The following is a 103,801-nucleotide window of genomic DNA, read 5'->3' as shown; positions in this document are numbered from 1 at the left end:
TTAGCTCCACCATGTGATCTCTCGGGAGATCCCGGACAGGCTGAACCCTCATTGTTCGGCCTGTTTTCGTTTTTGGTGCCATCGTGCGTAGCGGTCTTTGCCTGTGGGTTGGTAGTCGCGGGTGGGGTCGATGGTGAGTTCTCGGAGTAGTTCGCCGGTGGTGGCGTCGATGATGCGGACGTCGAGGTTGTGGATGAGCAGGAGGACGGGGGTTCGGGCGAGGGTTCGGCCCATGCCGATGTGGTGGAGTTTTCCGTTGACGCGCAGGGTGAGTTTGCCGTCTGGTATCTCGATGTCGCAACAAATCGGCGGCGTTGGGGATACGGTCCGTTCAGACGGGCTGCGTCTGTGGAGAACGTACGATTTCCGCAGGTCAGGCCAGCCGATCCCGAATCACAACAGTGTAGTTTGCTGTGGACAAAGCCTCGGGATGTCGGCGTTGTCCGGCGTGTCGCGTGTCGCCCCGGCGTGCTCGGCGGAACGCATCGGCACTTCGACTCAGGAGTGGTCGTCGTTTTCGGCCAGCTCGAGGTGAGTGCCGATCAGTCTTATTGATCGGTGTCCACCGAAACGAGCACGCTGGCCCGGGGAGTGATGAAATACCCTGTGGCCCTTGATACTCCACTCAACACCCGCCAGCTCGATGTACTCAGTTGGATCAACGAGGGTTGTCCAGATGGCCGGTGGACAAGCTCTTCGTACAAAGCAACTGCCGCGGCCTTGCAGAATCGGCGGCTTGCCAGTGTCACCAAGAAAGGCGGCTGGAAGGCGACGATCGAGCCTGCGGGTGCCTACTATCTGAAGCACGGCGACTATCCGACTGATCACTTCCCAAATAAGCGGCGATCGTATAGCCGGATTATGCGGTTGGCGCATTCGGAGCAAGGTAGGCCGCAACGACCGCTCACCAAGCCAGCGCCCGATGAACCGACCCCAACCCGAAAACTGCTGCAGGACATCATCGAGGAGGGTGGCGTCCTGGAGCTCAACACCCGTGACGATGACACCAACTACGGGAGCCTGGTCGCGATTATCAACCGGCGGCAGATGGCACCAGACGGCCAGCAAGTGATCCTGATGGATGGCGTCGACTACTACCACAAGGTGCTGCGGCTGTCGTCGGTAGCGGAGTGGAAGACGCAACCGCCAGCCGAGGTCGTAGCTGCCGAACGCATCGGGCGCTGGCACCCCGCGGTGGCAGCGCTGCGCAGTGAGAATCGGCTGAGTTCGATTGGATCACCGCAGCGCCAGCGAGCGCTGCGCTTGTTGCACGCCCTGGCACGAGAGGCCGAAGCTCGCGGTTACACCGTGCAGGAGCGGCCGAGACGGGAGCCTCGCGGGTACGGCTACCACGACCGTGACCGGCTGTCCGGCTGCGTGATAGTCGGCGTGACGCCGATCAAGTGCTCGGTCGGGATCGCTCAGCTGAAAGACAAAGTACCGCACGAAGCGACGAGCAAGGAACTCGAACGCGCCAATCGCGAATCGTGGTACCGGATCCCGACCCACGACTATGTACCGTCAGGGCGCCTGTCAATCACGCTGAACACCGACAGTCGCTACTCGTCAGAGGTGTCGTGGTCGGATACCAAGACAATTTCACTGGAGTCGCGGCTGCCGGACGTCATGACCTTGTTCGAGCGCTGGGCGCTCATCCACACCGAACGTACCGAAGCCGAACGCCTCGCCGAGGTCGAGAAGCAGAAGCGGATCGAGCGTGAAAATGAGCTCGCCCGCCAGGCATACGTGCAGCACGCGCTCAGCGAACGGCTGATTGCCGACCTCAACGATTGGGAGCTGGTCGGTAGGCTGCGTCACTACCTCGCGGACATGGCTGACCGCATTGAGCACCTCACCGACGATGATGAACGCGTGGCAGCGGTCGAATGGCTGCAGTGGTGCAAGCAGTACACGGCCAAGCGCGACCCATTGTCGAAGCCGATCCATCAGCCGAAGATCAAGCCGCCGGGGTACGCCGAGGTGCAGGAGTTCAGGACGCGGCTGGGGTTTGGTTCTGGCTATTGGTGATCACCCACACGCCAGGCCTCGGCCGGCTACCAGTAGTACACGCGTGATGGCGGAGCGAGATCGTCGAACGCTGACTCATCACCGAGACGCCACCGGCGAAGCGCGGAGCGCAGTGCCATGCGATCGCGATGTCGCTGATTGCGATTCTCCTGTCGATGCTGCGGACCCCCATGGCACATCCAGCACGAGCAGACATTGATCCCGGTGTAGCGGAAAGTCCAGTGACAGTGAGTCATTGGCAACCACCCATCCCAATTGGTGGGAGGGCGTTCGGGAAGATCGCAGACGGCGTGATCGGATGCGTGCTGCGCGTCGGCGGTGAGATCGCCGCGGGCAAGTCGAACCCATAACGGATCGTGGGCGTCGGTGCGGGACAAGGCAGTGCCTCCAGGGGACTACTGGCCCCTGCCCGCTACCCCCGGATGAGGACGGACAGGGGCTGCGGTGTCTCCACCGAGTCCCGCGCCCTGCGGTATACCGTGCTCATTCCACCAACGTATCAGCGACAGCAAATCGGAAAAGCGAACTACTCATGCGTCATGACCGCGATTGGGTTGTTCAAACCACAGCAGTCCGCCCGGCTCCTCGGACCCGACCGCGTGACCCATCGCCCATAGCCAGTGATCGTCTTCGTACCGATCTGGCGAACCTTCGGAAAAATCAACCTTCGGGAACGGGTTGCAGTTGTCACCGTCACCACGATGTGCGGCGGCGCGACCCAGACAGAACGGACACTCGTTGTGGTCGTCGACGTTGTCCACCGTGCGCTGGGTGATCCGTTCCTTCCGGCCGTCGGGTTGTTCACGCTCGTCTTCCACGCCTTCGATGCTTCCAGCTGGCACCGACAACCCGCGATCGAAGCAACGATGAGTTGCGATATGGTCCGTAAGCTCAGCGCAATGTCAGTGGGCCGGCCATCCGAGCGAAGCTATGAGCCGTTCACCGGCGAACACCTCGACCGGCTGGTCAAGATTGCGCTCGATGACCAGGCCGCCATGTTCGCTCGCAGTCCTAATCTGTCGGTGTATCGCGACCGTTTGCTACTGATCGCACTCTGCCAAGGTGGTGCGCTTCACTACCTTGACGGCAAGAACGGGGTCAAAGACATTGACGTGTATAGCTTCTATGCCAGGCATCCGGCCGTGCGCATGCACCCATTCCGCCATACGGAAGCGGACTTCGGACCGTCTGAATTCGGGTACCGTCCAGCGGATTTAGAGATTCGAGGCAAGCAGTTCGTCGGCCGGGCCGTCGACCTGCTCGTGGGAGCCCTGCCGGTCGGCCCTGACGCCGATCCAATTGAGGCTGTCCGGGACTGGCTTGAGTGGTCGAAGAATGAGACACCGCAACTCCTGAAGAAGAAAGCAGTCGTTGGCCTGTACCCGGATCGCTACCGGGCCAAGGTGGTGTGGCCTAGCCCTTAGTATTTGCTGGCTGAGATCGCCGATGCGAAATAGCTTGCAGCTAAACAAAATACGTAGCACATCCAGTAGATGTGGCGTTGCCCACACCTTGCGCCGATGTTCGAACAATTGTACGATCAGTGGCCATGTCGCGTGGGTGATTTCTGATCGCGTGCCGCGCGGCTGTCCCGCCGAACTCCCATCGAAAGGTGTCACCGATGGCTCACCGCACTCCTATCCGCCACGGCGAGATTCTGCTGCTGCCGATCGATGCCACGCCGAACGGCACCAGTGCACAGGTGACGAGTTGCATTGTCGGGCACAGTGAATCGGGTCATCACCACGTACTCGAGAGCGATGACGTCTTCGAGCAGATCGTCGCGGCGAACGGTGACCTGTTCGTCGACCTCGACCGGCCTACCCCGCTTCGCCACCACAAGACCCACCAGCAGCACCGAGAGATTGTTGTTCCGGCGGGCGCATGGAAGGTCATTCGCAAAACCGAGTTCGACGTCCGATCGTCAGTCGCGCCGCGGCGTGTCGTCGCCGACTGACCATGGCCTTCAGCCGGACCCGAGTCGTTGAGCTCGTCGCCGCGTTCTATCGATCCCTCGGCGCGCACACCGGCACCAAGTACGTCGTGGTGGCCAATCTCGATGAAGCGCTGCGATTGGCGGCGGCGCACCGGGTCGACGCGCGGCTGGCGGACCATCCGCTTCGGCAGAGTGCACGCACACTCGAGGATTTGGACGAGGACCGCCGACGCCTGGGCGGCATCCAGCGGCTGGTCTTTGGACATGGGGCACGGCGATACGTCGCGAGCCGCCGCATCTTCTGGCTGAGTGACCTCGTCGTCATCTCCGCCGACAATGCTGTCGGTTTGAAGAGCGCGATCGGTGAAGCAAGCTGTAGTGGCTTGGGCTGGCTGATCGCCGCCGATCGGATGGCGATCATTGTGCCAACACCAGTCGTGCGGCTCGCCGAGGGGCGAACAGATGTCCTTCACGACGACAGCGTCCGCATGGCGATCGTCTGGCCCGATGGCCACGGCTACCACTTCCTCCACGGCGTCCACTTCGACAGGCGGTTGTACTTCCAAGTGATCAACCACGAGCTGCTCATCCAGGACATCGCCGCGCTCGCCGACGCCGATCAACGGGCGGTTGCCTTGCAGTACCTCACCTTTGAACAGCTGGTGATTGATTCTGATGCAACGCTCATCGACCGCGGCGTCCGCGGCACCTCCCTGTACCGCTTGGAACTGCCGCCGCGCATGGCCCGCGACCGTAAGCGGGGGTATGGCAAGTACGACTACTTCATTCACATGCGCGACGCCAGCCACCCCGAGCGTGAGTTCGTCGAGTGGGTGGATCCGCAGGTTGCCCAATTACGCGACGCCGAACTCTGCCAAGCGCACGCGTTCGGCATCAGCCTCGACGACTGGCTGTCGATCGAGCATGAGGGATAGGAAGCCATAAATGTCTCTATGGAACTGGAAAGCGTCACTACGGAACAGAAAAGGAACAGCGTCATCATGCTTCCGGATGAGTACGACATACTGATCAACGTCACCTACCATGGTGTCGCCGTGCAGATTTCAGACCGCTCCACCGACCAAATCACGCATGAGCAGAACGACTTAGACGATGTCAACGCTGCGATCGATTACGTTGTGCGGACGATCAAGGTAGACACGGCTGGGTAGTGTCGCCTCGGTTTCTCACCCTCTTAATCGTGAGAGTCGTTGTGCGACAGTGCTCCACGGCACGTCATTATTGAGATGGCTCCAAGAGAATCGGAGCGCACCGTCGATACGCTCCTTCGGAAGTTCTGCGGCGACGAGAACATGACTCGGTTCGTACTTCTGAGAGGTGCATGCCGATCCGTTCGACACCGCAACGACGTCCTTGAGGGCGACGATGGCGGCTTCGGCGTCGACGCCCGGCACTGAGAAGTTGAGAGTGTGCGGCACCGTGCGCGCTTCGTCACCGTTGAGTTGAATTTCGAGCGGCGACAATGCGGCCAGTGCTTCCCGTTTGATCGCCGCAACGCGCTCGGATCGGGTGTCGTATTCACGAAGCGCCAGCTCGGCGGCAAGGCCAAGGCCGGCAATCAGCGCAACCGGAAGCGTGCCGGGCCTGAGTCCTCGCTCCTGCCCGCCACCGAACATCAGTGGTGCTAATGGGATGCGCCGGAAACCGCGGCGCCGGGTCACAAGCGCGCCAATGCCTTTGGGCGCAAAGACTTTGTGTCCGGAGACGCTGAGCATGTCGATCCGTGGAGACCGCAGGGGCTCGATGAGCTTGCCGAATGCTTGGGCCGCGTCCACGTGGAAGTAGGCGTCATGCTGGTCCAGCGCCGCGGCGATGTCGGCGATTGGTTGAATGACGCCGGTCTCGTTGTTGACGGCCATGACCGATACAAGGAGCGTGTCCGGGCGGATGGCGTCGGCAATAGCGGTCGGATCGACCCATCCGCCGCGAGTTGGCGGCACCAGCGTGACGTCGAAACCACGATCCACGAGCGCAGCGAGCGGTTCCAACACCGCTTTGTGTTCGATCTGGGTCGACACGATGTGGCGCCTGCCAGCCGCCTCACCTGAGGGCGCCAAGCCGAGGATCGCCAGGTTGTTACTCTCCGTTGCGCCGCTCGTAAATGTCACCTCATCGGGACGGGCGGTGACTACTGCGGCTACCTGCTCTCGGGAGAGGGCCACGCGTTCTTTGGCGATCTGCCCATATCCGTGCGTACGGCTGCCCGAATTGCCGAACTCGTGCGCCATGTAGGTCATCACCTCCGCCGATACCCGTGGGTCCACCGGTGTCGTGGCATTGCAATCCAGATAGATGGGGCGGCCAGCGGTTTCTGAGACCGGAGAACCCGGTGCGGCGGATCTGTCGGTGGGCGTGTCTACCGTCATGATCCAAGACGGTACGCGTAGGTTCTGACATGCGTTCGGAGAAACGCGGCCACGTGTACGGATTGCGTTTTCCGAACAAATACGGTAGGAGGATGAGAGGTGACGCAAACCACCGCTGCCCCGCATCATTCGCCCGAAACCGCAGGTCGACCCCGTGCTGCCGGATTTGAGTACGTCTTCCCAGCTATCAGAGGGGTTCAGGCCGGTCGCGAGTACTACGTAACGATGTGCCCGTTGCGGCTCATCCCTCGGATGTTTCTGTTCGATGAGGAAGAGCTGACGCCGGAGCTGCGCGCGCAACGCACCCTCAACAAAGGGCGGGTGCCGGAGATCGCGCGATACATCGTGGAGAACAGTGACAGCTACGTCTTCTCTGCCCTGACCGCTTCCGTGGATGCCGATGTTCATTTCGAGCCGATTGCGAGCGATGGGCCCAGTGAGCGGGTCGGCACGCTCACCATCCCGATGTCGGCCCGCTTCGTCATCAACGACGGTCAGCACCGACGTGCAGGCATTCAGCAGGCGTTGGCCGAGAACCCCGCTCTAGGCGACGAGAGCATTGCGATTGTCATGTTCCTCGACGTTGGCTTAGAGCGCTGCCAACAAATGTTCGCCGATCTCAACCGGTACGCGGTACGGCCCGCCAAATCGATAGGCGTGCTCTACGACCATCGGGACGAGATATCAGCGCTAACAAGGCTTGTCGTCATGCGCTCGCCATTTCTGCGCGATCTCACCGAGATGGAGACGTCAAACCTTGCGCAGCGGTCACGAAAGCTGTTCACGCTGTCGGCGTTCTACACAGCGACGAAAGCGCTGCTCGATGGGATCGAGGAAGACTTCGAGCGCCAGGTTGACCTCACGGCAAAGTACTGGGAGTTGGTGGCTGATCAGTTCCCGGAGTGGGAGCAGGTATTCAACCGGGAGATCACGGCCGGCGAAGTGAGGCAGGACTTCATTCACACACATGGCATCGTCCTGCACGCATTAGGCAAGGTCGGCAACAGTCTCTTAAGCCAAAGCAAGGGTGTCCGGGCATGGTCGACAGCCCTCAAGAAGCTGCGCGAACTGGACTGGCACCGGTCAAGCAGCATGTGGGAGGGCCGCGCCGTCATCGGCGGGCGCGTATCGAAGAGCGCCGCCAACGTCCTCCTCACTACGGCGGCGGTGCGCGCTGTAATGGGGCTGCCGTTGCCACCAGACGAACAACGGGCAGAAGACGCATTTCAAGGAGGGGTTAGATGAAGCGGAGTCTGCCTATCTCGCCGAAGCGGCGATCGGCGTTCGACGAACTGGGATTCGCGGCGACCATCGAAACGGTCGTCAACAAGACGCAGGAACTTTATGCGGCTGACGACGTGCCATGGGTGGTCGGCTACTCGGGTGGCAAGGACTCGACTGCCGTTCTGCAGATCGTATGGCTTGCGCTGAAAGGACTTTCGGAGAAGCAGCGCCACAAGCCCGTCCATGTGATTAGTACCGACACGTTGGTCGAGAACCCGGTTGTCGCCGCGTGGGTGACGCATTCGTTGGAGGTAATAGAGAGTGCGGCGCGTGAGGGTGGACTTCCCATCGCACCCCATCGTTTGACTCCGGCGGTGGCGGATACATTCTGGGTCAACCTGATCGGTCGGGGCTACCCCGCACCTCGGCCGAAGTTTCGGTGGTGCACCGAACGCCTGAAGATCAAGCCGTCGAACTCATTCATCCGCGAGATGGTGAAAGCACACGGGGAGGCCATCCTCGTACTAGGAACGCGCAAGGCCGAGAGTTCGGGGCGGTCCCATCGAATGACCGAACTGCAAGCGCGCCGGGTGCGAGATCTCCTGAGCCCGAACAATTCCCTGCCGAACTGCCTCGTCTATTCGCCGATTGAGGACTGGTCCAACGATGACGTGTGGACCTTCCTGATGCAAGAAGCGAATCCGTGGGGCTATTCCAACAAAGAGCTACTCACCATGTACCAGGGCGCCTCGCCGGACGGCGAATGCCCGCTGGTTGTCGACTCCAGCACGCCGAGTTGCGGCGACAGTCGATTCGGTTGCTGGACGTGCACACTCGTCGATAAAGACAAGTCGATGTCGGCGATGATTCAGAACGACGAGGAGAAGGAGTGGATGCTGCCGCTGCTTGATCTCCGAAACGCACTCGATGTCGCCGACGACCGGCACCTCCGTGACTTCCGGCGGATGAACGGGGCGGTCCAGCTCTTCCACGGCAAGCCGATTCCCGGACCGTACACCCAAGCCTCACGTGAGGACTGGCTGCGCAGATTGCTTGAGGCACAGGCGTACATCCGGGAAGAGGGACCCGAGTACGTCCGGTCCCTTGACCTGATTACACAAGCTGAGCTCGAGGAGATCCGCCGGATCTGGGTTGTGGAAAAGCACGAGTTCGAGGACCACCTTCCAGGCATCTACGAACAAGCCATGTGCAGGCCCTACCCCGGCGGACCGCTCGACGAGCATCTGCCTTTGGGCCCGGAACTGATTGAGACGCTGCGGGAAGTAGCCGATGGTGATCGATTGCACTTTGAACTCGTCCGCGAACTACTCGATATCGAACAGCGATACCAGTCTCAGGCTCGTCGTGCCGGACTGTTCGATTCGCTCGAAGGTGCGATTCGACGGAATTTCTACGACGACGAGACTGACGCCACCCTCCGTGCGCACCGACGCAAAGCCGCCATGGAGCGAAACGGCGATCCGACGGACGAACCTGACCCTCTCGACATCATCGATGGATACGTGCGGCAGAAGTCAGGGGAGGAGGTCGCTCAGTGATTCTTGACTCGCTCATCTTGGAGAACGTCGGCACGTATCGAGGAAAGAACGAAATCCGGCTGACACCACCATCTTCGAAGAAGCCCGTTGTTCTCATCGGCGGTTTGAACGGTGCTGGTAAGACGACGATCCTCGAAGCCATCCATCTGGCCCTCTACGGGGTGCTGTCCCAAGCGCGTCGCCGGCGCACCGGTAGCTACGACAGCTACCTCAGAAGCCTTATCCACCACGGCATTCCTGCTTCCGAAGGCGCCGCCGTCGAGCTGACCTTCCACGTCTTCCAGCAGGGAGTGAAGCACAGTTATCGGATCAGGCGTCGGTGGCAAGGCGGCGGTGCTGCTCTCCGCGAATTCGTTCTGGTATGGGTCGATGGGAAGTTCGATGAAGCCCTTGCATCGGCCTGGAGCGAGTATGTCGAGAGCTTTATCCCACGCGGTATCGCTGGCCTGTTCTTCTTCGATGGCGAGCAAATTGAAGCGCTGGCTGATCTGGAACAGTCACAACGTGTGCTGCAATCCGCGCTTGCCGCTCTGCTTGGGCTGGATCTGATCGACCGCCTGGCAATGGATTTGGCCGTGATCCGTCGTCGCCACCGTGGCGCCGAGGTGCCTGAGGAGCTGCGCCAACTTGTCGAGGCAAACCGGACCGCCGTCACCTACGCGCGCCAAGCCGCGGAACTCGCCCAAGAGCAGGTCGGCACTGCGAAGGTGGAGGCGGAGCGGGCCGATAAGCGCCTGAATGCAGTCACCGAGCAATATCGAGCCGCTGGCGGTGGGTTACTCGAGCAACGTGAGGCGGCAGAGGCGCGTCTGATGCTGGTTCGTCAGCAGATTACTGATGTTGACGAAGAGCTACGCGCCGAGGCGGCCGAAGCGGCTCCTCTTCTGCAGGCGACCCACCTGCTGGCTTCACTCGCGAATCAGGTTGCGTTGGAACAGGATGCACACCGTGAGTCACTCGTGATCGATGTCGTTGCGGCACGAGATCAGGTACTGCTAGACCAATTGCAGAAAGCGAAAGTACGCGGGGCGGCGCTGACAGCACTGAAATCATTTATGTCGACTGACGTCGCCGAGCGCCAGGAGGCGTCGGCGCGAGTCCCGATGATCAGCGGGCTTACTGACGGCCGCACGGTTGACGCATTGCAGTCGAGCATCCTGCCATCATCGCGCAAGCGACTGTTATCGCTCGTGGACCGGCGGGACAAGCTCACGGGAGAGCTGGAGCAGGCCGAGCGGACTCTCGTCGCCATTCCAGACCCGGAGGCGCTGGCGACGATCAAGCAAGAACTCGACGAGGCCTCGCAGCACGCGGTGCGCTGCCATGCCTTGCTCATTCAGGCTGAAGACCGGTTGGAGGCGGCACGGCAGGAGCGTGCTCGCGCTGACACCACGTACGAGGCCGCCATGGACCAGGCGGCGCGGGCCACACTCGACGCCGACGATGACCGTCGCCTCGTGGAGCACGCCGAACGCGCACGAAAAACCCTGGACGCCTTGAAGATCAAAGCGGCTGAACGCCATGTCGGTCAGATATCGAGGCTGGTGCTTGAAGCCCTCGGGCGGCTGCTACGAAAGGATCGTCTAGTCACTGACGTTCGGATCGATCCCACCACGTACGCGGTGGAGCTTGTCGGGTCGGACGGTCAGAGTCTTGCGGCCACGGAGTTGTCGGCGGGTGAACGTCAATTACTCGCGGTCGCGCTGCTCTGGGGCCTTGCGCAAGCCGCTGGGCAGCCGCTACCGATGGTCATTGATACGCCGCTCGGCCGCCTCGACGGAGAACACCGTGGTCGACTCGTTGAACGGTACTTCCCTCATGCTGCGCACCAGGTAGTACTGCTTTCGACCGATACCGAGGTCGATGAAGCGGCGTTGAAGACGTTGCGGCCGTTTGTAGGGCGGATGTATCAGCTGGATTTCGATGGCACCACCAACGCCACCACGATCCGACCCGGCTATTTCTGGGAGTAAGTATGGGTATCGAACACATCAGGCTGACAACGACGGGACGCGACCAGCTGGTCACTCTGAAGCGTCGTACAGGCATCACGCAATGGAATGTGTTGTGCCGGTGGGCGTTGTGCCGTTCGTTAGCCGAGGCAGCACCGCCCCCATCAGCGAAGCTTGTCTTCGACAGCAATGTCGAAATGACGTGGCGGGTATTCGCCGGTGAGTATGGCGACGAGCTACTCGCGCTCGTGCGCTACCGGTGCCACGTCGATGGTCTCCCGACCGATGAGGACACCGTGAGCCAACAGCTGCGCCTGCACCTTCATCGAGGCATCGGCTACCTCGTCGGAGATCCCCGTGTAACCAACATCGCCGGGCTCGCGACTGTCGCACTGGACCAGCCGCCAGCCGCATGACGCAGCAGGTCGCGCGTCACCGGACAGCGATGACGCGCGCGGCGTTGTCCCGTCCGATTGCGCTGGCCGTGGCCGACGGTGTTCTGAATACCTCTTTGTCCGTGTTCGATTACGGCTGCGGGCGGGGCGATGATCTGCGGAACCTCAGCGCGCTCGGATATCGGAGTGATGGGTGGGACCCGGGCCACCGACCGGGGACTGCCCTCCGCTCCGCCGATGTCGTAAACCTGGGCTACGTCGTGAACGTCATTGAGGACCGGGTCGAGCGCCGCGAGACATTGCAGCGCGCTTGGAATCTCGCTGCGCAGGTGCTGATCGTTTCTGCCAGGCTGGTATGGGAAGCGAGAGACCTTGAAGGTCGGCCCCACGCCGATGGGGTCGTGACGAGGACCGGCACCTTCCAAAAGTTCTATGAGCAAGCCGAATTGGCAACATGGATCGAAGAGACGCTCGGGGTCAAACCCATCGCCGCGGCACCAGGCATCTTCTACGTCTTCCGCGACACCACCCTCGCTCACGAGTTCCTCGCGACACGGGCATACACCTACCGGCCTCGTGTGCACGTCGATCCGCACGCGGTGTACGAAGCCCATCAAGAGACTTTGGCACCGTTGCTTGACTTCCTTCGCGTCCACGCTCGACCGCCCCGTGCCGACGAACTGGGGGAGGCCGCGGCTCGCATTCGGGAGCAGTTCATGAGTATTGCCCGTGCTACCAACCTTATTCGGCAGGTTACCGATGACGGATATTGGGAACAGGTCGCGCTGCAGCGGCGCCAGGAGCTACTCGTTTACATCGCGATGTCACGATTTGGTCGGCGCCCGCGATACAGTGAACTAGCGAAAACCCTTGCGGCAGATATCAAAGCTCACTTCGGCAAGTATAGCGACGCGTGCCTCCAAGCTGACCGGCTGCTGCTCGCGACCGGTGACCCCGCGATAGTGCTCGTCTCAGCCCGAAGCAGCGGCGTCGGTAAGCAGACACCGTCCGCGCTGTACGTACACCGATCTGCACTCGGGCTACTGCCGCCGGTCCTGCGCGTGTATGAGGGTTGCGGTCGCGTCCTTGCGGGCACCGTGGAACACGCTAACCTCGTGAAGCTGTCGGTCACCGAGCCGCAAGTGTCCTACCTCACCTACCCCGACTTCGACCGCGACCCGCACCCCACCCTGCGATCGGCTATAACCGTGAATCTCCGGAGGCTCAGTGTCGATTGGCGTGACTACAGCCGCTCGCAAAATCCCCCATTGCTTCACCGCAAGGAGGAGTTTGTCGGACCAGATCATCCGAAACGCTCACTGTACGAACGCCTGACGCGGGCAGAGACGAAGGCCGGGCTCTACGAGCACCCCGAGCACATCGGCACGCTCAAGGGTTGGCTGGCCACCCTGGACGCGGCCGGTATGTCGCTTCGGGGGCATCGATTGGCACGTCGTTGAGCAGCCGGTTGTCTTCGTTCAACAAATGCTCGGGCAAGCGGGCATGGTGCGATGACTGCTGCTGAGATACTCGATTTCGTCCGCAGGCGGATGCGACAGTCGTCCTACTACCAACCACTTGTGATCCGTGCACTCATAACTGCCGGCGGCAGTCTTTCGCAGGAGGAGCTCGCGAAGGAGCTTCTCCTCGAAGACCGGTTTGCGGTCGAGAAGGCAGTCCGGACGTTAATGCGTTGGCCGAAAAGCACTTTGGAGAAGCATGGAATTATTGCGTACGATCGAAAGAGTCGCACATTCCAGTTACTCGTTGACCTCGAGGACAGTACGGTTCGGGAACAGATCGTTACTGAGTGTGATTTGGCGATCCGCGGCTGGCAGCAAAAGGAATCACCCAGGGCAGTATCACGATTCTTCAGCGTGATCGAAGCGGCTGGCGGACGCTGCCAGGCGTGCGGTGTGCCCGGTTCCGTACGACCGATCGATGTCGATCACATCGTGCCCCGTAGTCACTCGGTCAAAGGGTTCGTGACGCTGAGGGACGGCTGTCGTGTTCCGGTCGACGACCTGCGCAACCTTCAGGCCCTGTGCTCCCGATGCAATCGGGGAAAGCGTGACGCTTCGACATTCGACTTTCGCCCGACCCGTGAGCGGCTCGCCGAGACCATTCGGGACGTGCTAGAACACGGCGCCAATCTCGGCTATGAGCCATCTGAGCTGATGGCCATGGTGACAATAGAGGCCACGGACTCCGACGCGGTTCAGCCAGAGAGCAGCTGACGGCGGTCCGCGCGAAGGTCCAAGAGTTGCCGGTGCGCGTCGCAGCGATCAACTCATTTGGTGGAGCGCTGCAACAATCGGCCTTCTCAGACCCCCTAGGTATGTGAGAGCAGCTACCGCTGAGGCTCACCGCACGACAACGCCAGCAATCTGGCTTGGGTGTCGGAGGTCGGCGGTAGAATGGCTCTCACCCGACAACTAAATACCAACAACTCCGTAGCGACCGCGTCCCACCGAATGGGGGCCGTAGTCAGGACAGGAATACAGCATGTTTAGTTCACAGGCGCAGTCTGCCTACCTCACCCTCCAGTCCATGGCCATGTCGGCCAAGGACAACTACACCCTCAATCGGGCCGAGCGTGCTCTCGATGAGATCCTCCGGAATCCCGGGAACGCCAAACCTGCAGGTCACCAGGTCCGCAGCGCGTGGGCAAACGCCGGAAAGGTGCTCGATAACCGGCGCCGGATCGTGCCCCAGCTGTCCCTCGATACACCCGGTCTCCAGGTCGCCGAGGCTGATGGAGCCTATGACACCGTCGACATTCTCGACTGGCTGGACCACGCGGCGGTGTCCGCGTCGGATCGGAATGTTCTGCGCAGTCTTGCCGGTGGTGCCGATGCCGAAGCGCTCGCCGACGATGCGGGGGTGCCGGTGCAGCGGCTCCGTGAGCGCATCTCACGCGCCCGACGTGTCGGGTACGCCGACTACCAGTCGTCGGTGGTGGCCGCATGACCGCCCTGCATCTCTCCATGCGCCCGTTGCGGCTGGTGCCATGGATGGTTCGAGCCGTGATTCCGGCTGGCCATATTGGAACGTACGCACTCCGTCGCGGCGGTGGCGTTACCTACATCGGGCGCAGTGACGACCTTCGACGACGGTTGATCGTCCACGCGGCGTCAGATCGGGCCGACTTTTTCACCTATGACCTGCACAGGACATCTGTGCAGGCTTACGAAGTGGAGAGCGCGCTGTTTCACATCCTGGCAGGGGAGGTCACCAACCAGATCCACCCTGCGGCGCCCGCGCACTCCGGCGCAATCTGTCCGTTCTGTCGAGTTGTCGCAGTCGCTGCGCTCTCGGAACGAATCAACTTCCGAAATTACCCAAGCCATGCGGCGTAACAGGCGACACCGTGCCTCGCTCCTTAAGAAAGGAAGATCAAAATGACTGACAACCCAGTTTTCATCGTACCCGATAGTTCAGGGAAGACACCACGAGGTGCCGCCAACACGTCAGACGGTACACACGCTGACATCATTCAGATCGACACTGCGCTGGAGTCCATGCGCGACTCAGGATTCGATTTGACGGCGGCAGCTGGTGAGCCCATTGATAACAGCATCGAGGCGGATGCGTCGTTGATCCGGGTGCAGACCGCTTACGGCGAAGGCAAGCGTGCGATTAATGAGATCGCCTTCGCCGATAACGGCATGGGGATTAGCCCCAACATCATGGCGCGCTCGCTTTCGATGGGGTTTAGCTCTCGGTACGGGCAACGCGCCGGGCTCGGTCGGTTCGGCGTCGGCATGAAGCTGGCCGGCCTAAGCCTTGGCCGACGCATCGATGTCTTTACAAAGCGGCGCGACAGCGAGGATATCTGGCACGCCTACATAGACCTGAACGAGATCAGGGACGGGAAGCAGACCCACATTGAGTCACGGGTTGTGACCGCATGGCCTGAGGACCATGCCCAGCTAATGGCGGGATCCGATGGCCAGCCCTTCGAGTCCGGGACGTTGGTCGTGTTCGGCAAGATCGATCGCCTGACGAGCGGAGGACACTACGGCACCGCACTCGACGAGAAGCTGAGCGAGCTGCGGACCTTCATTGCCCGTACGTACCGCTTCTTTCTCGATAAGGGACTGCACATCGAATTAGACGGGAAGCCGGTCACGCTGCTCGACCCGCTGTTCCGTCTGGACAATCCGCGGATCATCAAGCGGTACAAGCCGGCTGATGTTCGAGGCGTCGTCATTGACGAAGGCGAGATCGAGATCGCAAACAAGCAGAGCATCTACGTCACAGTGACCCTTGCGCCTCCAGAGTTTCGTCACCGTTCTGGTGATGGCGGTAATACCGACCACCTCGGCCGTGACATCAGGGAGTTTCAGATCGCTGAGAGCGCTGGAAAGATCAGCATGGTTCGCAATGGCCGCGAGATCAATTACGACATCGTGCCCCGTCTGTTGCCGGCTGGCATCGACAAAGTTGATCGTTACATCGGTATCGAAGTGAAGTTCCCTGCTGAGCTGGACGAGTTCTTCCAGGTGCGAAACGTCAAGCGCGGCGCTGTCCCGGTAAGGAAGCTCCGAGAGGAACTCAGGGGATGGCTGGAGCGGCCGGTTCGGCAGGCACGGCGCGAAATCCGCGAGCACTGGGGTGAGGTGGAGACGAGGGAGCGTGCGAACACCGACTCGTACGAAAAGGTCACCGACGCCGTGGCGCATGTCGAGAAAACCAGCCCCCGCGGTCAAGCCGGAAGGGATGTCAGCGATGAGGAGACGACCAGAATCATCGATGAGATTCTCGAGGATCTCAAAGTTGCCGGCTCGGAGGATCAAGAATCCATCGATAGTGTCCGAAAGCGTCTCGACGAGAAGCCGATCAACCTGGTCGATGCGCAATGGCCGGGTTCGGACTTATTTAGGATTCGCCATCTCAACGGTCGTGCCATCGTGGAGATCAACCATCGACATCCAGTATGGCGAGATGTATTCGACCCCCTCAAGAAGGTTGCAGATGACGGTGGTGCCGGGAGCACCGAGCAGGAGTTGGTCGCGCTGATCCGTAAAGCGAGCGCGGCGATCGAGGTGCTGGTGCTTGCGTATGCGAAAGCCGAGAACCTCCACGTGGATCCAGATACGCAATTCGAACAACTGCGCACGTACTGGGGCACATTTGCGAAGGCATATCTGGGCGAGGTGATCAAGAAAGACTAGGCAAATCTATTGGACACATTCCCGTTGGCCGAGTTAATGACTCAGCCAACGGGGATGTTCCGAATGGGGGCGGTTTAGCCCCAAGACACTCCGCCGAGCAGCTCCTGGACTGGAAGTGGCTTTGCTCCACCGCTTTCGGCCAAGATATCGGTCACGAGGTCGATAACGACGAGGTCGACCGGCTGGTGGCGGACGTTAATCTGCTCCTGGATGTATTCGAGACCGCCATTGGCGAACTCCTCGAAGATCTTGATCCGTTCCTCCAGTCGCGAGCCGTCCATGATCTCCGGGTCGTCCGAGACAACGTTCGCGGCGATCATGTTGATGAGCGCCTCGCTGAAGCCCGGATCGGTCAGCACCCCGTATCGAATCGGATCGCCGGAGCTGGCGGTGAACGGAACGCGGCGCTGCTGGTGAAATCCGACCGCGGCCGCAAACAAGAGAATGTCGCGGTAGGTCGGAAACTTGGCCTCATTCTGCATCTCCTGGATCAGCACCTCGTGCTGTTGCGGCCGACGAACCCGGACCTCGCCCTGCGCGGCTGTCACTTGATCTCCTTCAGTTCGGAGTGGTCGGAATCGTCGGATCGTATGTAGGGATACGACGAACCTTCAAGCTCGATGTCCTCGGCGATACCGCCTGTCGCGGTGGTGTGGGCCTCGATGACGCCGAGATGGCTTACATAAGGAAGCAACTCCGTGACCACCTTGCCGAGTCCTTGGCTCTTGCTCACGAGAACCACCAACTGTGGCGCCATCTGCGCGAGCGCTCGCGACACCGCTTCCTGGTAGTCCTGATCAAGTGAGCCAAATGCCGCGTCCATGACGATCGGGAAGGTGCCTGCATCGACCGCAGCTTCGCCTTCAGCCCGTCCGCCTTTGCGGATTTCACGCGCCAGCTTGGAAACTGCGGCCACAAAACTGAGACTCAGAATTTGGTTCTCGCCAGTCGATTTCGGAACAGGCAGTTCCACACCATTGACGTTCTGATGCAGCGTCAGCTCGAAACCCTCGTTGAGGGTCGGGACATACGGCTTGAAGGTGATGCCCTTGAACACCTCCTTAACCTCGGCGTCGAGTCGCTGTCGCATGTCTTCCTCGCGGAAGGCAAGAATCTCCTCCAGCGCCTTCTTCACTGCAAGGACCATCTCTGATCGCGAACGGGCCTTTTGGGCCAGCTCGTCAGTTACCTCCGCCCGCGAACGCTCTCGCGATTTCTGATCGATCTCTTTCTCAATGGATTCAAGCTCTGCAAGCAACGATCCCTTACGCTGATTCTTGACTGCGATGCGGCCGTCCAGATCGATTCGTTTTGCTTCCAGCTGCTGTACGTCCTCCAGTCGGCTGTCTTTGAGCTTGAGGTCTAGCTCCGACTTACGCGCCTCAAGGCGCGAAACTCGTTCTCGCTCAGTCTGAATCCGATCAAGCAAGCTGCTCAGCGTATCCCGAAGGCTCACTCGGGCGTCCGCCAGCGGATCAATCTGGCCGCTGAGGCGCTGCCACGCGGTCTCTACCGCCTGCAGCCCTGCACGTTGGCGCCATTCCTTGACGTGGTCCCATGGAGCGCTATGTTCTGTCAGCGGTGTCCCACAGATGCACGCCCCTTCTTCGAGCAACTGGTCAACGAACTCGCGCTTTAGCGGCGCCGGCAACGCTCCCTTTTGGTACAGGTTGTCGGCCATCGCCTTCGTCTTCTCACCTAGCTCCTCGGTAAACGCCAAGAATCCTTTAGTCCCGATTAGCAACGAGCGCTCGGTACGTGCCGCGGTGTGGGCCGTACGCGCCTCATTCAGTTCGGTTGAGACCGCGTCGCGTTCGGCTTGGATGGGCGCGGCTTCATTGTGTTGCCGCAGGAGTTCCAAGGTTGCGTCGCGCTCCTCGGTCAGGCTGGCGATGTCGCCCTCGATCAGCTTGAGATCGTCCTTCGCTTTGGTCTGCCGGTCCGTGAGTGAATCGATTGCATCCTGTATCGCACTTGCTGTTTCGCCACCATGTTTCTTGAGTTCGTCGGTGAGCTTGCGATTCACTTTTGGCAGGTGGGTGATGGCCCGCTCGACCTGCTCCAAGTCGAGCAGTACCTTGATGTCCTTCTGCACTTCGGCGTAGGCGCCCTTCTTCACCAGGTTCTCGATCCGCTCACCGTTGAAGAAGAAGAACCGGCTGACGCCGACGGGCAGGATCGTGTGGATCTTCTCCTGCGGGACCTCGACCACTTCGGATGATCCATCCGCTCTGGTCGTCCAGAGTTGCAAGGTGGGGGACAACGGGCCTTGGTCGTCAGACTCCTTACGAAGGTGCGCGCTCCTACGCAGGCGGTAGTCCTGACCTTCGTGGTCGAACCGGATCTCCACGGCGACCTCAACTGAATCGCCGATGGGGAGCGCTCGCCAGACGCTGTCAGTGATCATTCGGTGTTGCTGCTCAACGTCTTCGGACATGTTGCCGTACAGGCCCCATGTGAAGGCGTTGAGGAGTGTCGTCTTGCCGGCGCCGTTGGCACCGAAGACCAGCGTCACCGGCTTGATGGCATCCGATGTGAGGTCGAGGGTCTGTGTTCCCTTGAACTGCCGGAAGTTCGTCAGCGTGATGGAATGCAGCTTCACGGAATTATCTCCTTCACGGCCGCGAGTAAATCCTCGGTTGCGTCGTACGCCGTGATATGAAGTTTCGCGCGCTCAATCTCCAACACCCGCTTCAACAGTGCTAGCTGCTCCGGCGTCAGCTCCTCCAGCACCTGCCGCTCTGTCCGCTTATCCGTCACACCGTTTCCTTCATCGTTGGGTCCTGCCCGTTGGTTATTCGTCTACTACATATCCATGAGTTGATAGGGCTCCTTAAGGGGACGCAAGGCCCGTAAAGTCGTTTCATAGTTTTCCGACAGCTTCCCAAATTCGTTGGCCCTCTCTAATTCTCGTATGAGAAGAGCCCGCTCTACGGTGAAATTGACCGGAGCTCCCGCCGGAGGAACAACCAAATAATCGAGGATCTCGGCGCGTTCCTTCCCAGGTGCGCGGCGAAGCAGACGGCCGCGCCGTTGGATGAACTGGCGTGGATTACTGCTACTGGCAAGGAGATAACCCACTCGGGCGTCGGGTATATCTACTCCCTCGTCCAGGCAGCGCATCGCGATCAATGTGCGAAGGTCGCTGCCGCTGCCGAATCGTCGTAGCAGAACCTTGCGTTCGCCGCGCGGCGTCTCCGAAACATAGGTATGTCCCGACAGACGAAGTTCGTTGCCCACCAGGTGCATAACCTCGTCGACCTGTCTCGGTCCTGGCGGCTCTCCAGGCTCAGTCGGCCGCCGCCCTTCGGCGCAGTAGATGAGTTGGAACCACTCATCGCGCCGCGCATCCAAATCGGCTCGCAGTGCGGCGATTTTGCCTTCGGCATGTCCGAGGACCCCGGCCCGCTGACGGAGCAAGAAGCCGAGTGGCGAGTTCGGGTCCGAATCCTTCAGGTTGTCGCCGGAGGCGATGCGCTTGGCAATCTGAGCCGAAAGGTCCACATAGAGATTGGTCTCGGCGGCATTGAGCTCTATCAGACGAGGAACGTAGAGGTAACGCGTCAGCGCACCCATCTCGATTGCCTCGCCGAGACCGAGTTCGAAGCACACTAGTCCGAAGTAATCAGTGAGGGCATCGGTCCCTTCATCGTCGAACCACCGCTCGGGTGTCGCTGAGAGTCCGAGACGGTAGGTTGCGTTCTGCGGCAGGGCCGAACGGTATGTTGCGGAACCGAGGTTATGTGCTTCGTCAGCGATGACTAGCAGTGGTTGTGTAATCCGCGACAGGATCGATTGGAAGCGCTGACCGGAGAAGGAGTCGTTCGTTGCGATCATCGCTACGACGGGGCGTTGACCCATGCGCGCTGCTGCCAGTTGCTCTTCGACGATCGGGAGCCACTTCTCACTCGATTCGTACACGGCGATCGGTCGTACACCGAAGTCTTCGACTTCGGTAATCCATTGGTCAACCAGATGCGTCAGCGGCGCCAGAACTAAGAGGATCAGCGGCTCTTCGCGCTCACGCAGCAGATCGCCAAGCTTAGTGGCGGCTATCAGGGAGGTCTTGGTCTTACCGGTGCCGGTCGCCATCTTGAGGATGCCGCGACCTTGCTGTCCAAGCCATGCCATGACCGCCTTCCGTTGGTAATCACGGACCTCAAGGTTCGACGGGATGCTCAGTCGCGTGGGTTCATTCACTTCTGCCGGGTTTGGCGTTAACGCGTTGTCGGTGGCGGGCAATGGGCGCGATGGCCGGTCGCTGCCAAGTTTGATGAGCCGTTCTCGTGCGATATCCGGGAACCGTTCGACGCTGAGATTCGGTGTCTGGTTAGACCAAAGGGATTGGAAATCGGCTTCCAGTCGGAGGGCGCGGGTGCCATCTCCGGACACCCATCCTCGGTAAACCTCGAGCGATTCGAAATTGGCCATCAGGCCGCCATAGGTCTCGTTGCTACTGCCGGTGAACCCGACCAGGTCACCGAGCCCGTCCCTGAAGACGCCGATTTTCTCGTGGTAGATGCCGACCCGGCCCTCTTGCTCGACGAACGCGAGTTTGATGTCGAGGCGTCCGTCGGCAATGAGTCGCCCCAGCAGACCAAGTCCGTCGAGAACCGTGTCCGGCTGATCCTCGTCGTCCAATTCGCGCAGGGTCGCTCGTTCTAGTACTGCGCGAACGTCGTAGCCACGCTCGATATCAACGATGTCATCTTCGTTGAGATGAGGAGACGCGATGAGCCGCATCGATCCGCCGCGTTCAGCAAAGATCTCGATGCCGCGTGCGTACAGCGCAAGGCTGGTGGAGGTGAAGTAGCCGACCGCCCTGCTGTAGCTCGTTGCAACGGTGAACGCTGGGACGAAGAAGTTGCGGACCACGTCTTCTCGGTCGCTCCGATACCGGTCGTTCAGAGTTAGGGAGCGGAGTCCTCGTGGTGTATCGGTCACAAAAGATCCAGAATCTCGTCTACGTCGGCGTTATGGGTACGTCCCGCGGACGAATGGCCCGTCTCAAGCTGCTCTCGAACCGCTAGGAGCAGGTCGGCAATGTCATCGTCGCCGCGCGCACGGTAGTCCCCGATGATGCTGGACACTGGAGAATTCTCGGGCAGCTCGATTGCAGACGCCAGAGCGACGCGTGCTTCGGCGGAATCGGCGGTCGGGCGCGCTCCGATAAGAGTTAGGGCGTCCGTGAGCGGTTCGTCGACGATGTCACGCGCCTGCTCAAAGCTAAAGCTGTGGTCGTCATGAATGACAAGGAACGCCTCGGTGCCGGCTGCAACGTCCTCGTTCATGAGAAACCGACGAATCGTGCCGAACTGCGGCTGGATGCCGGTCCAGGCGATCGACTGCGGTCCGAGCGGAGAGTCTAGTTGTTTCGTCTGTCCCTCATTGAGGTCGAGAATCGTCGTAATCGCCATCGGCGCAACGGAACCGCTGCCGCGGAGGTGGTCGGTGGTTATGCGAACGCGGTATGCCCATGCGTCGGGACGCCGGAATAGTCGCCGCGTCTGCCGCGGAGATTTGCGGGCGGTCCGCTCGCCGCCCAACTGAACGATTCCATCCTTCGTCGTAAATGGTGCCGCGGCCGAATACGCGATGACGCTACTAGCGCTCACGCTATACCGGCCAGTGATGTACTCGACGACGTCTTCCAGGTGTGCCCGTCCGCCGCCACGGGCCACGAGTTCACGGATCATCGAACGAATTCCCGTGTATGCCTCCAGGCCCCATTCCTTCAGAGCCCAGCGGTCACGGTCAACGCGATCGAAACGGTCGTCGGCGCCAAGTGAGTTTCCCAGCGAACGCGCGCTTCGATCGAAGACGAATCGGTCGACAATCTCCTGGGAACTCAGCGGCGAGCCCTCCAAGAACAGAACGGCCGCTGCATAGTCGCCAACTGACGACGTCCTTGTCAGCACGTACTCCCCGCTTATGACGAAGCCGCAGTGAGTCAGCCACGCCGCGGTGATGGCAGCCTTCCTGTCGGGTTGCCCTGACTCAACCAGTTCCAACTCGTCGAGCCGGATTACGCCGTACTGATTCGCTCGCTCTGCAAGTTGAGTACGCGTGAACTCTGTTGCCGCGCTCATCGTAGGTACGACACACCAGCCGTCTTCGATTTCGTAGGCGTCATCGAGTCGGTCGAGCACTCGCCAGGCAGGTTGACCGACGCGTTCGACTGTCTTGCCGAGCGCCGGAATCATCTCTAAGAGATCGTCGAGTGGACGAATGGTTCCGATGAGGTCGCGCGCGCTCTGCGCGGCCATCGCCAGCGGGCCTTCCTCCGAGATCACTGTCATCATCGTGCCGCGAGCTTTGCCCTCGATCTGGCGAATCCGCTCGCGGGTGACGTCATATTTCTGCCCAAGCTGGTCAAGGGTCGGAGGATCGTCTGCGAAAAGACGCGCCCCAAGAACCTCCGTCGCCCGTGGATCGAGCACGCTCAGGGCGTCGTCGAACAGGGCTGCGATGTCGCGTTCGATCTCTTGCTCGGTGAGAATGTCGCTGACGCACAGCGCCTTGACGCGCTGCTGTGCTTTGACGACCTCATCGGGAGTGCCGCGCCCAACGTTTCCGCCGAACAATGGTTGGTCAACAGACCCGATGGTGCTGTACCAAGTGGCAATACTTGTGAGGTCCTCGACCAGTGACCCGACCCAGCCAGGTGGATCCAACCCGATGACCGCCGATTCTTCGGCGTGCCGTGGCAAAGGAGCAAAGGCTCTGATTGTCGGTGTCGCTGTGGACGTCGATACGTCCGCCAGAGTTTGCAATATGGCGTCGGCGGTGCCGGCTCCCATCTGATACCAGTCGAGCATCTCGTCGAGGGTCGTCGCCTGAAGACGACCTGGTTTCGAACGCCCGTACTTCCCCAGCACGTTGCGCGCCCGCACCGGCAGGTCGAGCCCAGTTATCTCAACATCAGTCGGCAAACCCGGAAAAATCTCACCGATGGTCCAACGCGTCAGCCGCTCCATTGCCAGGGTTGAGATGGTGGAGAGCCGTGACCGCCGTGTACTTGGGTCCGCGCTCTCGATCGGTTCATTCCACCAATCGACGGCACCGATGCCTGAGGCTCCTTCGAGCCATGGGAAAGCATCGGCCCAGGTCCGCGGGCATACTTCGTCGGACGTCAAATCACTGGTCATCGCGCTGCTCAGGCCCCCTTCAAGTGCTGCGTCACCTTGTATAGCAGCGCACGACGACAAAGCGGGCGAAGCTTTGGTGAATGCGGAGACATCTGTGCGTCGAGGGCTCAAATCTCGTTGCCGATTGTCCGAACTGTCGCCATGAGCTGTCGTCGTCGAGCCCCGTTGCAACTTTCGCCAATCTCGCACCCCCTTTAGGGGTACCGGGCAAATTAGCTCGGTTGTCGGTCGCGTCTCACCGCATGGGAGCCGCATCCAGAGAAGGGATCACTAGGTGTCTGACATTGACCTCGCACGCTCGCACGTTGAGCGCTGTCTCCAGGATCTGTGGGATAAGCCCGACGTCTGCCCCGACAGCGACGGTGACTACCCGTACAAGTCCGGCAGCGCCAGCTGCTGGATTGGCATCGATCCCGGCGACCCTCCGCTCGTACGCGCGACGGCATGCGCCGCCGTGGAGGTTAAGAAGTCGGGGAAGCTACTCACCGAGCTGAACGAACTGAACGCTCGGTGTCGGACTACGCGCGTCTACTGGTATGGCGGATCGGTCATGGTTGAGCAGTCGATGCTTGCACACACCGTCGATCGTCGGTCTCTCGCACAGGCGGGTCAGTCGGTCGCAGCCGTTGCCAACGACATCGGCCCGATGATCGCCACCGTGTTCGGCGGCCACACGCCAGTGGTAACGCCAGAAGAGCCTCCGGACTAAGAATCCGGCGAATCTCCAAGGGGGAAGGCCTGAGGATTATCGAGCTGCAAATTCAGAAACATTTGCCTCCAGCGCGAAAATTGGGGTTAAACCCCATCAAAGCCAGCTCTGTTGACGTTGTAATGTTTGCAATATGACTTCGGCCATTGGGCCGTTAAAATAGAATATACATGAGAGAGGAGTGCAATGGAAACTGGTAATCGAGCAAAGCTGACATCTTACCTGATGCTGGGGGTCATATCTCTCATTCTGTTCTTGTCAGGTGTTCAGCTTGCCAATACGTGGACAAAGGTGCTTACCAGCTTTCCATTGGCAATAACAGTGCTCTTTGCGTGTTTCGATAAGTGGATATGGCGGGCACCTGTTGTGTTATCCGTCGTACGACGGCCCTGGCTCGGAGGAACGTGGCGCGGCGCACTTACCTCATACAGGGTCGATGGGACAAGTGGCGTTAAGATTTCCTCAGAACACCCAGTTGTTCTCACCGTTGAACAGACCTTTACGAGTATCCGGACTGTACTAATGACTGCCGAAAGTAAGTCTCGATCGCTGGCAGCTGAGTTTATTCGCCATGGGAATAATGACTACACGTTGTTATATAGTTATGACAATACGCCAAAAGTTGAATTCCGGGATCGAAGCAACGTCCACCGTGGCACTACTGCGGCTGAGGTTCAGGGACCGGCGCCAACGCGGTTGGAATCTGAGTATTGGACAAATCGCGACACGAAGGGCACCTTTACCCTTCAGCTCGCGACACGCAAGGTTGTCGGATCCTTTGATGAAGGAAACAAGTTGCCGGCGATGACTCCCAAGAAGGGGCGCTGATGGACTGGGAAAGCTGGCTACGGGCTGCCGCACGACGGCCGAGTGATAACGAGACGCAAAAGCGTGACCGTACTGAACAGGAGATTCGCGATGCACTTTCTGAGTACGAGCCTCTGCAAGGGCGCCCGTACCGTATCTATGTGAAAGGGTCCTACGCTAACAACACGAATGTGCGCCTTAACTTCGATGTCGACATCGCTGTCGAATACGCCGGTTATTTCTATTCCGACCTCGCATTCGATCTCAAAGATCAGGATAAATCGGTAGTCCATTTTGTAGATTCAACCGACCCGTACACCCGTGACGAATTTAAACAAGACATCCTCGGTGCGCTTCAACAAGCATTCGGAAAACAAGCCGTGACAGAAGGTAACATCGCTTACCGCGTGCGCGAACGCAAGACGACCTTGCCTGCCGATGTTGTACCGAGTTGGGAGTATCGTCGTTACGATCGGATCGTTAACGGCGTTCCTGAGTTTCACATAGGTTCGCGCGTATATCCGAAGAGTGGGGGATATAAGAATAACTTCCCCGCTCTACAACTCAGCAGTGGAAGACGGAAGACGCAGGCGACGAGCCGTCGCTACAAACGAATGGTTCGGGCCCTGAAGAAGTTGCAGACTAAGCTTGTTAACGAAGGGATTCTCGACGCGGAGCTTCCTTCGTATCTTATAGAGTGTATCGTGTATAACGTACCGAATGATAAGTTCAATCATTCAACATATTTCGATGACATGCGCTCAGTGCTTGCGCATATATTTAACGAGACATTGCCTGCCGGGAACTGGAATGACTGGGAAGAGGTTCATGGCCTACACTACCTGTTCCGCGGGTCGTCATGGACCCGGGAAGAAGTACACCGTTTAGCAGATAAAGCATGGGATCACCTTGGATTCGACGACTGAATGATCCTATTCTTTGGCTGATTTGTACAGTAAGGTTATGCCAAGACTTACTACACCCACCTACCTATTCCGCCACTATCAACTTAAAGCCATCTGGGCCGAGGAGCAGCCGGAATCAGATGCCCGCACGCTGGCGAAGGTCTTTCTGCAGATGGCCACGCAAGACATAGAGGAAGCGCGGGAGAACCGGCTAGCCGCCTAAGTTGGGCGGCCATGGCTGTCACGTAGCCGAACGCCGGCTTTTCTAAGTGCGGTGCCGATGGTCGTGGGACTGACACCGAACCGCTCACCGATAGTTGCAAGGGATCGGCCCTCGCGGTAGTCCTGGGCCGCTTGGGCAATGAGTTTGGGTGTCAGTATGTGGCTGGATCGGAGCTCAACACCGCCACGACGGAGATGCCCAGTGATGGTGTGGCGGTCGGTGCCGAATTGCTTGGCCAGCTTGTACGTCGACAAGCCCATGCGATAGAGCTCCACGACTTGGTCCAGTTCAGCGGGGGTCAGGCGACGGGTCATGCGGTATTGGCGTCTGACCTGCGGTGATGCTGGACGAACCGTGCTTAACGCTGTATTATTAGAGAGGCTAGGTAATTTGACAAATGGCGTGTTTTGTTTTGAAAACGCTTGACGAAGGACCACAGAGTTTGAACAGGTCAGGCCTGTTTGGGGACCGTGTAGGACGGTCCGAGGAACCGGTGTACCGCAGCCTCTTCGGTTGCGCCGTCCGGCAGTGGCCAATGCCAGAGCGCCAGGAACACCCGGATCAGCCACTGAGCGGCCAGCGGATCGGGATTGTCGGCGCCGACCATCTCCGTGGCGAAGCGGGCGATGACCGGAGAGTCGGTCAGCCAGGCCGTGCCGGGCGGGCCGGTCATCGAGCGCATGATCTGCGCGAGCGGGTCCGCGCGCATGCGCTGTAAGGCCACCGTGGTGGCGGTGACGATGCGTTCAGCACCCGTTAGCCCCGCGATGGCTTCGCGCACCGAGTCGAGAATGCGTTCTGCTTGCCGGCTCAGCACGGCATCACGGATCGCCGCCTTGCCTCCGGCATGGCGGTAAATGGTCGCCGGTGAACAGTGAACGGCGGCAGCCAGGGCATCGATGGTGAGAGCGTCGTAGCCCTGACGTGACATCAGGTCAGCGGCTGCTGCGTAAATCCGTTCAGCGCCCTCGCTGTGCCGGTCCCGGCCGATCAGCCAGTCGTTTGCCGCCACCGACCGCCCGCCTTTCTTGTGGCGAAATCAACTGAAGTCGTTTTATCACAGTGAGAATAATTTGAGGCTTTCTCTCACCGGCGCTGCTGGTCAACACCGTGGGCTGAGAACGTCCACACCCCTCGGTACTTGACCCGCCTTGCAAGTTCGGCGCACACCGTTGACGCAGCTCACCGGCCAAGTAGAGCCTTGGGTCATGCGTGCTGTGGTAAACCCGACCGACTTCTTCGGCAGCGCCGCAATCCAAGACCCCTACCCGTTGTACGACGCGATGCGCCGCCGCGGCGGGGTGAATCGGATCGGCGAGTCGGTGTTCTATGCGGTGTGCGGCTGGGACGCCGTGGTGGAGGCCGTCAACCGCGTCGAGGACTTCTCGTCGAACCTGACCGCGACCATGGTTTACCACGACGACGGGACCGTGACGCCGTTCGAGATCGGCACGCTCGGTGGGCCGATGCAAGTGCTGGCCACCGCAGACGACCCGCTGCACGCGCAGCACCGGAAGTTGCTGCTGCCGCATCTTTCCGCGAAGCGGGTGCGGGTGATCGAGGAGTTCGCCGAGGCTACCGTGAAGCGGCTCTGGTCCGAGGCCACCGCTGACGGGCGCATCGAATGGATGAGCGCCATGGCCAACCGACTGCCCATGATGGTCGTCGCCCACTTGCTCGGGCTCCCCGGCGACGACGTCGACGAGTTGATCCGGCTGGGATATGCGACCACCACCCTGCTCGACGGAATCATCAGCGAAGACCAGCTCACCGCCGCCGGCATCGCGGCCATGGAGCTGTCCGCCTACGTTCTCGAGCACTTCGAAAAGGCCACCGAAAACCCCCGGCCGGGCCTGATCGGCGATCTTGCCGCGCGCACCAGATCCGGTGAGTTGGAACAGCTCCCGGCGCTGGCCATCATGGTCACCCTGTTCAGCGCAGCCGGTGAGTCCACCGCCTCGTTGCTCGGTAGCGCCGCATGGATTCTGGCCGAGCGCCCCGACGTGCAAGAGCAACTCCGAACCCGCCCCGAGCTGCTGGGTGCGTTCATCGAGGAGACCCTGCGCTGTGAGTCGCCGTTTCGCGGCCACTATCGCCACGTGGTCAACGACACCATCCTGGCCGGCGTTGAGTTGCCCGCTGGTTCGCGCCTGCTGTTGGTCTGGGGCGCGGCCAATCGTGATCCCGAGCACTTCGAGACCCCCGAGGAGTTCCGGCTCGACCGCAGCGCCGGGCGGGGCCATGTGGCCTTCGGCAAGGGCGCGCACTTCTGCGTCGGCACCCCGCTGGCCCGCCTGGAGGCTCAGATCGTCCTTCGAACGCTGCTCGAGCAGACCACCTGGATCGACGCGGCCGAGGTCGGCCCGTGGCTGCCCAGCATCTTGGTGCGCCGACTCGAACGGCTGGAGCTCAACCTCCGCTGACGCCGCCGCCTCACGGGTGGGCGACGAGATACGTCTGATGGTCCAGCCCGGCCGTCAGTTCCGGCACGGCAAAAGGTCGGTCCAGGCGCGAATTTTCGTCGGTAGGCTGCCTCCGTGGCAGATACCGTTCCGCCCGGCATGTCCGACTACGAGCGCACGGCCTGGGATGCGCTGGTCGATGCGGCCACCAGGGCTGAGCGATCCGGCCGGTTCGAAAGCCTGAGCCAGGGCATCAGGCAACGCGCACAACAGGTGGCCGCCCAAGCCCGGTCCACCGTCGAACAACTCCCGGGTGCAACCGCCGCCCTCGGCAAGGTTGACGCGCTCACCGCCAAGGCCATGGCGGCCCTGCACACCGTGCTGGTGGAGCGAGGACTCAATTCGGTCAAGCCGGCCAACGTATTTGCGATGTTCGCCGATGAAGGCGTCGCGGTCCAGACCTACGACGAGGTCAAAGATCTCGACCTGAAACACTGCGACCGTTCGCTCCCGCGGCGCAAGGAACGCTACATCGCGTTGGCGGTGGCCGAAGGCGCGGCGTCATCGTTTGCAGTCACCGGTTCGGTGGTATCGAGCGCGGTCACCGGCGGCACGAGCGTGACGGTCGCAGCGTCGGCCGTCGTGGCTGACGTGACCGCGGTGTTGGTCGGCATGGGCCGCATCGTGGCGTTGGTTGCGGCGCATTACGGCTACGACGTCCGCAAGCCAGACGAGCAGGCGTTCGCCTCCGGCGTCATCGCCTACTCCGCCGCCGGCAACTCTGCGGAGCAGGCCGCCGCGTTGGCTTCGCTGTCGCGCTTGACACAGCAGATGATGCATCAAACGTCGTGGCGCCATCTCCAGCCGCAGCAAGCCGACATCGTGATCCAGCAGATCTCGGTGGCGTTGGGATTCCGGATGGCCAAACACAAGCTGGCGCAGGCGGTTCCGGTCTTAGGTGCGGTCGTTAACGGCGGACTCAACGCCCGTATCGCGCATCGGACGTTCGAGCGGGCCCAACTGGCCTACCGGTTGCGGTTCCTCACCGAAAAGCACGACCTGGACGCCAGTCACTGGGCGCCGGTGGTGGATTCGGAGGACATCATCGACATCCCCTTGGTCGACGAGGTGCTGGAGGCCTCAGCGCGTGGACTGCAGCCCGGCGATGAAGATCTCCAGTAGCCGTAGCACCGTCGCTTCGAAGTCGGTGACTATCGGCTGGACCGCGTCCGGGTTCGTCCAGGCCCACGCGGTGCCGGTGAAGGCGTGCACGGCCGCCGTCAGCGCACCGAGCTGGCCGTCGGAAAGCGGAAGCGATGGCCGCAGCACGGCGCCGAGGCGCCGCTGCGCGTCGTTGGCCTGAGACACCAGGAGCTGCATCTCGTCGGCGCAGAGCCGGCTGATGAGCGCGGGCGACGCCGCAATGAGGTCGCATAGCACCGGGCGCGCCGCGAGCGTGCGGGCCAGGGCTGCCGCCGGGGCGGTGCCGGAGAGTTCCTCGGTCAGCGACTCGATCCAAGCCACGTGTTCGGCGTACATCGCCCGCAGCAACAGCGCCTCGCGCGAACCGGCGTAGCGCAGGACGCCCGACTTGGCCAGGCCGGCCGCCGCTGCCACATCGCCCAAGGTCAGTGCCGCCACCGGGATGCGTGTCAGCAGCTCACGCGTGGCGGTGATCAGCTGCGCCAGCCGGTCCTGGCGCTGCGCCTCGCTACGGGCGCGGGCGAATGGCAAAGCAGGGGGCGTTACCGACATCCGTCGATAATAGAACGGCGTTCTGTTACGTTGCCAGCCATGGCCCACCGATACGAATGCGTCATCCGCCGCCGCAGCGCGGCATCACCGCAGGCCCTGTTCGAAATCGTCGCCGATGGATCCCGATGGTCGCAGTGGGCGGCGCCGCTGATCCCTTACTCGAAATGGGAGCGTCTGAGCCCGGCCGGCGATGGCGGCGTGGGCGCCATCCGGGCGGTGGGACGGCGCAAACGGCCGACCCGCGAGATGGTCACCATCCACGAACCGGGCCACCGGCACGGCTACACCATGCTCACCGACGGCCCCATCCACGACTATCAGGCGGAGGTGTCATTCGCCGGGGATGCCGACGGGACGCGGGTTACCTGGCGCGGACGCTACGAGACCCGTTGGCGCGCAGTGGGTGGAGCTTACTGGCTGGTCCTGCGGCTGGTGCTCGGAACGCTGACGCGCAAGCTCGTCGCCGCGGCCGAACGCGCGGACCGCTAGACCGACGAATCAGTGCAGGGTGTCAGGGCACAGTTCGTGCTGGGCGATGTCGATCACCGGGCGCAGATTCACCGTGAGGTCATCGACCATGGAGGGCCCGCCGAAGGACGGGCGGCGGACATAAGCGTCGACGACCTGGTCGACGGTGGCGCCGCTACGCAACTGGTTGCAGAACCGGTGTCCGGCCGACAGGCGTGCGTTGGGCGGACCGGACCGGAAGACCCCGTTGGCGTCGAGGGCCGCGAGATAGCTGGCGTCGTCGGCGTAGGCCGGTGCGCTGCCGAGCAAGGCGATGGCGGCGCTCCCGACGAACACGGCCGCAACCAGAATCCGATTCATACCGGCGATGCTAGGCGAAACGACGTTGACTCTGCGTCCATGGCGCAAAAGTGCGAGTGCACCGCGCCATGGACGCAGAGTCAACAGGGTTAAATCAGGCCGAGCGCGGTCATCGCGTCGGCAACCTGGATGAAGCCGGCGATGTTGGCGCCGACCACGTAGTTGCCGGGCGCACCGTACTCGTCGGCGGTCACCAGGCAGCGGTGGTGGATGCTCTGCATGATCGCGGCCAGGCGCTGCTCGGTGTACTCGAAGCTCCAGGAGTCCCGCGAGGCGTTCTGCTGCATCTCCAGCGCGCTGGTGGCCACCCCACCGGCGTTGGCCGCCTTGCCCGGGGCCACCGTCACGCCGGCTTCGGTGAACAGCTTGACGGCCTCCGGGGTGCACGGCATGTTGGCACCCTCGGCGACGATCTTGCAGCCGTTCTTGGCCAGCGTGGCGGCGTGGCTGCCGTCGAGCTCGTTCTGGGTGGCCGAGGGCACCGCGATCTGGCAGGGCACGTCCCAGATGGAGCCGCCGTTGACGAACTGCGTCGCGCCGCCGCGGGCGGTGGCGTAGGCCTCGATCCGCTCGCGCTTGACCTCCTTGATCTCCTTGAGCAGCTCCAGGTCGATGCCCTTCTCGTCGACGATGTAGCCGCTGGAGTCCGAGCAGGCCACCACGGTGCCGCCCAGCTGGTGGATCTTCTCGATCGCGTAGATCGCCACGTTGCCCGAACCGGAGACCACGGCCCGCTTGCCCTCAAACGAGTCCTTGGCCGTCTTGAGAATCTCGTCGGCGAAGAACACCGCGCCATAACCGGTCGCCTCGGTGCGGACCTGCGAACCGCCCCAGCTCAGGCCCTTGCCGGTCAGCACTCCGGACTCGTAGCGGTTGGTGATGCGCTTGTACTGGCCGAACAGGTAACCGATCTCGCGGCCGCCGACGCCGATGTCACCGGCCGGGACGTCGGTGTATTCACCCAGGTGCCGGTACAGCTCGGTCATGAACGACTGGCAGAACCGCATGATCTCGTTGTCCGAGCGGCCCTTGGGGTCGAAGTCCGAGCCGCCCTTGCCGCCGCCGATCGGCAGGCCGGTCAGCGAGTTCTTGAAGATCTGCTCGAAACCGAGGAACTTGATGATCCCCAGGTACACCGACGGGTGGAAGCGCAGCCCGCCCTTGTACGGGCCCAGGGCCGAGTTGAACTCCACCCGGAATCCGCGGTTGATCTGCACATTGCCGGCGTCGTCGAGCCAGGGCACCCGGAAGATGATCTGGCGTTCGGGTTCGCACATCCGGCGGATGACCGCGCTGTCGACATAATCGGGGTGCTTGGAAACCACCGGCCCGAGGCTGCTGAGCACCTCGAAGACCGCCTGGTGGAATTCCGCCTCACCGGGGTTGCGCCGCAGCACCTCGTCATAGATGTCGTGCAGCTTCGGATTCAGTTCGCTCATATTTTGTGATCTCTTCCTCGCGTGTCGCTGTCAGCGGGCACAGGCTAGCCGCCAAAATCGCGAACGCCGAATCCTGTCCGTTACGTCGCTGTTAAATCATTACCGGTCCCGGTGCACCGGTTAGCCTGGATTGGCGAACAAAGGCGGAGCAATCCATGGTGATGTCGCGGCGAGACCGGGTGATTAAGACGCTACCCGTCATCGAGCTCGCGGCGATGGAGATCTTCGCCGGATGCACCGACGCAGACCTGAGGCCGCTGGCCACCGACCTGCAGCCGCTGCAGGCCACCGCCGGAATCGAACTGATGCGGCAAGGCGAGCGGGCCGTGTCGTTCCTGCTGATCTCGTCCGGTTCTGCCCAGGTCAAACACCTGGGAGACGACGGCGCGGTGGTCGTCAACGAGGTCTCGGCCGGGATGGTGGTCGGGGAGATCGCCCTGCTGCGCAAAGGCCGCCGAACCGCGACGGTCACCACCTCGACACCGCTGACCGGCTGGATCGGTGACGAGCGGGCCTTCCACGCCATGGTGCAGATCCCGCAGGTGATGGACCGGCTGGTGCGCACCGCGCGCCAACGGCTGGTCGCCTACATCGAGGCCGTGCCGATCCGGGCCCGCGATGGCAGCGAGTTGTTGCTGCGGCCGGTGTTGCCCGGCGACGGGCGCGCACCGTCGCCGGCCATGTCAAGTTCTCCAGTGAGACGCTCTACCGCCGGTTCATGTCCACCCGCATCCCGAGTCCGGCGCTCATGCACTACTTGTTCGAGGTCGACTACGTCGACCACTTCGTCTGGGTGGTCACCGAGCCGGACGGCTCGATCGTCGCCGACGCGCGTTTCGTCCGGGACACCGAGAACCCGACCGTCGCGGAGATCGCGTTCACCGTCGGCGACAGCTATCAGGGCCGGGGGATCGGCACCTATCTGATGGGGGCGGTGGCTGTCATCGCCCGGTTGGAGGGCATCGAGAAGTTCAGCGCGCGGGTGCTGTCGGAGAACGCCCCGATGCGCGCCATCCTGGATCATTTCGGCGCCTACTGGGTACGCGACGACCCCGGCATCGTCACCACCGTGATCGACGTACCCGGCAACGATCAGCTGCCATTCGGTCCCGATGTCGCCGACCAGATCAAAGAGGTTGGCCGCCAAGCGATCCAGGCCGTGGGGTGACCGTCGCCCCTGGGCAGGTCGGGCGTTGGGTAGATTAGCTGCGATGTTGAACCTTCGCGCGGTGCTGGCAATCGGTTGTGTCAGTTTGCTCGCCGCCTGCAGCTCCGGCCCCGGTGAGGTGACCGCCGACATCAGCAAGGTGGCCGACATCAAGTCCTCCTTCGGCCCGGAGTTCCAGGTGAAGAACATCGCGCGCACCGGGCTCGACCCAAAGTTGCTGGCGGGCAACACCTTGCCGCCGGGCCTGAAGTTCGAACCCGCCGACTGCTCGCGGTTCGCGGTCAGCCAACAGTTGCCGCAGGGTGTGCAGGGCAACATGGCCGCCGTGGCCGCTGAGGGCAACGGAAACCGCTTCATCACCATCGCGTTGGAGACCTCTGAGCCGGTCTCGCTCAGCGAGCCGGGACGATCCTGTCGCCGGATCGGGTTCGCCGGGGACCGGATGCGCGGCTTGGTCGAAACGGTCGAGGCGCCGCGCATCGACGGGGTGCAGACCCTGGGGGTGCACCGGGTGGTTGAGGCCGTGGCCGGCGGCAAGGCACGGATCGGTGAGCTCTACAACTACTCGGCGTATTTCGGCCCCTACCAGGTGCTCGTCACCGCCAACCCGCTGGTGGCGCCCGACAAGCCCGTCATCCCCGTGGACACCCAACGCGCCCGCGACCTGCTGGTGGCCGCGGTGAACGCGATCCGGGGCTAGGCGGTCAGCGCACGCCGCGTGGTCGGAACTGGATGCTGATCCGCGGGCCGGTCGGGGTAGCCGTCTTCGGAATGGAATGCTCCCAGGTCCGCTGGCACGAGCCGCCCATCACCAGCAGGTCGCCGTGGCGCTGAGGTAACCGCAGCGCAACACCTCCGCCGCGGGGGCGCAGCGCCAACGTGCGGGTGGCACCGATGCTGACGATCGCCACCATGGTGTCGTGGTGGGCGCCGCGGCCGAGGGTGTCGCCGTGCCAGGCCACGCTGTCGGCGCCGTCGCGGTACAGGCACAGCCCCACCGTGGTGAACGGCTCGCCGAGTTCCCCGGCGTAGATGTCGTTGAGCCGGCGGCGCAGCCTGGCGATCGCGGGATGCGGCGCTTCCTCGGCGGCCAAGTCGTGGAAGCTGACCAGCCGGGGCACGTCGAGCACCCGGTCATACATCCGGCGGCGCTCGGCCCGCCAGGGGATGGCTTTCCCCAGTTCGTTGACCAAGTCGGCGTCGGCCTCGGAGAGCCAGCCCGGGCGGACGTCGAGCCAGGCGCCGTCACCCAGCTGCCGGCGTTCGCTCAGGTCGAACAGCGACTCCTGTACCGGTATCGCCACGACCCGCAGTCTATCGCACACCAGTTCGATTGGCGAGCGGCTACGACCAGCTGGGCAGCCAGATCTCCATGTTCCAGGTGGCCGGTGAGATCGGCACTCCGGTCAATATCGGGTACAGCCAGGCGAAGTTGGTCAGCACGACAGCGACGTAACAGCTCACCGCGAGCAGCCCGAGGGTCCAGCGCTCCGGCGTGCCGCTGCGCCCGTCTTGGATGATGTCGCTGCAGATCAGCGCCAGCAGCACCGCCAGGAACGGCGCCATCGGCACCGCGTAAAAGAAGTACATCTGCCGGTCGATGTCGGCGAACCACGGCAGCCAGCCGGCGCAGTAGCCGACCAGCGCGGCGGCGTAGCGCCAGTCATGCCGCACCAGCGTCCGCCACAACGCGTAGCCCAGCACCGGCACGGCGAGCCACCACATCGCCGGCGTGCCCACCAGCATCACCGCCTTGACGCAGGACTGGGCGCCGCAGCCGGGAACGTCGTGCTGGTCGATCGCATAGAGCACCGGGCGCAGCGACATCGGCCACGCCCACGGCTTGGACTCCCACGGGTGGTGGTTGCCGGCGGCGTTCGTCAGGCCGGCGTGGAAGTGATACGCCTGATAGGTGTAGTGCCACAGCGAGCGCAGCGCGTCCGGCACCGGGAACCGGCTCTCCAACCCGATCGACTGGCCTTCCTCGTGGCGATCCACCCCGGTCTCGGAGGCGAACCACGCCGCATACGACGCCAGGTACACCCCGAGGGGAATCAGCGCCATGGCATAGACGGTGGGCACGACATCACGGCGCAACGTCCCCAGCCACGGCCGGCGCACCCGGTACTGCCGGCGGGCGGCGACGTCGAACGCCAGCGACATCGCCGCGAAGAACACCACGAAATACAGCCCGGACCACTTGGTGGCGCAGGCCAATCCGAGCAGCACCCCGGCGCCGAAGCGCCACCAGCGCACGCCCAGCCGCGGGCCCCAAGGCGTTGCGCCGCAACGGCCCTCGGTCAGCACGGCGTGCATCCGCATCCGCACCTGGTCGCGGTCGACGATCAGCGCCCCGAACGCCGCCACCACGAAGAACGTCAAGAAGCCGTCCAGCAGCGCGGTGCGCGCGGCGACGAAACTGACCCCGTCGCCGACCAGCAGCAGCCCGGCGACCCCGCCGGCCAGCGTCGAACGGGTCATCCGCCGCACGATCCGCACCAGCAGTGCTATCGCGAGCACCCCGAGCAGGGCACTGGTGAATCGCCAGCCCAGCCCGTTATAGCCGAACAGTGCTTCGCCGATCGCGATCAGCTGCTTGCCGACCGGCGGGTGGACCACCAGGCCGTAGCCGGGGTTGTCCTCGACGCCGTGGTTGTGCAGCATCTGCCAGGCCTGCGGCGCATAGTGCTTCTCGTCGAAGATCGGTGTGCCGGCGTCGGTCGGGGTGTAGAGGTTGGCGAACCGGGTCACCGCCGCCAACGTGGTGACCGCCGCGGTCACCGCCCAGCCGCGGGCGCGGTCGGTCGGCCCGAAATCGGCCACCGGCACCAGCAGTCCGGGGCTGATCACGGGGGCGGTGCGCTCCAGCACGGCCGCGGAGCTGGTAGCGGTCGGAGCGCTCATCCCCACGATCGTAGGCTGTGCGCCATGCCCGATGGTCGATTGCTGCTCGGTGCCACTCCGCTCGGGCAGCCCGCCGACGCGTCGCCCCGGCTGATCGCGGCACTGAGCACCGCCGACGTGGTGGCCGCCGAGGACACCCGGCGGGTGCGGACGCTGGCCAAGGCCCTCGATGTGCAGATCGGCGGCCGGGTGGTCAGCCTGTTCGACGCCAACGAGGCGACGCGGGTGCCGACGCTGCTCGCCGACATCGAGGCCGGTGCCACCGTGCTGGTGGTCAGCGACGCCGGGATGCCGCTGATCAGCGACCCGGGGTATCGCCTGGTGGTCGCCTGCGTCGACGCCGGCCTGCCGGTGAGCTGCCTGCCCGGCCCGTCGGCGGTGACGACGGCGCTGGCGGTGTCCGGCCTGGCCTCGGAGCGGTTCTGCTTCGAGGGATTCGCCCCGCGCAAGCCGGCGGCGCGGCGGGCGTGGCTGGCGTCGCTGGGTGACGAACGGCGCACCTGTGTGTTCTTCGAATCGCCGCGGCGGCTGGCCGACTGCCTGCGTGATGCGGTCGACGAACTCGGCGGCGACCGGCGGGTGGTGGTGTGCCGGGAGCTGACCAAGACCCACGAGGAGGTGCTACGCGGGACGCTGGCCGAGCTGGCCGAGTGGGCCCTCGGCGGCGTGCTGGGGGAGATCACCGTGGTGCTGGCCGGGGCGACCCTGCGCGCCGATCTGGACACGCTGGTGGACGAGGTCAACCGGCTGGCGGGTGACGGCATGCGGGTCAAAGACGCCTGCGCGCAGGTGATCTCCGCAGCGCCGGGGGCGGTGTCACGCCGCGCACTCTACGACGCGGTGCTGCGTTCCCGGGACTGATCGGCGGGGTTAGAAGCTGCGCCGGTAGGAGTGCCAGTCGTCCGCTGCCGGGAGGCGCGCGACCATCCGGTTCACCGCGGTTGCGATATTGTCTGCGGTTCCCGGAGCTACGACCATCCATTGCCCGCCCGCTGAAGCGGTGTGCTCGACGACCACGCGGCCCTCCGGGGTGTCGATGATGGTCACTGCACCGGGTTCAACGTGGGTTCGCGTGGGGCGGCCGGTTTCAACGCCCGCTTGCAGCGCGACGATCGATGTCTGGTTCGACTGCTCGGGGTCCGCGGCGCTCTGCAGAATCCGCAACTGCGCAGCGCCCATCGGTTGCTTCGTGAGAAACGTGTGGAGGCTGTCCGGACTGGCCGCTGCGGCTCTCACCTCGGCCGCGTCCAAGGAGATCGGCCGGAAATCCGCCGGTGCCGCGGTGCCGCATAGTCGCTCGATTTGGGCCTGCAGCAGAGCGCGAGCCCCGGCCTCGTCATGCGAGGTGCCTGCGCCTGCCAGTCGCACCATCGGACCGAATCGTTCGATGCTGACCCACCACTGGTCGAATCGGGTCAGCATGCATTGTGCAGTCGTGCTGGCGTTCGGAGACAGTGTCTGTAGTAGGACCGCAATGTCTCTGCGGGCCAGCACCGTGAGCCATTCCCGCACAATCGGATCCACGTTGCCTGCAGCGTCGATCACGCCCTGGGTACACAACTCGTGGGCCACGGGATGCGCCATAGCCATCCGTGCGGTCTCGATGTCCGGCAGTGTCGGCCGCAGTGCCAACTCCGGGGGCAGCGACTCGACACCTGCCAGGACCTGCAGCACCCACAGGCCGTCAATAGTCGTTGTCAGCACAATCGTTTGCTCGTTGTCGTCACCGCGTTGCCAGCCGAAATCCACTGTAGTGGCTGGAAATCAGCAGTCCGGACAAATGCGCGACTTGTACTCGCTCGTTCTGCTCGACATCGGTCTCTACGATGGCAGCATATTGGCAGGATGAGCTCACGTTGCCGGAAGGGCAGGAGGTCCTGCTGGAGGGCCCAGATTCTTGATCTTGGATTCGACCTTGGAAGAGCCGCTGGCCGCGGACCTCGCTGCTCTGACTGATACGGCGCGCGAGTCGTTCATTGCCGCGGCCATCGCGGGCTGATAGCGCCACCCCGGCGAGCAGACCGAGGGGTTGTCGAGACAGTGAGGGTCTGTTCCGGCTTGGGTGCCTCTACCGACGGCAAATGAATGGTAGGCCGACCCGGCTTTATAGCTGTGGTTGGTGTAACACCCACATCGCCTGCTCACCCGAATCCGCCAGCAGCCTACGATGGCTGTGTGACTGCGACAGACGGGGAGCGAGCATTCTCGGCACGTGAGGAGGTGCTGCTCCGGAGCCTTGATGACACGGTTGAGCTCGGTCTGGTCCATGAATGCGTCGCGCAGGCCAACCCGGACGAGGTCCTGTCAGTCGTCCAGGAGAAGACCTTGGGATTGATTCGCTCGCTGGTCGACGATGGGTTATTTGAAATCGGCGACGAAGGCAATGGGCTTTTTGTCGTCTGGGATTTGTCGGTGGACGAGGCCATTCGGCGGATCCGCGACGTCTACGTCGGCCAATTTGATGATCAAGATGCATGGTATTTCTTCAGTAGGCTAAAGCCCACTGTCAAGGGCGAACAGGTCGCTGAGGGGCTTGGAGAAAATGCCGGATATTTCGCGCCACCCTCAGCCGAAGAAATACACAGCGAGCAGCAGCGACTTGCTTCAGCAGCGTCCTTGGTCGGCGTCTTGGCAGACTATGTTGACGATTTGAGCGTAATCGATGCCGGCGCGGTACCTATGTGGTTGACACAATTGGATCTTCCCGCGAGGTGGCAGTTTGCCCGAGCTGACTACGATGGCGTCGGCCCCGCCCGGTTTGCGGTTTACGGCCCGCAGGCTGACGGTCGCTGGAGTGCTTGTGAAACACTTGCCCTGTTCAGCTTCACCGGTTGCCCACCGGCACAAGTCGTCTACGACAATTCTGCCTGCACGCTGCGAGATCTCAGAGCGCCGCTGGGAGATGCGTTGAGCTTTCTTGAGCCCACAATTACCGAGCCGCTGAGTAACGGTTTCCCACCGGACATGATCGCCGTGCGCACGAGCGGATCCTTCGTATTCTGTCAGCGCTGGATGTGGGCGCAATTCAACACCTATATCGCTTGCTCGGCCGCAGCTGGCCAGAGTCGTATGCTTCAGCAGGTGCTGTACGTTGATTCGACACTGCAAAAATCGCTGGCCGCCGACATCGCCTACCTCGGCCATACCGTTCGCCAGGTATTCACCGCTGCAGCCAGCGCGCCCTGATGTCACAGGGCAAGATTCTCGGTGAAGCTATGCCGGTGATAGTGCCGCCGCAGCGAGCAGGCCGAGGATCGCCCAGATGGTGAGGGTTTGTTGCGGCGGCGGGGGCTCTACCGTCGGCAGACGAACGACGGGGCCTCCGGGATCTGGCTGCACCGGTATGGGTGCGGGTGCCGGCGCCGGCGCGGGAGCCGAAGCTGGTGGTGGAGGCCTCTTCTCCATCGGTAGGTGGACCTTCATTTTTTCGCCATCTGGGTAAACGATGTCAATCGTCACACCTCCGGAACCACTCTCGGTGCGAATGCCGATCCTGGTCCCATCTTCAAGGATTTGCCATTCTCCTTTATATCCGGGTTTGAGGGGAAGCGGTGTCGCATTCTCGGTTAATTCCCGATAAAGCTCCCAAATTTCTGCGGGCGTATTAAGTTGTTTTGAAATTTTCGGGTTTCTGCCGGGCGGGAGCGGATCTACCCGGCTGTGTACGTCGTCGGCGTTATGTACCGACAGCCCATGCACAGAGCCTTCCGAGGGGTCGATGGTGTGCGGAGGCTCGCTTGGGGGTGGCGGTGGCGGTGGCGGTGGTGGCTGTGGCGCCTCAGCCGGCGGCACAACCAGGGCTTGCGGAACCGGTCCAGGCGTGCCGAAGCCGGGTATCGGGCTACTGCCTGACCCACCGGGGGTCAGCAGCGCGCCAGGAGCCGGGTAGGTGTAGGAGAGCGGAGGAGGAGGCGATTCCGGCAACGGCGGGCTGGGCCGCGGTGGTGGACTGGGTGTGGCGGGCGATGCCGGTGCGGGGGTAGCCAGTGCGGGGGCCGGAGCTGGTGACTGCGGAGTCGGCGGAGGGGACGGCTGCGGTGGCGGGTTGAGCGGTTGCAGTTCGGTCGGGCTGGGCTGGGGGAGCGGATGTTGCTGCAAGGCAGCGGCACTGAGCATTTGTGGCAATCCGCCCACGGTCGCCGGCATCGAGAACGGCTGGGCGGGACGGGCAAATTGTGTCAAGCCGGCGCCGGGGTGCCGCCGGAACTCGGCCCGATGCCCATCGCGGGCCGCGCAACCGCTGTGGCTGGTGCCGACGCGGTCTGTGGTGCCAGGGCAGTCGTATTCGCCGGGCCGTTGATAACAGCGGTTGGTGGCGGCTGTTGATACATCCCCACCGGCGGCGGATGCGGTGATGTTGGGGATGGCGGTCGCAATTCTTGCAACTGTTTCGGTGGTGCGGGCTGCACCGGCGGGGTGGGTTTCAGGTGGGCGGCTTGGCTCATCGTGTCGGTTGCCGATCGGTGAGCCAGGCGCATCGCGGCTCCTGTGACTCCGTCGTCGTCGGGAACCGCTGCCTCCGGCGAGGTCGCCGTGGTGGCCGTCGGGGGCGGAGTCGCCAGCGCCGCCATGCTTGACCGCAGCACGGTGCCGTAGCTTGCGCCCGCTGCGGCGTTGGTGGGCCACATGTGCCCGAAGTAGTCGCCGTTGAGCGCCGCGATCCGCGGGGTCAGCGCACCGAAGCATCGTGGATTGGCCTCCACGTCGCTGGCCTCCTGCTGACGGTTGGCCAGCGCGTCCTTCGCCGGAACCATCGTGCTCACCGCACTGTGGTAGGCCTGCACCGCCGCCATGATGATCGGCGGTTTCTCCGCGGCCCAGTCAGCCAGCGCCGCCAGGTCCGTATTCATCCGCTGATGCGAACCTTGGGCAGCCGTCGCGCCCGATCCCGCCCAGGCCGTGCCGAAGGTGGCAGTCGCGTTCGCCCGTGATGTCGCCACGACAGCCTGCAACCGTTCGGCATGTGCGCTCAATTGCTCGGCGTGTGCCACCGTCGGTGTTGAACCCGCTCCCGAGGTCAACACCGCATGGTTTTCCTCTGGGCTGAAAGCCGGCCACAAATGCGACACGAGAGATCCGCTACAGCGCCACCGCCGCTGCTCTCGCAGCCTCGCTCACCACGGTCGCCGCCACTGCGGTCGACTGGCTTGCCGCAAACATCTCGCGACTTATGCCATGTTCGGCGGCAGCGGCCAGGAACGCCGCACCCAGTGCGTCCAATACTGCGGCGAATTCCACAGAATCCGCATCAGCGCCCATCGGGATAGCTCCCAGCAACCCCGGCGCACCCGCTGCGGTGCCTGCCCCCATGACCGAGGCCAGTCCCGACTCAGCATTGGCCGACGCTGCCACCACCGCGGGCTGCATCGAAAACGTCATCGCCCGGCCCTCCCGTGTCGGTGTGCGCCTGTGGTTTGGTGCTCGACTTTACCGTGTTAAAACTTCGGGTGCGGTGTCCCGCCGGGAGCTCTACGACGCGGTGCTGCGTTCCCGGGACTGATCGGCGGCGACGATCGACGCGGCCTTGTGTAGGCACTCCTGCCATTCGGCGTCGACGTCGGAGTCCGCGGTAATCCCGCCGCCCACCCCGAGAACCGCGCCGCCGTCGGCGTCGAACTCCACGGTGCGGATCGCCACGTTGAGCTCACAACCGGCCACCGGGGACGCCAAACCAACGGTTCCGCAGTAGATTCCGCGACGACTCGGCTCCCACTGCGAAAGCAGCTGGCGGGCACGGAGTTTGGGGGTCCCTGTCACCGATGCGGGCGGGAACGCCGCATCCAGCAGGGCCGCCATACCCAGCTGCGGCGGCACCCGGGCCGACACCGTCGACACCAGATGCCACACCCCTGGCGCGGGCCGCACCGCCAACAGTTCGGGCACCGTGACGGTGCCGGTGATCGCCACCCGGCCCAGATCGTTGCGCACCAGGTCCACGATCATGATGTTCTCCGCGACGTCCTTGGTCGAGGCGCGCAGCGCCGACGGGCGGGCATCGGCCGGCAGCGTGCCCTTGATCGGGCTGGAGGCCACCACCTCGCCGCGCCGGCGCAAGAACAGCTCCGGGGACAACGAGGCCACCGCGCCCCAGTCACCGCCCAGATAGGCCGCCCGCGCGGGACCGGTGCGGGCCACCGCGTCGGCGAAGAAGTCCAGCGGGGCACCGGTGACGGTTCCGGTGAAGCGGGTGCACACGCACGCCTGATAGACCTCACCGGCCCGGATGGCCTCCAGGCAGGCCAGCACGCCGGCGCGGTGCGCCCGTCGATCCGGGGTCTCCCAGAAGATGCGACAGCCGCGGGCCGGCGCGGGCGTCGTGAGCGCCTCGGTCAGCCAACCCGGCATCGGCGCGCCGGACAGGCTCTCGAACCACCACTGTCCGCCGGCGTCCTGACGCAGCACACAGTCGGTCCAGCCCCCGGCCGCCTCCGGGATCCGGGAAGCCCGGCCGTCGGCGCCGGGATCGGGGTAGGCCAGGTAGCCGATCCAGCCGCCGCCCACCGCATCGCACCCCGCACCGGTGGGCACATCGAAGACGGCCGCCGCGTCCACCGGTTCGACCGCCACGCTGGGCGCGATCACCGCCCGCGCGTCGAACCATTCGCCGGTCAGCGCGGCCGGCGGCGGCAGCCCGCACCGCCCGGCGGCGTCGCCGAGCGCGCGCAGCACCTCCGGTGCCGTACCCAGGCCGCCGAGCCGCTCGATTCGCACCGCACTAGCTTGTCAGACGTTGGCGCTGCGGGTGATCTCCCGGGCGGCCGCCAGCGCCACCAGCTTGTCCGGGTTGCGCATCGCGTAGAAGTTGGTGATCAGGCCGTCGACGATCTCGACGGTGAACACGCCCTCGAGGCGGTCGGCGCTGTAGAGCAGCACCGCGGGCGCGGAGTTGCAGACCCCCAGATCCACCCGGACGTCGGGTAACTGCGCCCCTTGCCGCAACAGCCCGATGACGGCCCGGGCGACCTTGTCGGCGCCGACGATCGGCCGGCGCGCCGCGCTCGCCTTGCCGCCGCTGTCGGCGGTCCACACCACGTCGGGGGAGAGCATCGACAGGACGGTCGCGATGTCTCCGCCCGCCGCCGCCGTCATGAACTGCTGCGTGATGCGCGCGTTCTCCGCCGGGTCCGCCGGGGTGAAGCGAGGTCGCCGGGCCTGAACGTGGCCGCGGGCCCGATGTGCGACCTGACGCGCCGCGGTGGGTGATTTGCCCACCGCGGCGGCGATCTCGTCGTAGTCGAACCCGAACACCTCGCGCAGCACGAACACCGCGCGTTCGTCAGGGCTGAGCGTCTCCAGCACCACCAGCATCGCCATCGACACCGATTCGGCGAGCACGACGTCGTCGGAGGGATCCTGCTCGTCGAGCAGCAGCGGCTCGGGCAGCCACGGGCCGATGTACTCCTCGCGGCGGCGGGCACCCGCCCGCAGCGCGTTGAGCGCCTGGCGGGTGACCAGCTGGGCCAGATAGGACTTGGCGTCGCGAACCTCGGCCAGCTCCACCTCCGCCCACCGCAGATAGCTGTCCTGCAGGACATCATCGGATTCGATTGCCGAACCGAGGATTTCGTAGGCGATGGTGAACAACAGCGGCCGCAGCTCGGTGAACCGCTCGGCTTTAGCAGCGGTCCCAGCTTCGCCTCTCCTTCGTCGAGGCTCGCTGAACCGCTCGGCTTTAGCAGCGGTCCCAGCTTCGCCTCTCCTTCGTCGAGGCTCGCTGAACCGCTGGGCGTGTTCGTTGCTCACACCGCCGCCTCCTGCTCGGCCTGCCCTTGCGCGATCTGGGCCGCCCGGTTGCCGCCCTTGAGCCAACGGTACGAGCCGGGCTTGGCGCCCTCGCGGCGAATCCCCCAAACGGTGGCCTTGCAGATCGCCTCCTTGACCGCCGCAGCGAGGCGACCCCCGAGATACGCCTTGACCGGGGTGTCGTCGCGGCGGGCCAGCTGGACCGTGGCGTAGCTGCGGCCCACGCTGATGCACTGGCCGGTGAACGCCTGGTCCAGGGCGGTCGGCGAGGTGCCGGCGATGCGGGCCAGCACGGTGTCGGCGGCCTGGGCGCCCAGCGGTATGGCCGCCTGGCAGCTCATCCGCAGGGGCCGGCCCGACGGCGCCGCCGCGTCCCCGGCCGCCACGATCCACGGGTTGTCGACGCTGGTCAGGGTCTCGTCGGTGAGCAGCCGGCCCAGTGCGTCGGTGGCCAGCCCACTGACCGCAGCCAGCTCCGGGACACCGAAGCCCGCCGTCCACACGGTCAGCGCGCTGGGCAGTACGCGCGCGTCGTGCAGCACCACCGCATCGGGGCGCACGGCGACGACCGCGGCGGCCTCCAGCAGTTCGACGCCCAGCTTGCGCATCGCCTTGGCCACCGACCGGCGACCCGATTCGTTCAGTGAGGGGCCCAGCGTTCCACCGCAGACCAGCGTGACGGTCCGGCCCCGCCCGGCCAGTTCGGCGGCCGCCTCGATCCCGGTCAGTCCTCCGCCGACCACGGTCACCGGAGCGTCCGGCGCCAGTTCGTCGAGCTGCGCCAGCAGTAGTTCGGCGGACTCGAATTCACTGACGGAATGGGCGAATTGGGCGGCTCCGGGCACGGCGGTGGTGATGGCGCCGGTGCTGCCGACCGCGTAGATGAGGTAGTCGTAGCGCAGCACGGTGCCCGACGCCAGCTGGATGCGGCGGTCGGCGGCGTCGACCCGCTCGGCGGAGTCGACCAGCAGCCGGACGCCGTCGCCGAGCAGGTCGCGGTAGTCCCGGTCGGCCCGGTAGTTTCCGGCCACGTGCTGGTGCAGCCGGATCCGTTCGACGAACTGCGGCCGCGGGTTGACCAGGGTGACGTCCACACTGGGGTGCTGGCGCAGCCGGTTGGCTGCCATGGTGCCGGCGTAGCCGCCGCCGACAATCACGACCTGTATGCGAGTCATCAGTTGCTCCTGTCTGTGAAGGTGGTTATGCCCTCAAGACACCGCGGACGGCCCCGATGTGACACGGCGTGAGCTAAGTCACGGCGATGTGAGCAGTTGGCGGCTCGCCAATCGGAATTCGGCGACGTGACACCGGCGTGTCGCGTCGTGAAATTCCGAATCGCGGCCAGCGGGGCCCCGGGGCCGGCGCCAGCGCCAGCAGTCAGCGACGCCGAGCCGTCACTGGTAGCGCGGAAACACCCCGGACGGCGGCGGTAGGGAAAGCCCCGGCCTCAGGCGCTCGGCCACCGCAGTGAACATCCGCTGGTCGCTGGGCTGACCCAGCAGGTCCAGCAGCTTGGCCGCGGAATCGGGCATCACCGGCTGCACCAGCAGCGCGGCGATCCGCACCGACTCCAGCGTGGTGTACAAAACGGTGCCGAAGCGGGCCTGATCGGCCGCGGACTCGCTCTTGGCGAGCTTCCACGGTTCCTGGGCGGAGAAATACCTGTTGGCCGCGCCCAGCATCAGCCAGATCGCCTCCAAGCCCAGGTGCATGGCCTGGGCGCCGAACGCCGCGCGTGCCTTCTCCAGCAGCCCGTCGGCGGTCGCCAGCAGCTCGGCGTCGTCGCCGGTCGGTGCGGTCGGCTCGGGCACCACCCCGCCCAGGTTCTTGGCCACCATCGACAGCGACCGCTGCGCCAGGTTGCCCAGCTCGTTGGCCAAGTCGGCGTTGACGCGGCTGATCATCGCCTCCTCGGAGATGCTGCCGTCCTGCCCGAACGGGATCTCGCGCAGCAGGAAGTACCGCACCTGGTCGACGCCGAACCGGTCCACGAACTCGACCGGGTCGATCACGTTGCCGACCGACTTGCTCATCTTCTCGCCGCTGTTGAGCAGGAAACCGTGCGCGAAAACCTTGCGCGGCAGTTCGATCCCCGCCGACATCAGAAACGCCGGCCAGTACACGGTGTGGAACCGGATGATGTCCTTGCCGATCATGTGCAGATCGGCCGGCCAGTAGCGGCGGAAGGGCTCGGAGTCGGTGTCGGGGTAGCCGACGCCGGTCAGGTAATTGGTCAGGGCGTCCACCCAGACGTACATCACGTGGTCGGGGTGGCCGGGCACCGGCACCCCCCAGTCGAACGAGGTGCGGGAGATCGACAGGTCGCGCAGCCCGCCGGAGACGAAGCTGATCACCTCGTTGCGGCGCACCTCCGGGGCGATGAACTCCGGGTGGGCCTGGTAGTGCGCCAGCAGCCTGTCGGTATAGGCCGACAGCCGGAAGAAGTAGGTCTGCTCCTCGGTCCAGGTCACCGGTGCCCCGGTCTCGGCGGCCACCCGTGAGCCGTCTTCGGACACCCGGGTCTCGCCCTCGGTGAAGAACCGCTCGTCGCGCACCGAGTACCAGCCGCTGTAGGCGTCCAGGTAGATGTCGCCGGCGTCGACCATGCGCTGCCAGATCGCCTTGGACGCCTCCAGGTGATCGGCGTCGGTGGTGCGGATGAACCGGTCGAAGGAGATGTTGAGCTTTTCCTGCAGGCGCTGGAACACATCGGAGTTGCGCCGTGCCAGCTCCGCGGTCGGAATCCCTTCGGCAGCCGCGGTTTCGGCCATCTTGAGCCCATGCTCGTCGGTGCCGGTCAGATACCGCACGTCGAACCCGTCGAGCCGGTGGAACCGGGCGATCGCGTCGGTGGCGATGTACTCGTAGGCGTGACCGATGTGCGGGTCACCGTTGGGGTAGGTGATCGCGGTCGTGACGTAGAAGGGCTTCATCATCGTTCACCTTATGGTGTGCCAGTGAGTTCGAAACGGTCAGCCAAAACTCCACCGCCCGCGCCGGAGCCGCTGAGTCCGCTGGTCGACGCGCACACCCACCTGGATGCCTGCGGCGCCGAAGACGACACGATGCTGCACGCGATCATGGACCGGGCCGCCGCCGTCGGGGTGCAGGCCGTGGTCACCGTCGCCGACGACCTGGCCTCGGCGCGCTGGGTGACCCGGGCCGCCGAGGCCGACGAGCGGGTCTTCGCCGCGGTGGCGCTGCACCCCACCCGTGCCGGCAGCCTGACCGACGACGCCCGCACCGAGATCGAGGCGCTGGCCGCCCACCCGCGGGTGGTGGCGATCGGCGAGACCGGGCTGGATCTGTACTGGCCGGGCCGCCTGGACGGCTGTGCGGAGCCAGCCACCCAAAAAGAGGCGTTCGCCTGGCACATCGACTTGGCCAAACGGACCCGCAAGCCGCTGATGATCCACAACCGTGACGCCGATGACGCCGTCCTCGACGTCTTGCGCGCCGAGGGCGCACCCGAGACGGTGATCTTCCACTGTTTTTCGTCGGCGCCCGAGATGGCTCACACCTGCGTCGACGCCGGGTGGATGCTGAGCCTGTCCGGCACCGTCAGCTTCAAGAATGCTCGTGACCTGCGGGAAGCCGTGCCGTCGATCCCGGCCGAACAGCTGCTGGTGGAGACCGACGCACCGTTTCTGACCCCGCATCCCTATCGCGGCGCGCCCAACGAGCCGTACTGCCTGCCCTACACTGTCCACGCGCTAGCTGAGCTGCTGGGGGGGTCGGCGGCCGAGCTGGCGCGGGTCACGAGCCGCAACGCCCGTCGGGTCTACGACTTGCCGTGAAAGTCGAGCAGGTCACATTCGGTTGCCCGAACGCTGATCGGTTCGTTACCGTCTCGTTATCAAACAGGGGCACCGCAAGGGCCCCTTTGCCGTGCCTTCAACGTCGTTAGGTTTTTGGCTTGAACACTTTGACCAGGCTGCATCAGGCCCCCTCGCCGATGCTGCGGATGCTGGTCGGCGCGCTCTTGCTGGTGCTGACCTTCGCCGGCGGCTTCGCAGTCGCCAGCGCGAAGACGCTGACGCTGGATGTCGACGGCACCCCGGTAACGGTGACCACGATGCGGTCGCGGGTGATCGACGTCGTCGCCGAGAACGGGTTCGACATCGGCGAGCGCGACGACGTGACCCCCGCCCGCGACGCCCGGGTGCACGACGCCGACACGATCGTGGTGCGCCGCAGCCGGCCGCTGCAGCTGTCCCTGGACGGCCGCGAGCCCAAGCAGGTGTGGACGACGGCCCTCTCGGTCGACGAGGCCCTGGCGCAGCTGTCGATGACCGACACCGCCCCGGCCGCGGCGTCCCGCGGCAGCCGGGTGCCGCTGGCCGGCATGGCGCTGCCGGTCCTAAGCGCCAAGAACGTCCGGATCGACGATGGCGGCGTGGTGCGCACGGTGCGGCTGGCCGCGCGGAACGTTGCCGAACTGCTGGCCGCCGACGGCGCACCGCTGGAACAGGCCGACAAGGTCAGCCCCCCGGCGTCGACCCCGATCACCGAGGGCATGGAGATCCAGGTGACCCGCATCCGGGTCAAGCAGGTCACCGAGCGGGTGCCGCTTCCCCCGGCTGCCCGGCGCGTCGAGGACCCCACGATGAATATGAGTCGGCAGGTCGTCGAGGACCCCGGCACCCCGGGCACCCAGGACGTGACCTACTCGGTGGCCACGGTCAACGGCGCCGAGACCGGCCGGCTTCCGGTGTCCAACGCCGTGGTGGCCCCGGCCCGCGACTCGGTGCTGCGAGTCGGCGCCAAGCCGGGCACCGAGGTGCCGCCGTCGGTTTACGGCGCGGCGTGGGACCGCATCGCCAACTGTGAATCCCACGGAAACTGGGCGATCAACACCGGCAACGGCTTCTACGGCGGCGTGCAGTTCGACTACGGCACCTGGATCGCCAACGGCGGGCTGAAGTATGCCCCGCGTGCGGACCTGGCCACCCGCGAAGAGCAGATCGCGATCGCCGAGGTCACCCAGGCGCGGCAGGGTTGGGGCGCCTGGCCGGTGTGCAGCGGGAGACGCTGACCATCGGGCTGCTCGGGGCCGGTGACATCAGAGCCCTGGCGAAAGAACTCGACCTGCGGCCCCGTAAAGCGCTGGGGCAGAACTTCGTTCACGACGCCAACACGGTGCGCCGGATCGTCGCTGGCGCCGGTATCACCCCCGCCGATTACGTGCTGGAAGTCGGGCCCGGACTGGGCTCGCTGACGCTGGCCTTGCTGGAGCACGGCGTCGGCGTTGTCGCGGTCGAGAAGGATCCGGTGTTGGCCCAGCGCCTGCCGACAACCGTCGCCGAGCACGCTCCCACCTACGCCGACCGCTTGGTGGTGCTGGGCCGCGATGTACTGACCTTGCGCCACGGCGAGGTGGCCACCGAGCCGACGGCGGTGGTCGCAAACCTGCCCTACAACGTGGCCGTCCCGGCCCTGCTGCACCTGCTGGCCGAGTTCGCCTCCATCCGCACCGTGACGGTCATGGTGCAGTTGGAGGTCGCCGAGCGGCTGGCCGCCGAGCCGGGCGGCAAGGAGTACGGGGTGCCCAGCGCCAAGGCGCGGTTCTTCGGAGGGGTACGGCGCTGCGGCACGGTGCCGCCGAGCGTGTTCTGGCCGGTGCCGCGGGTGAACTCCGGTCTGGTCCGCATCGACCGCTACGACCCCGCGCCGTGGCCGGTCGACGAGGCGTTTCGCCGGGAGGTCTTCGCGCTGATCGACATCGCGTTCGCCCAGCGGCGTAAGACCTCCCGCAACGCCTTCGCCGACTGGGCGGGATCGGGCGCGCAGGCCGCCGCGTTGCTGGAGGCGGCCGGTATCGACCCGGCCCGACGCGGTGAGACCCTGTCGATCGACGATTTCGTGCGGCTGCTTCAGGTTTCCGGCGGTTCAGCGAGGCTCGACGGAGGAGAGGCGAAGCTGGTACCGCCGCATCAACCCGACAGCGCCCGGGACAGCCGTTCGACGAACTCGGTGCAGGAGCCGTAGCGCCGCGCCGGGAACTTCGCCAGGGCCCGTTCCACCACCACGTCGAGCGCCCGGGCAGCCGGACCGAACGCCCCCGAGACCGGCGGCGGCAGTCGCCGCAGGTGCGCATCCACGAGTTCGGCTGCGCTCGCGGCGGGGAAGGGTGGCGCCCCGGTGAGCAATTCGACCGCGGTACAGGCCAGTGCGTATTCGTCGGTGGCGGCCGACGGGGCCTTGCCGCACAGGATCTCCGGAGCGGTGTAGGGCAGTGAGACCTCGGGACTGCCCGGTCTCCGGGGCCGTGACCAGACGTCCTCGACGACGGCGTGGGCCGAGCCGAAGTCGGTCAGCACCGCCCCGGCGCGGGGGAAGTCCGCGGGGATCAGGATGTTGGCCGGTTTGACGTCGCAGTGCACGATGCCGCTGTGGTGGGCATAGTCCAGGGCTGAGGCGATCTGGGCCAGGGCAGCCAGGCGATCCGGCACCGTCTGCAGGCCGGTCGACTTGCCGCCGTCGACGAACTGCATCGCCAGCCAGAAGGGCCCGTGGCGGTAGACCGTCACGATGTTGGGGTGGTCGAGCGCGCGGGCGAACTCGAACTCGCGGTCCAGCCGGGCCTGCTGAGCGGGGGTGCGGTGCGATTCGTCGAGGACCTTCAGTGCCACCAGCGGAGCCGGGCCGGCCCCGGAGTTCGCAGGATGAGCCTGATACACCGTGGCGTGCCCCCCGCGCCCGACCTCTCGATCGATCAGGTAGCCGCCGAAGTCCCCGCCGGCCTCACCCATGCTCACCAGGTTATGGCGACGGCACCGTTCTCGGCCGCGAAGCACGCCGGTGGCGCGCCGATGCCGCAAAACTAAGAATCAGATGATTGAATAGCAAAAATCGAATGACATTTCGCTGGCACAGAGTGATAATCATCCGGTCGTCATCCTGGGAGGTTCGCCATGACCACGCTGTCCGGTCCTAACCTGCGAACGTTGGGCGCCGTGCCCCTGGCTGTAGCCGGCGCCCTGGCGCTCGGGGTGGTGCCTGCGGTAGCACCCGGGGTGGCCGGGAGCGCGAAAACCGTGGTGGCCCAGGCGAGCTTGCTGGACACCGAGTCGTGGATCATGGGCGGCAGCGGGCTGCCCATCCCGCCCCCGCAGTACCTGACCGCCCTCACCGACCGGTTCCTGGACCCCGCGACGCCCAAGTTCGCCGGCCAGCCGCTCTTCCCGGTGGACGTCACCAACCCGCTGTTCACCCCGGAGGGGCTGTACCCGCTCACCGGCGTGAAGTCGCTGCCACTGGACACCTCGCTGGACCAGGGCGTGGAGATCCTGCACCAGAAGATCATGGAAGAGACCGCCGCCGGCAATAACCTTGTCGTGCTGGGCTATTCGCAGAGCGGTGTCATCAACGCGCTGGAGATCAAGCAGCTGCTGAGCCTGCCCGAGGACCAGCGGCCGGACGCCGACCAACTGTCCTTCGTGATGCTGGGCAGCCCCAGCACCCCCGACGGCGGCCTGCTGTCCCGCTTCGACCTGACCAGCATCAACCCGAACCTGCCGGAGCTGACACTGCCCAGCCTGGGCGTCACGTTCAGCGGCGGAACCCCGGCCGACACCCCTTGGGAGACCGCGTTTTACACGCAGGAGTATGACGGCTTCGCCGACTTCCCCAAGTACCCGCTGAACTTCTTGTCGGACCTCAACGCCTTCATGGGCATCATGTACGTGCATGGCACTTACCCGACGCTGACCGACGCCCAGCTGGCGACGGCCATCGAGCTGCCGGTCAGCGAGGGCTACACCGGCAACACCCACTACTTCATGATTCCCACCGAGGACCTGCCGCTGCTGCAGCCGTTGCGGGGCAGTGGATTCGGCAATGCGATCGCCGACCTGCTGCAGCCGAGCCTGCGGGTGCTGGTCAACCTCGGCTACGGGGACATCGAGCACGGCTGGTCGCAGGGGCCCGCCGATGTGTCCACCCCGTTCGGGGTGTTCCCGGATGTCAGTCTCACCGACGTATTCACCGCCCTGGTCAACGGTGCGCAGCAGGGCTGGACCGACTTCACCGAGGACCTGCAGCACCTGTCGTCGGGCAGCGCGGCGGACCTCTGGGATTTCGGCACCGGCAGCTCCGAGTTCGTCATGCCCAGCCTGACCGACATCGTCAACACGTTCACCAGTGCCGGCGCGACCCTGTACAGCACGCTGCTGCCGACCGCCGACATCCTCAACGCCTTGGTCACCACTCTGCCGGCCTACAGCGCGACGTTGTTCGCCCAGGAGCTGGCCTCTGGTGACCTGCTCAACGCGATCGGTCTGCCGCTGGCGGCCAGCACCGGGCTGGTCACCATGGCGGCCGGCTTCGAGTTCATGGTGATGAGCAGCGCGCTGAGCTCGATCCAAGCGGACTTCGCCGACCTGTTCGGGTAGCCACCCGCACGGATGTACCCGTTAGTCTCATCGGCGTGACCGCATCCGACGGAAATGCCGCCGCCGAGTGGTCCCCGACCGGGTCGGTCACCGTGCGGGTGCCGGGCAAGCTCAACCTCTACCTGGCGGTCGGCGACCGCCGCGACGACGGTTACCACGAGCTGACCACCGTCTTTCACGCGGTTTCCCTGGTCGATGAGGTGACGGTCCGCGACGCCGACGTGCTGTCGTTGCGGATCGCCGGTGAAGGCGCCGACGTGCTGCCCACCGATGACCGCAACTTGGCCTGGCGCGCCGCCGAGCTGATGGCCGAGCACGTCGGGCGGGCCCCCGACGTGGCGATCACGGTCGACAAGTCCATCCCGGTGGCCGGCGGTATGGCCGGCGGGAGCGCCGACGCGGCGGCGGTCCTGGTCGGGATGAACGTGCTCTGGGAACTGGGCGTGCCGCGCCGCGACCTGCACGCCCTGGCCGCCCGGCTGGGCAGCGACGTGCCGTTCGCGCTGCACGGCGGTACCGCATTGGGCACCGGCCGCGGCGAAGAACTGGCGACGGTGCTCACCCGCGAGACGTTCCACTGGGTGCTGGTCTTCGCCGAGGGCGGCTTATCCACGCCCGCGGTCTTCGCCGAGCTGGACCGGCTGCGCGACACCGGGCGCGCCCTGCCGGAGCTGGGTGAGTCCGAGCCGGTGCTGGCGGCGTTGGCCGCCGGTGATCCCCAGCGGTTGGCCGGCCTGCTCGGCAATGACCTGCAGGCGGCCGCGGTCAGCCTCAACCCCGCGTTGCGGCGCACGCTGCGTGCCGGTGTGGAGGCCGGTGCACTGTCGGGCATCGTGACCGGTTCCGGGCCCACGTGTGCGTTTCTGTGCGCCTCGGCGGCCTCGGCGGCTGACGTGGCCGTCGAGCTGGCTGCGGTGGGGGCCGGGCGCGCGGTGCGGGTGGCCAGCGGCCCGGTCTACGGCGCCCGGGTGGTGCCGTCATCGGTGACCGGAGTGTGACGGCGACCCCAATCGGGCGCCGGATTTGCCCCTCGATTAAGAGGAGTTTAAGATACAGCGCGGTGACTAATCGCGGCCAGGACGTTCCCGCCAACCAGACGCAACGCCGAGCTGGTGGGCCGCACATTACGGTATCGAGATGCAACCGCCACCTATTTGTGTCGCGCGCCTCTCGCCAAGTGGTCTCCAGCAGGTGGAACATGAAATTTCAGCCCGTTGGCAAAGTACCGGTGCCGGCTAGGAGGCCGTCGTGAGCAGGTTTACCGACAACATGTTCCGCAGCGCCCGCGAATCCACCAAGGGCATGGTCACCGGTGAGCCGCACCACCCGGTCCGGCACACCTGGGGCGAGGTCCACGAGCGCGCGCGCCGCATCGCCGGCGGTTTGGCCGCGGCCGGCGTCGGGCCGGGCGACGCGGTCGGTGTGCTGGCCGGCGCCCCGGTCGAAATCGCCCCCACCGCGCAGGGCGTGTGGATCCGCGCCGCTAGCCTGACCATGCTGCACCAGCCCACCCCGCGCACCGACTTGGCGGTCTGGGCCGAAGACACCATGACCGTCGTCGACATGATCGACGCCGAGGCGGTGATCATCTCCGATCCGTTCCTGGCCGCGATGCCGGTGCTGCAGGAGAAGGGGCTCAAGGTCCTGACCGTCGCCGAGCTGCTGGCCGCCGACCCGATCGACCCCGTGGAGGCCGGTGAGGACGATCTGGCGCTGATGCAGCTGACGTCCGGTTCCACCGGGTCTCCGAAGGCCGTGCAGATCACCCACCGCAACATCTACTCCAACGCCGAGGCGATGTTCGTCAGCGCCGAGTACGACGTCGAGAAGGACGTCATGGTGAGCTGGCTGCCGTGCTTCCACGACATGGGCATGATCGGCTTTTTGACGGTGCCGATGTACTTCGGCGCCGAGCTGGTCAAGATCACCCCGATGGACTTCCTGCGCGACACGCTGCTGTGGGCCAAGCTGATCGACAAGTACAAGGGCACCATGACCGCGGCCCCGAACTTCGCCTACGCGCTGTTCGCCAAGCGGCTGCGCAAGCAGGCCACACCGGGGCAGTTCGACCTGTCCACGCTGCGGTTCGCGCTGTCGGGCGCGGAACCGGTCGAGCCGGCCGACGTCGAGGACCTCATCGACGCGGGTAGGCCGTTCGGCCTCAAGCCGTCGGCGATCCTGCCGGCCTACGGTATGGCCGAGACGGTGCTGGCGGTGTCGTTCTCCAAATGCGGCGCGGGACTGGTGGTCGACGAGGTCGATGCCGACCTGCTGGCCGCCCTGCGCCGCGCGGTGCCGGCCACCAAGGGCAACACCCGGCGGCTGGCCTCCCTGGGGCCGCTGCTGGAGGGCATCGAGATCCGGATCGTCGACGAGCACGGCAATTCGCTGCCGCCGCGCGGCGTCGGCGTGATCCAACTGCGCGGCGAGCCGGTGACCCCGGGTTATCTGACCATGGCCGGCTTCCTGCCGGCGCAGGACGAGCACGGCTGGTACGACACGGGCGACCTGGGCTACCAGATGGAGAACGGTCACGTCGTGGTGTGCGGCCGGGTCAAGGACGTCATCATCATGGCCGGCCGCAACATCTACCCGACCGACATCGAACGGGCCGCGGGCCGCGTGGAAGGCGTGCGGCCGGGCTGTGCGGTGGCGGTGCGCCTGGACGCCGGGCACTCGCGAGAGACGTTCGCGGTCGCGGTGGAGTCCAATGCCTGGCAGGATCCGGCCGAGGTACGCCGGATCGAGCATCAGGTGGCCCACGAGGTGGTCACCGAAGTTGACATGCGGCCCCGCAATGTGGTGGTGCTCGGGCCGGGCAGCATCCCCAAGACCCCGTCGGGCAAGCTGCGCCGGGCCAACTCGGTGGCCCTGGTCACCTAGCCCCGGCTTCCCCCGCCCCGCGAGCGTGAAGTTGGGTTCACGCTCGCGCCCGAACGTGAACGCAACTTCACGCTCGGCGGAAAAGGGTTAGCCCCAAGCGTGCACGAGGTTCTGCGCCGGCTCCAATCCCAACTCGATCAGCAACTCGGTGGCGTCGGCCGCCTGCTCACAGATCGTCGGCACCTGCTCGCGCTCTCGCGCACCGAACGCCTGCAGCACGAACGCTGCTGGATCCTGACGTCCGGGCGGCCGGCCGATGCCCAGGCGAACCCGCTGAAAATCCTTGCTGCCCAACACCGTTGCGATCGAACGCAGCCCGTTGTGGCCGCCTTCGCCGCCGCCCTGCTTGAGCCGGATCCGGCCGAAATCCAAGTCGAGATCGTCGTGGATCACCACCAGGCCGCCCGGCGGCACCGAATAGAACTTGGCCAACGGCCCCACCTGGCGCCCGGATTCGTTCATGTAGCAGCGCGGGCGGGCCAGCACCACCGGCTGCCCGCTGAGCCGCCCGGTGGCGATGTCGGCACCCGACTTCTTGTGCAGCTTGAACGCGGACCCGATCCGCTCGGCGAGCAGGTCGACGACCATGAAGCCCACGTTGTGTCGGGTGCGGGCATAGTTGGGGCCCGGGTTGCCCAGGCCGACCACCAGTATCGGCGGTGACTCGGCCACGCCGCGCTCGGTCTACTCGGCCTCGGCGGCCGCGCCCTCGCCGGCCTCCGCGCCGGCTTCCTCACCCGCCGCCTCGGCCGGCTCCTCGGCGGCCGGCGCCTCGATCACGTTGACCAGCAGCAGCTCCGGGTCCGAGATCAGGCTCACGCCCTTGGGCAGCTCGAGGCCGCCGGCGGTGAACTGGGTGCCGGCTTCGGCGCCCTCGATCGACAGCGTCAGCTGTTCGGGAATCGACAGCGCCTCGGCCTCGATCTCCACCGCGGTGGCATCCTGGGTGACGAGGGTCCCGGGGAACGGTTCGCCCTCGACGACGACGTTGACCTCGACGACGACCTTCTCACCGCGCTTGACGACCAGCAGGTCGGCGTGCTGGATGGTGCGACGGATCGGGTGGATGTCCAGCGCCTTGGTCAGCGCCAGCTGCTCCTTGCCGTCGATGTCGAGGGCGAGCACCGCGTTGGTGCCGGAGTGCCGCAACACGGCCGCGTAGTCGTGGGCCGGCAGCTCCAGGTGCTGCGGCTCGGTGCCGTGACCGTAGAGGACCGCGGGGACCTTGCCCTGACGACGGGCCCGCCGGGAGGCGCCCTTGCCGGTCTCGGTCCGCACCGAGACGGTGAGCTGGTTGCTGGTCGGGGCCTTGGCCATTGTTACTCCTACGGTTGCTACGGCATGCATGAGGCACGGCCAGATCGCGACAACCATCTAGGAGGTCCTCGCCGATAACGGCGGCCGGAACGGGCCACCCTCGCCGTGACGCCTGGTCAGGCTAGCGCATCAGCACCTCAGAGCGGAAATTGCACCCCGGTGAGCTGCTCGGAGCGCTCCCACAGCCCGGCAGCGGTGGAGCCGCGCTTGGCCGGCCGACTGCGACCCACCGGCCCGCTGCGGCCGACGATGCCGAAGCGCGGACCGATGAAGGTGTTGCCGGACAGGTCCTGCGACGCCGCGTACAGGGTCTGGCGCGCCCCGAAATCGGGGCTGGTGGCCAACAGGCCGTTGCCGAAGGTGCGCATCACCAGGTCGCCGATCCGCTTGCCGGTCTGGCCCTGCAGGTTGGTGCTCGAATACCCCGGATGGGCGGCCAGCGCGCGCAGGGGTGAACCCGCCGCCACGAGCCGGCGTTGCAGTTCGCTGGTGAACAGCAGATTGGCCAGCTTGGACTGGCCGTAGGCCGACCACGCCGAATACCGCCGGGACTCCCAGTTCAGGTCCTCGAGGCTGAGGTAGCCCATCCGGTGCATGGCCGACGACACCGTCACCACCCGGTCGGTGATTTTGGGCAACAGCAGGTTGGTCAGCGCGAAATGACCCAGGTGATTGGTGCCGATCTGACTCTCGAAACCGTCGACGGTCTTGGTGTAGGGCACCGCCATGATGCCTGCGTTGTTGATCAGCACATCAACTCGCGCGGTGTCCTCGGCGAACCGCCGCACCGAGGACAGGTCCGCCAAATCCAGGGCACGAACAGTCACGTCGCCGGGCATGCCCGCCGCCGCGGCCCGGCCCTTGGCGGTGTCGCGCACCGCCAAGGTGACGCTGGCGCCGGCTCGGGCCAATTCGCGTGCGGTCACCGCACCCAAGCCGCTGTTGGCGCCGGTGACGATGACGGACCGGCCGGCGAACGACGGCAGATCGGTGGCGGACCAGGAGGGCATGGCTGACACTCTAACGAGGCGCCCGACCCCGCCAGCTTGCCCATGCTGGACTCGCCGCCGGTCAACTCGCCGGAGCTGACCCGCGACCTCGACGGCGGAATCACCGTCTCGGTGCAGAACCAGCCCCCCGCGCGGGCCAGAAATCCAACGGGCAGCCCGCCCCGAGGGACACCGCCGAAGGCGGTGAGGAGCTAGCCGCGCAGGCTTAGTTGCAGTTGTTGGCGTGCACCCAACGGCCGTTGTAGCCCACGCAGGTATTGATCGGCGGCGGTGGGGGTGGTGGCACGTCCTCGGGCAGCGGCGCGTAGTAGGCCGGCGGGGGAGCCGGGTCGGCGCATCCGCTGACATACACGCGGCGGCCCACGCCGATGCAACCCTGGGCGCCGGCGGTTCCGGCCGGTGTGAACACGACCACGGTGCCGGGCAGGCTGGTCAGGGCCAGCGCCGCGACGGCCCAGATCCGGCGAGCCATCACTGGTCCAGCAGCGGGCGCTCGGGCTGGGGCAATCCGCAGCGGGCGCGGAAGTCGGTCAGCGGCTGGCGCAGCCCCAGCAGGTCGGAGTGGGCCTGCGGGTTGTCGGCGAAGAAGCTGCGGACCGCTTCGGGCACCTCGTCGTCGGGCCGGTTGTGCAGGCCGGTGTAGAACTCGTTGACGTCCGGATGGGCGTAGAGGTAACCCGACGTCGAGGCGGCGACGCCGGTGGCCACGTTGGCCATATCGGCGGCCGTGCAGCCCGGCTGCGGGTCTGCCAGCGCCGTGGCCGGCGCCAGCAGGCTGGTAGCGACGGCAGCGACGCCGACGCCCGTAAGGCCCAGCGATGACAGGGGGACAAGGGACATGGCCGAACTCCCTTCAGCGGGTGCGTCGCACTCTAGCAAGACCCGGCGCCGGTGCGGGATCACTTGGCCGCGACGGTGAATCCGTTCATGATCGCCTCGACGTCGGCGGCCTGTTTGGGCGCCTCGTCATTGAGACCGGTGACCGCCAGCTGCACCAGGTAGCGTTGGTCGGCCGGCGCCGACCCGGTGGCGATGACCATCCGGAACCAGCTGTGCAGCCGCTGACCGTTCATGTCGTAGGTGCCCTGCACCATCGACGACGGAAAGCCCTGGTAGTCCTCGTTGGAGGCGTCCAGCAGCCGGAAGTTCGGTGAGAGTTGGGCGTCGACCACCCCATGCTTGATGGCCTCGTGTGAATCGAAGTTCCCGGTGAGCTTGACCACGCTCAAAATCGCCCGCGGAAACTTCTCGCCTTTGCCGATAACCAGTGTGGTCGGCGGCAACGTCGGACTCTCCTTTTTCGTCCAGCCCGGTGGTGTCGGAATCGACACGGTCAGGTCGGTCGGGGCGTTGGGCGCCACCGCCTCGGCGGCCACCCCCTGATCTTCCAGATAACGTCCCACCGTCACCGGGGCCTGCGGCTCCTCCGATGTGGTGGCGGTGCTGCCGTTGGCCCAGATCGACTGGTAGTCAGGTGTTTTGGTGCCGCATCCGGTCGCCGCACCCGCCAGTGCCGTGCACGCCAGCGCCGCGGTGCACGCCAGGGCCCACCGGCGGATCACAGGATCTCGCGGACCGCGTCTATCGGGCGAGCCAGCCGGGTTCCGTTGTCGGTGACGACGAACGGCCGCTGGATCAGAATGGGATGGGCGGCCATCGCGTCGAGCAGCTCGTCGTCAGAAGCGTCAGCCAGGTTCAGTTCGGCATACACCGCCTCGCCGGTGCGCACCGCGTCGCGCACACCAATGCCTGCAGCGCGGATCATCTCCGCCAGCTCCGCGCGCGACGGCGGGGTCTTCAGGTACTCCACGATCGTCGGCTCGATACCGTTGTCGCGCAGCAGTTCCAGCGTCTTGCGGGAGGTGGAGCAGCGCGGGTTGTGGTAGATGGTCCCGTCGGTCATTTAGGCGTCTCCGTCGAAAAGTCCAGTGACCGAGCCGTTTTCGAATACCGCCCGGATAGTGCTGGCCAGCAGCGGGGCGATCGAGAGCACGGTCAGCTGCGGGAACACCTTGTCCTCGGTGATCGGCAAGGTGTTGGTGACGATCACCTCGCAGGCGCCGGAGGCCGCCAGTCGCTCGGCCGCCGGGTCGCTCAACACCCCGTGGGTGGCGGCGATGACGACGTCCTTGGCGCCGTCCTCACGCAGCAGGTTCACCGCCGCCGCGATGGTGCCGCCGGTGTCGATCATGTCGTCGATCAGCACGCAGGTCTTGCCCTGCACTTCACCGACGACACGGTTGGACTTCACCTGGTTGGGCACCAGCGGGTCGCGGGTCTTGTGAATGAAGGCCAGCGGCACCCCGCCCAGGGAGTCCGCCCACTTCTCGGCGATGCGCACCCGGCCGGAGTCGGGGGAGACCACCACGACGTCGGAGTTGCCGTAGTTTTCCTTGATATAGCCGATCAGCAGCGGCTGGGCGCGCATGTGATCGACCGGGCCGTCGAAGAACCCCTGGATCTGGTCAGTGTGCAAGTCCACCGTGACGATCCGGTCAGCGCCGGCCGTCTTGAGCAGGTCGGCCACCAGGCGAGCCGAAATCGGCTCGCGGCCACGGTGTTTCTTGTCCTGGCGAGCGTAGGGGTAGAAGGGCAGGATCGCGGTGATCCGCTTGGCGCTGCCTCGCTTGAGCGCGTCGATCATGATCAGCTGTTCCATCAGCCACTGGTTCAGCGGCGCCGGATGCGACTGCAGCACGAAGGCATCGCAGCCGCGTACCGACTCCTCGAAACGCACGAAGATCTCGCCGTTGGCAAAGTCACGGGCGGTCTGCGCGGTGACCGGGACGTCCAGTTCTTTGGCGACCTGATCAGCCAACTCCGGGTGCGAGCGACCAGCGAAGAGCATCAGGTTTTTGCGGTTGTCTGTCCACTCGTGGCTCACGTGCTGCCCCCGCCGTCGGAGATTTTGGAAAATGGTCGAGTTAACTCGGGCCTTATGGTACGTAGCCCGACGTGTGATTTCGCCTCGGGCTGCCTCAACGCGACCAACCTCACGATGGTTCGCCGGGTTCGTCCGGCGGTTCCAGCGGCTGAGCTGCGCCGGGACCACCGGCCGCCTGGGCTTTCTCGGCCGCCGCGGCGGCCGGGCTGCCGGGCCGCTTGTGCTGTACCCAGTTCTCGATATTGCGCTGCGGGCCGGCCGACACCGCCAGCGCACCCGGCGGCACATCGTCGCGCACCACGGTCCCGGCGCCGGTGTAGGCGCCGTCGCCGATGGTGACCGGCGCCACGAACATGGTGTCCGAGCCGGTGCGCACGTGCGAGCCGACCCTGGTCCGCCGCTTGGTCTGGCCGTCGTAGTTGACGAAGACACTGGAGGCGCCGATGTTGGAGTGCTCGCCGATGTCGGCGTCGCCGACGTAGGTCAGGTGCGGGACCTTGGTCCCGGTGCCGATGGTGGAGTTCTTGGTCTCGACGAACGCGCCCAGTTTGGCGTCGGCGCCCAGCGCGGTGCCGGGCCGCAGATAGCTGAACGGGCCGACCGTCGCCCCAGCCCCGATCGACGACGAGGCGGCGTGGCTGCGGATCACCGAGGCGCCGTCGCCCACCGTGACGTCGGTCAGCGTGCTGTCCGGCCCGATTGCGCAGTGCGTGCCGATGCGGGTATTGCCCAGCAGCTGGGTTCCGGGTGCGACGGTGGTGTCGCGCCCGATGGTCACGTCCATGTCGATCCAGGTGGTGGCGGGGTCGAGGATCGTGACACCGGCCCGCTGATGGGCGGCGATCAGCCGGCGGTTGAGTTCGGCGGCCAACTCGGCCAGCTGCACCCGGTCGTTGACCCCGGCCACCAAGGCGGCGTCGTCGACGTGACGGGCGTGCACCGCCTGGCCGTCGCCGCGCACGATGCCGATCACGTCGGTCAGGTACAGCTCATGCTGGGCGTTGTCCGAGCCGAGCCGGCCCAGCGCTGAGCGCAGTGCGGTGATGTCGAACGCGTACACCCCGGCGTTGACCTCGCGGATCTCGCGCTGGGATTCGGTGGCGTCGGCCTGTTCGACGATCGCGGTCACGGGGTTCTCCGCGCCGTCGCGCTCCCGCAGGATGCGCCCGTAACCCGTGGGGTCGGCCAGCGTCGTGGTCAGCACCGTGACCGCGGCCGGGGCGCTGCGGTGGCTGTCCACCAGCGCCGCCAACGTGGCGCTGTCCAGCAACGGAATGTCACCGGAGGTGACGACGACGGTGCCGGCGAAGTCTTGCGGCAGGGCCGACAGGCCGCACAGCACCGCGTGCCCGGTGCCCAGCTGCTGGTCTTGCCGGGCGATGTCGATGCGGCAATCCAGGGCCTGCGCCAGCTCGGCGACCGTACCGGCGATGCGTTCGTGGGCGTGGCCCAGCACCACCACCAGGTGGCGGGGACTGATCCCGGCGGCTGCACGCAGGCAGTGCGACAGCATGCTGCGCCCGCCGAGGGTGTGCAGCACCTTGGGGGTATCGGAGACCATCCGCGTGCCGGCGCCGGCGGCCAGCACCAGGACCACGGTGTCGTCGTGTGATTCCATCGAGCCCCACCTCTTCGCCGCGACTATGCATGATTGCGGTGCGCGTTGGTACGGCGCCACCTCGCTAAGCGTTTCATCGCCGTACCGTCGTAGCAAAGTCGTCGCCGCACCTGTCGTGCTCAGCGACAGAGGTGGCGGATCGACTGGGCCGAGTAGTGCTACCGCGTTGGTCGAGTACCGCTCCGGAGTCATTAGCGTAGCCGAGTACCCTAGCGCCTCGGCGCTGTCGGGTCTAGAAATCATCCATGGCCAATGCGCTGTTTACGCGGACCTGGCGACCACGCGGGGAGACGCCCCTGCTTGCCCGGGCCGCGGCAGACGCTCAAGGCGGCCAGGTACCCGCCGTGTGCGCGTTCCTGCCCGCTCACTGAACCAGCTTCTTGAGATTTTGTCCTGCGCAACACAAAGGCGTGCAACGGCAGAACCGTTAGGAACCGTTAGGAGAAGCACATGTCGTTTGTGACCACACAGCCGGAGGCGCTGGCGTTCGCGGCCGGCAACTTGCAGAACGTCGGCTCGGCGATGAGGGCCGAAAATGCCGCCGCAGCCGCACCCACGACCGGGGTGGTGCCCGCGGCCGCCGACGAGGTATCGGCGCTGACGGCCGCTCAGTTCGCTGCACACGCGGAGATGTACCAGGCGGTCAGTGCCCAGGCCGCAGCGATCCACGAAATGCTCGTGCACACACTGGGTATCAGCGCCGATTCCTATGCCCTCACCGAGGCGGCCAACGCGGCCGCGTCGACCTAAGCATGCGCGAGGCCCAGCCATGGATTACGGAGCGTTCCCGCCGGAGTTCAATTCCGCGCGCATGTATGCCGGACCGGGGTCGGGATCGATGCTGGCCGCCGCGTCGGCTTGGGATGGTTTGGCCGTCGAATTGCAGTCGGCCGGCTCGGCTTACGGATCAATGGTCTCGGAGTTGACCGACGGGCAATGGCTGGGTCCGTCAGCGATGGCGATGGCGGCGGCGACCGCGCCGTATGTCACATGGATGAACGCCACTTCCCTGCAGGCCGAAGAGGCGGCCACTCAGGCAAAGGCGGCCGCAGCAGCCCATGCGGCGGCGTTCGCGATGACGGTGCCACCGCCGGTGATCGCGGCCAACCGGGCGTTGCTGATGGCGCTGGTCGCAACGAATTTCTTCGGCCAGAACACGCCGGCGATCGCGGCCACTGAAGCCCAGTATGCCGAGATGTGGGCGCAGGATGCCGCGGCGATGTACGGCTACGCCGGAAGCTCAGCTGCCGCTACGAGGTTGACGACGTTCACCTCACCGCCGTCGCCGGCCAACCCGGCGGGGCCGGGCCTGCAAAGCGCCTCGGTCGCCCAGGCCGCCGGTGTCTCTGCCGGTACCGCACAGGGGACGCTGTCCCAACTGGTGCCCACCACGCTGCAAAGCCTCGCATCTCCTGCAGCGTCCACGGCGTCGTCCGGCTCGGGGTTGTCGGGGCTGCTGACCCAGTTGGCGAATGCGTTGGGTTCGGGCGGGTCTACTGCGTCGACCACGGCCTCGACCGTGACCTCGCCCTTCGGCGGGCTTGACGCGGGAAGCATCATGGGCACGCTGTTCTCCGAGTATGCTTACCTGCCAGGGTTTTTCGGCCTGTTTATGGCGGTTCAGGCGTTGGGCCCGATGATGAATCCGGCAGCCCTGGCCTCCCTAACCGGCGCTGCGGGCGCTGGGGGACTGCCCTCTTTGGCCTCACTAGCGGACGCGGCGACCGCAGCGGGCGCATCGGCGGGTGCGTCGGCAGGTGCGGCGATGGGGGCGGCGGCCGCCGGGGGCGTGATGGGGTCCGGGTTCGGTGCAAGCCTGGGGACTTTGGCGGGCATCGGTCGAGCGGCCTCGATCGGGGCGTTGTCGGTGCCGCAGACCTGGGGCTGGGCCGCGGCGGCTCCGGTGGGGACATTGGCTTCCGCCACAGCCCCGATGGCGTTGTCGGCTGGCGAATTCGGCGGCGGTATGGGCGGCATGGGTGCGCCGCTCATCTTCGGCGGGCTACCACGGGCCGGAACCGTGGGCGCTGCGGCCGGCACCGACCCGGTCGCTGCCAAATACATGCCACGCCTGAAGGTGCTCGGCGGTTCACCGGCCGCGGGGTACCCGGCTGAGCCGGTCGAAGCGTTGGCCGCCGAAACTCCGGTTCCCGCCGGATACGGCAAGCCGCCACCTGGATACCGGTGTGCGGTCGTGTATTTGCCGGTCAATGGACACGAACCGGCGGTCATATAACGGGCCAAGGCCTTTGGCCCCAGCGCAAGTATTCAACACGGAGGTCACCGAAAATGCCTAGTCGTTTTATGACGGACCCGAACGCCATGCGGGACATGGCGGGTCGGTTCGATGTGCACGCTGCGACTGTGGAGGACGAGGCTCGCAGGATGTGGGCGTCGTCGACCAACATCTCCGGCGTCGGGTGGGGAGGGCTCGCCGAGCGCACCTCTTACGACACCATGGGCCAGATGCAGACCGCGTTTCGCAACATCGTGACCATGCTGCACGGCGTGCGCGACGGATTGATTCGCGATGCAAACCACTACGAGACGCAAGAAGCGGCCTCGCAGCAGATCTTGAGCAGCTAGGAAAGGGCGTCGAGCGATGTCTATCAACTACCAATTCGGTGACGTCGATGCCCATGGGGCGTTGATTCGTGCCCAGGCGGCGTCCTTGGAGGCCGAACACCAAGCAATCATCCATGATGTATTGGCGGCCGGGGATTTCTGGGGCGGTGCGGGTTCGGTGGCTTGCCAGGAGTTCATCACCCAGCTCGGGCGCAACTTCCAGGTGATCTACGAGCAGGCCAACGCCCACGGCCAAAAGGTGCAGACGGCAGGCAACAACATGGCCGCCACCGACTCCGCCGTCGGGTCCAGCTGGGCCTGAGAGCATCACCGGTGGAAGCGCAGGCATGCCATGACCGCTCAGGTAACCGCACTCCGCTCGGCACCGGTAGCGGTCTCCGACCCGATTGCGACGCTGCCTGCGACGCCGAGGTCCCTTCGTGCGCGGTGGCAACATCGTTACGCCGATTGGCTTCTGGCTTCTGACGTCAGCGTGTTGAGCGGCGTCGTAGCGCTGGCACAGATCGTGCGGTTCGGAACGGTGACGAGCGGGAGTTTGTGGGCGGGCTACGGTTCCGTGGCTTACTCGGGGGTCTCGGTACTGATCGTCTTCGCGTGGGCTGTGGGTCTGGCGATCTATCACACCCGTGCGCCGCAAGTGATCGGAGCCGGGCCCGAGGAGTTCCGCCGGGTGTGGACGGCCACCTTGTCGGTTTTCGGAGTCCTCGCCGTCGTCTCCACCCTGTTCAAGCTGGACATTGCCCGCGGTTATCTGGCGATCGCGTTTCCGCTCGGTTTTGTCGCGCTGTCCGTCAACCGCCGGCTGGCCCGCGCGTACGTGTCGGCGCAGCGTCGCCGCGGGCGCTTCCTGACTGCCGTGCTCGCGGTCGGAGAGCTTCGATCGGTCACCGCCCTCGCACGGTCGCTGACGCGGCATCCGGCCGATGGCTACGCCGTGGTCGGGGTTTGTACACCCGGCGGCCCGCAAGGCGGTGAACTCGTCGTCCCGGATCTCGGGCGGCTGCGGGTGTTTCCCTACGAAGACGACATCCGCCACGCGATCGCGGCGTCGCAGGCTGACACCGTCGCGTTGACCTCGGCGGCAGTGCTGGGGCCGGACGGGATCCGCGACCTGTCGTGGCAATTGGAGAAGCTCGACGTCGACCTGGTCGTCTCGCCGGGGATCGTCGATGTGGCCGGCCCACGACTGACGGTGCGCCCCGTGGCCGACCTCCCGCTGATCCACGTCGACAAGCCGCAGTACCAGGGCGCCAAGCGATTTCAGAAGCGCCTATTCGACGTGTGCTTCGCTCTGCTGGCGCTGCTTGCCGCCGGGCCGATCCTGATCGTTGCCGCCGTGGCCGTGAAGGTGACCAGCCCCGGGCCGGTCTTCTATCTTTCCGAGCGGACCGGTCTGGACGGTTTGCCATTCCGAATGATCAAGTTCCGCACCATGGTTGTCGATGCAGACCGCCAGCTGGCGCAGTTGGTCGACCTCAACGACAGCGTGGGCGGCGTGCTGTTCAAAATCCGTAACGATCCCAGAGTCACCCGGGTAGGCAGGGTCCTGCGCCGGTACAGCATCGACGAACTCCCGCAGTTCATCAACGTGCTGCGGGGAGAGATGAGCGTAGTCGGCCCCCGGCCGCCGTTGCCCCGCGAGGTCGCCACCTACGACCAGCGGGTTCGTCGCCGGCTTCTGGTGCGTCCGGGCATCACCGGACTGTGGCAGATAAGCGGTCGATCCGACCTGTCTTGGGAGGATTCGGTGCGGTTGGACCTTTCCTACGTGGAGAACTGGTCGATGCTCAGCGATCTGGTGATCGCTGTGAAGACCGTCAGCGCGATCGGCCGTGCGTCGGGCGCATATTGAGCACCGCATTGGAAACACAAGGAATCGAGGTGTCAGGTGAACCGTAACCGTGCTCTTCGCCAGGCTAAGGCGCGCCGATCATGAGTACCGTCGCTTCCGCCTACACCACCCAGTATCTGGAGGAGGTGAACAAGATTGCCGCACTGGTTGATCCGGCCAAGATCGACCAGATGATCGAGTTGCTGCGCGGCGTCCGGGAAGGCAGGGGACGGTTGTTCATCCTGGGCGTGGGCGGCAGCGCCGGTAACGCCGGACATGCAGTCAATGACTTTCGCAAGATCTGCGGCATGGAAGCCTATGCACCCACCGACAACGTGTCGGAGTTGACCGCTCGGGTCAACGACGACGGCTGGGACAGCTGCTTCGTCAATTGGCTGAAGGGCAGCCGCCTTGGCGCCGGCGACGCGGTATTGGTGTTCTCCGTCGGTGGCGGCGATCTGGAAAAGAACATCAGCGGCAACATCGTCCACGCGGTGCGGCACGCCAAAGAAACCGGCGCAACAGTCCTGGGCATCGTGGGCCGCGACGGTGGATACACCGCGCAGCAGGCCGACGCCTGCCTGGTTATCCCCACCATGAGCCCCGAAACCGTGACGCCTCATGCCGAGTCCTGGCAAGCGGTGGTCTGGCACCTGATCGTCTCCCACCCGGGCATGAAGGCCTACGAAATGAAGTGGGAGTCGACCAGATGACCGCGGCCGTCTTCCTGGACCGCGACGGAGTGTTGAACGAGTTGATCTTCAACCCGAAAACGGGCGAGTACGAGTCCCCGCACGCTCCAGAGGACCTGGTCATGATCGACGGCGTTATTCCGGCGCTGCGACGTTTGGCGGGCGCCGGATTCGCGCTGTTCGTGGTGTCGAACCAGCCCAGCTATGCCAAGGGTAAGACCACACTAGAGAACATCCAGGGCGTCCACCGCCGGCTGGAGGGATCGCTGAGCGCGAACGGAATCGCCTTCGGCGAGTACTTCTACTGCTACCACCACCCGCACGGAATTGTACCGGGGTATTCGGGAAACTGCCTGTGCCGCAAGCCAATGCCATACTTTCTGCTGAAGGCCGCCCGCGAGCGCGGCGTCGATTTGGCCGCGTCGTGGATGGTGGGGGATCAGGACACCGACGTGGAATGCGGCCGCAGTGTCGGCTGCAAGACCGCGCTTGTGATGAACGCTCATTCGGCTGCGAAGCGAGGTTGTTCACGGCCCGACATCACCGTGTCCGCATTGTCACAAGCTGTGGACCTGATCATCCATTGGAAGGGGGGTGGGGACAATGGCCCCACTGACGATTGACATCTACGCTGATGGCGCCGATGTGAACGAGATGCTGGCCGCGCTCGAGCAGCCCTACATCAAAGGCTTCACGACCAACCCGACGCTGATGCGCAAGGCCGGTGTGACGGACTACGAAGCCTTCGCGTCAAATGTGCTGGCACACATCAAGCACCTGCCGATCTCCTTCGAGGTGTTCTCCGACGATTTCGATGAGATGGACCGGCAAGCGCGTTCCATCGCCTCGTGGGGGCCCAACGTTTACGTCAAGATCCCTGTCACCAATACAGCAGGCGTCTCCGCGGCCGGGCTCATCCGCACCTTGGCGATGGACCACATCAAGCTGAACGTGACTGCGCTGTTGACCGTAGACCAGGTGTGGGAGATCGCCGGCGAGCTGCACCCGGACGTGCCGGCCATCGTGTCCGTCTTCGCCGGGCGCATCGCGGACACCGGCGTGGACCCGGTGCCGCTGATGAAGGAGGCATTGCAGATCCTCAAGCACCGGCCTAAAGCGAAGCTGCTGTGGGCGAGTCCGCGTGAGCTGCTCAATCTCGTTCAGGCCGACCAGATGGGTTGCCACGTCATCACCGTGACGCCCGACATCCTCAAGAAGCTGCCGATGCTCGGCAAGGACCTGGCGCAGCTGTCCCTGGAAACGGTCCAGATGTTCTACAACGACGCCCAACAGGCCGGGTTCTCGCTGCGGACGCACAGCGATGTCTACATCTGAGGCCCCGCCCCCCTCGGAGACCTCGAATATCCGGCGCGCGAAGGAGGTGGCAATCCCGTGAAGCGAGCGCTGATCACCGGGATCACCGGTCAAGACGGCTCCTATCTCGCCGAATTGCTGTTGAGCAAAGGTTACGAAGTCCACGGGCTCGTCCGTCGGTCCTCGACGCTCAACACGTCGCGGATCGACCACCTCTACGTGGATCCGCACGAGCCTGGCGCAAGGCTGTTCTTGCACTACAGCGATCTCACCGACGGTGCCCGCCTGGTGACCTTGCTGACCACCATCGAGCCGGACGAGGTGTACAACCTCGCGGCGCAGTCCCACGTGCGAGTCAGCTTCGACGAACCGGTGCACACCGGCGACACCACGGGTATGGGGTCCATGCGACTACTGGAAGCCGTCCGCATTTCGAAAGTGGGATGCCGCTTCTACCAGGCGTCCTCATCGGAGATGTTCGGCGCATCGCCGCCACCACAGAACGAGGAAACCCCCTTCTATCCGCGGTCACCATACGGCGCAGCAAAGGTGTACTCGTACTGGGTGACCCGCAACTACCGGGAAGCGTACGGCCTGTTCGCAGTCAACGGCATCTTGTTCAACCACGAGTCACCCCGGCGCGGCGAGACCTTCGTGACCCGCAAGATCACCCGAGCCGCCGCGTGCATCAAAGCCGGCATACAGTCCCACCTCTACATGGGCAACCTCTCCGCTGTTCGTGACTGGGGGTACGCCCCGGAATATGTCGAAGGAATGTGGCGGATGCTGCAGGCCCCCACCCCCGACGACTACGTTCTCGCCACCGGGTTCGGCTACAGCGTAAGCGATTTCATTCAGGCCGCATTCGACTACGCCGGACTCGATTGGCAGAAGCACGTCAGATTCGACGAACGCTACCTGCGGCCCAGCGAGGTGGATTCGCTGATCGGTGACCCCACCAAGGCGGCGAAAACGCTGGGGTGGACGGCCTCCACACACACCGCCGAGCTGGCACAGATCATGGTGGATGCCGACATTGCCGCCCTGGAGTGCGCGGGCCAGCCATGGATTGACAAGCCTACGCTCGCCCTGCGGACATGAGCAGCCCAATGAGTACATCACCGCGTCCCCTCGACCGTGCTTCCCCGGTTTACATCGCCGGGCACCGTGGGCTGGCGGGCTCCGCCCTGTTGCGCAGGTTCCAAAAAGCGGGATTCACCAACATTGTCCTGCGATCGCACGACGAACTCGACCTGACGAATCGGGCCGCGACATTTGACTTCATCGTCGGGTCAAAGCCTCAACTCGTCATCGCCGCCGCGGCCAAAGTCGGTGGCATCATGGCGAACAACACCTATCCCGCCGACTTCCTATCGGAGAACCTGCAGATCCAGCTCAACCTGCTCGACGCAGCAGTCGCCGCGCGGGTGCCGCGCCTGCTGTTTCTCGGCTCCTCCTGCATCTACCCGAAACACACCCGGCAGCCCATCACCGAGAGCGCGCTGCTCACCGGGCCCCTGGAGCCGACCAACGACGCCTACGCAATCGCCAAGATCGCCGGAATCCTTCAGGTGCAGGCCGTCAGACGTCAATACGGCCTGTCGTGGATCTCGGCGATGCCGACCAACCTCTATGGCCCCGGCGACAACTTCTCCCGCGTCAGCTCACATCTGGTGCCGGCCCTCATTCGCCGGTATGAAGAAGCCCGAGCCAGTGGTGCTCCGGAGGTGACGAACTGGGGCAGCGGAAACCCACGGCGGGAGCTGCTGCATGCCGACGACCTGGCGAGTGCGTGCCTGTACCTGCTGGAACACTTCGACGGCCCCAACCACGTCAATGTGGGCACCGGCGTCGACCACACCATCGCCGAGATCGCCGCCGTCGTCGCCGACGCGGTGGGCTATGGCGGTCAAACCCGGTGGGACACCAGCAAGCCGGACGGGATGCAGTGCAAACGGTTGGACGTCTCTGTGCTGACCGACGCCGGGTGGCGACCGGAAATCCGGCTGCGTGAGGGGATCCGGGCAACCGTGGCGTGGTACCGCGAAAACGCCGACATGGCGAGGAGATGACCATGCGCATCTGTATTGCCAGTATCAATTACGAGCCGGAGGAGTCCGGTATCGCTCCGTACACGACCGGTATGGCTGTCGGCCTGGCGGCGCGTGGGCATGACGTCGAGGTTCTCACCGGACTGCCGCATTATCCCCAGTGGCGCGTCAACCCGGCGTACCGCGGCCTGTCCGGAACCGTGAAAGCAATGGACGGCGTTGTCGTGCGGCGTTTCGCGCACTACGTTCCCGCCGAATCGACACTGCGCAACCGGCTGAAGTTGGAAGCCACCTTCGGTGTGCGGGCGGTGTCGGCGGGCTGGAACAAACCGGAACTCGTTCTCACCGTGAGTCCGTCACTGATCGCGAGCGCGATGGTCATCGCCCGGTCGAGGACGGCCAACATCCCGGTGGGACTTATCGTCCAAGACCTCTACGGAATGGGCGTGGTCGAGACCGGTGCCATGCCCGCCCGGATGGCTGCGCTGGCGGTGCGGTTTGAAGCTGCTGTCCTCAACCACGCAACGGGCGCGGCCGTCGTCCACGACCGTTTCGCGGACGCGGCGATCAGGATGGGTGTGCGACCGAGGCGTATCGCCGTCATACGGAACTGGGTGCACATCGGATCAGCACAGGCGGTGAACCCGGCGGAGGTGCGCCGGAGGCACGGTTGGCAGCCGCGGGAACGCATCGTTTTGCACAGCGGGAACATGGGTTTGAAGCAAGGCCTGGAAAACGTGGTCGCGGCGGCCCGATTGGCCGACGAACGCGGGGTTGACATCCGGTTCGTGCTGTTGGGCGACGGCAACCAGCGCAAGCTTCTGCAACAGTCGGCCAAAGATGTGCAGCGGCTTGAATTCAAGGACCCGTTACCGGCTGATGAATATCGTCAGCTGTTGTCGTGCGCCGATGTTCTCTTGGTCAACGAACGTCCGGGCGTGGGTCAGATGGCTGTACCGAGCAAGTTGACGTCCTACTTCTCCGCGGGCCGGCCGGTCCTGGCGGCAACCGACGCCAACGGTGTGACCGCTGCCGAGGTCCGGGACTCGGGGGCGGGCGTCGTGATCTCGGCCGGCGATCCGGCGGTGCTGCTCGATACCGCTGTTCGTTTGGCTGACAGCGTGGAAGTCGGGGTAGGGCTTGGTCTCTGCGGCCAGCGCTACGCTCAGCGTCTGCTGGGTCGGGAACGAGCGCTGGACGCTTACGAAGCTTGGTGCCACCGGTTGACCGAAGGTCCGCGCGCGGCGGCGCCGGCTCGCCGCAGCGACGCCCCCCTTCCCATGACGCGACCCGTGCGCCGGCAGACGGTATTACCGGCGTGGGGGGTTGAGCGCAATCCGGTGACGCGTCGCTTCGAACAGCCGTCGGGAAGCCCAAGTCGGCATTGACGCAAAGGCATTCACGCTGAAGCCCCTTTCAGCAGCGAGAGGAATCGAAATGATTGACGTGGCCATCGTGGGCATCGGTTGTCGGTTGCCGGGCAAAGTGAGTGGTCCCAACCAGCTCTGGGAATTCCTGCTCGCCCGTGGCGACGGGATCATCGAGGTACCCGCGGATCGGTGGCGGCTGGACCGCTACTACGACCCCGAGCCGGACATGCCCGGCCGGATGTACGTTCGCAGCGGCGGGTTTCTGCAGGAATCGTTGTGGGACTTCGATCCCGAATTCTTCGGGATCTCGCCGCGCGAGGCCGCGATCATGGACCCGCAGCAGCGGCTGCTCCTCGAGGTCAGCCAGGAAGCGATGGACGATGCCGGGGTGTCCGGCCGAGTGGCCGGCCGGCCCGTCGGCGTTTACGTCGGCGGCTTCACCGCCGACAACATGACACTCCGCCGCCAGTCGATCAGCCGGACGGCGATCAATTCCCACACCGCCACCGCAGGCTCGTTCACCATGCTGTCCAACCGGATCTCCTACGTGTATGACCTGCGCGGGCCGAGCATGACGATCGACACCGCCTGCTCGTCTTCGTTGGTCGCCTTGCATGAAGCCACCCAGGCGATCGCTCGCGGCGAGATCGAGTTGGCTCTGGTCGGAGGGGTCAACGCGATGCTGACCCCGGAGACATTCGTCGAGATGTGCAAGGGCCGGTTCCTCTCCGCTGACGGCCACTGCAAAACCTTTGATGCCGCGGCCGACGGCTACGCGCGGGGCGAAGGAGCCGCGATCATCGTGCTCAAGCCGCTTGCGGACGCGACCCGCGATCACGACCGGGTCTACGCCGTTGTCCGGGCCACCGGTGTCAATCAGGACGGACGCACGTCGGGCATCACGGTGCCCAACCCGACCGCGCAGGCTGAGCTCATCCGGCGGGTGACCGCCGCGGCAGGTCTGCGCCCCGAGCAAATCGGCTACGTCGAGGCGCACGGTACCGGCACCGCCGTCGGCGATCCGCTGGAGATGGCTGCTCTTGGCGAGACCCTGGGGCGCGTCGAGGGCCGCACCACCGACCTGGTCGTCGGATCGATCAAGAACTCGATCGGCCATCTTGAAGCCGCGGCCGGAGTCGCCGGCGTGATCAAGGCCGCACTCATCCTGCACCACCGCCAGCTGGCGCCTCAGGCCAGCCTGAACCGGCTGAATCCGGCCATACCGTTCGCCGAGCACCGGCTGCGGGTGATCACCGAGGCCGAACCCTTCCCGGCCGACTACGCGATAGCGGCGGCGTCGGTGAACGGCTTCGGCTACGGCGGCACGAACGCGCACGCGGTGTTGGTGGAGGCAGCCAACCGAACCCAGGCGATCGTCCGGACGCCGCCGGCCCGGGTATTGCCGGTGTCGGGGCGTAACGCCGACAGTGCCCGTCGGCTGGCCGAGGAATTGCTGCCGCTGGTCGCCGATCCCACCGTGGACCCGGTTACCTTGGCGGACACCATGTGGTCGCGTCGATCGCACCACCATTACCGGTTCGCCGTACCGTTCGGCGATCGTGACGACCTGCTTGCCCAGCTGGCGTCGGTGGTCGACGGCTCGGCGACCGGTGGCCGCACCGTCACCGAGGGCACCGCCCCGGTCTTCGTGTTCAGCGGGATGGGCCCGCAGTGGTGGCGGATGGGCCGCGACTTACTCGCCGCCGGTGGACCTTTCGCTTGCGCCGCAGCCGAGATCGACGAGTTGTTCACCGACCTGTCCGGCTGGTCGCTGATCGACGAACTGCGCCGGGATGAGGCCGATTCCCGGGTGACCAGCACCGCTGTCGCGCAATCGGCGAACTTTCTCGTACAGATCGGCCTGGCCGCGGAACTCGCGCACTACGGGGTCCACCCGCAGGCCGTCGTCGGGCACAGTGTCGGCGAGGTCAGCGCGGCCTACGTCAGCGGCATGCTCAGCCTGGACGACGCGGTCAAGGTCAGCTACTACCGCTCCTGCCTGGCCACGCAGGCCGCCGGTTTGGGAGGGATGCTCGCCGTCGGGCTCAGCGAAGCGGAGGTGCTGGAGTGGATCACCGACCGCGCCGAGGTGTGCATCGCCGCCGTGAACAGCCCGTCGGGGGTGACGCTGGCCGGAACCCAGTCGGCGATCGGGGAATTGGGGGAGAAGCTGACCGATCTGGGTGTGTTCGCCCGGCAGCTCCGGGTCGACGTGCCCTACCACTCGCACCTGCTGGATCCGCTGCTGCCGCAGCTGAGTCGGGACCTGGCGGGCCTGGCACCGAAGACGCCGAGTATCGCGTTGTATTCGACGGTGACGTCCACCCAGGTAACGGGACCGGACTGGGGGACCGAGTACTGGCGGGAGAATGTTCGCCGGCCGGTGCGATTCGCCGACACGATCGCTGCGATGAGCGACTCCGGCGCGCGGGTGTTTGTGGAGGTCGGCCCGCATCCGGTGCTGTCGGGCAACATCCGGGAGATCCTGCTTCACGAGGGTGTCACCGGAACCTCGATCGGGACGCTCAGCCGCGACACCGAGGACGCGGTCAGCATCCGCACCACCCTGGCCGAGCTCTACGTTGCGGGCGCCCTGAGCACCGAGCGTGCTCCCGGGGCCTGCGATGGCCTCCCCGCGCATCGTCCGCTGCCGGCGCACCGGTTCCAGCGGCAGCGTTTGTGGTCGATGGAACAGCCGGTCGTCGACGGCTACCTGGGCACCGGTGGCGCCCGGGTGCTGCCCGGTGATCTCACCGACGCCGGTCAGCCCGAATGGCGGACCGAGTTGGCAAGCGCTCGGTTGCCCTGGCTGCGTGACCATGTCGTCGCCGGCATGGTGGTGTTGCCGGGAGCGGCCTACCTCGATGCCGCGCTGGCCGCGGCGGCCCACACCACGGGCCGGGCTGCACCGGCGTTGGATGGCGTCCGGTTCATCGCGCCGCTGGTGGTGGAAGACACCGAGATCCCGACCATCCGGCTGACGGTGGAGTCATCCAGCGGCCGGTTTGCGGTCAGCTCGCGAAGCGGTTCGGCCACCAGCTGGACCCGTAATGCCAGTGGACGCATCATCGACGCCCTGCTGCGGCCGACCCTTGCGGTGACCGAGGCCGCCGGCGCGGCCGCCGTCACCGCCGACGAGGTCTATGCGCAGCTGGCCGACCGCGGCCTGAGCTACGGGCAGTCGTTCCGGCGAATCGTGGAAGTCTGGGCGAACGGCACGCAGGTGGTGGCGCGTATCGACGCGGACGGGGCCGGTGTCGCGACCTCCAACCACCAGGCTCATCCGGTCGTGCTCGACGCCGCCCTGCAGTCCGTCGCCCTTTTGGCCGATGCCGGTGCGGCCGCCGCCGGCGGGGCGGTGGTGCCCGCCGCGATCCAGCATGTTCGCCAGTTCGCCGCTATCCCCGACCAGGTCATCGTCGGCGTCACCCGCGTTGCGCCACAGCCGGGCGAGGCGGACCTGGTCGCCGATGTTGTGCTCACCGATCCCGAAGGCCACGTGGTGCTCGAGCTGCACCGAGCCCAGTTCCGGCCGATCAGTCCGCGTCCACCGGTGCTCAGCGAACTCGAACGGCATTGGGTTGAGCCGGTTTTCGAGCCGCGCAAGGGCCGCGACTGCAGCGGCCAGGACCAGACCGCGGCCGCCGAGCGGGTGCTGGTGGTCGCGGCGGGCCAGGAGTCGGCCCGGTGGGCCCTGGACTACGCGACCGCACGCGGCGCCCAGCAAGTACTCGTCATCCGCGGCGGCGACCCGGAACGCATCTGCACTGATACCGAAGCCGAACTGCGCCGAGTGCTGGCTGACGACCGCGACGACACCCGCCCAATGGTGGTCACCGTGATCGCGGCGACGGCAACCGGCGACGGCGAACCGTCGCCCAACACGATGCTGCGGGTTGGCGAGTTGCCGGCGATGCTCGCCGGCGCAGCCCGTGCGATGCAGAACGTGTACGACGAGGCGATGCGCGAGGACCGGGAGCTGCCGTTACACGGGTTGGTGATCACCCGGGGGGCGTTGCCGGTGCCGGGTGACCAGCAGCCGCTGGATGTGGCGGCCGCGGCGCTCGTCGGTGCGCGCCGGGTACTGCGCAACGAGCAGGCGCTGCTGAATTGGCGACTGATCGACGTCGACCACGACAGTCAGCTCACCACCGTGGTTTTGGAGTCGTTGGTCAGCGGTGCCCACGCACACGATGACGCGGACGAGGTCGCGCTGCGCCATGACCGACGGATGGTGATCGTCAACCAGGCCAGCCTTCCCCGTCGGCTGCAAGCGCTCGAAGAAGCCCGACTGCTGCATGACGCGGAGGCCAACTTCGAGATCGACGTGCCGCAATCCGCGCAACTCGCCGACCTGGCGCTGCGGGCGATCCCGCGGCGGGCCCCCGGGCCAGGTGAGATCGAACTGCGCATCGACGGCATCGGGCTCAACTTCAAGGATCCGATGAAGGTGCTCGGTGTGCTCGGCGCGAACGAGCTGGCCGGCACCCACTTCGGGCTGGGCGTGGGGATGGAGGGTATCGGGGTCGTCACCCGGGTCGGTGCCGGCGTCGATGACGTCACCGCCGGCACGTCGCTGTTGGTCTCCATCCCGGGGATGGCGAGCCGCTACGTCACCACCTCGGTGGACGCCGGGTCGATGGAACCCGCCGACGGCTTGCCCATCGCCGCCTGCGGGTCGGTGGTGGTACTGATGACGGCCCATTACGCGCTCCGGCACGCCGCCCACCTTGGACCCGACGACTGGGTATTGGTGTCTGCCGGCGCGGGCGGTGTCGGGATGGCCGCGGTGCAGATCGCTGCCAAGGCGGGTGCTCGGGTGATCGCGACCGCGTCCACCCCGGAACGAGCCGAACTGCTTCGAACGCTCGGAGCCAAATACGTCGTCGACTCCCGCGCGCTCTCGGCGATCGATGAGGTGCGCGCAATCACCGGCGGACACGGCGCCGACATCGTGGTGAACTGCGCCCCGGGTGAGGCGGTGGTGGCCAACTTGGAGGTGGCCGCCGAGTTCGGCCGGGTGGTCGAGATCGGCAAGACCGAGATCTTCGCGGGCCGGCTTGTCGACCTGGCGGTCTTCAACAAGAACCTCTCGGTGACCTCCATCGATCTGGATCGGATGATGGCGCACCGCAGGGATCTGCTGCGCCAGGTACACCGGGAAGTGCTCGGCCTGCTGCGCCTCGGGGAATACGAGCTCCTGCCCACCCGGATCATGCCGGTCTCACAGGTGGCCGATGCCTTCGACCAGGTTGCCCGGTCTACCCACCTCGGCCGGATCGTGCTGGACTTTGCCGAGCCGGCACCGCCGATCAAGCCGGCGCGGCCGGCCGCCGGCATCCGGCCCGACGCGACCTATCTGGTTACCGGGGGTCTCGGGGCGCTGGGGCTGGCCACCGCCAGGTGGCTGGCTGCCAAAGGCGCCGGCCGGATCGTGTTGGCCGGCCGCCGCGGGGTGTCCAGCGCCGACCAGCAGGCTGCGGTGGCCGCCCTGCGCGCCACCGGTTGCGACGTACGGGTGGAACGGGTCGACGTGGCAGACATGGCCAGCGTTGTCGCCCTGCTCGAACGGCTGTCCGATGGCCCGCCGCTGCGGGGCGTGCACCACGCCGCCGGCGTCCTGGCTGATGAACCGGTCGGCGAGCTCAGCCCGCACGGCCTGAACTCGGTGCTGTGTCCGAAGGCGCGAGGGGCGTTGATTCTCAGCGAGGCCCTGGCCGAAACCGAACTCGACCACTTCGTCCTGTACAGCTCGGTGAGCAGCCAGGTCGGTCTGGTGCCGCAGCTGAGCTACGCCGCGGCCAGTGCCGTGCTGGACACTTTGGCCCACTACCTGGTCCGCGCGGGGCGGGCCGCGCTATCGGTGAACTGGGGAGCGCTCGCCGGCGGGATGGCCACCTCCACCGAGGAGATCTCGACCTCCCTGGCGCTGAACGGTCTGCGCCTGCTCCCGCTGGACGCCGCCAACGAGTACCTGGACGTGGCGATCGGATTGAAACCGACCCAGGTGAGCATCGTCGACATCGACTGGGCGGTGTGGGGGGCGATGCACCCGGCATCGGCAAGCACCCCGAGGTTTGCCGGCCAGGTGAACGCCGCCAAAGGTTCCACGGCGGCAACCGATTCGGTGCGCGCCCAGCTTGCCGCAATGCCCGACGACCAGCGAGTCGAGACGCTCACCGACCTACTGGCCGAACAGGTGGGCAAGGTGCTCGCGATCCCGGCCGACTCGATCGACCGGCACACGCCGTTACCCGACCTCGGACTGGACTCGCTGTCGGCTGTGGAGTTGCGCGCCCGGATCAATGTCACATTGGACCTGGGCATCTCGACACTGGAACTGAGCCGCGGTGGAGGGATCTTCTCGCTGGCCTCCCGGCTCGGTGACCAGCTGATCGCCGGCCGCTGAGTGCCGGCAAGCCCGGTGGCTATGCCAGACGAAACTCTTCGTCGTCGAAAGCGACCACCGGCGTGTAGTTGTAAGCGCGATGCCAGAACTCCAAGTCTTTGATCTCTCGCAGGAAACGCGCGGGGGCGCCACCGTAAAGCGCGGAGACCGCCATGCTGTCGCGGTCTTTTGCCCTCGAGAGCACCGAACCCGCCGCGAGGATCGATCGCTCGGGCAGATATGAGTCCTTGAGCAGGATGCAACCCGTCCCGGTCATCGCGTTGCGCCCCAAGATGATCCGGCCCGGCTTCGATGTGTTCTCGACAAGATCGGCCTCGTGACTCTGGATGGTGCTCTTGATCCCGCCCACGACGGCATATGGCCGAAGGATGACTTGCCCGGAGCAATCGATGTAGTGCCGGTTCGTGATGTATCCGAATTCGCCGACGATGAGCTTACCCACGAGTGCGCTGTATCGCTGATAGTCGGGGGCCGCGGTGAATTGGTTGAATCTGCCGATCACGCTCTGCGGACCCAGCTCGACGCCGGAGAGCTGTTTGAAAATGTTGAAGCTCATGATCGCTGCGCCATCGGCGATCGTGAAGCGGCCACAATTGAGCACCACGGTGGGCCCGAGAACCACATCGTGGCCGATAGTGTTGCCCAAAGCCCTCAACGCCCACATTTTGAAACCACTGCTCGGCAAGAGCCAGGCCAGTAGCGAAAGCCACTTGTTAGGTCGATGATCTGACACGGCCCCTCCGATCCCCGCCGGTCGATGCGATGACCGTAGCACTGTGCGTGTGGCAGGAGAAGTTGTCTGCACTATTTCGTCCGCGCGGAGCCTGGGCCGCGGCGCGAGCTTTCTATCGGATCGGTCAAAAATTCGCAATGACTCGCTCGCTTACATTACTCCGCGCGAAGTTGAAGTTTTGCGTCGTCGAACGGGGCGACCGCAGTATTGGTCTCGGCACGATCCCACCAGTCGATTTCGTTGAGCTCGCGAATGAAACGCGCGGGCGCACCGCCGTAGAGGCTGGAGGCCGGCATGTCGTGGCCCTCCTTCGCCTTGGTAAGCACCGAACCTGCCGCCAGCACCGACCGCTCCGGCAGGCACGAGTCCTTGAGCAGGATGCAACCGGTCGCGGTTACCGCATTCCGGTGCAGGACGATCCGCCCGGGGTTGGTCGTGTTGTCGGCGAGATCGACCTCGTGGCTTTGAATTATGCTCTTGATTCCGCCAATGCCTGAGAATGGCTCGAGAATGACCTGACCCGAGCAGTCGACATAATGACGGTTCGTAATCAGGCACGACCCACCGAGGGAGAGCTTGCCCACCCATGGGCTGTACCGCTGATAGTCGGGGGCCGCGGTGAATTGATTGAATCGACCGATGGAACTCTGCGGGCCCAGCTCGACACTTGAGAGCTGCTTGAAGATGTTGAAGTTCATGATCGCCGCGCCGTCCGCAATCGAGAAGCGCCCGCAATTGAGGACGAGGTTGGGCCCGAGGACGACATTATGTCCGATGTGGTTGCCCAAAGCCCTCAAAGCCCACAGTTTGAAGCCGCTGTTCGGTAACAGCCAGGTAAGCAACGAGAGTAATTTGTTGGGCCGACGATCTCGCACGGCCTCCTCCAATTTTCGGGCTTCTTCAATCTGACCAGAATATCATTGTGGCTACACGCGGCGGTAGCGATAGCGGGCAGAATTCTTTGCGCTTAACTGAGGCTCCCTTCATCCGTTGGGGCGGCTCGGCTATGCCCCGAACAAGTGGAAGACGTCAAATGCGGCTCCCGTCAGGTCGATCAGGCCCTGGCCGGGTATCAACGGCCCATCGAGCACGGCGTCCGGTCCGATGACGTCACCCAGCCCCATCGCATTCGCCGCGTCGTTCCATGCCGTGAGCAGCGCGTGGTCGATCGAATTGATCAGGGTGTAGCCGGTGATGTTCTGCAATGTGTCGATGACGCCGTTGATTGTGTCGATCTCGCTTGGTGACAGCGGGCCGCCGGCGGCCACCTCGGCGTCCACCCAGGGGCCGACGATGCTCTGGATGAAAGCGTTGTCCAGCCCGGCCAGCATCTGCAGCGGATCCATCTTCTCGAAGAACCCGGCGATGCCGAAGCCGGCGACGTCGGTCCCGGCGGGCAGCGTGCCGTCGGAGCCATAGAGCTCGCCGAGCGGTGTTTCGGCCCAAGGTCCCCCGGCCACCCCGAAGTCCTGCTGGAAGGGGCTGCCGCCCGAGATACCGGGCCCGGCCGGGATGGGGTAGAGCCCGTCGACCGCCGGATCGCCGGCGTTGCCGTAGCCCCAGTCGATGAACAACCTGGCCCACGGCGACAAGAAATCGCCGAGGGCCTGCCCGGCGGGCCCCTCGGCATACACCAGCTGCAGGATCGGCAGGTTCTGGGGAATTATGTAGAAGTTCGTGTCGCCGATCGTGCCGATATCAATGGCCGCTGCAACCTGCTCCGGCGTATAGCTCGGGTAGAAGCTGTGCACGGTTTGAATGCCGATCATGGCGTTGATGCCGCCCAGGAAGTTCAGCTGGTCCTGCGGGAAATTGGCGTAACCGTCGTACTCGCCGGTGTAGATAACTGTCGGGATGGTATCGGTGGGGGTCGGCGGAATGCTGAGCGGGATACCCGCGAACGGAAGGATTTGCGGCGCAGGGTTTGAGCCGAAAGCGTGGCTGCTGTCAGGGAATTGGAAGCGGTCCAGGACGCCGCCAACCGGACTATTGGGGTCGCCGAGCAGCACAACGTGCAGGTTGTTCAGCTCGCCGGTGGTCAGGCCGGCCCCCGCGGGATTGCTGATGAGGCTGTTCATGACCTGGGTGGCGAGGACAGCGCTCTGCGAATAGCCCAACACCGCCACGTTCTCGCCGGCCTGCAGGTGCGGCACGAGTGCGTTGGTCAATTGGGTCTGGCCCTGGGTCAGCGAGTCGACCAAATTCAGCTGCGGGTTCGGCGGGGGCAAACAGGCGGTCGGACAAGCTTGTTCCGGGGTGCTGAGGCCTTGGAAGCTGTACGTATCGAAGACCGGTTGACCGGAAAACAACGGCGAGGTGGGCTGCAGGTAAAGACTCGCCACATCACCCTGATAGACCGGGTCCGGCTCCGGGTTGCCGGTGCCGCCCATGATGAAGCCGGCACCGGCCACCAGTTCGACGTCGGCGATGAGCCGTTGCGCCCCGACCATGAACGCCGACGTCGGCATCGACGTCAGCCCGAGCGCGACAGTGCACGCCGCCGCCACCGGAGCGGTAACCGGCGAATGCTGTCGCAGAGCCGTCATCAGACCTCCCCCGACCTGTGGCTCGGATTGATACTGTGCGTTGATTCTTTCGCGGTAATCAGATTTGCTGAATTGTTCCCTTAGAAAGGTCCGCGTTGAGCAGCGCGCGGCGACCCAGTTGTTGACCGTGATATCCCAATCGTCACAATCGCCACAATGGTTCCCTTGCGCTACTCTGTGCGCAGTTTTCGCGGTCAAAACGGGACCGCAGCGCTATTGGCCTCCGCGATTCCGCTACCCGAATTCGTTGAGCGCTCGAAGGAGCCTTGACCGGCACCGAACCATCGCGTCCGATGCAGCTTTGTGCGCGTTGCGGTGGTGGTAGCGTCGCAGGAATTCATCGCCAAAACTGCGGTGACCTCGGCGGGCCGCGTCGATGGGCTCGGCGTTGGCCGGCGGCAGCCGGGGCGATCGGGAAAGGCGGCGCTGTATGAGGCGCTCGGCGAAGCTGATTGCCATCCTGCGGGTGCGGACTTATCGCGCGGCGTTGTTGCGGCATGGGGTTGCGGCGGCCGTTGAACACGCCGCGGCGCTGGGTGGGCTCAAGCTGCGTACCGTGATCGATGTCGGCGCCAATCGCGGCCAGTTTTCGCTCTTTGCCCTGCACGCCTTTCCGGCCGCGACAATCGTCGCGCTGGAGCCGCTTGCGGTGCCGGCAGCCCGCTTTCGCCGGGTCTTTGCCGGGGAGCGCCGGGTCACGCTTCATCACGCCGCGCTGGCTCCGGAGAGCGGACGGTCCACCATGCACGTGTCGGGCCACGATGATTCGTCTTCTCTGCTGCCGATCACCGCCACACAGGGGCGGATTTTCCGGGGCACCAACGAAGTACGCACCGAGACGGTCCGGACCGGTCCGCTGCATGAGTTCCTTGACGGCAACTCCATCGTGGCGCCGGCATTGCTGAAGCTCGACGTCCAGGGCTACGAGCTGGAGGCGTTGCGCGCGTGCGGAGAGCTGCTGGAGAAGTTCGCCTACATCTGCGCCGAGGGCTCGTTCATGGAGCTCTACGCAGGGCAGGTGCTGGCCGATGACCTGGTGAGCTGGTTGGGTGCGCGCGGTTACGCGCTCGTCCGCAGCTACGGAGCCGTCAGCGATGAGCGTGGCCGAACCATCCAGACCGACATGTTGTTCAAGAGGAGTCCAGACCGGCAGCACGGTGCGCCGCAATGATGTCCAGCCCGTAAGCGTAGTTATTTGCGGCTGCGCAGGATGCTCATCAAACGAGGGATCGTGCTAGTGGCTGGGTCCTAGACTGGCGCGATGGCGACGACCGAAGAATTGCTGGAGCGCTTTTATCCGGAATGCAATGTCGGCGGCTTCAGCCATGTCGATGGCACGGTCGTATTCTTCACCCAGATTGCTGCGTTGCTCCGGCCAACCGATCGGGTACTTGACTTCGGCGCTGGGCGCGGCGAGCCGATCGTGGATGACACGGTGCCATATCGGCGTTACCTGAGCAATCTGAAGGGGCGATGCGCCCAGCTATACGGGTGCGATGTCGATGACGTCGTCCTCGACAACCCCTATCTGGACCACGCCGAGGTGATACGCCCCGAGGGGGCGTTGCCGTACCCCGATAACCAGTTCGACCTCATCGTGGCTCGACACGTCTTCGAGCATGTCGACGACCCGGATCATGTTGCGCACGAGTTGTTGCGAATCGTCAAGCCGGGGGGTTGGATCACAGCTGTCACACCGAACAAGCTGGGCTACATCGCACTGGGAGCACGCCTGGTACCCAACCGGTTACACGTACGTGCGCTGAAAAGGGTGCAGCCGGAGCGCAAGTCGCAAGATGTCTTCCCCACGCGCTATCGCCTGAACACGCGGCGGGCCCTTCGGAGAGCATTCGGCGGCGGCGCGGAGGTCTTCACCGCAGGCTGGGCCTCTGAGCCGTGCTACCACTTCGGTAGCCCCTCCCTGTATCGGTCGTTCAAGTGGGCGCATAAATTTTTGCCGGCGGTGCTGCAACCAACACTTTTCATTTACATCAGAAAACGCTAGTCGTGAATTTTCTCAGCCGGCCTGGGTGCTCACCGAGGCCGAATGCTGTCTGCCCAGATTTCGGTGAATCCGACCCGTGAATCCGTCAAGCCGTGCTCCAGGGATATTTCGAATGTGGCGAACGGTCCCGCCCAGTCGGCGATGCGGCGATCCCGGATAATCTGCTGCCGGCCGTCCGGTAGATCGATGATCGCTCGCTGGCCCCGCAGCTCGACCTGCGTCTCGTAGATGTGCTCGCCGTCCTGTTTGAGCGGCACCGGGAAATGCTGCCATTGCAGGGTCTGTAGCCCGTCGGGCGCCGCGCGATCGGGCGGCCAGATACCGAAGGTCCACACCTCCGGCGTGATGACCAGATGCACCGGAAACCCCGGGCGCAGCCGGTGCTGAGAGACCAACAATGCCAGTGCGCCCGAAGTCCCGCCCCGTGGGGTGAAAGCCCAGCGAGCACCGATGGTGGTGATCGGCGCACCCAAGCTCGCCGACGTGTAGTAGCCGGCCGCGCGACCATCGACCGTGGACTCGTTCGTCAGCTTGCCGTCTATGACTCGCAGTTCCGTCGGCCGGTCATCGGGTGGGTTGGTGGTCAGCAAGGCTGGGCCGGGACCGAAGTTTTCAGGTGCCGGGCCATCCGGAACACCGTGGAAGTTCAACCGCGCCGCACCGGCGACGTACCGGTCGCTCATTGGCGGCCGCAGCCGCGCGTTTTGGTCAGCGGCGCGGCAGCTCGAATTGCGCGCATCAGCTGTCCTTTCTGCCCCATGGTAGCGATCACGGCAAGGAGCCACCCATAATGGGTGAATTGTTTCGGAAACTGTGGGCGCCGGTTAGCATATGTTGGGATGAGAATCGTCATCGATAATGTTTCCCCGGGGGACTCCACGTCTGCCGGCACTATCGGCGGGATGCGGACGTATCTGGAGAGTTTGCTGACGGCGATGTTGCAGGTTGCCGGTCAGCATCACTTTGTGCTCTTGACACCCGACTGGAACGCCATCTTCGACCTTCCCCCGGATCCGCGTCTTGAGATTGTGCATCTGCGTTCGGTGCCGCGACGCCGGCTCGGTCGGGTTCTCTACGAACGGACTGCCTACCCTTCCGTCATTCGCCGCACGGGTGGCGATGTCTACCTGGGTCTGTGCAACACCCTGCCGCCGGCGGTGGGCATGCCCTCGGCGGTGGTGATTCAGTCGACGCAATTCCAGTTCGTCCCGGAGTCGTACGGCTTCTTGCAGCGGAACTACCTGCGCTGGAGCGTGGCCAGGGCGGTACGCCAGGCGGATGCGGTGATCACCGTATCGGAGCATTCCCGACAGGACGTGATCCGTTGGCTTGACGCGGGTCCCGGGAAGGTCCATGCGGTCCACCATGGCCTCATCTTCCCCCCGAAAGAGATGGGCTGCCCGGCGCCGAACTCCCACCGGCCTTACATCCTGTCTGTCGGGGCTTTCTATCCCTACAAGAACCCGTTGCGCCTCATCGAGGCGTTCAGCGTGTTGCGGCAGGACGGATTTCCGCACGAGCTGGTGATCGTCGGCAGCGAGACCCCGGGAATGACGCGCGATGACTTGTCCCGCCACGCCCGGTCTTTCGGCGTGGGCGATGCGCTGCGGCTTCCAGGCCGAGTGCCGCGGGACGACTTGGAGAATCTTTACGCCGGGGCCGACGTCTTCGTCATGCCGTCGCTCTACGAAACGTTCGGGCATCCGGTGCTGGAAGCCATGGCGCTGGGTTGTCCTGTGGTGGCGGCCCACGCGTCCAGCCTGCCGGAGGTGGTCGGTGACGCCGCCGAGCTGGTAGATCCCACCAGCCCGGCCTCGATCGCCCGCGGGCTGGCCGACGTCCTTACCGTTCCCGGTCGCCGGGCTGAGCTGGTCCGCTTGGGCAAAGCCCGCGTGAACGCGTTCTCGTGGACGACGACTGCCCAAAAGACTCTGAAGATCCTGGAAACAGTGGCGGCTCAGCGAAATGCTGGAAGTTAACCGGCAAGGGACCGGCGAATGAAGGCCTTCGTGACCGGCGGAGCGGGATTCATCGGCAGCAGCCTGGTGGACCGGTTACTGCAGCGCGGAGACGAAGTGGTGGCCTACGACAACCTGTCCACCGGGATCGACGAGTTCCTGTCCGAGGCGCGGAAGTCGGCAAAGTTTTCCTTCGTGCAGGGCGACGTGCTGGACGAGACGACCCTGACCCGGGCCATGAGCGGGATGGACATCGTCTTTCACCTGGCCGCCAACGCCGATGTGCGCTTCGGCACCCGGCACCCCCGAAAGGACTTGGAACAGAACACCATCGCCACCCACAATGTGCTGGAAGCCATGCGGGCCAACGGCATCAAGAAGATCGTCTTCAGCTCCACCGGCTCCGTCTACGGGGAGGCCGCGGTGATCCCTACGCCCGAAGCCTGTCCGTTTCCCGTGCAAACCTCGCTTTACGCCGCCTCCAAACTGGCCGGCGAGGGGTTGATCTCGGCGTATTGCGAAGGCTTCGGGTTCCAGGGCTGGATCTTCCGTTTCGTCTCCATCCTCGGCGAGCGCTACACCCACGGTCACGTGTTCGACTTCTACAAAAGCCTGCTGGACAACCCCGGCCAGCTGCCGGTGCTGGGCGACGGCAAGCAGCGGAAGTCGTACCTCTATATCCAAGACTGCATCTCGGCCATGTTCACCGCGCTGCAGCGGGCACGCGACAACGTCAATGTCTTCAACCTCGGGACGGACCAGTACTGCGAGGTGAACGACTCCATCGGCTGGATCACCGAATCCCTGGGGCTGTCACCCCAGCGCGTATATGCTGGCGGCGACAGAGGCTGGGTCGGCGACAATCCGTTCATCTTCTTGGACACGACGAAGATTCGCTCCTTGGGTTGGGCGCCAGCGCTCACCATCCGGGAGGCCGTCTTGCGCACCCTGACCTATCTCGAGGCCAACCGCTGGGTGCTGGAAAGGCGCTCATCGTGACGACCGGTCGTCCGGGAATGTCGCAATGAGGCTGGACGGGCGCGCGGCCGTGGTGACCGGGGGCAGCCAGGGGCTGGGGCTGGCCGTGGCTCGGGCTTTCGCGGCCGAGGGGGCCGACGTGCTGATCTGCGGCCGCGGGGAAGAAGCCCTGGAGAATGCTCGTGCATCACTGTCTGCCGGCACCGGTTGCAGGGTTCTGGCTGCCGTGGCGGATGTATCCCGGCCCGACGACGCCGAGCGCTTGGTGAGCGCTGCCCTCAACGCTTTTGGGCGCTTGGACGTACTGGTCAACAACGCGGGCGTGTACGGGCCGATGGGCCTGCTCGAAGATGTGGACTGGGGCGAATGGGCCCGGGCAGTCGAGATCAACCTGTTGGGCACGGTGCTTCCGTGCCGGGCCGCGTTGCCGCACATGAAGAGCGCCGGGCGGGGGAAGATCGTCAATTTGTCGGGCGGCGGCGCCACAGCGCCGATGCCGCGCATCAGCGCCTACGCGGCATCCAAAGCCGCGGTGGTCCGGTTCACCGAGACCCTGGCCGAGGAGGTCCGTCAGGAGGGCATCGACGTGAACGCCGTGGCGCCAGGGGCCCTCAACACGCGGCTGTTGGAACAGGTCTTGTCCGCCGGCGCGGACAAGGTGGGGGCGGATTACTACCGGAAGTCGGTGAAGCAGAAGGAGGAAGGTGGGGCATCGATGGACCGGGCCGCGGCGCTGTGTGTGTTTCTGGCGTCCGCGGCCTCCGACGGGCTGACCGGCAAGCTGATCAGCGCCGTGTGGGACCCGTGGGACACCTTGCCCGCGCACGCGGCGGTGCTGGGCGAGAGCGACATCTACACGCTGCGCCGCATCGTGCCCCAAGACCGTGGCGAGGACTGGGGTTGAGATGGACGTCGCGATCGTCGGCTGTGGATTGATCGGGCACAAGCGCGCGAAGCTGCTGGGTGCTCACCGCCTGACCGCCGCCGTCGACGCTGATCCCGACAAGGCCCAGGGACTAGCAGCGCTGCACCCCGGGGCCACTGCGCTGACCGATTGGCGGGCCGCGGTAGCCCGCGCGGACGTGGATGCGGTGCTCGTCTCCACACCGCACCACCTTCTGGCGCCGGTTGCCACCGCCGCGGCCGAGGAAGGCAAGCACGTTCTGGTCGAGAAGCCGGGCGCGCGGAGCGCCGCCGAGCTGGCGCCGCTGGCGGCGGCGGCTCAACGCAAGCAGGTCGTGGTCAAGGTGGGCTTCAACCACCGGTTCCACCCAGCGTTCCGGAAGGCACGGGAGTACGTCGATGGCGGCGCCGTGGGGGAGCTGATGTTTGTGCGCGCGCGCTATGGCCACGGCGGCCGCGTCGGCTATGACAAGGAGTGGCGCGCGGACCCGCGCATCGCAGGCGGAGGTGAGCTACTGGACCAAGGAATGCACCTGATCGATCTGTCGCGGTGGTTCCTGGGCGATTTCACCCGGGTGGAGGGCTTCACCCACACCTATTTCTGGGACATGCCCGTCGAGGACAACAGCTTCATGGCGCTGCGCACGGCGGCGCAGCAGATGGCCTGGCTGCACGTGAGCTGGACGGAGTGGAAGAACACCTTCTCGTTCGAGTTGTACGGCAAGACCGGCAAGTTGCACGTGGAAGGCTTGGGCGGCAGCTACGGCACCGAGCGACTGTCCTATTACCGGATGTCGCCGCAGATGGGGCCGCCCGAGACCGTCATCCATGAGTTCCCGGGCCCGGACCAGTCCTGGGCGCTGGAATTCGCCGATTTCGCCCGCTCCGTCGAGACGGGCGGGGCCGGCTGCGGCGGCGTGGAGGATGCCTTGAAGGCGCTGGACGTGGTCGACGCGATCTACCGGGCGAACACGCCGTGATCATCAGCCGAAGTCCCTTGCGTATCTCCCTCGGTGGCGGTGGCACCGACCTGCCGTCGTATTACCGGGATCATGAAGGCTTCCTGGTGGCCGCGGCCATCGACAAGTACGTTTACCTGACGCTGCACCAGACCTTCGGGCACGACATCATCATCAAGTACTCCCAGATGGAGCTGGTGCCGTCGGCTGACCAGATCCAGCACCCCATCATCCGTGAGGCGCTAAAGATGTTGGGAATCAACGAAACCAACCTGGAGCTGACCAGTATGGCCGACATACCGGCCGGCACCGGCCTGGGCTCGTCGGGCAGCTTCACCACGGCGCTGCTGAAGACGCTGCACACCTACCAGAAGAACCTGGTGCATCCCGAGGAGCTGGCCGAGCAGGCCTGCCACATCGAGTTGGACCTCCTGAAGGACCCGATAGGCAAGCAGGACCAGTACATCGCGGCCTATGGAGGCTTGACGTGCTTCACCTTCCGCCGGGACGGCAAGGTGGAGGCCGCCCCACTGAAGGTGTCGACGGAGACCTTGTACAACCTGGAAGACAACCTGCTGCTGTTCTTCACCGGCTACTCCCGCGCCGCGTCGTCGATCCTCAAAGAGCAGGATGATCAGAGCAAGAAGAAGGCCGACGACATGCTCCAGAACCTGCACTTCGTCAAGGAGCTCGGCTTCAAGAGCCGCGACGCCCTGGAGAGCGGGGACCTCCACGAGTTCGGCCGTCTGATGAACACGCACTGGGAATTCAAGAAGCGGCGGTCCGGCTCGATGTCGAACACCACGATCAACGACTGGTACGAACTGGCTCTCCGCAACGGCGCCGTGGGGGGGAAGCTGATCGGCGCCGGTGGCGGCGGATTCCTGATGTTCTACGCCGAGGACAAGGTTCGCCTGCGGCACGCCTTGATGGGCGCGGGCATGCAGGAGGTGCGGTTCCGGTTCGACTTCGAGGGCACGAAGATCGTCGTGGCGTCATGACCGGCCTTCCCCCGGTGGCGGTCCTGGCCGGCGGTCTGGCCACGCGCATGCGGCCTCTGACCGGGTCGGTGCCCAAGTCGATGCTGGAGGTGGCCGGTGAGCCTTTCATCGCCCACCAACTTCGGCTGTTCAAACGACAGGGGCTCTCGCAGGTCGTGCTGTGCCTTGGGCATCTGGGCGTGGCCGTGCAGGACTTCGTCGGGGACGGATCGGCGTTCGGTTTGTCGGTTGCCACGTCCTTCGACGGACAGCGGCTCCTGGGCACCGCGGGCGCCCTCAAGAACGCGAGCGCGCGGCTGGGCGATGTCTTCTTTGTCACCTACGGGGACTCCTACCTCGACCTGGATCTGCGTCCGATCTGGGCGTCGTTCGAGTCGGACGCAAGACCGGCGCTGATGACTGTGTGCCGCAACGAGGACAGGTGGGACAAGAGCAACGTGCTGTTCCGGGACGGCCGCATCCTCGCCTACGACAAGAAGAGCGCCGACCCCGCCATGAAGCACATCGACTTCGGACTGCTGCTGTTGCGCCGCCAGGCACTCGAGGCGGTGCCGGCCGGGGAGAAGTCCGATCTGGCCGACGTGTTGTGCACGCTCGTTCACCAGGACGCCGTGGCGGGTTTCGAGGTGTGCCAACGCTTCTACGAAATCGGCTCGCTGGCGGGTCTGCGCGAGACGGATGCGCACCTGCGCCGAATCCACCGAGAAGGATGAGCCATGTCTGCTGCCGTCGCTTCGCTCTTCTCCAACGACCAGCAGCTGTTCTACAGCATCGTGGCAATGAATGCGCTCTTCTCGTCCATGGCGTGGTGCGCCGCTAAGCCGGATCGCTGGTCGATACTGGCGGTCTTGGTGTTTGCGTTGATTTGGCCACTCGCCGACGCGGCCCTGGAAGGCGATGTCCTGCTGGCGATCAACAGCACGACGGGGATAACAATGTCGAACTTGTTGTCTTGCGTGGCAGTGGTTCTCGCACTCGGTCAGGCGATCAGGATCCGCCGAGTCGCGCGCCGCGATCGGTCCGCCACCGAACAGGCCGCGGCCCCACGTTTACCGCGCCGGTAGTTTGAGCACCCGATAGTGGTCGGCGACGTAAACGTTGCCGGCGGTATCGACCGCCACGCCACCGCGGGAATTGCCGGCGGCGGTGCCGAACACCCGCTCCACCTGGCGGGTCGACTTGGCTGGAAGCTCGACCACGCGCTGGTGAAGACCGTCGACCACGTAGACGTCACCCGCGGAATCGACCGCTACGCCGTTGGGTGGGTGCGGGCCGGTGAAGCCGGTGAACGGCAGCGCAACCGGGGTATGCGATCCGGCCGGCAGTTTCAGCACCTGGGCGGCGCCGTAACCAGTGACATAGATGTTGCCGGCGTAGTCCACTGTGATGCCGGTGGGAGCTTTCAGCCCGATGAACGGCAGCTTCAGTTCGACCGGCGCCTTCGAACCGGCCGCCAGGCTCAGCGCCCGATGGTTGCCGTAGTCGGTGACGTAGACCCTGCCGGCCGTGTCCACGGCGATCCCGGTGGGAGCTTTCAGCCCGGTGAACGGCAGCTTGGTCTGGGTGGCCGTCCCGGCCCGCAGCTTCAGCACCGAGTTGTTTCCGTAGTCGGTGACGTAGACGTTGCCGGCGGTGTCCACCGCCACGCTGTCCGGATTGAGCAAGCCGGTGAACGGTAGGGTGACTTGGCTATTCGACCCCACCGGCAGTTTCAGCACCCGGGCGTTACCGCTGTCGGTGACGTAGACGTTGCCGGTCTTGTCCACCGCCAGACCGCCTGGGCTGTTCAGGTCGGTGAACGGTAATTCGACCTGCGTCGTCTCACGGCCAGGCTGCACGGCGGCGGCCTTGGAGGCGACCGCGGCCGACGGCGGCTCCGGTTCGGGCTGGTCGGTTGCTGCCGAGGTGTCCCACGGCGGCCCGCACAACCGGAGCCCCTCGTTGATGAAGTCGGACATCGATGCTCGCAGCGCGGCACGAGTGCCGGGGCGTCCACCGGCCGAGGTCAACCAGACATGCTCGGGATTCGGCTGCCAGTTCTTACCTGCAGCTTTGGCGGCAAGCGCGTTCACCGCGTAGGTGTCGTGGGTGGCGGTGGAGGTGAAGGTGACGGCACCGCTCTCGCATGCCAGGACTCCGGAGTCCGGGATCAGCGGCCACGTGCCTTTGAACGTGGACTTGCTGATTTTCTCGGTGTGGACCTGCGTGTTGCTGTTGCCGCAGCCGGTTGCGTACAGAGCCACGAAGACAAGAACTGCGGCGATCAAACCTACATGCCTTGCGGTGCTTGACCACCGGGGGCCGGAGGCCCTCCTCGGACTCGGCGCAGGCGCGGACGAGCGGGGCAGCTGTGGTGCGTTCATGGCGCCGCAGCGTGGCTGCGCGGCATCGCCAGGGGTGCCGTCGCGGGTATGCGTACCATCCGCAAATTGTTGAGCGCCGCTACCCGCACCACAAGCGTGGTGGACTGCTCTAATTCAGCTCGGGCGCTACTCTAAGCGCCGTCACGTCTGATGGTCGAACGCGTCCGTCAGGGCGGCTTCGCGTTCTCGATCGGCGGCCGGCTTGGATTCGTAGAGCATCAACGGAAGTAGCGCCGCAATCGGCATAATGCCCAAAAAGTATGGAACGTAGACAGATTCGAACACGTTGATCGACAAGACACACGCGTAATAGGTGAAAAGGTACGGCAGCGCGGCACTCGCCGTCGTAGCAAGCTGCACGATCACGCCGACGACGATGACCAGCACTCCCCAGGCGCCCACCGAGATCACGATGTCGTACCACCCGTTGTGCGGCGAATAGTTGACGTCAAAAAGTGCATTCTGGGCGATCAGCCACCAGTAGCTGGGTCCATGACCGAAGAGCGGTGCCTGCCCGATCGCCTCGCGCCCCGCCTGCCAGACGTAGCCGCGTTCGGCGTACGACGAGCCGCTGAAGTTGACCACGAGCGGAAAGAACGATGCGCAGAACCCGACGGCCAGGGCGGTGGACGCCACCGCAAGCTGCCACCGCAAGCTCTGCCTCGACTTGATGAGCAACAGCGCGACGGAGGCCGTCATGAGCGCGAAGATCGCGGTCCTGCTCATGGTCAGCAGTTGAAAGGCCCCGACGCCGGTCAGCAGCACCAAGCAGCGCCGCAGCGTCAGGCTCGCGCACGCGAACGGGATGAGCAGCACCGTCGCTATCCCCAGCACATTGCCGTTCGCGGACAACGATGACGTCAGCACCTGAGTGACGACGCCGCACTTGTCGAGGCGGCAATGGGTCAAGACGCGCCCGGGGTTGACGACAACGGCGAAGGTGACGGCGGCCGACATCGTGGAGAGCGACACCAGGGCGGCCACGCTCAGCGTGCGCACCGGCGTCACGCCGCGTTTGAGGACGACGCCCATGAACAGCGCTCCGGCCATCAGGAAATTGAGCACCTGTACCCGCCCCGAGAACCACACCGAAACGGCCGCGAACAGCAGTGTGGTGCCGGTGAGCACTGCGGGCAGGCTGACTTGGGTGCGCGAATCACGCAGCCCGCGCACCACCCCCACCACGGAGCAGATCGCCCCCGGTGTGTACTGCAGCGCCGGAAAGAGTCGACCGGCCTGGTCGGGTGACGCCCAAATCAGCGGGCCCACAACATAAACGGTGATGAAGGGCCAGGCAGCGACGAGGAACACCCACGCGACGGTGAACCGATCTTCGCCTCGCAGTAGGACGCGCGGGTCGCCGACCGCCATCCAGATCGCCGCTGTTGCGGCCAGAAGAATCAGGAGCGTCATCGCGTCGCCTTGTCATCCCACCGTCGACCGTGACCTGATGGGCGCACTATCCACGCTCTGGCCGTCGGCGCTCATGCGTTCGATGACCTTCACCCCGTGGACGATCACCAAGACCGCCTGTCGGCCGTTCTCATTGAGTTCGTCGGCGAATCGCCGTGCTTCGTCCCATCGCGATTCCGCCGAGATCATGCCGACGTGCATCGGGCGCGCTGCGGTGCCCACCGCAGCCAACGACATCGCCGCGTGCGCCGCCAACCGTGATTCGCTGATCCGGAGGGCCAGCAAATCACTCAGCAGCACCTCCCAGCGGCTGTGCTGGTATTTGCCGATGTCCGGTTCTCGACTCACGGCGACGATGAGCCAGCCCTCAGCGTCGCCGAAGCAAGCCCGCAGGTATCGCAGTGCTGGACGTGCCGGCAGCGGACGGGTGGCTTCGTGCTCCGGGAGATCGAGCTCCACGGACGTTCCCGCCGCGACCAGCCGCTCGGCGATGCGATCCACCCCCTGGCTGAGCTGGGCTGCCTGCTGACGCCTGGACCGCCGCCCCGCCAGGCGGGCGCGGCCGCCGACCGTGATAGCTCCGATCACCGGCACGCCGCCAACAGTGCGGATGCCGGGCAGGCAACCCAGTTTGGGGTTGCGCCGTGCGCGGTAGAAACTCGTTACGACCGCCACCCACGCCAGCGCCAGCGCGGCGTTGACCATGTTCTTGGCCGTTCGCGGACGTGAGCGGTACGGCGGGACGGCGGCGGTGTCGACGACTCGGACATGAACGGCCCCCTGCTTTTCCAATTCCGAAGCTGCCGTGACGAACTCCTGCGCGATGGCGTTGACGTAGTCGGTGGCGAGCTGGCTGGTGGGGGCGGTGACCGTGATATCGATCAGCGCGGTATCCCGCGGCGACGTGATCGTCAGATTGTCCTTGAGAGATTCTGCGGTGGTGGGCAGGCCATAAACGACGACCGCCCGCTGCAGCAGGGCCGGGCTGGTCAGTAGGGACAGGTGGTCACGCGCGCGCCGTTGGGAAAGAAAGAGTGCGGCGAGATCACCGAAGGGTCTCTGGTCGGGATCGGCCACCACGATGACGCGGGCGGTTGTGGTGTAGACCGGCTGCTGGCGCAGCGAATACGCCAGCCCGGCCAGGGCACCGAGCACGAGGGCGACGGCGACTGCGCGTCTGCTGTCCAGGAGGACTCGGCCGAAGACGCTGCGCTGCACACCCCACCTGCCTTCGACGTGGTGTTGAGATCTTGTTATTGTGCGCCGCCAAGCCACCCTTGTGAACAGAAAACTCGACTGGTGACGGTCTCGGGTGGGTAGGATTAGAGGCTGTGCTCAGGCCGTATATGGTCCTGCTGATTGCGGCAACGATTGTTGGCGCCGGCGCCGGCGCCCTGTACAGCTGGACGGGCGCCAATGAATACCGTGCAACCACCCGGCTGTTCGTCACCACCAACGCGGTCGACGTCAGCGACGTGTACCAGGCGACGCTGGCCGGCCAGCAACGTGTGCTGACCTACAAGGTGCTGGCATCGGATCCGAAGGTCCTCTCCAATGCGGTTCGCCGGGCCGGGGTGAACACCAACCCGGTCGTATTGGATCAGCATCTGCATGTCGACGTGCCGCCTGCCACCATCATCTTGGACATCGGCGTCGATGACACCGATTCCGGCTCGGCCGCCACGCTGGCTAACGCGGTGGCCGACGAACTGATCGCGACGATCAACGAGCTGGAACGTCCGCTCGGCGGTGGCCCGCCACCGGTCGGCGTGACGGTGGTGCAGCGCGCGGCCGCGTCTGCTGCCACATTGCAGGCGAAGCTCAACCCGGTATGGGTCGCCGTCGGCGCCATCGCCGGGTTGATCGTCGGCCTCGCGGTGGCGTTGGCCGTCAAGCGCCGTTTACTCCCGGATCTCCGTGCCGCGCGCGGAGAGCTCGTCCAGCCGCGCAGCTGATGAACGCGAGTCGTCGGCTGCTCATCGCGGTGGCGCCGGTGGTGTTGACCTTGATGCTGTTCGCGTCGGAGTTGCCGCTTTCCCAGCGGGTGCGTGCGGCTGTGGTGCCTTTCGGGGTGGCCAGCGTTGCCACCATGTGGAGCGATTCCCCGCAGGGTTACCTCGACGAGGCACACGCGATCCGCATCGCTGGTGCGGGCTGGATCCGAATTATGGTGCAGTGGCACAAAATTGAGCCCTCCATTGGCAATTACGACTGGTCGACCGGCGACAACGCGGTGCAGGCCGCCCGCGAGGCCGGACTCAGCATTTTGCTGTGCATATCCGGTCCGGCGCCGGTGTGGGCACAGGCGCCGGGCGCCGATCCCAACGCGGTCGGCAGTCCGCCGGCGGATCCGGCGGCCTTCGGCGAGATCACCCGTCTCATCGCTGACCGGTACAAGTCCGCGGTGGGTGCCTGGGAGATCTGGAACGAGCCCAACGCGCCGGAGTTCTTCACGCCGGTCGACGTCGGCCGCTACGCCGCCCTGTTGCGGCAGGCCTATGTGAACATCCACGCCGCCGCGCCACAGTCGATCGTGATGTCCGGTGGGTTGTCATCGACGATCAGCGGGATCGACTCGGTGGATTTCGTCCGCCAGCTCTACGCCGCCGGGGCAGGCGCCACGCTGGACGCCGTCGCCCTGCACCCCTATACCTATCCGTATTCGATCACCGAGGACCCGCTGCATCGAGGTGACGCCGTGGCGCAGGTGCATCAGCTGATGGCCGCGCACGGCGACGACCGCAAGAAGATCTGGGTCACTGAGTATGGCCAAGCCACCGGCACGTCGCAGTTTGCGGTTTCCGGTGAACGCCAAGCCGAGATCCTGGTGGATTTCTTGCAATGGGCGAGCCCCCTTGACTATCTGGGGCCGCCGTTCTTGTTCACTAGCCGCGACCTGAGCCCCGATACCGCGAACGCGGACTTCAACTTCGGCCTCTACGCGGTCGACTACGCACCCAAGCCCGCCGTCGACGCGATCAAAATGTTGGTGCAGTCCTGACCGGGGCCGCTGCCAGCTCCGGCCTCACCGGGAGCGCCCTGGCGCCGGATGTTGTTGACGCAACGCGGCGATCACCGGCGGGGCGAGACGATCGGCGACGACCTGCTGGCCGGCGTGGTTGAGCTGAAGATGATCAGGCGACACCAGGTCGTCGCGCCCGGCGAACCAGCCATCGGCGATCGGGTCGATGAATGGGGCACCGGCTTCGTCGGCGGCGTCACGAATGATGTTGCGGGCAGCCAGGATCGCACTGTCGGGGGGCTCGCGCCGATACCAGCTCGGCCCGACTACCAGCATGCCCGCCCGGGGCGCAATGGCCTTCACCTGGTCGAGGGTGCCGACGGCGGCATCGTGCAAGGACGGCAGCGAGTCGACATCGTTGGTTCCGCCCGCCAGCAGCACCAAGTTGGTATCGGGGTTGACGCCCCGAGCCACCTGCTCGCCGAACGTGGGGGAGTCCGGATTGGTGGCGGTGTATCCGGCGCCGCCGCGGCTGAAGTTGCGGACATACACATCGATTCCGGACCGCCCGGCCCGCCGTTGCAGGTCGGCAGTCCAGTTCTTGCTGCCGAACCCGCCCGAAATGGTGCCGGAAGCGAATTCGTCGCCGACCACCACAGCCTGCAGGGCCTCAGCCTCAGTGCGCGATGGTGTTTCGGCGGGCGGCGACGGCGCTGCCACCTGCGGCTGCTGCCGCGGCGCGGTTTGGCCGGCGCACGCGGCGGTCAGAACAGCGGCTGAGAAACACAGCGCCGACCGTACCGACACGGACCGCGTCATGGCACCACATTAGCAGCGCGAAGACGTCGCACCGCCAGCATCAATCCGGGTAGCACCACCAGTTCGGCCAGCGGTTGCACTATGGCCAGCGACTCGATGGGTCCCCATGCCGCCAGGGCGGCCAGAAGAGCCAACGCCACGCCGTTTCCCCCTGCGATGCAGGCGGTTGCCTGATTGGGGTAACCCGCCGCCACCAGCATTGCCGCGAACGACTGTGAGTACGCGGAAAGGCCTGCGGCGGCGACCATTCCGGCCACCAACGGAAGTGCCGCAGCGTAGGCCCGGCCGGCGACGTGTGTCACGATGATGCCGACCGGCCACGCGCACGCCACGGCGACGCCCATGTAGGCCAGGCACACTCGTGAGAGCTTGTGGTAGAGCTCCCAGGCGTGCCCGGTGTGCAGACGGCGCGACAGCTCGGGAATCACCACGGTCGCCATCGATGCCGGCAGCAGTAGCACCGGGCCGGTCACCTTGGTGGCGACCCCGTACAGGCCGGCAACGGCGGTGCTGGCCACGGCGGCCACGACCGGTACCTGAAGCTGGAACAATATGTTGGACAGCGAAAGGCCCCACCAGCCCAGCGCGCCTCGGGCGGCGCCGATGAAGTCGCCCCGGGCGCCCGCCACCGAGGTCAGTGGCGTGGCCGCCGCGATCAGCAGGGGGATCGCGAACGCGGCCGCGATCAACGGGTAGTTCGCCGATCGGCCCGTCACCAGGTATGCCACGACGGCTGCGCACGGGACGATGCGCTGGGTGGCGACCAGCCAGCTCGAGAGCCGATGACTGCCGATGCCGGCGAAGTGGTTCTGCGCATACGTTTGCAACGTGTCGCCGGCACCCCAGACGATGCCGGCGACCACCGTGGCGGGGTGGTTGAGCAGCGCTGCGCCGGCCAGCATCACCGTGACCAGCGCGACGTTGCTACCGAGGTGCATGAGGTAAAGCGCGCGGATGAGGCTGACTGGTGTGAGACCTTGGCACTGCTGCCCCGGCTGGTGTTCGGCCGCCACCCGCAACACCCGCGCTGGTGCGCCGAACCCGAACACGATCCCGGCGATAGTGGTCACCGCGCCGGCCACCATGAACTCGCCGTAGGAACGCACTGGCGAGATCCGCGCGAGCAAGAGCAGGGTGGCGCCCAGCCCCACCGAGCTCACGATGCGCGATGAGAAGCGCCACGCCACGCTGCGCGCCGTGTGCGCTGGCCGATCGGTGGCCGGTCCGGTGTCCATCCGCGACCCGTGCGGGCTAGCGCAGCTGCGCCGACAGCCGCCGCCGGAGTTTTCGGTAGGTCGGGCTGAGCCGGAGTTTGAACACCGGTATCTGGGCCAGATGAAACGCGGCGCCACCCAACCCGTACAGCTTCTGGACCGGGGTATGCGCGTAACGCATCCGGATGTCGTAGGACTCCTTGACGAACGTCGGCCACATCTTGGCGGCTTTGGTTGCGTCGTGGAAGCGCAGCGCCCCTATCCCGAACGGCACGCCGACTTGGCGCAAAGTGCTCTGCGCGATCCGGACCTGCAGTTCGAAGTCCATCGAGCAGTGCAGGCTCTCGTCGATGCCGCCCAGTTCCCGCAGCGTGCTGTCGCGCATCACGATCGACCCGGAGAACGCCGTGGGGCCGAGGAGCAGCAGCTTTTCGAACTCCATCTTGCGCCCGGGGAAGAAATCGACCGACGTGCCGTCCTCACGGATCATGCAGCTGCCCCCGTAGAAGAGGTCGGCGTCGGGGTGCTCCACGACGGCTTTGCGCAGCCCGTCGAGGGCATCAGGAAGGAGTACGTCGTCGGAGTTCAGCCAAATCGTCCAGGACGGTTTAGCGCGTGCCAGCGCGCGGTTGAGGGCATCGGATTGCCCGCGGTCCGGTTCGATCACCGGCTTGACCCGCGGATCGGCCCGTGCGAGCTCGGCGATGATCTCCTGCGTGCCGTCGGTGGATCCCGCGTCTTGGATCAGCAATTCGTCGTCGGGGCCCATCTGATCGAGCGCGCTGCGAAATGCGGTCTCGGCGAATGGCGCCGTATTAAAGGACGGCACGAGGATGCTGAAAACCGGCATGGACCCGGGGTCATCAGCGCGAGGCTGGGTGCTCACCCTTCGGTTCCTTGCGCGAACGGCCGAAGCGATGCGGGAAACGCATCACCGCACGCTATCAGCTGTAAGCGCGCAACACTGGCGTTCGTCGCGGCCGGAAATGCGCCAAATGCGGATACAAGCTCCGTCGCCAGGACTCGAACCTGAACTATCTGAACCAAAATCAGAGGTGCTGCCGATTACACCACGACGGATCGGTGCTCGGCAGTGACTCTAGTCCAAACGGCTACGCTGGTTGCGTGGCTGGTCTGGACAAGGACGGCCGGGCGCCGCGAGCCCGGATGACCGGCAGCGAACGCCGGCACCAACTCATCGACGTCGCCCGGTCGCTGTTCGCCGAACGGGGCTACGAAGGCACCTCCATCGAGGAGATCGCGCTGCGGGCCAACGTGTCCAAACCGGTCGTCTACGAGCATTTCGGCGGCAAAGAGGGGCTCTACGCCGTGGTGGTCGACCGGGAGATGTCAGCGTTGCTGGACGGCATCACCACCTCGCTGACCAAGTCGACCAACAACCAGTCCCGGCTGCGGGTCGAACGGGTCGCGCTGGCATTGCTGACCTACGTCGACGAGCACACCGACGGTTTCCGGATCCTGATCCGCGACTCCCCGGCCTCGATCAGCTCCGGCACGTATTCGACCCTGCTCAACGATGCGATCGGCCAGGTGTCGTCGATCCTGGCCGGGGACTTCTCCCGGCGCGGCCTGGATCCCGAGACCGCCCCGTTGTACGCCCAGGCGTTGGTGGGCTCGGTGTCGATGACGGCCCAGTGGTGGCTGGATGTGCGTGAGCCCAAGAAAGAAGTGGTGGCCGCGCACTTGGTCAACCTGTGCTGGAACGGCCTGACGCACCTGGAGGCCGATCCGACCTTGCACGACGTATAAGGCATGCACCGCAACACAAATCAGCGCCCGCAGCACCACCGCCTACAATTGCCCGCATCATGACCGCACCGGGGCACGCCAGCCCAGCCACCCCGATCGCGGGGCTCGTCGAAGCCGCACTGAGCGCGCCGACCTTCGCCGATCTCATCGAGCGCGCCGGTGACCGGCCCGCCGAGCTCAAACTGGTCGGCCCGGTCGCGGCGCGGCCCTTCGTCGCCGCCGCGCTGGCCCGCAACAGCGCGCTGCTGGTGGTCACTGCCACCGGCCACGAGGCCGAGGACCTGACCAGCGAACTGCGCGGGGTTTACGGCGACACGGTGGCGCTGTTCCCGTCCTGGGAGACGCTGCCGCACGAGCGGCTCTCCCCCGGGGTGGACACCGTGGGGGCCCGGATGCTGCTGCTGCGCCGGCTGGCGCGGCCCGACGACGCACGGCTGGGCCCGCCGCTGCGAGTGGTGGTGACCACGGCCCGGTCGCTGCTGCAGCCGATGACCCCGCAACTGGAGACCATCGAACCGGTCATGCTGGCCGTCGGCGACGAGACACCGTTCGACGCGGTGATCGCGCGGCTGGTCGAGCTGGCCTACACCCGAGTCGACCTGGTCGGCAAACGCGGCGAGTTCGCGGTGCGCGGCGGGATCCTCGACGTCTTCCCGCCGACCGCGGAGCACCCGGTGCGCATCGAGTTCTGGGGCGACGAGATCACCGAGATGCGGCCGTTCTCGGTGGCCGACCAGCGCTCCATCCCCGAGATCGAGGCGGGCACCGTGGTGGCGATGCCCTGCCGGGAGTTACTGCTCACCGACGAGGTGCGGGCGCGGGCCATGGAAATGTCGGCGCTGGCACGCGAGCAGCCGCACGGCGAGGGCAGCACCGTCACCGGCACCGTCGGCGACATGCTGGCGAAGCTCGCCGAGGGTATCCCGGTCGACGGCATGGAGGCGCTGGGTCCGGTGCTGCGTCCCGGCCCGCAGGCGCTGCTGACCGATCAGCTCGGCGCCGGCACCCCGGTGCTGGTCTGCGACCCGGAGAAGGTCCGCGCCCGCGGCGCCGACCTGATCAAGACCGGCCGCGAGTTTCTGGAGGCGTCCTGGTCGGTCGCGGCGATCGGCGGTGACGCGCCGATCGACATCGAGCAGCTGGGCGGGTCGGGATTCCGGGAGCTCGACGAGGTTGCCGAGGCCGCGGTAGCCGCCGGACATCCGTGGTGGACGCTGAGCCAGCTCTCCGACGAGTCCGCGATCCAGCTCGACGTGCGCCCGTCGCCGTCGGCGCGGGGCCGGCAACGCGATATCGACGAGATCTTCGCCATGCTGCGCGCGCACACCTCGACCGGCGGCGCCGCGGCGGTCGTGGCGCCCGGCGTGGGCACGGCAAGGCGGCTGGTGGAGCAGCTCGCCGAATCCGACACCCCGGCAACCATGTTGGAGCCCGGTGCCGCGCCCAAGTCCGGGGTGGTCGGGGTGCTGGCCGGCCCGCTGCACGAGGGACTGGTGGTCGCCGGCGCCAACCTGGTCATCGTCACCGAGACCGACCTGACCGGCAACCGGGTCGCCGGACCGGAGGGCAAGCGGCTGGCGGCCAAGCGCCGCAACGCCGTCGACCCGCTGGCACTGACCGCCGGCGACCTGGTGGTGCACGATCAGCACGGCATCGGCAAATTTGTGGAGATGACCGAGCGCACCGTGGGCGGGGCGCGCCGCGAATACCTGGTGCTGGAATACGCCTCCGGCAAACGCGGCGGTACGGCGAACAAAACCGACAAGCTCTACGTGCCGATGGACGCGCTGGACCAGTTGTCCCGCTACGTCGGCGGGCAGGCCCCCGCATTGAGCAGGCTCGGCGGCAGCGACTGGAGCCAGACCAAGACCAAAGCCCGCAAGGCGGTGCGGGAGATCGCCGACGAACTAGTGGCGCTCTACGCCAAACGCCAAGCCGCGCCCGGACATGCGTTCGCCCCGGACACCCCCTGGCAGGCCGAGATGGAGGACGCCTTCGGGTTCACCGAGACCGTCGACCAGCTCACCGCGATCAGCGAGGTCAAAGCCGACATGGAAAAACCGGTCCCGATGGACCGGGTGATCTGCGGCGATGTCGGCTATGGCAAGACCGAGATCGCGGTGCGCGCGGCGTTCAAGGCCGTCCAGGATGGTAAGCAGGTCGCGGTGCTGGTGCCCACCACGCTGCTGGCCGATCAGCACCTGCAGACGTTCAGCTCCCGCATGGCAGGGTTCCCGGTCACGGTCAAGGGATTGTCCCGGTTCACCGACCCGAAAGAGTCCAAGGCGGTGATCGACGGGCTGGCCGACGGTGCCGTCGACGTCGTGATCGGTACCCATCGGCTGCTGCAGACCGGGGTGCGCTGGAAGGACCTCGGTCTGGTGATCGTCGACGAGGAGCAACGGTTCGGTGTCGAGCACAAGGAGCACATCAAGGCGCTGCGCACGCACGTCGACGTGCTCACCATGAGTGCCACCCCGATCCCGCGCACGCTGGAGATGAGCCTGGCCGGCATCCGGGAGATGTCGACGATCCTGACCCCACCGGAGGATCGCTACCCGGTGCTGACCTATGTCGGCCCGCACGACGACAAGCAGGTCGCGGCGGCGCTGCGGCGAGAGCTGCTGCGCGACGGCCAGGTGTTCTACGTGCACAACCGGGTCAGCTCCATCGACGCGGCCGCCGCCCGGGTGCGCGCGCTGGTGCCCGAGGCCCGGGTCGTCGTGGCGCACGGCCAGATGCCCGAGGAACTGCTGGAGACCACCGTGCAGGGCTTCTGGAACCGCGAATACGACATCCTGGTGTGCACCACGATCATCGAAACCGGCCTGGACATCTCCAACGCCAACACCTTGATCGTCGAACGTGCCGACACCTTCGGGCTCTCCCAGCTGCACCAGCTGCGCGGCCGGGTGGGGCGCAGCCGGGAACGCGGCTACGCCTACTTCCTGTACCCGAAGGAAACGCCGCTGACCGAGACGGCCCACGACCGGCTGGCCACCATCGCCCAGAACAATGAACTCGGCGCCGGGATGGCGGTGGCGATGAAGGACCTGGAGATCCGGGGTGCCGGCAACGTGTTGGGGGTGGAGCAGTCCGGGCACGTCGCCGGGGTGGGCTTCGACCTGTA

General features: G+C 65.2%; 94 protein-coding genes, 1 tRNA gene and 1 pseudogene (1 of these 96 cut by a window edge). 55 read left to right on the top strand and 41 right to left on the bottom strand.

Going from position 1 to position 103,801, the window contains the following annotated elements; genetic code table 11:
* Positions 1 to 48: 48 nt before the first annotated feature.
* Positions 49 to 234 carry a hypothetical protein gene (locus AC5Y4Q_RS13560; RefSeq protein ID WP_221740344.1) on the bottom strand — a complete coding sequence of 62 codons (186 nt, stop codon included), beginning with the start codon at positions 232 to 234 and terminating at the stop codon, positions 49 to 51.
* A gap of 324 nt (positions 235 to 558) precedes the next feature.
* Here AC5Y4Q_RS13560 and AC5Y4Q_RS13555 point away from each other — a divergent pair, with 324 nt between their 5' ends.
* The 5 genes from AC5Y4Q_RS13555 to AC5Y4Q_RS13535 all read left to right on the top strand — a co-directional run bounded on the left by AC5Y4Q_RS13555 (position 559) and on the right by AC5Y4Q_RS13535 (position 5,136).
* On the top strand, positions 559 to 2,028 hold the full coding sequence (locus AC5Y4Q_RS13555) for a hypothetical protein (protein ID WP_235663928.1): 1,470 nt from the start codon (positions 559 to 561) through the stop codon (positions 2,026 to 2,028).
* 620 nt (positions 2,029 to 2,648) lie between these two features.
* On the top strand, positions 2,649 to 3,452 hold the full coding sequence (locus tag AC5Y4Q_RS13550) for a hypothetical protein (protein WP_185746638.1): 804 nt from the start codon (positions 2,649 to 2,651) through the stop codon (positions 3,450 to 3,452).
* A gap of 197 nt (positions 3,453 to 3,649) precedes the next feature.
* Positions 3,650 to 3,985 carry a DUF8820 family protein gene (locus AC5Y4Q_RS13545; protein ID WP_065143381.1) on the top strand — a complete coding sequence of 112 codons (336 nt, stop codon included), beginning with the start codon at positions 3,650 to 3,652 and terminating at the stop codon, positions 3,983 to 3,985.
* A gap of 2 nt (positions 3,986 to 3,987) precedes the next feature.
* The gene (locus tag AC5Y4Q_RS13540) at positions 3,988 to 4,899 is read left to right on the top strand and encodes a hypothetical protein (RefSeq protein ID WP_125225138.1); all 912 of its coding nucleotides are present in this window, start codon (positions 3,988 to 3,990) and stop codon (positions 4,897 to 4,899) included.
* An 18-nt stretch (positions 4,900 to 4,917) separates the two neighbouring features.
* Complete coding sequence (locus AC5Y4Q_RS13535; RefSeq protein WP_065143379.1) at positions 4,918 to 5,136, top strand: hypothetical protein; 219 nt, start codon at positions 4,918 to 4,920, stop codon at positions 5,134 to 5,136.
* A 15-nt stretch (positions 5,137 to 5,151) separates the two neighbouring features.
* Here the strand turns inward: AC5Y4Q_RS13535 and dndA are convergent, their stop codons facing one another.
* Positions 5,152 to 6,351, bottom strand: coding sequence for a cysteine desulfurase DndA (gene dndA, locus AC5Y4Q_RS13530; RefSeq protein ID WP_125225137.1), 1,200 nt, complete (start codon positions 6,349 to 6,351; stop codon positions 5,152 to 5,154).
* Between the two features lie 99 nt (positions 6,352 to 6,450).
* On the opposite strand from dndA, the gene dndB reads away from it, so the two are divergent.
* From dndB to AC5Y4Q_RS13485, 9 genes are all read left to right on the top strand, one after another.
* Positions 6,451 to 7,596: a DNA sulfur modification protein DndB gene (gene dndB / locus AC5Y4Q_RS13525; RefSeq protein WP_499959262.1), complete on the top strand. Its 1,146-nt coding sequence runs from the start codon at positions 6,451 to 6,453 to the stop codon at positions 7,594 to 7,596.
* Positions 7,593 to 9,134 (top strand): DNA phosphorothioation system sulfurtransferase DndC, encoded by a 1,542-nt coding sequence (dndC, locus tag AC5Y4Q_RS13520; RefSeq protein WP_125225136.1) that lies wholly within the window; start codon positions 7,593 to 7,595, stop codon positions 9,132 to 9,134. Before dndB ends, dndC begins: the two co-directional genes overlap by 4 nt.
* Entirely contained in the window at positions 9,131 to 11,107 is a 1,977-nt protein-coding gene (gene dndD / locus AC5Y4Q_RS13515; RefSeq protein ID WP_125225135.1) for a DNA sulfur modification protein DndD, read from the top strand. Before dndC ends, dndD begins: the two co-directional genes overlap by 4 nt.
* A gap of 2 nt (positions 11,108 to 11,109) precedes the next feature.
* On the top strand, positions 11,110 to 11,502 hold the full coding sequence (gene dndE / locus AC5Y4Q_RS13510; RefSeq protein ID WP_065143375.1) for a DNA sulfur modification protein DndE: 393 nt from the start codon (positions 11,110 to 11,112) through the stop codon (positions 11,500 to 11,502).
* Positions 11,499 to 12,941: a DNA phosphorothioation-associated putative methyltransferase gene (locus AC5Y4Q_RS13505; protein WP_125225134.1), complete on the top strand. Its 1,443-nt coding sequence runs from the start codon at positions 11,499 to 11,501 to the stop codon at positions 12,939 to 12,941. Before dndE ends, AC5Y4Q_RS13505 begins: the two co-directional genes overlap by 4 nt.
* 51 nt (positions 12,942 to 12,992) lie before the next feature.
* On the top strand, positions 12,993 to 13,718 hold the full coding sequence (locus AC5Y4Q_RS13500) for an HNH endonuclease (RefSeq protein WP_125225133.1): 726 nt from the start codon (positions 12,993 to 12,995) through the stop codon (positions 13,716 to 13,718).
* 313 nt (positions 13,719 to 14,031) lie between these two features.
* On the top strand, positions 14,032 to 14,451 hold the full coding sequence (locus AC5Y4Q_RS13495; protein WP_125225132.1) for a hypothetical protein: 420 nt from the start codon (positions 14,032 to 14,034) through the stop codon (positions 14,449 to 14,451).
* Positions 14,448 to 14,840 (top strand): GIY-YIG nuclease family protein, encoded by a 393-nt coding sequence (locus tag AC5Y4Q_RS13490; protein WP_065143371.1) that lies wholly within the window; start codon positions 14,448 to 14,450, stop codon positions 14,838 to 14,840. Before AC5Y4Q_RS13495 ends, AC5Y4Q_RS13490 begins: the two co-directional genes overlap by 4 nt.
* Positions 14,841 to 14,882: 42 nt before the next feature.
* Positions 14,883 to 16,658 (top strand): ATP-binding protein, encoded by a 1,776-nt coding sequence (locus tag AC5Y4Q_RS13485; protein WP_125225131.1) that lies wholly within the window; start codon positions 14,883 to 14,885, stop codon positions 16,656 to 16,658.
* Positions 16,659 to 16,732: 74 nt separating this feature from the next.
* On the opposite strand, the gene AC5Y4Q_RS13480 is transcribed toward AC5Y4Q_RS13485, so the two are convergent.
* The 5 genes from AC5Y4Q_RS13480 to AC5Y4Q_RS13460 form a co-directional block, all read right to left on the bottom strand.
* Positions 16,733 to 17,206, bottom strand: a complete 474-nt coding sequence (locus AC5Y4Q_RS13480; RefSeq protein WP_125225130.1) for a DNA phosphorothioation-associated protein 4 — start codon at positions 17,204 to 17,206, stop codon at positions 16,733 to 16,735.
* Positions 17,203 to 19,260, bottom strand: a complete 2,058-nt coding sequence (locus tag AC5Y4Q_RS13475) for an AAA family ATPase (RefSeq protein ID WP_125225129.1) — start codon at positions 19,258 to 19,260, stop codon at positions 17,203 to 17,205. The genes AC5Y4Q_RS13480 and AC5Y4Q_RS13475 overlap by 4 nt, the downstream gene beginning before the upstream one ends.
* Entirely contained in the window at positions 19,257 to 19,418 is a 162-nt protein-coding gene (locus AC5Y4Q_RS13470) for a hypothetical protein (RefSeq protein ID WP_155769398.1), read from the bottom strand. Before AC5Y4Q_RS13470 ends, AC5Y4Q_RS13475 begins: the two co-directional genes overlap by 4 nt.
* Before the next feature lie 45 nt (positions 19,419 to 19,463).
* A complete protein-coding gene (locus tag AC5Y4Q_RS13465) occupies positions 19,464 to 21,533 on the bottom strand; it encodes a DEAD/DEAH box helicase family protein (protein ID WP_221740343.1) in 2,070 nt (689 codons plus the stop codon).
* Positions 21,534 to 21,598: 65 nt separating this feature from the next.
* On the bottom strand, positions 21,599 to 23,806 hold the full coding sequence (locus AC5Y4Q_RS13460; protein ID WP_185746636.1) for a sigma factor-like helix-turn-helix DNA-binding protein: 2,208 nt from the start codon (positions 23,804 to 23,806) through the stop codon (positions 21,599 to 21,601).
* Positions 23,807 to 24,080: 274 nt separating this feature from the next.
* Between AC5Y4Q_RS13460 and AC5Y4Q_RS13455 the strand changes: the two genes are divergently transcribed.
* From AC5Y4Q_RS13455 to AC5Y4Q_RS13445, 3 genes are all read left to right on the top strand, one after another.
* The gene (locus AC5Y4Q_RS13455) at positions 24,081 to 24,515 is read left to right on the top strand and encodes a T3SS (YopN, CesT) and YbjN peptide-binding chaperone 1 (RefSeq protein WP_065143366.1); all 435 of its coding nucleotides are present in this window, start codon (positions 24,081 to 24,083) and stop codon (positions 24,513 to 24,515) included.
* Between the two features lie 186 nt (positions 24,516 to 24,701).
* A complete protein-coding gene (locus AC5Y4Q_RS13450) occupies positions 24,702 to 25,343 on the top strand; it encodes a Cap15 family cyclic dinucleotide receptor domain-containing protein (protein ID WP_185746635.1) in 642 nt (213 codons plus the stop codon).
* On the top strand, positions 25,343 to 26,248 hold the full coding sequence (locus AC5Y4Q_RS13445; protein ID WP_125225126.1) for a nucleotidyltransferase-like protein: 906 nt from the start codon (positions 25,343 to 25,345) through the stop codon (positions 26,246 to 26,248). Before AC5Y4Q_RS13450 ends, AC5Y4Q_RS13445 begins: the two co-directional genes overlap by 1 nt.
* A gap of 653 nt (positions 26,249 to 26,901) precedes the next feature.
* Here the strand turns inward: AC5Y4Q_RS13445 and AC5Y4Q_RS13440 are convergent.
* On the bottom strand, positions 26,902 to 27,462 hold the full coding sequence (locus tag AC5Y4Q_RS13440) for a TetR/AcrR family transcriptional regulator (protein WP_125225125.1): 561 nt from the start codon (positions 27,460 to 27,462) through the stop codon (positions 26,902 to 26,904).
* A 196-nt stretch (positions 27,463 to 27,658) separates the two neighbouring features.
* Here AC5Y4Q_RS13440 and AC5Y4Q_RS13435 point away from each other — a divergent pair, with 196 nt between their 5' ends.
* Complete coding sequence (locus AC5Y4Q_RS13435; RefSeq protein ID WP_125225124.1) at positions 27,659 to 28,873, top strand: cytochrome P450; 1,215 nt, start codon at positions 27,659 to 27,661, stop codon at positions 28,871 to 28,873.
* A 114-nt stretch (positions 28,874 to 28,987) separates the two neighbouring features.
* Positions 28,988 to 30,034 carry an EcsC family protein gene (locus tag AC5Y4Q_RS13430; protein ID WP_125225123.1) on the top strand — a complete coding sequence of 349 codons (1,047 nt, stop codon included), beginning with the start codon at positions 28,988 to 28,990 and terminating at the stop codon, positions 30,032 to 30,034.
* On the opposite strand, the gene AC5Y4Q_RS13425 is transcribed toward AC5Y4Q_RS13430, so the two are convergent.
* The gene (locus tag AC5Y4Q_RS13425) at positions 29,993 to 30,607 is read right to left on the bottom strand and encodes a TetR/AcrR family transcriptional regulator (RefSeq protein ID WP_125225122.1); all 615 of its coding nucleotides are present in this window, start codon (positions 30,605 to 30,607) and stop codon (positions 29,993 to 29,995) included. The genes AC5Y4Q_RS13430 and AC5Y4Q_RS13425 overlap by 42 nt on opposite strands.
* A 39-nt stretch (positions 30,608 to 30,646) precedes the next feature.
* Here AC5Y4Q_RS13425 and AC5Y4Q_RS13420 point away from each other — a divergent pair, with 39 nt between their 5' ends.
* The gene (locus AC5Y4Q_RS13420; RefSeq protein ID WP_125225121.1) at positions 30,647 to 31,096 is read left to right on the top strand and encodes an SRPBCC family protein; all 450 of its coding nucleotides are present in this window, start codon (positions 30,647 to 30,649) and stop codon (positions 31,094 to 31,096) included.
* Positions 31,097 to 31,105: 9 nt separating this feature from the next.
* On the opposite strand, the gene AC5Y4Q_RS13415 is transcribed toward AC5Y4Q_RS13420, so the two are convergent.
* Positions 31,106 to 31,435 carry a DUF732 domain-containing protein gene (locus AC5Y4Q_RS13415; RefSeq protein WP_125225120.1) on the bottom strand — a complete coding sequence of 110 codons (330 nt, stop codon included), beginning with the start codon at positions 31,433 to 31,435 and terminating at the stop codon, positions 31,106 to 31,108.
* An 89-nt stretch (positions 31,436 to 31,524) separates the two neighbouring features.
* Positions 31,525 to 32,874: an NADP-specific glutamate dehydrogenase gene (gene gdhA / locus AC5Y4Q_RS13410; RefSeq protein ID WP_064920116.1), complete on the bottom strand. Its 1,350-nt coding sequence runs from the start codon at positions 32,872 to 32,874 to the stop codon at positions 31,525 to 31,527.
* Positions 32,875 to 33,029: 155 nt separating this feature from the next.
* On the opposite strand from gdhA, the pseudogene pat reads away from it, so the two are divergent.
* Positions 33,030 to 34,042: pseudogene (gene pat / locus AC5Y4Q_RS13405) on the top strand (acetyltransferase Pat).
* 43 nt (positions 34,043 to 34,085) lie between these two features.
* Entirely contained in the window at positions 34,086 to 34,742 is a 657-nt protein-coding gene (locus AC5Y4Q_RS13400; protein ID WP_064920114.1) for a DUF5642 family protein, read from the top strand.
* Positions 34,743 to 34,746: 4 nt separating this feature from the next.
* Here AC5Y4Q_RS13400 and AC5Y4Q_RS13395 read toward each other — a convergent pair whose 3' ends face one another.
* Together AC5Y4Q_RS13395 and AC5Y4Q_RS13390 are read right to left on the bottom strand one after the other, a co-directional pair.
* Entirely contained in the window at positions 34,747 to 35,346 is a 600-nt protein-coding gene (locus tag AC5Y4Q_RS13395) for an alpha-ketoglutarate-dependent dioxygenase AlkB (protein ID WP_185746634.1), read from the bottom strand.
* A gap of 40 nt (positions 35,347 to 35,386) precedes the next feature.
* On the bottom strand, positions 35,387 to 36,946 hold the full coding sequence (locus tag AC5Y4Q_RS13390) for a dolichyl-phosphate-mannose--protein mannosyltransferase (RefSeq protein WP_064920112.1): 1,560 nt from the start codon (positions 36,944 to 36,946) through the stop codon (positions 35,387 to 35,389).
* Between the two features lie 24 nt (positions 36,947 to 36,970).
* Here AC5Y4Q_RS13390 and rsmI point away from each other — a divergent pair, with 24 nt between their 5' ends.
* Positions 36,971 to 37,807, top strand: coding sequence for a 16S rRNA (cytidine(1402)-2'-O)-methyltransferase (gene rsmI, locus AC5Y4Q_RS13385; protein WP_064920111.1), 837 nt, complete (start codon positions 36,971 to 36,973; stop codon positions 37,805 to 37,807).
* A 9-nt stretch (positions 37,808 to 37,816) separates the two neighbouring features.
* On the opposite strand, the gene AC5Y4Q_RS13380 is transcribed toward rsmI, so the two are convergent.
* Positions 37,817 to 38,695 (bottom strand): ESX secretion-associated protein EspG, encoded by an 879-nt coding sequence (locus tag AC5Y4Q_RS13380; RefSeq protein WP_499959250.1) that lies wholly within the window; start codon positions 38,693 to 38,695, stop codon positions 37,817 to 37,819.
* 426 nt (positions 38,696 to 39,121) lie between these two features.
* Between AC5Y4Q_RS13380 and AC5Y4Q_RS13375 the strand changes: the two genes are divergently transcribed.
* The gene (locus AC5Y4Q_RS13375; RefSeq protein ID WP_131809476.1) at positions 39,122 to 40,132 is read left to right on the top strand and encodes a hypothetical protein; all 1,011 of its coding nucleotides are present in this window, start codon (positions 39,122 to 39,124) and stop codon (positions 40,130 to 40,132) included.
* A 992-nt stretch (positions 40,133 to 41,124) separates the two neighbouring features.
* On the opposite strand, the gene AC5Y4Q_RS13370 is transcribed toward AC5Y4Q_RS13375, so the two are convergent.
* The 6 genes from AC5Y4Q_RS13370 to metG all read right to left on the bottom strand — a co-directional run bounded on the left by AC5Y4Q_RS13370 (position 41,125) and on the right by metG (position 47,622).
* Positions 41,125 to 42,015 (bottom strand): PPE domain-containing protein, encoded by an 891-nt coding sequence (locus tag AC5Y4Q_RS13370; protein ID WP_499959248.1) that lies wholly within the window; start codon positions 42,013 to 42,015, stop codon positions 41,125 to 41,127.
* 10 nt (positions 42,016 to 42,025) lie between these two features.
* A complete protein-coding gene (locus tag AC5Y4Q_RS13365) occupies positions 42,026 to 42,325 on the bottom strand; it encodes a PE domain-containing protein (RefSeq protein WP_064920107.1) in 300 nt (99 codons plus the stop codon).
* A 90-nt stretch (positions 42,326 to 42,415) separates the two neighbouring features.
* Positions 42,416 to 43,657 carry an aminodeoxychorismate synthase component I gene (locus tag AC5Y4Q_RS13360; protein ID WP_064920106.1) on the bottom strand — a complete coding sequence of 414 codons (1,242 nt, stop codon included), beginning with the start codon at positions 43,655 to 43,657 and terminating at the stop codon, positions 42,416 to 42,418.
* Between the two features lie 12 nt (positions 43,658 to 43,669).
* A complete protein-coding gene (sigJ, locus tag AC5Y4Q_RS13355; RefSeq protein WP_234787893.1) occupies positions 43,670 to 44,533 on the bottom strand; it encodes an RNA polymerase sigma factor SigJ in 864 nt (287 codons plus the stop codon).
* A gap of 152 nt (positions 44,534 to 44,685) precedes the next feature.
* The gene (locus AC5Y4Q_RS13350) at positions 44,686 to 45,864 is read right to left on the bottom strand and encodes an NAD(P)/FAD-dependent oxidoreductase (RefSeq protein WP_499959246.1); all 1,179 of its coding nucleotides are present in this window, start codon (positions 45,862 to 45,864) and stop codon (positions 44,686 to 44,688) included.
* A gap of 219 nt (positions 45,865 to 46,083) precedes the next feature.
* Positions 46,084 to 47,622: a methionine--tRNA ligase gene (gene metG / locus AC5Y4Q_RS13345; RefSeq protein ID WP_064920177.1), complete on the bottom strand. Its 1,539-nt coding sequence runs from the start codon at positions 47,620 to 47,622 to the stop codon at positions 46,084 to 46,086.
* A gap of 18 nt (positions 47,623 to 47,640) precedes the next feature.
* Here metG and AC5Y4Q_RS13340 point away from each other — a divergent pair, with 18 nt between their 5' ends.
* From AC5Y4Q_RS13340 to rsmA, 3 genes are all read left to right on the top strand, one after another.
* Positions 47,641 to 48,486, top strand: a complete 846-nt coding sequence (locus AC5Y4Q_RS13340) for a TatD family hydrolase (RefSeq protein ID WP_185746632.1) — start codon at positions 47,641 to 47,643, stop codon at positions 48,484 to 48,486.
* 119 nt (positions 48,487 to 48,605) lie between these two features.
* Positions 48,606 to 49,724 carry a resuscitation-promoting factor gene (locus AC5Y4Q_RS13335; protein ID WP_125225113.1) on the top strand — a complete coding sequence of 373 codons (1,119 nt, stop codon included), beginning with the start codon at positions 48,606 to 48,608 and terminating at the stop codon, positions 49,722 to 49,724.
* Positions 49,697 to 50,677, top strand: a complete 981-nt coding sequence (gene rsmA / locus AC5Y4Q_RS13330; protein WP_125225141.1) for a 16S rRNA (adenine(1518)-N(6)/adenine(1519)-N(6))-dimethyltransferase RsmA — start codon at positions 49,697 to 49,699, stop codon at positions 50,675 to 50,677. The genes AC5Y4Q_RS13335 and rsmA overlap by 28 nt, the downstream gene beginning before the upstream one ends.
* On the opposite strand, the gene AC5Y4Q_RS13325 is transcribed toward rsmA, so the two are convergent.
* Complete coding sequence (locus AC5Y4Q_RS13325; protein ID WP_109535562.1) at positions 50,623 to 51,441, bottom strand: serine/threonine-protein kinase; 819 nt, start codon at positions 51,439 to 51,441, stop codon at positions 50,623 to 50,625. The genes rsmA and AC5Y4Q_RS13325 overlap by 55 nt on opposite strands.
* A gap of 162 nt (positions 51,442 to 51,603) precedes the next feature.
* On the opposite strand from AC5Y4Q_RS13325, the gene AC5Y4Q_RS13320 reads away from it, so the two are divergent.
* The 3 genes from AC5Y4Q_RS13320 (at position 51,604) to AC5Y4Q_RS13310 (ending at position 55,965) form a co-directional block, all read left to right on the top strand.
* Positions 51,604 to 53,082, top strand: coding sequence for a PE-PPE domain-containing protein (locus AC5Y4Q_RS13320; RefSeq protein ID WP_064920102.1), 1,479 nt, complete (start codon positions 51,604 to 51,606; stop codon positions 53,080 to 53,082).
* A 35-nt stretch (positions 53,083 to 53,117) separates the two neighbouring features.
* Positions 53,118 to 54,080: a 4-(cytidine 5'-diphospho)-2-C-methyl-D-erythritol kinase gene (locus AC5Y4Q_RS13315; protein WP_064920101.1), complete on the top strand. Its 963-nt coding sequence runs from the start codon at positions 53,118 to 53,120 to the stop codon at positions 54,078 to 54,080.
* Positions 54,081 to 54,330: 250 nt separating this feature from the next.
* Positions 54,331 to 55,965, top strand: coding sequence for a fatty acyl-AMP ligase (locus AC5Y4Q_RS13310; RefSeq protein WP_125225112.1), 1,635 nt, complete (start codon positions 54,331 to 54,333; stop codon positions 55,963 to 55,965).
* An 87-nt stretch (positions 55,966 to 56,052) separates the two neighbouring features.
* Here AC5Y4Q_RS13310 and pth read toward each other — a convergent pair whose 3' ends face one another.
* The 9 genes from pth to glmU all read right to left on the bottom strand — a co-directional run bounded on the left by pth (position 56,053) and on the right by glmU (position 62,794).
* Positions 56,053 to 56,637, bottom strand: a complete 585-nt coding sequence (gene pth / locus AC5Y4Q_RS13305; RefSeq protein ID WP_125225111.1) for an aminoacyl-tRNA hydrolase — start codon at positions 56,635 to 56,637, stop codon at positions 56,053 to 56,055.
* Between the two features lie 12 nt (positions 56,638 to 56,649).
* Positions 56,650 to 57,282 (bottom strand): 50S ribosomal protein L25/general stress protein Ctc, encoded by a 633-nt coding sequence (locus tag AC5Y4Q_RS13300; protein WP_064920098.1) that lies wholly within the window; start codon positions 57,280 to 57,282, stop codon positions 56,650 to 56,652.
* A 137-nt stretch (positions 57,283 to 57,419) separates the two neighbouring features.
* Positions 57,420 to 58,292, bottom strand: a complete 873-nt coding sequence (locus AC5Y4Q_RS13295) for an oxidoreductase (RefSeq protein ID WP_064920097.1) — start codon at positions 58,290 to 58,292, stop codon at positions 57,420 to 57,422.
* 205 nt (positions 58,293 to 58,497) lie between these two features.
* On the bottom strand, positions 58,498 to 58,764 hold the full coding sequence (locus AC5Y4Q_RS13290) for a hypothetical protein (RefSeq protein WP_064920096.1): 267 nt from the start codon (positions 58,762 to 58,764) through the stop codon (positions 58,498 to 58,500).
* Positions 58,764 to 59,132, bottom strand: coding sequence for a heme-binding protein (locus tag AC5Y4Q_RS13285; RefSeq protein ID WP_064920095.1), 369 nt, complete (start codon positions 59,130 to 59,132; stop codon positions 58,764 to 58,766). The genes AC5Y4Q_RS13290 and AC5Y4Q_RS13285 overlap by 1 nt, the downstream gene beginning before the upstream one ends.
* Positions 59,133 to 59,191: 59 nt before the next feature.
* Positions 59,192 to 59,851: an LpqN/LpqT family lipoprotein gene (locus AC5Y4Q_RS13280; protein ID WP_234786477.1), complete on the bottom strand. Its 660-nt coding sequence runs from the start codon at positions 59,849 to 59,851 to the stop codon at positions 59,192 to 59,194.
* Positions 59,851 to 60,195: an arsenate reductase (glutaredoxin) gene (gene arsC, locus AC5Y4Q_RS13275; protein WP_064920094.1), complete on the bottom strand. Its 345-nt coding sequence runs from the start codon at positions 60,193 to 60,195 to the stop codon at positions 59,851 to 59,853. The genes AC5Y4Q_RS13280 and arsC overlap by 1 nt, the downstream gene beginning before the upstream one ends.
* Complete coding sequence (locus AC5Y4Q_RS13270) at positions 60,196 to 61,176, bottom strand: ribose-phosphate diphosphokinase (protein ID WP_064920093.1); 981 nt, start codon at positions 61,174 to 61,176, stop codon at positions 60,196 to 60,198.
* 109 nt (positions 61,177 to 61,285) lie between these two features.
* Complete coding sequence (glmU, locus tag AC5Y4Q_RS13265; protein ID WP_064920092.1) at positions 61,286 to 62,794, bottom strand: bifunctional UDP-N-acetylglucosamine diphosphorylase/glucosamine-1-phosphate N-acetyltransferase GlmU; 1,509 nt, start codon at positions 62,792 to 62,794, stop codon at positions 61,286 to 61,288.
* 450 nt (positions 62,795 to 63,244) lie between these two features.
* On the opposite strand from glmU, the gene AC5Y4Q_RS13260 reads away from it, so the two are divergent.
* The 12 genes from AC5Y4Q_RS13260 (at position 63,245) to AC5Y4Q_RS13205 (ending at position 79,047) form a co-directional block, all read left to right on the top strand.
* Positions 63,245 to 63,544: a PE family protein gene (locus AC5Y4Q_RS13260; RefSeq protein ID WP_125225110.1), complete on the top strand. Its 300-nt coding sequence runs from the start codon at positions 63,245 to 63,247 to the stop codon at positions 63,542 to 63,544.
* Positions 63,545 to 63,563: 19 nt separating this feature from the next.
* A complete protein-coding gene (locus tag AC5Y4Q_RS13255; RefSeq protein WP_064920090.1) occupies positions 63,564 to 65,030 on the top strand; it encodes a PPE family protein in 1,467 nt (488 codons plus the stop codon).
* 53 nt (positions 65,031 to 65,083) lie between these two features.
* Positions 65,084 to 65,380 (top strand): WXG100 family type VII secretion target, encoded by a 297-nt coding sequence (locus tag AC5Y4Q_RS13250; protein WP_064920089.1) that lies wholly within the window; start codon positions 65,084 to 65,086, stop codon positions 65,378 to 65,380.
* A 16-nt stretch (positions 65,381 to 65,396) separates the two neighbouring features.
* Positions 65,397 to 65,681 carry a WXG100 family type VII secretion target gene (locus tag AC5Y4Q_RS13245; protein ID WP_064920088.1) on the top strand — a complete coding sequence of 95 codons (285 nt, stop codon included), beginning with the start codon at positions 65,397 to 65,399 and terminating at the stop codon, positions 65,679 to 65,681.
* A gap of 30 nt (positions 65,682 to 65,711) precedes the next feature.
* The gene (locus tag AC5Y4Q_RS13240) at positions 65,712 to 67,232 is read left to right on the top strand and encodes a sugar transferase (protein WP_064920087.1); all 1,521 of its coding nucleotides are present in this window, start codon (positions 65,712 to 65,714) and stop codon (positions 67,230 to 67,232) included.
* 80 nt (positions 67,233 to 67,312) lie between these two features.
* Positions 67,313 to 67,924, top strand: coding sequence for an SIS domain-containing protein (locus AC5Y4Q_RS13235; protein WP_125225551.1), 612 nt, complete (start codon positions 67,313 to 67,315; stop codon positions 67,922 to 67,924).
* A complete protein-coding gene (locus AC5Y4Q_RS13230) occupies positions 67,921 to 68,526 on the top strand; it encodes a D-glycero-alpha-D-manno-heptose-1,7-bisphosphate 7-phosphatase (RefSeq protein ID WP_125225552.1) in 606 nt (201 codons plus the stop codon). The genes AC5Y4Q_RS13235 and AC5Y4Q_RS13230 overlap by 4 nt, the downstream gene beginning before the upstream one ends.
* On the top strand, positions 68,507 to 69,238 hold the full coding sequence (locus AC5Y4Q_RS13225; RefSeq protein ID WP_064920084.1) for a transaldolase: 732 nt from the start codon (positions 68,507 to 68,509) through the stop codon (positions 69,236 to 69,238). The genes AC5Y4Q_RS13230 and AC5Y4Q_RS13225 overlap by 20 nt, the downstream gene beginning before the upstream one ends.
* A gap of 57 nt (positions 69,239 to 69,295) precedes the next feature.
* Positions 69,296 to 70,318, top strand: coding sequence for a GDP-mannose 4,6-dehydratase (gmd, locus tag AC5Y4Q_RS13220; RefSeq protein ID WP_064920083.1), 1,023 nt, complete (start codon positions 69,296 to 69,298; stop codon positions 70,316 to 70,318).
* 8 nt (positions 70,319 to 70,326) lie between these two features.
* Positions 70,327 to 71,289, top strand: coding sequence for a GDP-L-fucose synthase family protein (locus AC5Y4Q_RS13215; protein WP_499959238.1), 963 nt, complete (start codon positions 70,327 to 70,329; stop codon positions 71,287 to 71,289).
* A complete protein-coding gene (locus AC5Y4Q_RS13210; RefSeq protein ID WP_082952458.1) occupies positions 71,286 to 72,656 on the top strand; it encodes a glycosyltransferase family 4 protein in 1,371 nt (456 codons plus the stop codon). The genes AC5Y4Q_RS13215 and AC5Y4Q_RS13210 overlap by 4 nt, the downstream gene beginning before the upstream one ends.
* A gap of 49 nt (positions 72,657 to 72,705) precedes the next feature.
* Positions 72,706 to 79,047, top strand: a complete 6,342-nt coding sequence (locus AC5Y4Q_RS13205) for an SDR family NAD(P)-dependent oxidoreductase (RefSeq protein ID WP_499959236.1) — start codon at positions 72,706 to 72,708, stop codon at positions 79,045 to 79,047.
* A 19-nt stretch (positions 79,048 to 79,066) separates the two neighbouring features.
* On the opposite strand, the gene AC5Y4Q_RS13200 is transcribed toward AC5Y4Q_RS13205, so the two are convergent.
* The 3 genes from AC5Y4Q_RS13200 to AC5Y4Q_RS13190 all read right to left on the bottom strand — a co-directional run bounded on the left by AC5Y4Q_RS13200 (position 79,067) and on the right by AC5Y4Q_RS13190 (position 82,524).
* Positions 79,067 to 79,711 (bottom strand): acyltransferase, encoded by a 645-nt coding sequence (locus tag AC5Y4Q_RS13200; protein ID WP_234786557.1) that lies wholly within the window; start codon positions 79,709 to 79,711, stop codon positions 79,067 to 79,069.
* A 224-nt stretch (positions 79,712 to 79,935) separates the two neighbouring features.
* Entirely contained in the window at positions 79,936 to 80,655 is a 720-nt protein-coding gene (locus AC5Y4Q_RS13195) for an acyltransferase (RefSeq protein WP_064920079.1), read from the bottom strand.
* Positions 80,656 to 80,784: 129 nt separating this feature from the next.
* On the bottom strand, positions 80,785 to 82,524 hold the full coding sequence (locus tag AC5Y4Q_RS13190; protein ID WP_125225555.1) for a PE-PPE domain-containing protein: 1,740 nt from the start codon (positions 82,522 to 82,524) through the stop codon (positions 80,785 to 80,787).
* Between the two features lie 232 nt (positions 82,525 to 82,756).
* On the opposite strand from AC5Y4Q_RS13190, the gene AC5Y4Q_RS13185 reads away from it, so the two are divergent.
* Together AC5Y4Q_RS13185 and AC5Y4Q_RS13180 are read left to right on the top strand one after the other, a co-directional pair.
* The gene (locus tag AC5Y4Q_RS13185) at positions 82,757 to 83,497 is read left to right on the top strand and encodes an FkbM family methyltransferase (protein WP_064920077.1); all 741 of its coding nucleotides are present in this window, start codon (positions 82,757 to 82,759) and stop codon (positions 83,495 to 83,497) included.
* A gap of 90 nt (positions 83,498 to 83,587) precedes the next feature.
* The gene (locus AC5Y4Q_RS13180) at positions 83,588 to 84,331 is read left to right on the top strand and encodes a class I SAM-dependent methyltransferase (RefSeq protein WP_064920076.1); all 744 of its coding nucleotides are present in this window, start codon (positions 83,588 to 83,590) and stop codon (positions 84,329 to 84,331) included.
* A gap of 29 nt (positions 84,332 to 84,360) precedes the next feature.
* Here AC5Y4Q_RS13180 and AC5Y4Q_RS13175 read toward each other — a convergent pair whose 3' ends face one another.
* Positions 84,361 to 84,981 carry a hypothetical protein gene (locus AC5Y4Q_RS13175; protein WP_125225556.1) on the bottom strand — a complete coding sequence of 207 codons (621 nt, stop codon included), beginning with the start codon at positions 84,979 to 84,981 and terminating at the stop codon, positions 84,361 to 84,363.
* Positions 84,982 to 85,170: 189 nt separating this feature from the next.
* Between AC5Y4Q_RS13175 and AC5Y4Q_RS13170 the strand changes: the two genes are divergently transcribed.
* The 7 genes from AC5Y4Q_RS13170 to AC5Y4Q_RS13140 are packed head-to-tail and all read left to right on the top strand — an operon-like array spanning position 85,171 to position 91,194.
* On the top strand, positions 85,171 to 86,310 hold the full coding sequence (locus AC5Y4Q_RS13170; RefSeq protein WP_125225557.1) for a glycosyltransferase family 4 protein: 1,140 nt from the start codon (positions 85,171 to 85,173) through the stop codon (positions 86,308 to 86,310).
* A gap of 18 nt (positions 86,311 to 86,328) precedes the next feature.
* Positions 86,329 to 87,288 (top strand): NAD-dependent epimerase/dehydratase family protein, encoded by a 960-nt coding sequence (locus tag AC5Y4Q_RS13165; RefSeq protein ID WP_064920073.1) that lies wholly within the window; start codon positions 86,329 to 86,331, stop codon positions 87,286 to 87,288.
* A gap of 25 nt (positions 87,289 to 87,313) precedes the next feature.
* Positions 87,314 to 88,171: an SDR family NAD(P)-dependent oxidoreductase gene (locus AC5Y4Q_RS13160; RefSeq protein ID WP_064920072.1), complete on the top strand. Its 858-nt coding sequence runs from the start codon at positions 87,314 to 87,316 to the stop codon at positions 88,169 to 88,171.
* 1 nt (position 88,172) lies between these two features.
* Positions 88,173 to 89,150 (top strand): Gfo/Idh/MocA family protein, encoded by a 978-nt coding sequence (locus tag AC5Y4Q_RS13155; protein ID WP_064920071.1) that lies wholly within the window; start codon positions 88,173 to 88,175, stop codon positions 89,148 to 89,150.
* A 17-nt stretch (positions 89,151 to 89,167) separates the two neighbouring features.
* Positions 89,168 to 90,130: a GHMP family kinase ATP-binding protein gene (locus tag AC5Y4Q_RS13150; protein ID WP_207515891.1), complete on the top strand. Its 963-nt coding sequence runs from the start codon at positions 89,168 to 89,170 to the stop codon at positions 90,128 to 90,130.
* Entirely contained in the window at positions 90,127 to 90,843 is a 717-nt protein-coding gene (locus tag AC5Y4Q_RS13145; RefSeq protein ID WP_064920069.1) for a nucleotidyltransferase family protein, read from the top strand. Before AC5Y4Q_RS13150 ends, AC5Y4Q_RS13145 begins: the two co-directional genes overlap by 4 nt.
* A gap of 3 nt (positions 90,844 to 90,846) precedes the next feature.
* Complete coding sequence (locus AC5Y4Q_RS13140) at positions 90,847 to 91,194, top strand: hypothetical protein (protein ID WP_125225558.1); 348 nt, start codon at positions 90,847 to 90,849, stop codon at positions 91,192 to 91,194.
* On the opposite strand, the gene AC5Y4Q_RS13135 is transcribed toward AC5Y4Q_RS13140, so the two are convergent.
* The 3 genes from AC5Y4Q_RS13135 to AC5Y4Q_RS13125 form a co-directional block, all read right to left on the bottom strand.
* Positions 91,180 to 92,373 (bottom strand): NHL repeat-containing protein, encoded by a 1,194-nt coding sequence (locus AC5Y4Q_RS13135; RefSeq protein WP_064920067.1) that lies wholly within the window; start codon positions 92,371 to 92,373, stop codon positions 91,180 to 91,182. The two genes, AC5Y4Q_RS13140 and AC5Y4Q_RS13135, sit on opposite strands and share 15 nt — an antisense overlap.
* Positions 92,374 to 92,634: 261 nt before the next feature.
* A complete protein-coding gene (locus tag AC5Y4Q_RS13130) occupies positions 92,635 to 93,864 on the bottom strand; it encodes an O-antigen ligase family protein (protein WP_499959230.1) in 1,230 nt (409 codons plus the stop codon).
* A 54-nt stretch (positions 93,865 to 93,918) separates the two neighbouring features.
* Positions 93,919 to 95,124, bottom strand: a complete 1,206-nt coding sequence (locus AC5Y4Q_RS13125; protein WP_065019444.1) for a YveK family protein — start codon at positions 95,122 to 95,124, stop codon at positions 93,919 to 93,921.
* 113 nt (positions 95,125 to 95,237) lie between these two features.
* Here AC5Y4Q_RS13125 and AC5Y4Q_RS13120 point away from each other — a divergent pair, with 113 nt between their 5' ends.
* On the top strand, positions 95,238 to 95,861 hold the full coding sequence (locus AC5Y4Q_RS13120) for a YveK family protein (protein WP_125225559.1): 624 nt from the start codon (positions 95,238 to 95,240) through the stop codon (positions 95,859 to 95,861).
* On the top strand, positions 95,861 to 96,907 hold the full coding sequence (locus tag AC5Y4Q_RS13115; RefSeq protein WP_064920063.1) for a beta-galactosidase: 1,047 nt from the start codon (positions 95,861 to 95,863) through the stop codon (positions 96,905 to 96,907). Before AC5Y4Q_RS13120 ends, AC5Y4Q_RS13115 begins: the two co-directional genes overlap by 1 nt.
* 24 nt (positions 96,908 to 96,931) lie before the next feature.
* Here AC5Y4Q_RS13115 and AC5Y4Q_RS13110 read toward each other — a convergent pair whose 3' ends face one another.
* The 4 genes from AC5Y4Q_RS13110 to AC5Y4Q_RS13095 form a co-directional block, all read right to left on the bottom strand.
* A complete protein-coding gene (locus AC5Y4Q_RS13110; protein WP_064920062.1) occupies positions 96,932 to 97,687 on the bottom strand; it encodes an SGNH/GDSL hydrolase family protein in 756 nt (251 codons plus the stop codon).
* Complete coding sequence (locus AC5Y4Q_RS13105) at positions 97,684 to 98,922, bottom strand: hypothetical protein (protein WP_125225560.1); 1,239 nt, start codon at positions 98,920 to 98,922, stop codon at positions 97,684 to 97,686. The genes AC5Y4Q_RS13110 and AC5Y4Q_RS13105 overlap by 4 nt, the downstream gene beginning before the upstream one ends.
* Before the next feature lie 16 nt (positions 98,923 to 98,938).
* Entirely contained in the window at positions 98,939 to 99,787 is an 849-nt protein-coding gene (locus AC5Y4Q_RS13100) for a glycosyltransferase (RefSeq protein WP_234787892.1), read from the bottom strand.
* Between the two features lie 122 nt (positions 99,788 to 99,909).
* Positions 99,910 to 99,981 (bottom strand) — tRNA-Gln (locus AC5Y4Q_RS13095).
* 87 nt (positions 99,982 to 100,068) lie between these two features.
* On the opposite strand from AC5Y4Q_RS13095, the gene AC5Y4Q_RS13090 reads away from it, so the two are divergent.
* Together AC5Y4Q_RS13090 and mfd are read left to right on the top strand one after the other, a co-directional pair.
* The gene (locus tag AC5Y4Q_RS13090; RefSeq protein ID WP_064920059.1) at positions 100,069 to 100,671 is read left to right on the top strand and encodes a TetR/AcrR family transcriptional regulator; all 603 of its coding nucleotides are present in this window, start codon (positions 100,069 to 100,071) and stop codon (positions 100,669 to 100,671) included.
* 59 nt (positions 100,672 to 100,730) lie between these two features.
* Positions 100,731 to 103,801, top strand: partial view of a transcription-repair coupling factor gene (gene mfd, locus AC5Y4Q_RS13085; RefSeq protein ID WP_419179747.1) — the 5' portion only. It continues 607 nt past the right edge of the window; only the first 3,071 of its 3,678 coding nucleotides appear in the window; its start codon is at positions 100,731 to 100,733; its stop codon lies beyond the right edge, outside the window.

This window comes from Mycobacterium sp. NGS16 (assembly GCF_059813225.1).
This window is presented reverse-complemented; position numbering and strand designations above follow the sequence as displayed.

Coding starts and splice junctions, on each gene's coding strand:
- AC5Y4Q_RS13145 (WP_064920069.1), top strand. CDS start 90,127: ATGACCGGCCTTCCCCCGGTGGCGGTCCTGGCCGGCGGTCTGGCCACG.
- gdhA (WP_064920116.1), bottom strand. CDS start 32,874: ATGAGCGAACTGAATCCGAAGCTGCACGACATCTATGACGAGGTGCTG.
- dndE (WP_065143375.1), top strand. CDS start 11,110: ATGGGTATCGAACACATCAGGCTGACAACGACGGGACGCGACCAGCTG.
- AC5Y4Q_RS13425 (WP_125225122.1), bottom strand. CDS start 30,607: ATGTCGGTAACGCCCCCTGCTTTGCCATTCGCCCGCGCCCGTAGCGAG.
- AC5Y4Q_RS13130 (WP_499959230.1), bottom strand. CDS start 93,864: ATGGCGGTCGGCGACCCGCGCGTCCTACTGCGAGGCGAAGATCGGTTC.
- AC5Y4Q_RS13500 (WP_125225133.1), top strand. CDS start 12,993: ATGACTGCTGCTGAGATACTCGATTTCGTCCGCAGGCGGATGCGACAG.
- AC5Y4Q_RS13420 (WP_125225121.1), top strand. CDS start 30,647: ATGGCCCACCGATACGAATGCGTCATCCGCCGCCGCAGCGCGGCATCA.
- dndA (WP_125225137.1), bottom strand. CDS start 6,351: ATGACGGTAGACACGCCCACCGACAGATCCGCCGCACCGGGTTCTCCG.
- AC5Y4Q_RS13450 (WP_185746635.1), top strand. CDS start 24,702: ATGGAAACTGGTAATCGAGCAAAGCTGACATCTTACCTGATGCTGGGG.
- AC5Y4Q_RS13325 (WP_109535562.1), bottom strand. CDS start 51,441: ATGGGTGAGGCCGGCGGGGACTTCGGCGGCTACCTGATCGATCGAGAG.
- AC5Y4Q_RS13180 (WP_064920076.1), top strand. CDS start 83,588: ATGGCGACGACCGAAGAATTGCTGGAGCGCTTTTATCCGGAATGCAAT.
- AC5Y4Q_RS13540 (WP_125225138.1), top strand. CDS start 3,988: ATGGCCTTCAGCCGGACCCGAGTCGTTGAGCTCGTCGCCGCGTTCTAT.
- AC5Y4Q_RS13545 (WP_065143381.1), top strand. CDS start 3,650: ATGGCTCACCGCACTCCTATCCGCCACGGCGAGATTCTGCTGCTGCCG.
- AC5Y4Q_RS13170 (WP_125225557.1), top strand. CDS start 85,171: ATGAGAATCGTCATCGATAATGTTTCCCCGGGGGACTCCACGTCTGCC.
- AC5Y4Q_RS13185 (WP_064920077.1), top strand. CDS start 82,757: ATGAGGCGCTCGGCGAAGCTGATTGCCATCCTGCGGGTGCGGACTTAT.
- AC5Y4Q_RS13160 (WP_064920072.1), top strand. CDS start 87,314: ATGAGGCTGGACGGGCGCGCGGCCGTGGTGACCGGGGGCAGCCAGGGG.
- AC5Y4Q_RS13250 (WP_064920089.1), top strand. CDS start 65,084: ATGCCTAGTCGTTTTATGACGGACCCGAACGCCATGCGGGACATGGCG.
- AC5Y4Q_RS13460 (WP_185746636.1), bottom strand. CDS start 23,806: ATGACCAGTGATTTGACGTCCGACGAAGTATGCCCGCGGACCTGGGCC.
- AC5Y4Q_RS13365 (WP_064920107.1), bottom strand. CDS start 42,325: ATGACGTTTTCGATGCAGCCCGCGGTGGTGGCAGCGTCGGCCAATGCT.
- AC5Y4Q_RS13495 (WP_125225132.1), top strand. CDS start 14,032: ATGGCCATGTCGGCCAAGGACAACTACACCCTCAATCGGGCCGAGCGT.
- AC5Y4Q_RS13415 (WP_125225120.1), bottom strand. CDS start 31,435: ATGAATCGGATTCTGGTTGCGGCCGTGTTCGTCGGGAGCGCCGCCATC.
- glmU (WP_064920092.1), bottom strand. CDS start 62,794: ATGGAATCACACGACGACACCGTGGTCCTGGTGCTGGCCGCCGGCGCC.
- AC5Y4Q_RS13350 (WP_499959246.1), bottom strand. CDS start 45,864: ATGACTCGCATACAGGTCGTGATTGTCGGCGGCGGCTACGCCGGCACC.
- AC5Y4Q_RS13155 (WP_064920071.1), top strand. CDS start 88,173: ATGGACGTCGCGATCGTCGGCTGTGGATTGATCGGGCACAAGCGCGCG.
- AC5Y4Q_RS13535 (WP_065143379.1), top strand. CDS start 4,918: ATGGAACTGGAAAGCGTCACTACGGAACAGAAAAGGAACAGCGTCATC.
- AC5Y4Q_RS13400 (WP_064920114.1), top strand. CDS start 34,086: ATGTTGAACCTTCGCGCGGTGCTGGCAATCGGTTGTGTCAGTTTGCTC.
- AC5Y4Q_RS13240 (WP_064920087.1), top strand. CDS start 65,712: ATGACCGCTCAGGTAACCGCACTCCGCTCGGCACCGGTAGCGGTCTCC.
- rsmI (WP_064920111.1), top strand. CDS start 36,971: ATGCCCGATGGTCGATTGCTGCTCGGTGCCACTCCGCTCGGGCAGCCC.
- arsC (WP_064920094.1), bottom strand. CDS start 60,195: ATGACCGACGGGACCATCTACCACAACCCGCGCTGCTCCACCTCCCGC.
- AC5Y4Q_RS13200 (WP_234786557.1), bottom strand. CDS start 79,711: ATGTGGGCGTTGAGGGCTTTGGGCAACACTATCGGCCACGATGTGGTT.
- AC5Y4Q_RS13165 (WP_064920073.1), top strand. CDS start 86,329: ATGAAGGCCTTCGTGACCGGCGGAGCGGGATTCATCGGCAGCAGCCTG.
- AC5Y4Q_RS13215 (WP_499959238.1), top strand. CDS start 70,327: ATGAGTACATCACCGCGTCCCCTCGACCGTGCTTCCCCGGTTTACATC.
- AC5Y4Q_RS13090 (WP_064920059.1), top strand. CDS start 100,069: ATGACCGGCAGCGAACGCCGGCACCAACTCATCGACGTCGCCCGGTCG.
- AC5Y4Q_RS13225 (WP_064920084.1), top strand. CDS start 68,507: ATGGCCCCACTGACGATTGACATCTACGCTGATGGCGCCGATGTGAAC.
- AC5Y4Q_RS13230 (WP_125225552.1), top strand. CDS start 67,921: ATGACCGCGGCCGTCTTCCTGGACCGCGACGGAGTGTTGAACGAGTTG.
- AC5Y4Q_RS13260 (WP_125225110.1), top strand. CDS start 63,245: ATGTCGTTTGTGACCACACAGCCGGAGGCGCTGGCGTTCGCGGCCGGC.
- AC5Y4Q_RS13235 (WP_125225551.1), top strand. CDS start 67,313: ATGAGTACCGTCGCTTCCGCCTACACCACCCAGTATCTGGAGGAGGTG.
- AC5Y4Q_RS13290 (WP_064920096.1), bottom strand. CDS start 58,764: ATGGCTCGCCGGATCTGGGCCGTCGCGGCGCTGGCCCTGACCAGCCTG.
- AC5Y4Q_RS13115 (WP_064920063.1), top strand. CDS start 95,861: ATGAACGCGAGTCGTCGGCTGCTCATCGCGGTGGCGCCGGTGGTGTTG.
- AC5Y4Q_RS13300 (WP_064920098.1), bottom strand. CDS start 57,282: ATGGCCAAGGCCCCGACCAGCAACCAGCTCACCGTCTCGGTGCGGACC.
- AC5Y4Q_RS13505 (WP_125225134.1), top strand. CDS start 11,499: ATGACGCAGCAGGTCGCGCGTCACCGGACAGCGATGACGCGCGCGGCG.
- dndC (WP_125225136.1), top strand. CDS start 7,593: ATGAAGCGGAGTCTGCCTATCTCGCCGAAGCGGCGATCGGCGTTCGAC.
- AC5Y4Q_RS13320 (WP_064920102.1), top strand. CDS start 51,604: ATGACCACGCTGTCCGGTCCTAACCTGCGAACGTTGGGCGCCGTGCCC.
- AC5Y4Q_RS13255 (WP_064920090.1), top strand. CDS start 63,564: ATGGATTACGGAGCGTTCCCGCCGGAGTTCAATTCCGCGCGCATGTAT.
- AC5Y4Q_RS13295 (WP_064920097.1), bottom strand. CDS start 58,292: ATGCCCTCCTGGTCCGCCACCGATCTGCCGTCGTTCGCCGGCCGGTCC.
- AC5Y4Q_RS13435 (WP_125225124.1), top strand. CDS start 27,659: ATGCGTGCTGTGGTAAACCCGACCGACTTCTTCGGCAGCGCCGCAATC.
- AC5Y4Q_RS13245 (WP_064920088.1), top strand. CDS start 65,397: ATGTCTATCAACTACCAATTCGGTGACGTCGATGCCCATGGGGCGTTG.
- AC5Y4Q_RS13390 (WP_064920112.1), bottom strand. CDS start 36,946: ATGAGCGCTCCGACCGCTACCAGCTCCGCGGCCGTGCTGGAGCGCACC.
- AC5Y4Q_RS13105 (WP_125225560.1), bottom strand. CDS start 98,922: ATGGACACCGGACCGGCCACCGATCGGCCAGCGCACACGGCGCGCAGC.
- AC5Y4Q_RS13485 (WP_125225131.1), top strand. CDS start 14,883: ATGACTGACAACCCAGTTTTCATCGTACCCGATAGTTCAGGGAAGACA.
- AC5Y4Q_RS13110 (WP_064920062.1), bottom strand. CDS start 97,687: ATGACGCGGTCCGTGTCGGTACGGTCGGCGCTGTGTTTCTCAGCCGCT.
- AC5Y4Q_RS13285 (WP_064920095.1), bottom strand. CDS start 59,132: ATGTCCCTTGTCCCCCTGTCATCGCTGGGCCTTACGGGCGTCGGCGTC.
- AC5Y4Q_RS13490 (WP_065143371.1), top strand. CDS start 14,448: ATGACCGCCCTGCATCTCTCCATGCGCCCGTTGCGGCTGGTGCCATGG.
- AC5Y4Q_RS13205 (WP_499959236.1), top strand. CDS start 72,706: ATGATTGACGTGGCCATCGTGGGCATCGGTTGTCGGTTGCCGGGCAAA.
- metG (WP_064920177.1), bottom strand. CDS start 47,622: ATGAAGCCCTTCTACGTCACGACCGCGATCACCTACCCCAACGGTGAC.
- AC5Y4Q_RS13560 (WP_221740344.1), bottom strand. CDS start 234: ATGGGCCGAACCCTCGCCCGAACCCCCGTCCTCCTGCTCATCCACAAC.
- AC5Y4Q_RS13140 (WP_125225558.1), top strand. CDS start 90,847: ATGTCTGCTGCCGTCGCTTCGCTCTTCTCCAACGACCAGCAGCTGTTC.
- AC5Y4Q_RS13210 (WP_082952458.1), top strand. CDS start 71,286: ATGACCATGCGCATCTGTATTGCCAGTATCAATTACGAGCCGGAGGAG.
- AC5Y4Q_RS13445 (WP_125225126.1), top strand. CDS start 25,343: ATGGACTGGGAAAGCTGGCTACGGGCTGCCGCACGACGGCCGAGTGAT.